Here is a 111,193-nt window from a genome sequence, read left to right as displayed (position 1 = left end):
CGCGGCAAACAGCACGATCACCAGCAGCGCGGCGACCGAGCCGATGCGGCGCGCGCGGTCGCGCACGGCGCCGTTCTCGACCTTGATCGTCAGCCAGGCGGCGCCATGCATGACCAGCATCGTTGCCGACAACACGCCGCAAAGCAGCGAGAAGGGGCTGAACAAGCCCAGGAAGGCACCCTCGTAGGTCGCGCGCAAATCCCCGTCCAGACGAAAGGGCACACCCAGCAGCACGTTGCCGACGGCCACGCCGAATACCAGCGCGGGCACGGAACCGCCGATGAAAAGCGCCCAGTCCCAAGCGCCCCTCCATGCCGCGGCGGACCGCTTGGAGCGGTACTTGAAGCCGACCGGACGCAGGATGAGCGCCGCGAGCACCAGGAACATGGCCATGTAGAAGCCTGAGAAACTGACGGCGTAGACGAAAGGCCAGGCAGCGAAGATTGCGCCGCCCCCCAGGATGAACCAGACCTGGTTGCCTTCCCATGTCGGCGCGATCGCATTGATGGCCATGCGTCTTTCGTTGTCGTCGCGGGCGACGAAGGGCAGCAGCGCCGCCACGCCCAGGTCGAAGCCGTCGGTCAGGGCGAAGCCGATAAGCAGTATGCCCATCAGCGCCCACCAGATGACGCGCAGCGTCGGATAGTCGAGCGGGATTTCCATATCGTTGTTTCCTTATTCGGCGGCGGCCAGCCCGCCGGTGGCGCCAGGCACCTGGGAGGCGGGCTCATGGTGGGCGTAGGGGCCCCGCTTGACCGTGCGGACGATCAGGCCGACCTCCACGACCGCGAGCGCGCCATACAACAGGGTGAAACCGGCGATCGTGGTCCACAATTGCGCGACGGTCAGGCTGGATATGCCCAGGAAGGTGGGAAGCACGCCTTCCACCGCCCACGGCTGGCGGCCCAGTTCCGCCAAGACCCAGCCCGCCTCGGCCGCGATCCACGGCAGCGGCATGATGAGTACGGCGGTGCGCAGCAGCCATCGCGTATCGAAGCGCCGGCGCGCCGCCATGACGCAGGCCGCGGCGAACACCGCGATCTGTATGAAGCCGATCAAGGCCATGACACGGAATACCCAGAACATGACCGGCACGTCGGGCACGGTGTCCCAGGCGGCCTTTTCGATGGTGGCCGCATCGGCCTTGCGCGGGTCGTCGACATAGCGCTTGAGCAGCAGGCCGTAGCCCAGGTCGCGCCGATGCCGCTCGAATTGCTCGCGCGCGGCGACGTCGTCGGGGCGCTGCTTCAGGCGCTCCAGCGCGTCATAGGCCCGCACGCCGCTTTCGACACGCGTCTGCGACACCGCCACCAGTTCGAAAATGCCGGCCACCGGCCTGTCGATGGAGCGCGTGGCGATCAGGCCCAGCAGATACGGGATCTTCACTTCCGCGTGGGTCTTGCGGTCCGCCAGGCTGGGAATCCCGAAAGCGGTGAAGGCAGCCGGCGCCGGTTCGGTTTCCCACATGGCTTCCAGGGCCGCGAGCTTCATCTTCTGGTTGTCGGTCAGGGCATAACCGCTTTCGTCACCCAACACCACCACAGACAGCGCAGAAGCCAGGCCGAACGCCGCCGCCACCGCGAAGGACCGCTGCGCCACGCCGCGCCATTTGCCCCGCAGCAGCATCCACGCCGATACGCCGAGCACGAACACCGATGCCGTCACATAGCCGGCGCTGACGGTATGCACGAATTTGGCCTGGGCGACGGGATTGAACAGCACCTCGCGGAAGCTGTCGATCTCCATGCGCATCGTTTCGGGATTGAACACCGCGCCCACGGGATTCTGCATCCAGCCGTTGGCGACCAGGATCCACAATGCCGACAGGTTCGACCCCAGGGCGACCATGAAAGTCACGAACAGATGGCCGCGCTTGCTCAGGCGCTCCCAGCCGAAGAACATCAGCCCGACGAAGGTCGCCTCCAGGAAGAAGGCCATCAGGCCTTCGATCGCCAGCGGCGCGCCGAAGATGTCGCCCACGTAATGCGAGTAGTATGACCAATTGGTGCCGAACTCGAATTCCATGGTCAGACCCGTGGCCACACCCAGCACGAAATTGATGCCGAATATCGTGGCCCAGAAACGCGTGATCGCGCGCCAGATGGGCTTGTCGGTCATCACGTAGATGCTTTCCATGATGACCAGGATGAACGACAGCCCCAGGGTCAGGGGCACGAAGAGAAAGTGATACATCGCCGTCAGGGCGAATTGCAGGCGGGACAGTTCGACTACGTCCATGTGATAAGCCTTGGGACAGGTGACCGCGCCATCGTAGGACCGCCTACCCGCGCCGCCCATGACATAGCTCAAACCTTGCGCGGAAAATCGCGGGCACACTGCGCTTGCCCTGTTTCGAAGCCCGCGAATGCCCAAGACTCCCGACCGCGCCTTGTCCGCCCCGGCCCCGCCGGCCGGCAGGACCGGCCACGCCCGGCTGCTGCGCGCGCTGGCGCGCGGCGACGCCCGCGCGAACCGTCGGCTGGCCTGCCTGACGGTCCTGCATGCCGCCTGCGTGGCGGCATGGGCACTGGCCTTGACGCAGGTCCTGGTCCAGGCTGCATCGCCGCAGTCGCTGCTGGCCCTGGCGGCGGCTTGCGCCGCGCGGGCCTGGCTGTCGCGCGCCATCGCGCGCGGGGCGGCATGGCAGGCCTGCGGCATCAAATCGCGGCTGCGCCGGCGCGCCGTCACCGCCGCCCTGGCCGACCGGGCACCGGCAGCGGCGACGGGCGCCGTCATGGGTGCCGCCGTCGATGAAATCGAAGCCCTGGACGGCTACTTCAGCCGGTACCGGCCCGCGGAAATGGACGCCCGTATCGGCCCCCTGCTGATCGCGGCCGCCATCGTGCCGGCCAGCCCCGTCGCCGCAGCCATCCTGCTGGCCACGCTGATTCCCTTTGCCGCCATCATGGCACTGGCGGGCGGCGCGGCCAGCCTGGAAGCGACACGGCAGTTCGAGGCCCTGGCGCGGCTGTCGGGCCACTTCGTCGACCGTGTGCGCGCCCTTCCCGTCATCCTGGCCTTCCAGGCGGAGGCGGCCGAAACCGCCCGGGTCGGGACGGCCGCGCGCGAAGTCAGCCGGCGCACGATGAACGTGCTGCGCATCGCCTTCGTTTCCTCCGCCGCGCTGGAATTCTTCTCCGCGGTCTCGGTCGCCATTGTCGCGGTGTATTGCGGCTTCGCCCTGCTGGGACTCCTTCCCTTCAAACCGCCGGAAACCCTGGACTTCCCCATCGCGTTTTATGCGCTGGCGCTGGCGCCGGAGTTCTACGCCCCGCTGCGCCGGCTGGCTGCCGCCTATCACGAGAAGCAGTTGGGGGAAGCCGCAGCCGGCCGGCTGCTCGCACTGTGGCCAGCGATGCGGTGCGAAATGCCGGCATCGGACGCCGATGCGGCCATGCCGGGCCCGGAGACCGATGCCTGTACTTCCGCGCCCGCCGTGCGCTGCCGCAACGCCACGGTCGGCGACGGCGACCTGGCCATCGGCCCCATCGACCTTGACGCACCGGCCGGCGCGCTGACCGTGGTGACGGGCCCCACCGGATCGGGCAAATCCACCCTGCTCGCGGCGCTGGCGGGTTGGGTACCCGTGCGGTCCGGCGCCATCGCCATCGGCGACGCGCCGCCCGGAACCGCCGGCGGCAACGGAACACCCGACATTTCGTGGGCGGGCCAGGCGCCTGTGTTTTTGCCCGGGACCATACTGGAGAACCTGATGGCCGCCGCGCCAGGCACCACACGCGAAGCGGCACTGGAGATGGCCGACCGGGTGGGCCTGGGACCGGCGCTGCGGCCGCGCTCCAACGGCGGCGACACAGTGCTGGACGAGCGCGGTTCCGGACTGTCCGGCGGCGAGCGGCGGCGGCTGGCGCTGGCGCGCGCGCTGCTCAAGCCGGCACCGCTACTGCTGCTGGACGAGCCCACGGCCGACCTGGATGCCGCTTCCGAGCAAACGATCGTCCAGCTCATACGCGACGCCGCCCAGGCCCGTACCGTGATCGCGGCCACCCATTCCGCCGCGCTGGCCGCGGCGGCCCGCCATTCCCTATGCCTGGCATCTTGACCGGCATGAAAGCCGCACTGCGCTTGCTACCGGACACGCTCGCCCGCCCGCGAACCCGCCCGCCGGCCTGCGCGAATGCGCCGCGCCGCAGCGCCATCGCGCGCTTCGTGCGCGCGCAGGCGCGGCTGCGGCGCGGCGACCTGGCGTTGGCCGCGGCAAGCGGGGCAATCGCGGCAAGCGGCGCGACCTTGCTGCTGGGCCTGTCCGGCTGGTTCCTTGCCAGCGCCGCCATGGCGGGCAGCGCCGGCCCCGCGGCGGTCCTTGCCTTCAACTATCTACTGCCCAGCGCCGGCATGCGCGGCCTGGCCATCCTGCGTACCGTCGGGCGCTATGGCGAGCGGCTGTTCGGCCACCGCGCGGCCTTCGCCGCCCTGGCGGACCTGCGCCCCGCGCTGTTCGCCGGCATCGCTGCCTCGCCGCCGCGACGCGCGCTTTCGCTGTCCGGGGGCGAGGCCTCGGCACGCCTGGTGCAGGACGTCGATGCGATCGAGCATGCCTTTGTGCGCCGCCCGGCGCCTTGGGCGGCGGCCGGCGCGATGGCGGCGGCCCTGGCCGTGCTGGCGCTTGCCTCGCCCTGGGCACCGGCGGCGCTGGCCGTGGGCGTCGGCGCGCAGTGGATCCTTGGCCGCCATCTTGCACGGCGCTATTGCGACCAGGCGGGACGCGATGCGCAGCGCGCCGCGGGCGCGCTGAAAGACGCCCTGGGCGCCTACCTGCCGGCCAGGACGGAACTGCGGTGTTTCGGCCTGGTGCCGCGCGCGGTGGACGCCATCATGGCGCGCGACGCCGAACTGGGCGCCGCCATCCTGGGCCGCAACCGGGCGCAGGCCGATCTGGCGGCCGCGCAGGCCGGCATGGCCGCCGGCACTGTGCTCGCCGTGGCGGTACTGGCCGCGGCCGCGCCGCTGCCGCTGCTGGCCCTGGCCGTCCTGGCCGCGCTGGCGGCAATGGAGGGCGTGGCGCCCGTGCTGCGCGCGGCGCAGCAGCAAGGCGCCTTGGACGAGGCCGCCGCGCGCCTGGACGCGGCGATGGCACCTGACGCGGCGCAAGGACATCCCCGGCACGGGGCGCCGTCCGCCGGGATCGCCGGTGGAATCGCCAGTGGAATCGCGCGGGATGCCGTGCCCCTGGAAGTCGATGGACGTCTGCTTCCAGCGGGCGCCCATGTCGCCATCGTCGGCGCTTCCGGCTCCGGCAAGACAGCCATGCTGGAGGCCTTGCTGGGCCTGCGCGCCGCCGCACGCGGCCGTTTCCGCGTGGCCGGACACGCCCTGGAGAACGGTCCGATGGGCTGGGCGCGGCCCTGCTTCGCCTACCTTCCCCAGGATGCCCGGCTGCTGGCGGGCACGATCGCGGACAACCTGCGGCTGGCGGCGCCCCTGGCGGACGATGCGGCCTTGTGGCGCGCGCTGGCGGATGCACAGTTGGACGCGCGCGTACGCGCCATGCCGCAACGACTGCAGACCTGGATAGGCGACGGCGGCGTGACGCTGTCCGGCGGGGAATGCCGGCGGCTGGCCCTGGCGCGTGCGCTACTGCGGCCGGCCCCCTGGCTGGTGCTGGACGAGCCCACGGAAGGCCTGGATCCCGCCACGGAAGACGCGCTGGTACGGGCCCTGCAAGCCCGGCTGGCGCGCACCGGGCAAGGATTGCTGCTGGTCAGCCACCGCCCCGCCCCCTTGCGCCTGTGCGACGCACGGCTGCGGACGGAGACCGCGGCGCGCGATTAGGCAAAAGTTCCCCGGCCGCACGACTCTCGCGGCCATCGGGTCTTTTGTTTTCCATATCCCGTACACGGCCGGCCCGGCGCCACGCGGTACATTTGCGCATCCCCCCATGGCCGACCGCCATCTTCCATGTCCGCCGCCAAAGCCGCCCTGCAGTTCGTTCATGGCCAGCACGTCTACACCGCCCTGCGCGCGCTGCTCGGCGTGGTGCTGCCCGCCCTCTGCGCCCTGGCGATCTCCGGCAGCATGGAAGCGGCCATCGGCCTGGCGCTGGGCGCGTTCTGCGTCTCGCTGAACGACCTTCCCGAAACCCTGCGCCGCAAGCCGCGCCGCATGCTTGCCGCCACGCTGGTGCTTGCGTCGGCGGCCACGGCCATCGCCCCTGTATTAAGCCACCCGGCCGCGGCCTTGCCGGCGCTTCTTGCCATCGTGTTCTGCGCGGGCCTGGCGGTGGCGTATGGCCAGGCCGGCACCTTGCTGGGCATGTGCGCGCTGCTGGGGGTGGACCTGATGCTCGCTCAACACGACGCCGGCGGCGACCCGTGGGTTTTCCTGGCGTGGATGGTGGCCGGCGGGCTGTGGTACACGGCCTTCAGCACCGCGGTTTGCGCCGTCTTTTCCCAACAGATCGCGCGCCGGGCGATCGGCGAATCCCTGATGGCCGCGGCGGCGCATCTGCGCTGCAGGGCCGAATGCTTCGTCCCCGGCACGCCCCTGGACCAGTGCCAACGCCGGCTGGCGGACGCACAGTCGGTGGCAATCGACGCGCAGCAGACCGCGCGCGACATCGTGCTGGGCGGCCTGGCCGCCAACCGCCGCCACGACAGCCGGCAGGCGCACTTGTTCAATATGCTGACCGGGGCGGTGGACGTCCACGACATCTCGCTGGCCCTGCACGACGATTTCACCGCCCTGCGCGGGGGCGGCGATGGCCGGACGGGCCGGGCCGTGCACGACATCATCCTGGGTATGGCGCGGTGGATCGAAGACCTGGTGCCCCGCTATGTGCTGGGACGCACCGTCGATCCCCCCGCCACCTTGGATAGGGCTGCGCGCGAGCTCGATGACGGACCGGCGCGGGTTTTCAAGGCCCGCCTCGCCATGCTGGCCGGCACCCTGGTCCAGTTGGCGGCCGAAGCGGACGCGGCCGCGCGCGCGCACGGAACCGGTCCGCGCGGCGCGCCGGACACCGCCTGGCCATCGGACGTCGCGCTCGCGGTGCGCACGTGGCGGGCCACGCAAAATCCGCGGATGCCCTGGCACGCCCTGCGGGCCTCGCCCGCCGCCGTGCGCCACGCCGTACGGCTGACCGCGGCCATCGCCGCGGGCACCCTGGCCGCCAAGTGGGTGGGTGGCCACGGCACCTGGGTCATCCTGACCATCATGATCGTCATGAACCCCGCTTTCGGGGCCAACCAGCAGCGCACCCGGCAACGCATCGCCGGCACGCTGCTGGGCTGCCTGGGCACGGCGGTCCTGCTGTGGCTGGGCGTGCAGGCGCCCTGGCTGGTCACGGTGGCCATCATCCTTGCGTACGGGGCCTCGTTCGCGCTGGCGCGTCCGGCGACATATCTGGCCAGTGTGGTCTTCACCACCATCGCGGTGCTGATGCTGTACCACCTGCTGGTGCCCGGGTGGTCCATGATCGAACAGCGGGGCGTGGATACCTTGATAGGCGGCACCATAGGCGCACTGGGCGCCTTCCTGTTCCCGGCCTGGGAATATGTGGGATTGGATACCAGGCTGGCGGCCGCGCGCCAGGCCTGTCGCGGCTACGCCGCGGCCGTGTTCTCCGACGACTTCCAGATGCCGTGCTACCGGCTGGCGCGCCGCGAGGCCTTGCAAGCCGTGCGCACGTTGGCCGCCTCGTACCAGCGCATGCTGCAGGAACCCGTCTCGAAGCGGCATGCCGCCATGGAGATCGGCATGTGGCTCGCCGCGTGCAACCTGATGATCGCCGCGCTGGCGGCGCTCGGCCAATGGCGCCGCGCCAATGCCGGCGCGGCCTTGTCACCCGACTGCCGCGTTCATGCGCCGCTGGTGGATCGGACGCTGGATGGCGCCACCGACGAAGCCGGCGACGCGGGGCAGCACGCGCCGGCTGCGCTCATGCCGCTGATCGGCGCGGCACGCGCCATGCGGCGCGCCAACGCCAGGCTCGCCAGCGCATCGCGGCGGCCAGCCTCGCGGCGGATGCACGCCTAGCAGCGAAAGCGGAATCGAAAGGGCCGCGCGGAACGGTCGCGCGCGACACGGCTCACGCCGCGTCCACCGCCTGCAATACCTTGCCGAAGAACGCATCGGCATGCGCGGAATCGAGCCAGCGCACCACGACGACCATGCGGCGCTCGGGCTCCACCCAGGTAAAGGAACTGCCGGCCCCCACGCCGAAGAAACTCGAAGCCGGCACGCTGGGAAAGACGCGGCGCTCGTGGTTCAGCCAGATGAGAAAACCGTAATACGGCGCGAGGGGGCAAGGGGTACGCATGGCGGCGATCCAATCCTCGGACAATACCTGCCTGCCCCGGGCCTTGCCGCCGTCCAGCAGCATGCGTCCGATCAGGGCCTGGTCCACGCTGCTGATCGACATGCCGCCGCCCCAGTGCGAGCCGCCCGGCACCGACTGCATGCGCTTGCCATCGATCTCCACCCAGGCATTGTCGTAGCCCACCCACTGCCAGTTTTCGCTGGCGCCCACCGGGCGCGTGATGGCCTCGCGAAAGATCTCCGGCAAGGGACGGCGGAACAGATGCAGCAGCGCGAAGGACAGCTGGTTGATGCGTACGTCGTTGTACTCCCAATACGTACCGGGCTGGCGCAGCGGGCGCGGGTCGCCCTTCTTGCCGCCCGGCGGGTCGCCGAAGGTGACGGCGCGATAGCGGTCCACCTGGTCCGGTACGCCGAAGCGCTCGCCCTCCCACTCGCTGGTTTGCTGCAGCAATTGCCGCCAGGTGATTTCCGCATTGCGTCCTTCGTCGAAGCCTATGCCGGGCACGCGCGTGCGCACCGTTTCATCGACGTCGGGCAGCAGGCCGCGGTCATAGGCCACGCCGGCCAGCAGCGCCAGGTACATCTTGGCCACGCTGAAGGTCAGGTCGGCGCGCTCGGGTTCGCCCCAGGATGCCAGGGTCTTGCCGTCGACCAGCACCGTGCCCGACACCGGACCGCGGTCATGCACCGGACCGAGCAGGCGGTTCCAGGGCGGCGGGTCGTTCTGGTGCACCCCCCAGACGCCGTCGACGCTGCGATCCCATGCGGATTCGTGTTCGCGGGCGAACTGGATGGCTTGTTGCATGAGCGGGTCGTTCATGGGGTGTCCGGGACAGGGTCGAGGAAGGCGGCGCGCCGTTCAGGGAAAACATGGATAGGGGCGAACGTACGCTCTGGTATACAAAGACAGCCGGCACGCACGCCCATGACACGCCGCGACGCACGCCGCCGCGGCGGCACCACTCTATCCCATCGTGCAGCAACGGTGATTTAGGGCATTCCCCATGCGTGTCCGCCACGTGCCGGCCGCCCCCCTGGGCCGGCGGCGCGGCAATGAAGTCGATACGCGCAGTACCGCAGCATCTTGTCGCAGCCCTTCCAGGTCCAGATAGGAGCCTACATGGTCGATCGTCGCGTTGTCCCCCCGGTGTCGCCATCCGCCTTTTCCATCGCGGCGCTGATACGCCCCGTGGCGTCCCTTGCCGCCGCCATCGCGCTGTGCGCGGCCTGCCCGGCATGGGCGGGCAAGCAGGACGACACGCTGCGCATGGCCTACGACCAGGCGCCGGAAAGCGTCGATCCGTATTTCAACAATGTGCGCGTGGGCGTGATCATCGCGGCCAATGTGTGGGACACCCTGCTGTACCGCGATCCGCTCACCAACGAATACAAGGGCCAGCTGGCGGAAAGCTGGAAGCAGGTCGACGACAAGACGCTGGAGTTCAAGCTGCGCAAGGACGTGCGCTTCCACAACGGCGAAACCTTCGACGCGGATTCGGTGGTGTACACCCTGAACTTCGTCGCCGACCCCAAGAACAAGGCCACCACGCAGCAGAACGTGCAATGGATAGACCGCGTGGAGAAAGTGGACCAGTACACCGTCCGCATCCATACCAAGGAGCCCTTCCCCGCCGCCAAGGAATACCTGTCGACCACGGTCGCCATCCATCCCGCCAAGTACTACAAGGAAGTCGGCCCCGCCGGCATGAACGCCAAACCGGTGGGCTCGGGGCCGTACAAGGTGGTCGACTACCAGCCGGGCAAGTCCATCACCCTGGAACGCAACGCCGACTACTTCAAGGATTCCCCCAAGGCGCAGCCCAGGATCGGCAAGGTGGTGATCCGCTTCATTCCCGATCGCCAGACGCAGATGGCGGAAGTTCTTTCGGGCCAGGAGGACTTCATCATGAGCGTGCCCAAGGACCAGGCCGAGCAACTGGCGGGCATGCCCAACCTGCAAGTGGTCAGCGGCAATACGATGCGCATCGTGTTCATGCAGATGAACACCCTGCCGAACACGCCGGCGCCGCAGTTGAAGGACGAACGCGTACGCAAGGCCATCGCGCACGCCATCGACCGCGAATCCATCATCAAGAACATCGTTGGCGGCGACGCCAGGATCCTGAACACCATCTGCACCCCGTCGCAGGTAGGTTGCACGGACAAGGGCGCGACTGTCTACAACTACGATCCGGCCCTGTCGAAAAAGCTGCTGGCCGAGGCCGGCTATCCCAACGGCTTCGACATCGACATCGTGGCCTACCGCGAACGCAACCAGACCGAGGCCATCATCAACTACCTGCGCGCGGTGGGCATCCGCGCCAGGCTGAACTTCCTGCAATACGCCGCGATGCGCGACATGATCCGCGCGGGCAAGGCCGCGCTGACGCACCAGACCTGGGGCTCCAACCTGGTCAACGATACATCGGCCTCGACACCGGTGTACTTTGCCTTCGGCTCGGACGACATCAACCGCGATCCGCAGGTCAGGCAGCTGCTGGACGAGGCCGACCGCACCATCGATCCCGCCAAGCGCGACGATACCTACCGGCAGGCGCTGACCTTGATCTCGCAGCACGCCTATGCCGTGCCGCTCTGGTCGCTGCCGGTCTACTACGTCGCCAGCCAGGACGTGGACTTCAAGCCCTATCCGGACGAACTGGTGCGTTTCTGGGAGATGCGCTGGAAATAGCGCCGCCAGGCCCCGCGACCGCGGGGCCGCGCGCCGGCTCCGGGGCCGGGCCGCATGACTGGGGGACGATATGCTTGGGTTCACGATCCGTCGGCTGGGATTGGCCATACTGGTGGCGCTGACCGTTTCCGTGCTGGCGTTCATGCTGCTGCACCTGTCCGGCGATCCGGCCGTGGCGCTGGCCGGCGAAGGCGCCCGGCAAGCCGACATCGAGATGATACGCAAGGCCTACGGACTGGACCGTCCGCTGGTCGTGCAGTACGGCACTTGGCTGTGGGATGTGGTGCGCGGCCATTTCGGCACCTCGGTGTACTTCAAGACCGATGCGGGCCCGCTCATCCTGTCCAAGCTCAAGACCACCCTGCTGCTCGGGCTGTACTCGCTGGGCGTCGCCCTGTTGATCTCGGTGCCCTTCGGCATACTTGCGGCGCTGTACAAGCATAGCCTCATCGATCGCGCCTGCCTGGCGCTGGCCGTCCTGGGACAGGCCTTGCCGAATTTCTTCTTCGCGCTGCTGCTGATCATGCTGTTTTCGCTGACGCTGCGCGTGCTGCCCGTCTCCGGCAGCGGCACCTGGAAGCACTTCGTCATGCCCGCCATCGCGCTGGGCTATTACGTGGCGCCGGCCTTCATGCGCCTGATCCGCGCCGGCATGATCGAGGTACTGTCCGCCGATTACATCCGCACCGCGCGGGCCAAGGGGCTGCCGGCGGGCAAGGTGATCTTCAAGCACGCGCTGCGCAACGCCATCGTGCCCGTGGTCGCGCTGGCCGCCGTGCAGCTGGGCTATCTGCTGGGCGGATCGGTCGTCATCGAAACCATCTTCGCGCTGGATGGCCTGGGCTACCTGGCCTACCAGAGCATCACATTCAAGGACTTTCCCGTGATGCAGCTCATCGTGCTGCTGCTGTCCATCATTTACGTGGTGCTGACGCTGGCCGCCGACGTGGCCAACGCCTGGCTGGATCCGCGCATCCGGGTGTCCTAGCCATGGCCACGCCGACACTTCCCGTCGCGGCGCAGGTGCCGCCCCCCTTGGCCGACGCGGCCGCGGGCCTGCCCCGCTGGCGCCGCCTGCGCCGCAACACCGCCCTGCTGACCGGCGGCGGCATCCTGCTGGCAATCGTGCTGATCGCGCTACTGGCGCCCTGGCTCGCGCCGCATGATCCCTACGCGCAGAACCTGGCGGCCCGCAACATACCGCCGGTCTGGTATGCCAAGGGCTCATGGGCCCATCCCTTCGGCACCGATCCGCTGGGCCGGGACTATCTGTCGCGCCTGTTCTACGGCGCGCGCATCTCGCTGCTGATAGGCGTGTCCGTGGCCGCCATATCGGGCCTGATCGGCACCGCCATGGGCATGGCCGCCGGCTATTTCGGCGGCAAGGTCGACATGCTGGTCTCCTTCCTGGTCTCGACCCGCCTGTCCATGCCGGTCATCCTGGTGGCGCTGGCCACCGTGGCCATCCTGGGCGGATCGCTGTGGGTCGTCATCCTGGTGCTGGGCTTGCTCAAATGGGATCGCTTCGCCGTCGTCATGCGCAGCGCCACGCAGCAGGTCCGCGCGCTGGAATACGTCGCCGCGGCGCAGGCCGCCGGCGCGTCCACCTGGCGCATCGTGCGTGGAGAGGTCCTGCCCAACGTGGTGCCGCACCTGATCGTCATCGCCACGCTGGAGGCCGCCAGCGCCATCCTGCTGGAGGCGGCCCTGTCCTTCCTGGGCCTGGGCGTACAACCGCCCACGCCGTCCTGGGGGCTGATGATCGCGGAAGCCAAGGCCTATATGTTTTTCTCTTTCTGGCTGATCGCCATCCCCGGCACCGCGCTGGCCCTGCTGATCTTCGCCATCAACCTGGCGGGCGATGGACTGCACCAGCTGCTGACACCCGAGGAGAGAAACTGACATGGCGGCGCATGGCGATATCGTGCTGGACGTGCAGGGCCTGCACGTGGACATCGATACCCCGCGAGGCCCGCTGCACGCGGTGCGCGACGTATCGTTCCAGGTGGCGCGGGGCCAGACGCTATGCCTGGTCGGCGAATCCGGCTGCGGCAAATCCATGACCTCGCTGGCCATCATGGGCCTGCTGCCCGCCGCGGCGCGCGCCCGGGCGCGCCGCCTGGCCGTACAGGGTCAGGACATCGCCGCCATGCCGGCGCGTCGGCTCAACGCCTTGCGCGGCAGCAAGATGGCCATGATCTTCCAGGAGCCGATGACCGCGCTCAACCCGGCCTACACCATCGGCGACCAGTTGACCGAGCACTATATGCATCACCGCCACGCCGGCGCGGGCCAGGCCCGCGACCGGGCGGTGGAACTGCTGGAGAAGGTCGGCATCGCCGCCGCGGGCGATCGCCTGCGCCAGTATCCCCACCAGTTGTCGGGCGGATTGCGCCAGCGCGTGATGATCGCCATGGCGCTGATGTGCGGGCCGGAACTGCTGATCGCCGACGAGCCCAGCACGGCGCTGGACGTCACCATACAGGCGCAGATCCTGCGGCTGCTGGCGGACCTGCAGGCCGAACTTGGCATCGCCATGGTGCTGATCACGCATGACCTGGGCGTGGTGGCGCGCATCGCGCGCCACGTGGCCGTCATGTACGCGGGGCAGATCGTCGAGGAAGGTCCGGTGCGGGCCATCTTCGATCGTCCCGGCCATCCCTATACGCAAGGATTGCTCGCCTGTATCCCCGTGCCGGGACGCACGCCGCCCGGCGAGCCGCTGGGGACGATACCGGGCGTCGTGCCGGCCCTGACCGGCTCCTTGCACGGCTGCGCCTTCCGCGACCGCTGCCCGCACAGCCAGGCCGCATGCGCCCACCACGTGCCGGTGCGCAACGCCGGCCAGCATGCCTGGCGCTGCATCCGCCAGGCCGAAGAGGCCCTGGTATCGCCATGACGTCCATCCTGCAAGCCCAGGCGGTCACCCGCAGCTTCTCCGTGCGCGCGGGCATGTTCCAGCCCCGCCGCACCCTGCATGCCGTCAATGGCGTGGACCTGTCCGTTCCACGGGGAGGCGTGCTGGGCATCGTGGGGGAATCGGGCTGCGGCAAATCCACGCTCGCGCGCATGCTGCTGGGCCTGACCGCGCCCAACAGCGGCACGATCGCCATGGATGGCGAGGACATCGCGCGCATGCCCAGGCGCCACCTGGCACGGCGCGTCCAGCCCGTCTTCCAGGACCCCTATTCCTCCTTGAATCCGCGTCGCTCCATTGCTTCCATCGTGTCGCTGCCGCTGGAGGTGCACGGCCTGGAGAATCCCCGGCAGCGCACGGCCATCGAGATGCTGGAACGCGTGGGCCTGCCGGCCCGCCTGGCGGGGAATACGCCCGGCCAGTTGTCCGGCGGGCAGCGCCAACGCGTCGCCATCGCGCGCGCGCTGGTCATGCGGCCCGAAGTCGTCATCTGCGACGAACCGACCTCGGCGCTGGACGTATCGGTGCAGGCGCAGATCATGAACCTGCTCATGGACCTGCGCCGGGAGTTCCAGCTGACCTATGTCTTCATCAGCCATAACCTGGCCGTCGTCGAACATATCGCCACCGAGGTCGCGGTCATGTACCTGGGCAGGATCGTGGAATCCGCGCCAGCCGCCAGGATTTTCCGCCACCCGCGCCACCCGTATACGCAAGCGCTGCTGGCCTCGGTCCTGACCCCGGAGCCGGGCCTGGGCATCCCGGACACAGGCCTGGGCCTGTCGTTTCCCGATCCGGTCCATCCGCCATCCGGCTGCGCCTTTCATCCACGCTGCAGCCACGCCATGCCGCGCTGCGCGCAGCAGCGGCCGCCGCTGCGGCAAGACGGCGATGCGCGCATCGCCTGCCATCTGTACGCGGACGGCGGGCAGGCCTAGGGGCGGCCCGGGGTCCCGGGACGCCGTTTGTTGCCAGGTCGATTGGGTCTACACGGAAAAAACCGGGGCATCGCCGCGCGACAGCCCGGCATGATGCGCTCAGGCTTGGTTGAGGGTCGCCAGGTCGACCGGCAGCGCGCGGTTCAGCACCGCGGCCAGCTTCACGCGCAGGGCATTCGAGTGCGCCCGGCGCACTTCGCGCTTGACGTCCAGCAATTGCTGGGACTGCATGGAAAATTCCGTCAGGCCCAGGCCCAGCAACAGCCGCGTCAGGTTGGCATCGCCGGCCATTTCCCCGCATACCGCCACCGGCTTGCCGGCCCGTTCGCCGGCATTGATGGTGTGCGCGACCAGGCGCAGCACGGCCGGGTGCAGGGAGTCGTACAGCGGCGCGACTTGTCCGTCGCCGCGGTCGATGGCCAGGGTGTACTGGATCAGGTCGTTGGTGCCGATGGACAGGAAATCCAGCGCCTGGGCGAAGGGCTCGATGGCGATGGCGATGGCCGGCACTTCCACCATTGCGCCCAGTTCGATATGGGCGGCATAGGGCTGGCCGCGTGCATCGAGCTCGCGCCGCGCGGCGTCCAGCGCCAGGCGGGTGGCCTCGACCTCGTGCATGTGGGCGATCATGGGGATGAGCAGGCGCACCGGCCCGTGGGCCGATGCACGCAGGATGGCGCGCAACTGTGTCCCGAACATCTCGGGATGGGCCAGGCAATAGCGGATCGCGCGCAGCCCCAGCGCCGGATTGGTCGCGACCGTGGCTTCGTCGTCCAGGGTCTTGTCGGCACCGATATCCAGGGTGCGTATGGTCACCGGCCTGCCGGCCATGACGCGGACGACCGACGTATAGGCCTGGTACTGCTCTTCCTCGCCCGGCAGGTCGGCGCGCCCCATGAACAGGAATTCGCTACGGAACAGGCCGATACCTTCGGCGCCGGCGGCCAGGGCGGCCTCCGCTTCGTCCGGGAGCTCGATGTTGGCGTGCAGGGTGATGCCGATGCCGTCCAGCGTGATGGCCGGCTCGTCGCGCAGCAGCGCCAGCTCGGCCCGCTCGCTGGCATAAACGCGCTGGCGCTCGCGGTATTCGTCCAGGATGGCGGGCGATGGGTTGACGATGACGGCGCCGGTCGCGCCGTCCACCACCAGCATGTCGCCGTCGCGCACGAGCTCGCGCACATTGCCCAGCGCGACCACCGCCGGCACGCCCATGCTGCGCGCCACGATGGCGGTATGGGAGGTCGCCCCGCCCAGGTCGGTCACGAAGGCCAGGAAACGGCCGCCGCGCAGGCGCAGCATGTCGGCGGGCGAGATGTCGTGGGCGACGACGACCAGCGGATCGTCGCCGTCCAGGTCTTCCGGATCGCGGATGCCGGACGTACCGGCCAGCACATGCAGAACGCGCTCGATGACCTGGCGGACGTCGGCCCCGCGTTCGCGCAGGTACTCGTCGTCCATGGCGTCGAATTGCTCGCCCAGCAACTGCCCCTGCGTGGTCAATGCCCACTCGGCGTTGTAATGGCGTTCCTTGATCAACAGCAGGGCCTGCTCGGCCAGCAGAGGGTCGGCCAGCAGCAGGCGGTGCACGTTCAACATGGCGCCCAGTTCACGCGGCGCATCGTCGGGCAGCGTGTCCGCCATCTGCAGCAGGTCGTCCTGGGCCGCCTGCAAGGCAGCGGTCAGGCGTTCGCACTCGGCGTCGACCTGCTCCGGCGCGATGCGGTAGTGGGCGACTTCCAGCGCGGCGGCCCCCATGACGACCGCCCGGCCGATCGCGTAGCCGCGGGCCACGCCCTGCCCGTACAGGCAGATGACGGCGTTGGGACCGCTGGTCTGCGCGCGAAGTATCCTGGCAGCGGCGCCCCGAACCCGCGCACGCGCGGGCTCCGGCAAGGCCTGGACGAGGAGCGATTTATTCGAGCTCACCGAACTTGTTGTCGAACAGGGATTCGATTTCCTTCAGCGCGTGTTCCGCATCCGGTCCCGATGCATCCAGCTTCACGGTCACGCCCAGCCCCGCGGCCAGCATCATGACGCCCATGATGCTTTTGGCATTCACGCGCTGCGCGCCGCGCGAGATATAGATATCGCTGTTGAACTTGCTGGCCAGCTGTGTAAGCTTCGCCGCCGCGCGCGCGTGCAGGCCAAGTTTATTGCTGATCGTTATTTCGGATATAGGCATAAGGGGATCTGGCGCGGAACCGCTGGCGTAAGGGCTGAAGATACCAGGTGACATGATAGGACAAAATCCCCATCAGTCTACACGCAGGACCCCTTGTACTCCGCCGGCAAGCGCCTTTTCCCGGGTTTCGGCCAGGGGCAGGCCGCGATAGGTCAGCGCCCTTAGCAGCATGGGCGTATTCAGGCCGGCCAGCACCGCGCACTGCACCCCTTGCGCCTGCGCTTCGATGACGGCCTGCTTGGCGATGTTCGCCGGCGTGGCGCCCACCAGGTCGGTCAGCACCAGCACGCCGTCGCCGTCCTGGCCCAAGCGCAGGATGTCGGCGACCACGCCGGGGATTTTGGTCTCCGGCATGTCGTCGGCCTGGATATCGTGCACGGCGACTTCCTTGATCTTGCCCATCACGTGACCGGCACAATCCATCATCGCCGAGCCCAGCGGCGTATGCACGACGATAACGATGCCGGTCATGGGGATCCCGCTTACGCGGCAACGGCGCGCTCGAGCGCCTGTACGAACATGCCGGGCACATCGAAGCCCGTCTGCTCGGTGATCTCCACGAAGCAGGTCGGGCTGGTCACGTTGACCTCGGTGACGTAGTCGCCGATGACATCCAGTCCCACCAGCAGCAGGCCTCGCGCGGCCAGGCGGGGCCCCACCGCCGCCGCCAGTTGGCGGTCGCGGTCCGATAGCGGTTGCGCCACGCCGCGGCCGCCGGCGGCCAGGTTGCCGCGCGTTTCCCCGGCCAGCGGGATGCGCGCCAATGCATAGGGCACCGGCTCGCCGCCTATCAGCAGCACGCGCTTGTCGCCCTTGACGATGTCCGGGATATACCGCTGCGCCATGATGGTCCGCGTGCCGTCGTGCGTCAGCGTTTCCAGGATGGCGTTGAGATTCGGTTCTTCCTGGCGCAGGCGGAATATGCCCGTTCCGCCCATGCCATCCAGCGGCTTGACGATGACGTCGCCATGCCGCGCATGAAAGGCCTTGATGCGGGCCATGTCCCGCGTCACCAGCGTCGGCGCGGTGAACTCGGAGAACTCGGTGATGGCCAGTTTTTCCGGGTGATTGCGAATGGCGGCGCCATGGTTGTAGACCTTGGCCCCTTGCGCCTGCGCGTACTCCAGCAGGTGGGTGGCGTAGACGTATTCCATATCGAAGGGCGGGTCCTTGCGCATCAGGACCGCGCCAAAGGCGGAAAGCGGCGCTTCGTTGGCCGGGCCGCTGTCGCGCCACCAGTCATGCTGGTGCAGGTCCGCGTCGGGCACCAGGGAAATCGGCGTCGATTTCACCAGCACCTTGCCTTCGTCTATGTACAGGTCGCCTTGCAGGGCCACACTGAGCGTATGCCCCCGGGCCACCAGGCTCCGCATCATGGCGACGGAACTATCCTTGTACGCCTTCAGCAGCGGCAAGGGATCGATAATGAAAAGGACATGCATCGCGACACCCGGAATGTGCACCGCCCTCCGTCAGGAGGGCGGCGGATTGGACGGCGGACTGGCTGGCCCTCAGGCGCCTGCCGCTTCCTTGCCTTGCGTCGCTTTCTTGCGCGGCGCCAACACCATGATCATCTGGCGACCTTCCAGCTTGGGCATGGATTCCACCATGGCCAATTCAGTCAGGTCGTCGCGCACCCGCTCAAGCACCCGCATCCCGAGTTCCTGGTGTGCCATTTCGCGTCCACGGAAACGCAGCGTCACTTTGGCCTTGTCGCCCTCTTCCAGGAAACGTCGAAGATTGCGCAGCTTGACCTGGTAATCGCCTTCGTCGGTCGCCGGCCGGAACTTGACTTCCTTGACCTGGATGACCTTCTGCTTGGCTCGCGCTTCCGCCTGGCGCTTCTGTTCCTGGTACTTGAACTTGCCGTAATCCATCAGGCGGCAGACCGGCGGCTCGGCATTGGGCGCGATTTCCACCAGATCGACGTCGGCTTGCTCGGCCAGACGGAAGGCTTCGGCGATTTTGACGATACCGAGCTGCTCTCCGTCCAGACCTATCAGACGCACCTCGGGGACACGAATTTCACCGTTGATGCGGTTGGCTTTTTCAGTGGCGATGTTGACGACTCCTAAAACGTTTACGAGACCTGCTCGGGGCGGCCGATATCGCGCCGTTGCGTGACTTCGTCCGTCAGACGGGCGACGAAGTCGTCCAATCCGAGTGTTCCCAGGTCCAGGCCCCCGCGCGCGCGGACGGCCACCGACCCGGCATCCCGTTCCTTTTCACCCACGACGAGGATGTACGGGACCTTTTGCAGGCTGTGCTCTCTAATTTTATAAGTGATTTTTTCCCCACGCAAATCCGACTCCACCCTAAAGCCTTGTTTTTTCAGGGTTTGCGTGATTTGCGCCGCATAATCGGCGGAAGGCTCGGAAATACAGCACACCACGGCCTGGACCGGGGCCAGCCACGCCGGCATGGCGCCCGCATGGTTTTCGATCAGCATGCCGATAAAGCGCTCCAGCGAGCCCAGGATGGCCCGGTGCAGCATGACCGGCGGCCGCCGCTGGTCGTCCGCATCCACGTATTCCGCGCCCAGGCGCACCGGCATGGAGAAATCCACCTGGATGGTGCCGCACTGCCAATGGCGGCCGATGGCGTCCTTCAGCGTGTACTCGATTTTAGGGCCATAGAAGGCGCCCTCGCCCGGCGAGATCTCGAATTCGCATCCCGTGCGCTTGAGGCTGTCCATGAGCGCCTGCTCTGCCGCATCCCAGGTGGCATCGTCGCCGATGCGCTTTTCCGGACGCGTCGCCACCTTGTAGAGCACTTCATCGAACCCGAAGTCGCGGTAGACCTTCTGCAGCAGCGCGGTGAAATCGGCGCATTCGTCCTGCAACTGGTCCACCGTGCAGAAAATGTGGCCGTCATCCTGCACGAACCCGCGCACGCGCATCATGCCGTGCAGCGAGCCGGAGGGCTCGTTGCGATGGCACTGGCCGAATTCGCCATAGCGCAGGGGCAGATCGCGGTAGGAGCGCAAGCCGGCGTTGAAGATCTGCACGTGCCCGGGACAATTCATCGGCTTCAGGCCGTAGACCCGGTTTTCGGACTCCGTGGTGAACATGTTTTCACGGTAGTTGTCCCAGTGCCCGGTTTTCTTCCACAGGGACAGGTCCAGGATCTGCGGCCCGCGGACTTCCTGGTAGCCGTTGTCGCGGTAGACCGCGCGCATGTATTGCTCTACCTGCTGCCACAGCTGCCAGCCCTTCGGATGCCAGAAGATCAGGCCCGGCGCCTCGTCCTGGAAATGGAACAGGTCCAGCTCGCGGCCCAGCTTGCGATGGTCGCGTTTCTCGGCCTCTGCCAGCATATGCAGATAGGCGTCCTGCTCTTCCTTGGTGGCCCAGGCCGTGCCGTAGATACGCTGCAGCATCTCGTTCTTGCTGTCGCCGCGCCAGTACGCGCCGGCCACCTTCATCAGCTTGAACACCTTCAGCTTGCCGGTGGAAGGCACGTGCGGACCGCGGCACAGGTCGATGAAATCGCCCTCCCGATACAGGGAGATCGTTTCATTGGACGGGATAGAGGCGATGATCTCGGCCTTGTATTTCTCGCCGATGCCGTTGAAGAAAGCCACGGCGTCGTCGCGCTTCCATTCTTCGCGCGTGACGACCTCGTCCTTTTTGGCCAATTCCGCCATTTTCTTTTCAATGGCTTCCAGGTCTTCCGGCGTAAAGGGGCGCTTGTAGGAGAAGTCGTAATAGAAGCCGTTGTCGATCACCGGGCCTATCGTCACCTGCGCATCGGGGAACAGGGTCTTCACGGCATACGCCAGCAGGTGCGCCGTGGAATGGCGGATCAGGTCCAGGCCTTCCGGATCCTTGGCCGTGACAATGCCCACCCGGGCATCGCGCTCGATACGGAAACTCGTGTCGACCAGCCGAGCGGGCTCGCCGTCGACGGCCACCTTCCCGCCCAGGGCGGCACGCGCCAGGCCGGTCCCTATGGACTGGGCGACTTCAGCCACCGTCACAGGGCCCGGAAATTCGCGGCGGGATCCGTCGGGCAAGGTGATTTGTACCATCTGAGTTTTCCTGAGTAACAAGTAAAAAAACGCGGCTCTAGGCCGCGTTTTCTGTGATTTTGCTCGGTGTTGCGATCCCGCTCCAGGGGCGAGACACGAAACGGCGTTCAACGCGGCAGCAGGCGAAGACTCCAGGTCTTGGTTCGCGTCGGCGTTCGTGCGGCCGGTACGGGGTGCTGGGCGTGCATGGCGATACGGTTCTGGACGTAGGGCAAGAAAACCACCATGGCGCATGGGAATGTCGTGAAGGCGGCGCCAGCGAGGCCCGCCCCGGCAAACGCACCATGGAATTTTCCGATTGTATCACCCTTTGGGATCAAAACCCCGACACGGGTTACGGAGAGCGCACCTGAATCGGCCATGAAAGCGACTGTTTCCGCAATCCTCGGGCCGGTCCTATTTTGATCCAAGGAATGGCTGATATGGGAATGCCCTCCATAAACTGCGTAACGACCCGCCGCCAGTGTCCCGCTTTTATCCACTGGCAAGCCGCGCTGCCGCGCCCGCGGCCCATCCGCGCCCCGCTAGCAAGGAAATGCATGCCCCTCGCGACCAGCCTTCCCTCTCCGCCTCCCGCCGCCTCGCAAATGCTCATCTCGGGTGAACCTTCCGTCCGGCGATACCTCCTGACATCGCGCCCCCGCCACCGCATCCGCGTCTCGGTGCTGTACGACCATCCCGTCATCGCCCTGGGCATGGCGTCCTTCCTCCAGCACCAGGCCGACTTCGAAGTCGTGCATACCGAAACCTCCGCCGTGCGCTTCCTGGACAGCCTCAAGAAGGTCCCCTGCGACGTCGTCATCGTGGATTTCTATCTTCCCCGCCAACCCTGGGAAGGCATCCATTTCATCAAGCGCATACGCCGCCTGCACCCGGAGCTGATCATCATCACGTTCTCGGCGGGCAAGATCATGGACACGGAGTATGCGGCGTTCAAGGCCGGCGCCAACGGCTACGTGCCCAAGGGAGAACGCCTGCCTTTCCTGGCCGACATGATCCGCCTGGCCGTGAACGCGCCGCGCGCCTTCTACTCGTGCAGCGACGGCCATGTCCGCGACTGCCGTCCCAAGCGGCCCGAGGAACGCCTGACCAATGCCGAGCTCGAGATCCTGCGCAACATCGCGCTGGGATTGTCGGTCACGCAGATCGCCGCCAAACTGCTGCGCAGCAAGAAGACCATCAGCACGCATAAACGGCGAGCGATGAAAAAGCTGGAGCTGGCCGACGACCTTGCCCTCGCGCTGTACTTGAAAGAGAAATTCGAACAGTCGATCGGCGACTGAACCCCATGATGGATTCCCGCCAGTGATACCGGATAGAAGCATCCCGATACTCCTGGCCGCGCTCGGCGTCGTGCTGACGCTGACCGCAATAGGTGTTTTGCTGTGGACCCAGCGCCGCATGCGCATCGTGCGGCATACCGCTGAAAAAGCCCGTGCCGAAGCCATACTCGCCAGGGAACGCGCCGAAGCGGCGGATTCCGCCAAATCGGCCTTTCTCGCAACGGTCAGCCATGAGATCCGTACGCCAATGAACGGTGTCATCGGCGTGCTGGACATCCTTCAGGATACGCCGCTGGGCGCCGAGCAGAAGCGCTACCTGGGCACTGCCATGCAGTCCGCGCGCCTGCTCCTGCGTGTCATCAACGACATCCTGGACTACGCCAAGATAGAGTCCGGCGCGCTGCCGCTGTGCAACGCCCCCTACGACTTCTACCGCGCCATGGAAAACATGGCGGAGCTCTATCTGCCGCTGGCGCGCCGCAAGGGGCTGACGCTTACCGTGGCCATCATGCCGCACTTCGACAAGCGGCTGGTCGGCGACGAGATCCGCGTCAGCCAGGTCGTCGCCAACCTGTTGAGCAATGCCATCGCGTTCACGGACCGCGGCGCGGTCACGCTTTCGGCGCGGCGCCGGCTGGGCCGCGACGGCGACGAGATAGAAATCACGGTGCGCGACACGGGCGCCGGCATGTCGGAAGAATATCAACGCCGGCTGTTCGCCCCCTTCCACCAGGAAGATACCTCCACGACCCGACGGCACGGCGGTACCGGCCTGGGCCTGTCCATCGTGAAGCACCTGGTTGAACGCATGGGCGGCCTGATCGCCATCCAAAGCCGGCGCGGTGTGGGCACCTCGGCCTGCGTGCGCATCCCCGCCCGCTGGAACACGCAAGCCTTCACCTGGCCCTGCTATCCCGGACACACGGCCACGCTGCATGTCGCCAACACCACGATGATCCCCATGCTGCGGGCCTGGTGCCGCAAGGCGTCCATCCGCATCGTGCCGCCCGACCTTCCCGCCGACATACGCATCCTGACTGACGGCGGCGACGGCTTCTGGGTCGCCACCGCCACGAAGCGCTCGGGCCCCATGCATTCCGTCTATCTTTTCCTGCGAACGCTGGAAACGCTGTGGACGCCCATCCAGGACATGGCGCCGGCAGGCGGGGCCACCTCCGTCGGCGGGCAGGATCAAGCGCATATTGCGCCACCGCGTTCTGCCGGCGCCTCGGCGTCGGCGGCCCTCCCTGCTGCCGCGCCTTGCCCGACCGATACGGCACCGTCCGCCCTGGACGCGGGCATCGCAAGACACCCCGGTCCCGGGCTGGACCGCACGGCGCCGTGCGGCGCACCGGACCCGGCAACGGCCATGGGGGCCGCCGAAGTCCGTCCGCCTTGCAGCGAAACTCCGGCGCCCCAGGTCCACACCGATGTGCTGCTGGTCGAGGACAACGAAATCAACCGCGACATCACGCTCCGGCAACTGGCCTTGCTCGGTATCCACGCGGATGCGGCCGACGACGGCGAGGCCGGCCATGCCGCCTGGCTGGAAAAGCGCCCACGCATCATGCTGGTGGACTGCCACATGCCCAGGCTGGACGGCTATGAATTGGCAAGACGCATACGCACCCACGAGATGATCAATGGCTGGCCGCGGACCACGCTGATCGGCTTCAGTGCCAACGCCACCCAATCGGACGCCCGGGCCTGCCTGGCCGCCGGCATGGACGACTACGTACCCAAACCCACTACCCGCGCGAAACTGCGGGAAGCCCTGCAACGCACGGGCTACCTGCCGCCGGACACTACGCCCGACACGACGGATTCGTGATTCCCGATGCCCATGCCGCTAGACCTCGATACGCTGACCGATCTCTATCCCGATCCCGAAGGACGCCGGCAATTTCTACAGCGGGCACTCGACATCCTGCGCGAAGACCGGCAGGCGCTGCAGGACGCGCTAGGCCGCCATGCGTACGGTCAGGCCGCGGAGCTCGCCCATCGCCTGCAGGGCTCGGTGGCATTCCTGACCGGCGAGCCCGAGCATTGCGCCAGGATACTGCTCCCTTTGCAGCACGCGTCCCGAAGAGGCCAGAGCGCCGAATGCCAGCAAGCGCGGACGGCAGCGATGGAGCTGTTGGTGGCCTTGGAAAGCGCGATGGAGCAATCGCTAAGCCCCGACCCGACGCGGCTCGGGTAAACCTTATAGGCCCGCCAGCAGCGAAATGGCCGGAACCGGCGGCGAAAAAAGCCCGCCTTGCGCCAGCGTGACGCCTTTCGCGCGCAGATAAGCGGCCTGGGTTTCGGTTTCTATCCCTTCGCCGATCAGGGCCACGCCCAAGCGTCCGCCCAGCGAGATGATCAATTCCAGCACGGGCGCATTGACGGCATCCGTATCGATGACGGAAACAAAGCCCTTGGCGATCTTCAGATAGTCGACCGTGATCTTTTCCAGACAGGCCAGCGAGCTGTGTCCGGTACCGAAATCATCGATGGCGAAGGCCACGCCGATGGCGCGCAAGGCGCGCATATTGCTCAATACGGCTGCCGTATCCGGAAAGCCCTTGCGCTCCGTCAGTTCGAAGATCAGCCGCGGGCTCACACCCTTGAAGCCATGCAGGAAACGCTCGACATCGCCCACGAGCTCGCGCCGGCACAGGTGTTCCGCATTCAGGTTGATGTTCAGGTGGAAGCCCGGCGGCAACGCCGCCGCCCCCAGGTCGCGCTGTATCAGGCAAAGCAGGTGACGGGTCAGGCGCATGGCCAGTGCGCTCTCGCCGACCAGGGGATAGAAGAGTTCGGGCTGCACGATGCCGTAGACGGGATGGCGCCATCGCAGCAGGGCCTCGGCGCCCACGCAGGCGCCCGTGGCCAGGTCCACGATGGGCTGGTACAGCACACAGAACTCGCGGCGACGCATGCCGCGGCGGATCTCCGTCGCCATGGCGATGCGGCGCGTGTTGACGCGATGGACCAGGTAGGCCAGTAGCGCGGACGCGATGGCAACGAAAGGGATGTACTGCAGCCACAGCGCCCGATGATAGGCGGCCAGCCGTCCGGCGCTGAGCGTGGCGCGCACTTCGATGGGGTAAAGCGCCGATTGGCGGGTGACCGTGATCCCGCCATTGTCCGCGGGCGCGGAAGACTCCCAATCGTGGATGCCGGTGGCATTCAGGGCGTGGCCGCTGCCGATGCGCATCTGCGCCGCGTAGTTGCCGCCCTGGTCGACCGCGGCGATGATGTCATGCAGGTATTGGCCATCCACGCTGGCCAGCACGCCGCGCCCGTCGGCAATGCCCAGGAACACGAATAAGGCGGCGCGATTGGGCACCAGGGGCGTGCCCGGGACGGTGGATAGCGTCACGCCGGGCGGCAGCCGGGTCATGCCGGGCACGATCTGCGCCAGAGGCCGATCCAGCGGGCCGCTGACCGAAGAGCAATACATGACGTTGCGGTCGATCACGGCCAGGGTGCGGAAGTACGGCCTGAGCGAGCCGGCTTCCCGCAGGGCTCGGGCGATGTTCTTGCACGACTGCCCCGCCAGGGGATCGATCTCCGACGCCACCTGGATGGCATGCGCCACGATGTTCTCGGACTGCGAGATGATCAGGTTTTCGACGATGCGCAGCTGGTCCTGGGCACGACGTTCGGCCTGGTGAAGAACAATGGGTATCGCCAGCAGGAACGGCAGCGCGACAGCCAGGAGCAGGTACACCATGTGCCATAAAGAAAAGCGCGCGCGCTGCGCCAGACGATGCACGGATAAGCCTCTCACTTCCGGACAGTGAAAACGCCCGCGTCGCTGGCCGAAGCGGCCAACCGCGGGACGTAGACCTGGAATTCTGAATAGACCCGCGCGCGTACCCTGGGGTAGGCCAGGAAAAAGCAGACCTATTCACTGCATCGGGTCCGGAAGCGATTCATTCAGAGGGCGGGCGACCGTCAAGGAGGGTGGCACACGGCCCCAACACCCGCTATCGCGCGGCGACCGTGCGCACGCGTATGTCTCGACGGGGAAGCACCGTGCCCCTACGGTGTCGCACCTCTCCCTATCTGCATCGGTATCGTCGCGAGACTGACAGGTCAGCAGTTGCCCTTCTTCGCCTGTCCCGGCGGGCAGAACCCTCCTCCGCCACCACCGCCGTGCGGATCGACGACAACCGCACCGCTTGGGGTATAGACGGCACAGGAACTAAGTAGGCTCGCGGCGAGCAGCAAACCGATAAACAGCCTCATGTGATCCTCGGTATGGATTGGGGGACGCTGAGTGTAAGAAAGAGAGTACTCACCTGCTGTTTTGCTTCGTAACGAAATCTCCGCGTTCTTTTGCAGCCCGATACGAAGCATCCTTGGGGCGGAGCTGTCATGGGATCGTCGATGTTCACAACAATAAGGCTCATCCCCCTGCGTCCTGCGCCGCCTGTCGCAACACGGGGCTGTGGAGAAACGCAGCACTTCTTCCGGGAAGCGAGGTAGACTATGTGACAAGAAACGTCTAACGTTTCTCATTGTATCTACGCAAAGACAAAGGTCACGCAAGGCAGACCATAAGGAGCGCGAGATGAAAGTTCTGGCATTTGGGGCGGCACTATCGCTTTCGCTGGCCACGCAGCTGGCGCATGCGGCAGGCGGATACGGGTCCTTCGGCGGGCAGACGTACCGTCCTCCTGTTTATTCGGCGCCCCGACCGGCCATGCCCAGCTACGGTAGCGGGCCGAATCCGTACTCGACCGGCGTCCAGGGATACAGCCGCAGCAATGGAACGTACGTTGCGCCGCATCAGCGTTCCATGCCAGACAACTCGTTGAACAACAACTGGTCCACCAAGGGCAATACCAACCCCTACACGGGAACCCCGGGCGCGAAGCGCGGAAGCCCGTTTGGTTGGTAATCAAAGGGTAAGCTTTATGCACTGCCCACGGATATTCTGCGCTCTGAGCCTGGCCGCAGCGCTGATTGCGGTTCCCTGCATGGCACAAGTGACACGGGGCAAAACCACGGATAAGGTGCAATACGGCGACTGGGAAGCCTTTGGCTTGGCAAACAAGACTGAAGCGCGAATCCGGATGGACGCTCCAAGCCGCACCGGTGACAGCCTTCTAATCATCGACGCATACGTGCCGCGGTGCCAGCTGGATCTGCTGGTCGGCTTTCCACATAGCTCGCCGCAGGAAAAGGACGTCGGACCGCTACGGATTCCGCTAGTCATTCGCGTCGACGATGGAGACCCTTACTACCTCGAAGGTGTTTACTCCGCCACGATGGGCGACACAGCCGGATTTCTATTGCTGGCAGCCACGCCAAGCTTTCGCCAGCTGTTGGGGGACCTTGGCAAAGGACGGTTCGTGCGGCTCAAGCTCGAACCTTCCGAAGGCGGCAACAAACGCGCCGTCACGGAGACGTATTCCCTGAGAGGCTTTGCCGAAAGCCTGCTGTGGACACGCGCTACGTGTGATGCAGTCGTCAACGCTCAGCGGTCCGGGCAAAACTCCCGGTCACCAGGCGGCGGTGCTGAATCGAAGCCGCCAAAGCCCGCGCCCCCTGCGCCAAAACAGGCGCCGCAACCACGGCCGCCCGGAACGCAGTTTCTGTAGCAGCCACTTGCAGCGCCTGGCCATACTGTCGCCCCCCAAAAAGGGAAGCTGCTCTTGGCCCTCGCTCTTCAGGGAAATAGATATCGCACTGTTTATCTGAACATAAGCGCAGCCTGACGCTGATCGACTGGCCAAGGGGCCGGTGGACAGACTTTTCCACGATGTGGCTGGCGCGCGCGGCGCTCGGCGCAGCACCGGATGGCTCCCCCATCCCAAATTTTTTTAGGCCACGACGATTCACAGTGACTTTCCGCATGGGTCGACCGGGCGGAATCCTGTTGCCGCAGGCGTTAGCCTAGCTCGTCCTTGTAATGGCGTCCCTGCCCGGTACTCGCTGATTGCGAACCTACGATGTTTCACATGCGGATGTACCGAAGGTCCTCGGGTCGCGCGGCTAAGCGCCCATATCGCAGATCACCCATCCCTACACGGAATAAAGGCGTCCGGCGGCGCTTGCGTGCGCTGGACAACTACCGTTGCTTGCGCTGGACAAGACGGATGATTCAGACGAAAAAAAACCCGCGAGCTCGATATAGCTTACGCGGGTTCTGCACAGCGCTTGGCGCTGCTTTGTGTATTCGGTGGTAGGCGGTATTGGAATCGAACCAACGACCTCTACGATGTCAACGTAGCGCTCTAACCAGCTGAGCTAACCGCCTGCAAAGAAGAAAAATTATATAGGGCCATTCGGGCGCCGTCAAATCACGCTGCACCGCTAGACAACCATGACGGCTACGTGGGGCACGGCCTGCACCGAGAAGGCATCCTAGGCGACGCGGAGTTCGTCGTAGGAGACCATCACGTGCTCGCGGAAGGCAGGACGGTCGGCCAGCATCTCGTAGTAGCGGCGCAGTGCCGGCCGGTCCGCGCGCGGGATGTCGATATCGAAATAGCGATAGAGCACATGCCCGAGCTGGATGTCCGCCAGGGTGAACCGATCGCCCGCCAGGAAGGCGTGGGACGTCAATCGCGCTTCGGCGATATCCAGCTTCTTTCCCAGGACGTCCAGCGCCTGGGCCAGCGCCGCCGGATTTTTGTCCCGACTAGCGGTGCGGACGACGTGCCAGAACACCGGCACGGTGAAATTCATGGCGACGTTCAGCTTTGCCCACTCGGCCCATTTATCGACGTGGGTGCGTGCGCGCAGGTCCAGGGGCCAGAAGGCGGCCTCGGCGTACCGGGTGGCCAGATAGCGCAGGATGGCGCCGGTCTCCCACAAGGGCTCGTCGTCGCCGTCCCTCAGCACGGGCACGGTACCGTTGGGATTCATGGCCAGGAAGGCCGGAGTATCGTTGCCGCCGTGGCGATGGCCGATGTCGTGGCGCCGATAGGGTAGCCCGAGCTCGCCCACGCACCACATCAGCGCCTGGACATTGGACGACGTACGGCGGCCCCAGATCGTCAGCATGCCGGGCGCACTCCCCTGCGAAACGCCTACCCCAGCTGGGCCGCCACACCGGCCAGGTCAGGGGCATCCCGGGCGGCGTCCTGGTCCGCGCGGCGGACGGCCTGCAGGAATGAACGGATGCGCGCGGCGGACTTGATCCCGGGGCAGTCTTCCACGCCGCTGCTGACATCCACGGCATAGGGCCGCAGGGCGGCAACGGCCGCCTGGACGTTGTCCGGCGACAGGCCACCCGACAGGATGATGGGTGCGCCCTGCCTGTCCGCGCGCACGTCCTGCAGCAACGCGTGCTCAAAGGCCAGCCCGCTGCCGCCGTATCCCGCGGAATAACTGTCGAACAACCAGCCGGCCGCGCCACGGTAGCCCGCGCAGGTTTGCGCCAGCTGCGCCGCGGTCTCGGCGCCCGGGCCGCCCACGCGGAAGGCCTTCATGTAGCGGCGGCCGTGCCGTTCGCAGGCGGCCGGTGTCTCGTCGCCATGGAACTGCAGCAAATCGGGGCCCACGGTGTCCAGGACCTGTTTGACCGTCTCGTCTTCGGCATTGACGAACAGCGCGACGACGTCGACGAAAGCCGGCACCGCGCGGCGCAGGCGAGCCGCCTGCTCCAGCGTGACGTAGCGCTTGCTCTTGGGATAGAAGATCAAGCCGACCGCATCGGCGCCCGCCTCGACGGCGGCGGCGATATCTTCGGGGCGGGTCATGCCGCAGATTTTGACGCGCGTGCGCATGGGGATGAGGAACGTGGCGCGATCTCGCGCGCGGAGAAAACCGATAGTTTAACGCCAGCATCCTGGCCAAGCCGTTCGCCCGACGGCCGTTTCAGTGGAAAGGCGCCAGCAGATGCTCGCGTCCGTCCAGGTCATCCAGGCCGAATGCCGGCGCGTACTCGATCGCGGACAGGTACAGCCCATCCGGCATGAAGGTGGGCGCGCCCTGGGTGCGATCGCGTGCCGCGAGCAAGTCGCTCATCCAGGACGACGCTTGCCTGCCCTGCCCGACTTGCAGCAGCGCACCCAGGATGTTGCGCACCATGTGGTGCAGGAAGGCGTTGGCCTGCAAGGTAAAAACCAGGAAGCGGCCTTGCGCCGCGATTTCCAGCCGATGCAAGGTGCGCACCGGATGGCGCGCCTGGCACTGGGATGACCGGAAGCTGCTGAAATCATGTTCGCCGAGCAGTGCCGCGGCGGCCGCCCGCATGGCGTCGACATCCAGGGGCTGGAAGCACCAGCCGGCCCGCCCTGCCCATAGCGCCGGACGTACGCGGTCGTTCCACAACAGGTAGGTATAAGTCCGCGACAGGGCGGAGAACCGTGCATGGAAGGTGTCCGGCACCGCGCGCGCCCAGCGCACGGCGATACTGGGCGGCAACAAGGCGTTCAGGCCGCGCACCCAGGATTCCGGACGGCGATGGACCTCGGTGTCCAGATGCACGACCTGCATGGCGGCATGCACGCCCGCATCGGTACGGCCCGCGCATACCGTGCCCGCCGGCACCGCCAGGAACTGCTGCAAGGCGGACTCCAGCGTGTCCTGCACGGTCCGCCGGTGCGGCTGCGTCTGCCAACCCTGCCAGGCCGAGCCGTCGTACGCCAGGCCCAGGGCCAGACGCGGCATCGCTCAGGTCCGCGCCGGACCGGCACGCCGCCGGTCGTCCTCGAGCGGCGGTTCGTCCAGGTCCAGATTGATGCCGTCCAGGCGTCGATCGATGGCCTTCGGGTCGATCTCGGTCATGTAGAGTTCGTCGTCGATGTCGTCCTGGTCTTCGTCGCGCCGCATGGCGGCACGGCGCAGCAGCCAGGCGATCACGAAGGCGACCAGGGCCAGGACGGCGGTCAGGATAATGAGCAGATTGTCGGACAGCCAGGACGGCAGGCCCGACGTATCCTGCGGCTTCGCGCCGTCGGAAGCCTCGCCGGAAGCCGCGTTGCCGGGGCCGGTCGTCATAGCCGGCCCCGCGCCCGTGGAGCCACCCGCCTGGGTAGCGCCGCCCGCGTTGGCGGATGGCGTCGAGGCGCCGCCAGATGGAGAGATACCGGTGCCACCGGCCCCGGCTCCGCCCGTCTGGGCCGAAGCCCCGCCGGCCGCGGCGGCCCCGGAACCGGGGCTGCCGCTTGTACCCGACGTACCGCCCAGGTTGGACGCATCGCCCGAAATGCCAGGACCGGATGCGCCACTGCCCGCGGAGCCGGAGCCGCCTGCGGGGCCGGCAGTGCCCCCGGATCCGGACGCACCCGTTGCACCGGCGCCTGCGGCACCGGCACCGGCCTGACCGCTCGTGCGCGCCTCGCCCGAAGCCGTACCGCCGGCGGCCGGGCGCGAGCCATCGCCCGCCTGCGCCGCGCCGCCTTGTCCCGTCCCGGACCCCGCCTGGGCAAGCGGCCCAGGGGCTGTATCCATGGACGAACCGCCCGTGGAAGCCGTGCCGCCGCCAGGCCGCGGGGCCCCGCCGGCCTGCGTAGCGCTGCTGCCTTGCTGCGCGCCGCTGCCGGACTGCGTACCGCTACCCTGCTGCGGGCCGGCGCCCTGCCGTGACGCGGCCGCACCGCCGCCGGCAGCCGACGACGCACCGCCCAGCCCGGGCAGGGCCAGGCCGCCGGGCTGGTTGCCACCGGCACCGCCCGCGGCACCACCGCCCGCGGCACCGCTGCCCGACCGGTCGCCGCCTTGCCGGGCGGCCAGCGCATCGTTCAAATCCTTGACGTTGCGTTCCAGTTGATCCACGCGCTGCTGCGCGTCCTCGGTGGCCTTGGCCATGGACGTTTGCGCATCGGCCTGGGACTGAGCCTGCGCCTGGGCGTTGCCCTGCCCGGGCTGTCCGCTGGACAGCCGCAAGCGATCCTGCGGGGGCGATTCGGGCGTGGCCGTGGACTGCCCGCCGCCAACCTGCCCGGCAGCCGAGCTGGCCGCTGCAGCGGCCGCCGCGCCCTGGGCCGCGGCGCCGGCCAGCCGGGCGCGATAGCGCGCGTAGGCTTCCTGCTGTTCGATGAAAATCCGGCGCGCTTCGGCCGGATCGATGGCGCGAACCGTCGCGGCATCGGGCACGACCAGGGTCGCGCCCGCTTTCACGAGGTTCATATTGTTCTGGATGAAGGCGTTCGGGTTGGCGCGCCACAGCGCGACCAGCATCTGGTACAGCGTCGCATCGGGCACCGCGTTGCTCTGCGCGATGCCGTAGAGCGTATCGCCTTGCCGCACCGCGACCGAACCGGCGCTGGCGCCCCGGCCGGCCCGGGTGCCGCCCACCTGGGCCTGCGAGACCAGGCCGGGGAAACCGCCGGCGGTCTGCATCACGCTGACCTGCACCTGCCGCTGTCCTTCGCTGGTGCCGAGATTCAGCAGCAGGTCGACGACGGGACCCTTGGCCGCTTCAGGCGAAGAAATTCGAAGATTGCGCCGCGTGGCGCTGCTACCGCCTTCCAGGCGCAAGGTCAGGCTGGACAGCGGCACCGGCGGCGTGACGCCGGCCCGTTCCCAGGCGGCCGGGTCGGCCAGCGTAGCCATCAGGGAGCGCTGTTCATCCGGCGTCAGGTCCGCGATGCCGACCAGCACTTGCAAGGGGGCATTGGGCGCCGACACCACCCGGCTGTGCGCAAGGCGGAGCGCGTGGGCGGGAGCGCTGATCGCGCAACCAAGGGCGAGCACGATGGCGAGGCGCGTCGCGTGTCGGCTCGGGATGGACGAGGGGCGCAGCGAGCGTAGCGTCATAAGCCTGTTTTCCGCAAAGGCGGGCAGTTGCCGCGTTTGAAAGTGTAACTTACCTATAGGGATGCTGAAACGACAAGGGCACCGTGGGTGCCCTTGGTGCGCCGGCGCCGCCTGCCGGCGGCGGGCCATGCGATCAGGCTTCGGCGAGCGCGATGCGCAGCATGCGGCGCAGCGGCTCGGCCGCGCCCCACAGCAATTGATCGCCCACGGTGAAAGCGCTCAGGTACTCGGGGCCCATGGACATCTTGCGCAGGCGGCCGACCGGGATATCCAGCGTACCGGTGACCGCCACGGGGGTCAGGGCTTCCACGGTGGCTTCCTTGGTGTTCGGGATGACCTTGGCCCATTGCGTACCGCTGGCGATGATGTCGCCAAGCTCGTCCAGCGGCACGTCGCGCTTCAGCTTGATGGTCAGCGCCTGGCTGTGGCAGCGCATCGCGCCGATGCGCACGCACAGACCGTCGACCGGCGTGGCGGGCGTCCCGAAGCCCTCGCCGCGGCCCAGGATCTTGTTGGTCTCGGCGCCGCCCTTCCATTCCTCGCGCGATACGCCGTTGCCCAGGTCCTTGTCGATCCACGGAATCAGGTTGCCGGCCAGGGGCACGCCGAAATGCTCGCGCGGCAGGTTGGCGTCCTTCTGCTTGCCCAGCACGCCGCGGTCGATGTCCAGGATGGCCGAAGCCGGGTCGTCCAGCAGCGGCTTGACCGACTCGTTCAGCAGGCCGAACTGGGTCAGCAGCTCGCGCATGTGCTGCGCACCGCCGCCCGAGGCGGCCTGGTACGTCATGGAGGTCATCCATTCGACCAGGTCGTTATTGAACAGGCCGGCCAGGCCCATGAGCATGCAGCTGACGGTGCAATTGCCGCCGATGAAATTGCGCACGCCGCGCTTGAGCGCCGCGTCGATGACCGGGCGATTGACCGGATCCAGCACGATGATGGCGTCGTCGGCCATGCGCAAGGTACTGGCGGCGTCGATCCACAGGCCGCTCCAGCCCGCGCCGCGCAGCTTGGGATAGACGGCGCTGGTGTAGTCGCCGCCCTGGGCCGTCACAATGATGGGGAGTTTCTTGAGCGCATCGATATCGTAGGCATCTTGCAGGGCGCCCGCGCCTTCGGCCCATTTGGGGGCCGCCGCGCCGGCGTTACTCGTGGAGAAGAAGACCGGCTCGAACAGCGCGAAGTCGTTTTCTTCGCGCATGCGTTGCATCAGTACCGATCCGACCATGCCACGCCAACCGACGAGGCCCACTGCATTGCTCATTTCGTACGCTCTTGATGTCAGGGAATAAGGAGAAAGAAAGGAAAATAGCGAAGAAACGTCCTAAATGCACGCTTTTCGCTCGACAAACCCACAATTTATCAGAAAGAGCGCCCTCGCCCCCCATCCAGGGAGGGGCGAGGGCGTCCCCCAGGCCGAATGACGGGTATTTACGACGCCAGCGCCTTCAGCACGGCGTCGCCCATCTGGGCCGTACCGACCTTCGTCGTGCCCGGCTCATGGATGTCGGCGGTGCGCAGGCCCTGCGCCAGCACGGCGCGGACGGCGGTTTCGATGCGGTCGGCCTGGGCCGGCAGGTCCAGCGAGTAACGCAGCATCATGGCCGCGGACAGGATGGTGGCCAGCGGATTGGCCACGCCCTTGCCGGCGATGTCGGGCGCCGAGCCATGGCTGGGCTCGTACAGGCCCTGCCCATTGGCGTTCAGCGACGCCGAGGGCAGCATGCCGATGGAGCCGGTCAGCATGGCGGCCTCGTCGGACAGGATGTCGCCGAACAGATTGCCCGTGACGATCACGTCGAATTCCCGCGGGGCGCGCACCAGTTGCATGGCGGCGTTGTCGACGTACATATGGGACAGCGCCACATCGGGATACTCGCGCGCCACCTCGGTGACGATCTCGCGCCAGAATTGCGAGGTCTCCAGCACATTGGCCTTGTCCACGCTGCACAGCTTGCGATTGCGCTTGCGGGCGGCCTCGAAGCCGATGCGCGCGATGCGGCGCACTTCGGGCTCGCTGTAGCGCATGGTGTCGTAGCCTTCTCGCTCGCCGGCGAAGCCGCCATCGGGTGCGCTGCGCACGCCGCGCGGCGTGCCGAAATAAATATCGCCCGTCAGTTCGCGCACGATCAGGATGTCCAGGCCGGACACCACTTCGGGCTTGAGCGACGAGGCGTTGGCCAGCTCGGGATACAGAATGGCCGGCCGCAGGTTGGCGAACAGCGACAGCGACTTGCGCAGGCCCAGGATGGCCTGTTCCGGACGGAATTCGCGCGGCAGGCTGTCGTACTTCCAGTCGCCCACGGCGCCGAACAGGACGGCGCGCGCCGACTGCGCGAGTTGCAGCGTGGCGGGCGGCAGCGGGTGCTCGAACTTGTCGAAGGCCGCGCCACCGACCGCGGCTTGCTCGATATCCAGGTCCAGCTTCAGGGCGCCCAGGACGCGCAAGGCCTGGTCGACGATCTCGGGGCCGATACCGTCGCCGGGAAGGACCGCAATCTTGTGTGTCATCAATGCATCCAAATAAGAATCAGGCTCGCCGGACCCGGCCGGCGGGCTTCGGGCTCGCCGGATCGCGCCGGCGAAAAATCAGGCTCGCCGGATCACGCCAGCGGACGGGATTGCAGCCAGGGATGGCGCGCCAGGCGCTCGGCCTCGAACGCACGGATCTTGTCCGACTGCCGCAGCGTCAGTGCGATATCGTCGAAGCCGTTGACCAGGCAGTACTTGCGGAAGGGCTCGATATCGAAGGGAATACCGCGGCCCTCCGGCGTCATCACGACCTGGCCTTCCAGGTCGATGCGCAGCTTGTAGCCGGGGAAGGCCCTGACCTCGTCGAACAGGCGCGCGACGTCCAGCTCGGAAAGAACCACCGGCAGCAGGCCGTTCTTGAAGCTGTTATTGAAGAAGATATCCGCGTACGACGGCGCGATGATCGCGCGAAAGCCGTACTGTTGCAGGGCCCAGGGCGCGTGCTCGCGGCTGGATCCGCAGCCGAAGTTCTTGCGCGCCAGCAGGATGGATGCCCCCTGGTAGCGCGGCTGGTTCAGCACGAAATCGGGATTCAGCGGACGCTTGCTGTTGTCCATTCCCGGTTCGCCGTGATCCAGGTAGCGGATCTCGTCGAACAGATTCGGACCGAAGCCGGAGCGCTTGATGGACTTCAGGAACTGCTTCGGGATGATCAGGTCGGTGTCGACGTTTTCGCGGTCGAGCGGGGCCACCAGGCCCTCGTGGTGCGTGAATGCTTGCATGATCTTTAGCGGAAATTCCTGACGTCAACGAAATGGCCGGCGACGGCCGCCGCGGCCGCCATGGCGGGGCTGACCAGATGGGTACGCCCGCCCTGCCCTTGCCGTCCTTCGAAATTGCGATTGGAGGTCGAGGCGCAACGCTCGCCCGGTTCCAGCCGGTCCGCGTTCATGGCCAGGCACATCGAGCAGCCGGGCTCGCGCCATTCGAAGCCCGCCTCGCGGAAGATCTTGTCCAGTCCTTCGCGCTCGGCCTGCTGCTTGACCAGGCCGGAGCCCGGCACCACCATGGCCTGCTTCACATTGGACGCGACGCGCTTGCCGCGCGCGACGGCGGCGGCGGCGCGCAGGTCCTCGATGCGCGAATTGGTGCAGGAACCGATGAACACGCGGTCCACGCGAATATCCGTGATGGGGGTGTTGGGCTTCAGGCCCATGTATTCGAGCGCGCGCTCCATGCCGCTGCGGCGCACGTCGTCCTTCTCGCGGTCCGGATCCGGCACGCGGCTGTCCACGGACAAGACCATTTCGGGCGACGTGCCCCAGGTCACCTGGGGCTTGATTTCGCGCGCGTCCACTTCCACGACGCGGTCGAACTTGGCGCCCGGATCGGAATGCAGGGTGCGCCAGTATTGCACCGCCTGGTCCCACAGCGCACCGACGGGCGAAAACGGACGGCCGCGGAAATATTCGATGGTCTTGTCATCGACGGCCACCATGCCCGAGCGCGCGCCGGCCTCGATGGCCATATTGCACACCGTCATGCGCCCTTCCACCGACAGCGAGCGGATGGCGGAGCCGCCGAACTCGATGGCATGTCCGGTACCGCCGGCGGTGCCGATAATGCCGATGACGTGCAGCACCAGATCCTTGGCGGTACAGCCGAAAGGCAACTCGCCTTCGACCTTGATCAGCATGCTCTTGCTTTTCTTCATCAGCAGGGTCTGCGTGGCCAGGACGTGCTCGACCTCGGACGTGCCGATGCCGAAGGCCAGCGCGCCGACCGCGCCATGGGTGCTGGTATGCGAATCGCCGCAGACCACCGTCATGCCCGGCAGGGTCGCGCCCTGCTCCGGCCCGATGACGTGAACGATGCCCTGGCGCAGGTCGTTCATCTTGAATTCGGTCACGCCGTACTTGGCGCAGTTTTCGTCCAGCGTGTCGACCTGCAGGCGGGAGATCGGATCGCTGATGCCCTGTTCGCGGTTGATCGTCGGCACGTTGTGGTCGGCGACCGCCAGGTTCGCGTCCAGGCGCCACGGCTTGCGGTCGGCCAGCGCCAGGCCTTCGAAGGCCTGCGGACTGGTGACCTCATGCAGCAGGTGCCGGTCGATATAGAGCAAACAGGTACCGTCGGATTCCTGGTGGACGACGTGTGCGTCCCAGAGCTTGTCGTAAAGGGTTTGGGGCATGGAAACTCACCGAACAGGTTGCAGCGGAAGAGGCCGGTCTGGTGCGGCCGGCGCGAGGATTATGCGCCCGGCCTCATCCCGGTACAACGGCAGCGGATATACTGTTACACGGAGTACCAGGTTGGAGCCGACCGTGTACCGGCCCGTAATGCCGTCTTCTTATTTTGCGCCCTTCGCCTGCTGGTAAAGCGGCATGACCTGCTGCGACGCGGCCTGCAGCTCCGCGATGCGGGACTCCGCCGACGGATGGGTAGACAGGATTTCCGGCTGGGCCTGGCCCTGGGAGACCTGGGCCATCTTGCGCCAGAGCGAGACCGCCGCGGAGGGATCGTAGCCGGCACGCGCCGCCAGCTCCACGCCCATGCGGTCGGCCTCGGCCTCGTGCGTGCGGCTATTGGGCAGCGTGAACATGACATCCGACAGTTTGCCGCCCAGGTCGGACACCGCCGTGGAGCCCGTCACCACGGACAGCACGGACAGCCCGACGCTGGTGACCATCTGCTGGGAAACCCGCTCGCGCGCATGTTCGCGCAGGGCGTGGGAGATCTCGTGCCCCATCACGGCGGCCAGTTCGTCGTCGGTGGGTTTGATCTGCACCAGCAGGCCGGTATAGACGGCCATCTTGCCGCCGGGCATGCACCAGGCGTTGATTTCCTGGCTGCTCAGCACATGGACTTCCCACCCCCAGGACGCGGCGTCCGGCCGGAACACGCCCACTTGCGCGATCAGCCGCTGGGCGATGGCGCGCACCCTGGCCACCTGCTGCGCATCGACGTCCAGGAGGTTTTTCGCCTTGGCCTGCGCCAGGATGGTGGCGTATTGCTGGTCGGCCTCCTTCTGCAGGTCCTGCGAAGAGACCAGGCTGGACATGTACTGCGTGCGGTCTACCCCGACCGCCCCGCCCTGGGTGGTATGCACGCTGGCGCAGCCCCCCAGCACGGACAGGGCCAGGACGCCGCTTCCCAATACGGCCGCCATGCCGCGGCGGCCGCGATGCTTGTGTACAACCATGTCTGCCTCCTTGTTCATCCTTGCGCGGCCCCGCGCCGCAGGACGGTCAACCGCACTGGCCCCGATGCCGCAAGGCGTGGTCCATCAGCACCAGGGCCAGCAGCGCCTCGGCGATGGGCGTGGCGCGGATGCCGACGCAGGGATCGTGGCGCCCCAGCGTCTGCACGACGGTGGGCTGGCCGGCGCGGTCGATGGATCGGCGTTCGACGCGGATGCTGGAGGTCGGCTTGATGGCCAGCGACACGGTAATGTCCTGCCCCGTGGAAATCCCGCCCAGCACCCCGCCCGCATGATTGCTCAGGAACCCTTCCGGCGTGATCTCGTCGCCATGCTCGGAACCGCGCTGCGCGATGCTCTCGAACCCGGCGCCGATGGAAACCCCCTTGACGGCATTCAGGCCCATCATGGCGTGCGCGATGTCGGCGTCCAGGCGATCGTAAAGCGGTTCGCCCCAACCGGCCGGCGCATGCTGGGCCACGACCTCGATGCGGGCGCCCACGGAGTCGCCATCGCGCCGGAGTTCGTCCATATAGGCCTCCAGCCGGGGAACGATGCCGGCGTTGGGCGCGAAGAAGGGGTTTTCGGCCACCGCATCCCAATTTTCGAAGGGAATCGGTATGGGGCCCAACTGGCTCATGTAACCCCGCACCCGCACGCCATGGGTGGCGGCCAGCCATTTTTTGGCGATGGCGCCCGCGGCCACCGTGGGCGCGGTCAGGCGGGCGGAAGAGCGGCCGCCCCCGCGCGGGTCGCGCACGCCGTACTTGCGGAAATAGCTGTAGTCGGCGTGCCCGGGGCGGAAGGTGTCGGCGATATTCTTGTAGTCCTTGCTGCGCGCGTCCGTGTTGCGGATAAGCAGCCCGATGGGCGTGCCGGTGGTCACGCCTTCGAAAACGCCGGATAGAATCTCGACCTGGTCCGCTTCCTGGCGCTGGGTCACGTGCCGCGATGTGCCCGGACGGCGCCGGTCCAGTTCGGCCTGGATGTCTTCGGGCCCCAGCGGCAGGCCAGGCGGGCAACCGTCGACCACGCAGCCGATGGCCGGGCCGTGCGACTCGCCGAAATTGGTGACAGTGAATAGCTTGCCTAACGTGTTGCCGGACATAATTTTCTAGATCAAGGCGCGTCGGGTGAAAAGCGCGGGAACGATGCGGATTATGACACCGCCCGCCCTGCCCGCCGGTGTCGGGTTGTTGTTCGGGTTAAAGAGCGATAAACGGCGCATACAAAGAGATAGAGGGCAATAAAACGCCGAGGATCGGCAATCCAACGCGATTATTCGTTGTTGATGCAGCAGGGTTACGGATTCAAAATGTTAACCCGCTGAAAATCCCGGATGCTTTTTGTATCAGGCGGCCTTCGTTGCGCCCTCTAACGTCCCGCATCCCATGTCTTTTCGCGCGCGTAGCCCCATACCGGACAAAGCAAGGTGCCGGTGATCAGCCGTTTCGTTACGCTGCGCTCACCATCCAGGCAGGAGAGAGACCGCATGTACGATCGTTTGCCCGCGCAGCCCGTTACCGCACACGGCTACGCCATGACCGAAGGCCGCTGCCGGGTGCTCCGCCACGTGGACAGCCGGGGCGCGCGGGGCTGAGCGCCTCGCATCGACGACGCCAACATGACGCCCCCGCCACCCGCGACCGCCAAAGAGTCCGACCTCCCGCAGGACGAGACCTGGCACGCCGCGCCGCCCCCGCGCCGGCGCGGCCTCGCGGCCGCGCTGGTCACGCTGCTGGTGGCCATGGCCGTGCTCGCGCTGGTCACGGGCGCGACGCTGTTCAGCCAATCCCGGGCGGTCTCCCAGCCCGGCGGCGCCGACATCGGCCTGTATAGCTACCGGCTGGTTTCTCAAATGAACCGCCTGATCGCCGATGCCCAGAAAACCGTGAACGGCGCCGACCCCCGGAATTTCGTGCAGGGCCTGATGGCCTTATCCACCTTCGTCAATCCCGGCACCGCGGAAAGCGCGCCGGGGGTCGCCCTGGTCCGCTCGCTGCCGACTGCCCGCGTCGACGTCCAGATGCTGGACGACCGCCTGCGGACCTGGCGCGAGGCGGCGGAAACCGGCGACCCTGAACGCATACGATCGGCCGCCCGCGACCTTGCCGACCATGCGGACGAAGCCCGCATGCTGGTCGACCGCCTGGGCGGCGCCGTCCACCAGGCCCAGCGCGGCGACACCAGCCAGCACATCAGCGCCGTGGCAGACGGCTTCCGGCGGCTGCAATGGGCCTTCATCGGCCTGCTCGCGTGCAGCGGCATTCTGGCGGTGTGGCTGCTGGTCCTCAATCGCCACGCGCGCCACTTCAACCAGCGCATGGCACAGGCCAATGCCCGCCTGGAGTCGGCCGTGGCGCATCGCACGCGCCAGCTGGTATGGCTGGCCAACACCGACCCCCTGACGGGCCTGAAGAACCGCCGCGCCTTCATGGAAACGGCGGAGGCCCAGATCCTGCAATGCCGCCGGTATCCCCATCCGCTGGCGGCGCTGCTGATCGACATCGACCATTTCAAGTCGATCAACGACCGCTACGGACACCACGTGGGCGACCAGGCCATCCGCCGCGTGACCGACACCATTACGAACACGCTGCGCGATAGCGACATCATCGGCCGGTTCGGCGGAGAGGAATTCGCGGTGCTGATGCCCCATACCGACCTGCCGGCGGCGCTGGTGGCGGCGGAACGCCTGCGCCAGGCCGTCGCGGGCATGAAAATCGGCCTGCTGGAAGGCGGCCCGCTCAGCATGACGATTTCCCTGGGGCTGGCGATGCACGAACCGGGCGTATCGCTCGATACGCTGCTGATGCGGGCCGATATGGCGCTCTATCGCGCCAAGAGCGGCAGCCGCAACCGCGTCGAGGTCTACGGGCGCGAGCGCGAGGAAATCGCGCAATAGGGCCGCGCCGCACGCGCGGCGGACCCGGCACGGCGGCGGTCCGCGACCGCGCCCCTGGGCCCAGGATAGGGGCCGCGGCGAAAACGCCATACACTATGCGCGCATTTTCCCGATAACGCGGTACGGCGGCCGGCGGCATCCGGCCCCAGACAACCAATAAGCCGGCTCCGCCCATGTCCTTATTGCGCCAACTGCTAGCCAGCGTCGCCGTCGTCACGGCCGTGCTCCTGATCGTCTCGCAGACGCTGAACATCGACACGGCACGCCGCTACCTCGGCCAGGAATTGCGCACCCGCGGAGAGACCGCCGCGGCGACGCTGGCCACCGTCTATGCGCGCGATCCCGCGCCCGACCCCCGGACGTGGCAAGCCGTAGTGCACGATATCTTCTCCACCGGCGCCTATCGCCGGATCCAGGTACAGGGAAGCGTGGCGTTCGAAGAACGCAAGGACGATGCGCAAGACGCCGCGCCCGCGTGGTTCACCTCGCTGATTTCGGTGGCTCCGGCGGCGGCCGTGCGGCCGTTCCAGGCCGCGGACGGCCGGCAAGGCACGGTGACGGTCGTCGCCGACGATACGGAGGCCCTGCGCGCGCTATGGCACCACTCCATCGCGCTGGCCTTGCTGGTGGCGCTGGCCGGCGGCTGCTGGCTGATTTACGCGGGGGGCCTGGTGCGCTGGCTGCAGAAGCGGCTGTTGCAAGGCATCAGCGCGCAGGTGCGCGCCCTGGCCGGGGGCGACCCCGATCCCGCCGCGCTGCCGGCATGGCGCGAGGTGGCCGAGGTCGCGGACGCCCTGGCGGAGACCCGCGCTCGCCTGCGCATGACGGCCGAGGAAGCACACGCGCGTATCGAATCCCTGCAGCTGGAATTGAACCTGGATCCCGTCACCCGGCTGCCCAATCGGAAGTATTTCTTCAACGAGCTGCGACGGGCGCTGACCAACGGCGCGCGCGATCCCGATGCCGGGGGCGGCCACGTCCTGATGTTCCGCCAGCGCGACCTGGCGGCCATCAACCGCCATATGCCGCGCGATTTCACCGATCAATGGCTGCGCTCGGTGGGCCTGAGGCTGGACCAGAAACTGGGACGCCGGCATGTGCCGCCCTTTCTGGTCGCCCGCCTGAACGGCTCGGACTTCGCCCTGCTGCTGCACGGCGCCTCGGCGGCGCAGGCCGAGACGCTGGCCGGACAGTTGCGCCAGGAGCTGCGCGCGCTGCGCGTATCCCTGGGCGAGAACCGATGGTGCCGCTGGGCCCTGGCGATGGCGCCCTATTCCCGCGCGGGCAACGCCAGCGAACTGCTTGCCCTGCTCGATCACGCGCTGATGCGGGCCGAAAGCGCCGACACCGACGAACCGGTGCACGCCCAGGCCCCCGGCCCGGCGGAAGCGGCCGGCGAACTGCAATGGCGCGACACCCTGGTCATGGCCCTGGAGCAGCACCGCTTTTCGCTTGCCGCGCGGGCCCTGCAGACGGCGGACGGCATGCCGCTGCGTACGGAAGCCACGCTGATGCTGCACGACGCCGATGCCCAGGCGCCCATCGCGGCCGAGGTCTTCATGCCGGCCGCGATCCGGCTGGGGATGTCCTCCGAGTGCGACATCCAGGCCGTGCGGCTGGCCCTGGACTGGCTGGTGTCGCACGGCGACACGCTGGCCATCGCGGTCACACTGCCCTCCCTGGCGCAAGGCAGCTTCCTGCCGCGCCTGGGCCAGATGCTGCGCGACCGGCCCGCCCAAGCCGGCCGGCTGGTATTCGAAGTCGAGGCACGCGGCCTGGTGGAGCACTTCGCCAATGTCCGCGGCCTGTGCGAGGTAGTCTGCGACGCCGGCGCGCGGATAGGGGTGCGCTGCCTGGCCGATGACTTCAGCGCCATGACGCGGCTGCACCAATTGCCCATTGCCTACGTCAAGCTCGGTGCCTCCTTCGTCGGCGCCATGGGCCGCAGTCCTGGCGCGCGACACCTTGCGGCCGCCGTGCGCGAGACCGCCGAGGGCCTGGGCGTGGCGGTCTACGCGGATGGGCCCACCGACACGGACACCGCCGCTTTCCTGGACCGGACAGGCATCGCGACCGTCGGCTATTCCGCCGAAGCGGTCGCCGCCTGAAGCGCGGATCTCCGGCCGCGCACCGGCGCGGCGGCGCGCGCCGTGCGCGGCATCGCACCCAGGCCGCGCGGCGCCTTTCAACGTGCGTGCCGCTATACTTCCGCGCAATGTATCGCCGGGGTGCCCGCATGCTCCCCCGCCGCGCTCGCGTGGTGTACCGGCCCAACCATTGCCTGCATGAACCCTGACCTCTGGTATTCCGCCGCCGCTGGCGTGCTATTGAACGCTTCCCGGGCCAGCGTGGCCGCCTTGGCCGCCGCCATCTTTATCGTGGTCCTGCTGGCCCTGCTCAGGCGCCGCACCGGTTTTTATCCTTTTGCCTCCCTGGTGTTGCTGCTGTCCCAAGCGGGCCGCGTCGCGCTGCTGTGGGGCCTTCTGGCATCGTGGGTACCGGCCTCCGGGCAAGCCGCGGTATCCGCTGGCTGCCTGGGGCTGGGCGCCAGCGCGATGCTCTGGATGGCGGGCGGCGCGCTGCGCCGGCGGCAGGCGTCGGGATGGGCGGCGCTATTCCAGCTACTGGCCTGGCTGGCCGCGCTGGCGTCGTTCGGACTCGCCCTGGCGGGCGACGCGGTGGCGGCATGGACGCGGCTGGACCTCCTTCGGCTGGTGCAGGGTGCCGCGCTGCTGTCCACGGGCGCGGGCGCCGTCGCCACCCTGGTCCTGGCCGTCGTGGCGGCGATGCCTCCGCGCTCGCGCTCGCTGGGCGATTCCCGCCACGGCAGGCCTGCCGCGCAACGTGCGGACACCAGTCCCGCGCCGGCGGCCCTGGCCGCCGGACAGCGCGAAATCGAAGCCCGCCTGACCATGCTGAACGAAGTGCTGGAACGGCAGCGGCAGATGAACGCGCTGCTGTCGCACGAAATGCGCTCGCCCGTGGCCACCATCAGTGCCGCGGTGCAGTCCCTTGAAATGGTCCTGGAGGGCAGCGGCGAGGAAATCGACAGCCGCCTGCAACGTATCGGACGCGCGGTTGCCCGGATCGGCGAATTGATGGACCAACTGCTGGTGCCGGAAAGCGCCTATGACGAGGCAGTGGCCCCACGCCACGAAGCCGTGGACCTGGCTCGCCTGTCGGCCGATGTCGTGGCGTCGATCCGCAATGAAGTCGCGCACCGCCTGCAACTGGAAGCACCGGCGCCGGCCACGGCCTGGTGCGACGGCCCGCTCACCGGCGTGGTGCTGCGCAACCTGATACACAACGCGGCCAAGTACTCCCCGGCCGATCAGCCCATTGTCATCCAGGTGGGCACATTGACGACGCCAGGCGAAAGAACGGCATGGATCGCGGTGGTCGACCGCGGTCCGGGTATCGAGAAGGAAGACCAGGCGCGCATTTTCGACCCGCATTTCCGCCGGGCGGCGCACCGCGAGACCAAGGGATTGGGATTGGGACTTTTCCTGGTCCGCAAGATCTGCGAGCGGCAGGGCGGCACACTGACGGTGGACAGCGAACCCGGCAAGGGCGCGCGATTCACCATCGCGCTGCCGGTCGGCAAGGTCCGCTGAAACGGCAAGGCGCCGCGCGGCCTGGGCCAACGGATCAGGCGGCGAACACGTAGCCCTGGCCGCGTACCGACAGCACCGGCAGCTTCATGCCGCTGGACTGCGCCTTGGCGCGCAGGCGGCTGACCAGCACGTCGATGCGGCGCAGCTCGAACTCGCTGGGATTGGCGGGACTGAACAGCTCGGACAGCGCCTGGCGGCTGACGACATTGCCGCTGGCGTCGATCAACGCATTCAGGAACAGCCGTTCCTGCGCGCTCAGGTGCAGGCTGCTGCCGTCGGGCGAAACCAGGATCCAGCCGCCATCCTGCAGGCTCCAGGCCTGCGGGCCGCGTTCCCCGGTGGCCTGCGGCGCGGGATTGCGCGACAGGCGCATGCGCCGCGCCAGGCTGCGGATCACGGAACTCAGTTCCAGCAGGTCGACCGGCTTGGTCATGTAGATGTCCGCGCCGCCTTCCAGGCCGCGCACACGGTCTTCGAGCGCGCCACGCCCGGTCAGCATGACGATGCCCACGGGGTGCAGTGCCCGGAGCCGGGTCGCCACGGAAAAGCCGTCCTCGCTGCCCTGCACGTTGGCGTCCAGGATGACGACATCGCAGGGCTGGCTTTCCATATGCCGATAGAAATCCGCGGCGCTGGCACAAGCGAAGTTGACGCGGAAGCCATATCCGCCCAGGCCCAGCTTCAATTCCTCTCGAAAGTCCGCATCATCCTCTAACAGACCGATACACAACACACCGTCTGCTGCTTGCGTTTGCACGATATATCCCCGGAAATCGGCCCGCACCGGACGCCCGGCGGACCTGACCGCTGTGGTTAGGCAGGATGCTGCCTAGGCAGCGCCGCGATTCTAACATTGGTAACAATGCGAAAGCGGCGCCAAAATACCGCAAATATAAGCGTTCCTCTCTTATATTTGCCATCTTCCCAGCCGGCGAGGATGCACCAAATTTCCATACATTGCAACAATCGATACATTGCTTGCGGCCCGGAGGCGCCTGTATGGGGAATCCGTCGCGCGGATGCCGCGTTCCCGGATGAGCAACCGGCATCCCGGCCAAGGATGGGCATTATGCCGGCTTATGGATGAGCATCCGCCTTCGGCTTCAGGACGAGCAGCTGACTTCCAGGTCGCTGGCCCAGTCCGGCGGCAGCGCCGCGTACTGGGCATATTCCGGTCGTTCGGTATAGGGATCGCGCAGGACCCGCAGCAATTCGTCGATGACCGTGGCGTCCCCCTGGCCGGCCGCACGGATCGCCAGTTCCGCCAGGTGGTTGCGCAGGACGTAGAGCGGATTGACGCGGTCCATGGATGCGGCGCGCGCGTCCGCGTCGCGGGGCTCGCTGGCGTGGCGCGCCTGCAATTTCTCCCACCAGCCCCGGGCGGCATCGCGATCGATGAACAGGTCCAGGAAAGGCTGCGGCTGCCCGCGGACGGCCTGGGCCAGCCGCCGGAAACTCAAGGTGAAATCGGCGCGCTGCTCGTGCATGAGCTTCAACAGGTCGTCGAGCAGGCCTTCGTCTTCCGGACGCCAGGCCTGCAAGCCGAGTTTGGCGGCCATGCCGTCGTGGAAGGCCTGGGTGAAGATGGCCTCGTAGCGATCCAGCACGGCCTTCAGGGCATCGGCATCCTGCACGACGCTATTGAAGCTGCCGGCCAGGCGATACAGGTTCCACAGCGCCACCGATGGTTGGCGATTCCAGGCGTAGCGCCCTTCCGTGTCCGAATGGTTGCACACATGGTCCAGGCGGAAGGCATCCATGAAGCCATAAGGGCCATAGTCCAGCGTCAGTCCCAGGATGGACATATTGTCGGTATTCATGACCCCGTGATTGAAACCGACGCACTGCCATTGCGCCATCAGCCTGGCCGTGCGCACGGTGACGGCGTCCAGCAGGCGCACCAGCGGCGCGTTGGCACCGGTCGCCTCGCCCGCTGCTGCTTGGCGGCACTCGGGATAGAAGCGGTCGATGATGTAGTCGGCCAGGGTCTGCACCATTTCGGGCTGGCGGCGCGCGGCCCAGTGCTCGAAGGAGCCGAACCGGACGAAGCTGGGCGACATCCGGGTAACGATGGCCGCCGTTTCCACGGTCTCGCGCATGACGCGGTCGTCGGATGCCACCAGCGCCAGGGCGCGGGTGGTCGGTATGCGCAGGCCGTGCATGGCCTCGCTGGCCAGGTATTCGCGAACCGAAGAACGCAAGACCGCGCGGCCATCGCCCATGCGGGAATAGGGCGTCATGCCCGCCCCCTTCAGCTGCAATTCCCAGGTGCCGTAGGGGCCGTCGACCTCGCCCAGCAGATGGGCGCGGCCATCGCCAAGCTGCCCGGCCCAGATGCCGAACTGGTGGCCGCTGTAGACCGCCGCCAGGGTATCGCCGCCCGGCAAAGGCGCACGCCCGGAAAAGACCTCCAGGAATTCGCGCGTGTGCAGCGCTTCCGGCGCCAGCCCGATCAGGGCCGCGGCGTCCTCGTTGGCGTGGACGAGCCGGGGTTCGTTCAGGCCCTGCGGGGCCAGCCGGGTATAGAAGGCGGGAGGCAGGCCGGCGAATGAGTTGATCACCGGCAGTTCGGCCAGCGTCGAGGCCAGCGGGGCCCGCTGGGACGATCCGGAAACAGCTGACATGAATAGTACCCCTGGCGGGTTGAGGGTCTTGCCGCGTGCGCGGCGGCGGGGCGGTTCAGGCGGCGGTAGACCTGGCGCGCCGTGCCGCCCGCTTGGCGGGACGCACATACAGGATGGCGCAAGCGAAAAACACGAGGGACAGCGCAAGTTCCGCGCCGGCCAGCATCGCCGACACGGGCGCCGTATCGGACACGACGCGTACCGCTCCTTCCATGACATACAGCAGGATCAGCATGGACGCCCACTGATAGGTATAGAGATTGCCGCGTACGATACCTCGCAGCGGGATGGCCAGCGGCAGCGCCTTCAGCAACAGCCAGGACCCGCCCGGCCGCACCGGCGCCAGAACGGTTTCCCAGAGCACGCACAGCAGCGTCAGCGCCAGCAAAGCGAGCACGCAGGCCAGCCGGAGGTTACGGTTGAGTTCAACGTTCATACTGCTATTATCGCCGCATGAAACCGCCCGTCGATACGGCCGCCGCGGAGGCAGCGCCCGAATCCCCGCACCTGCGCGCCTCATGGGTCAGCCGGGTGGCAAAGGTTTTGCGCTTCGCCTCGCAGCGCGCGGGCGAGGAACAACTCCTCCAGGTCGCATCCAGCCTGACTTTCACCACGGTGCTGGCCATCGTGCCCATGCTGGCCGTGGTGCTCTCCTTGTTTACCGCCTTCCCGGTCTTCCAGGAATTCCGCGTTGCGCTGGAAGACTTCCTGACGCACAGCCTGATGCCGCCCGCGGTGTCTGACAACATCATGAACTACCTGAACCAGTTCGCCCGCCAGGCCAGCCGCCTGACCGCGATCGGGGGCGGGCTGCTGCTGGTCACGTCGATCCTGCTGATCATGACGATCGACAAAACCTTCAACGATATCTGGCACGTCACGCGACAGCGGCCGCTGTCGCAACGGGCATTGATGTATTGGGCCGTGCTGACACTGGGCCCCGTGGTCGCCGGCGCCAGCCTTTGGGGCACCTCCTTCGTGGCGCGCGAATCGCTGGGACTGGTGCGCGACGTGCCCGACATCGTGGGGCTGGCGGTGTCCTTCCTGCCCCTGCTCCTGACCGGCCTGGGCTTCGCGGCGCTGTTCGTGGTGGTGCCGAACCGCCGCGTCTACTGGACCGACGCGCTGGCCGGGGGCTTCGGCACGGCCATCGTGCTGGAGCTCATGAAATCCGCGTTCGCCTATTACCTGACGCGCTTTCCCACCTATACCGTCATCTACGGCACCTTCGCCACGCTGCCGATTTTCCTGTTGTGGATCTATCTGTCCTGGCTGGCGGTGCTGTTCGGCGCCACGGTCGCGGCCAGCCTGCCAATGATCCGCGTGGGACGCTGGGACATCAATCGCGAACCCGGCGCCGCCTTCATCGACGCGGTGGATGTCCTGCGCACCCTGTACCGGTATATGGGCAGCAACCCGCCGGGCCGCAGCGCCACCCAGTTGGCCGTCGATTTGCATCTACATCATGACGAACTGAACGCCGTGCTGGAAGCGCTGGCGGATCTCGGCATGGTGGTCCGCACCCAGGAACAGCGGTGGGTATTGGCCTGCGATCCGCGCCGCGTGGCACTGGCGCCGCTTTTCGACCGTTTTTTGCTCGAGCGCGGCCAGAAGCGGCTGCGCCAAGCGCCGGAAATCCTGCGCGTCGCCCGCGCCATCCTGTCGGCCGAGGGCACGCCGACGCTGGAAGATCTTATGCAGGAAGCGCAAAATAGCAGTGGCTCGGCGGACATCCTGAAGATCGAGGCCGTCAAAAAATAAGATTGGGCGCGAGCCCATGGAGGACCATCATGTTGAAAGTCAGCGAAATTCTCCGGGTCAAGGGCGACACGCTCTATACGGCCACGCCCGATACGCCGGTCTCCAAGGCCGTGGAAACCATGAGCCTGCAGGACATCGGTTCGCTGGTGATCATGGAGTCCGGCATGTTGGCCGGCATGCTCACCTTTCGTGAAATCATCCAGCACCTGAACCGCAATGGCGGCACGCTGGGCAATACGACCATCCGCGCCATCATGGACGACGCGCCGGTCAGCGTCACGCCCAACACCAGCGCCGAAGAAGTCCAGCGCCTGATGCTGGAAAAACACGCACGCTATATCCCCGTCATGGACGGCAATATGCTGATGGGCGTGATTTCCTTCTACGATATGGCGCAGGCCATCGTCAACGCGCAGCGCTTCGAGAACAATATGCTCAAGGCCTATATCCGCGATTGGCCGATGGACGAAGAAGGCGCGTCTTCCAAGGAAATGTAGCCGGGCACGGCCGGCGCCGCGCAAGGCCGCGGCTCGCCAGGGCGATCAGCCGAGTTCCGCGGTTTCGGCGTGGCGGGCGCTGGGGTGATGCACGCTGCGCCAGGCTTCGTAGATCAGCGCGGGATCGTCGGACTTCAAGGCGGCCGCGTCGGACAGCATGCGGCGCCAGCGGCGCGCGCCGGCCTGGCCATTCACCAATCCCAGCAAGGGTCGCACCACCACGCGCAAGGGCACGCCGCGCGCCACCGCTTGCCCGGCATAGCGCGTCATGGCGTCTACCACCTGGGCATCGCCGGGCAGGCGGCTTCCGGGCCAGAAGCGCATCGACAATTCCGAGAGTACGCGTGGCGTGTGCCAGGCGGCACGGCCCAGCATCACACCGTCAAAGGTATCCGCGGCGCCCGCCGCGCTGTCGGCATCCGCCAGCCCGCCATTGAGCACCACCACGCAATCCGGGAAATCGCGTTTCAGCATGGCGGCGGCGTCGTAGCGCAAGGGCGGGATCTCGCGGTTGTCCTTGGGCGACAGGCCCTTTAGTACCGCATTGCGCGCATGGACGATGAACACCCGGCAGCCCGCGTCGTACAGCTTGCCCACGAAGTCCCGCACGAAGGCATATGACTCGTCATAGTCCAGCCCCAGCCGGTGCTTGACCGTGACGGGCACATCGACCGCATCCCGCATGGCCTTGACGCAATCCGCGACCAGGTCCGGCTCGGCCATCAGGCAGGCCCCGAATGCCCCCCGCTGCACGCGCTCGGAGGGACAGCCGCAATTCAAGTTGATTTCGTCGTAGCCCCAGCGCTGGCCCAGGCGGGCCGCTTGGGCCAGCGCGTCGGGCTCGCTGCCGCCCAGCTGCAAGGCGACCGGGTGCTCGGCCGTGTCGAAGTCCAGGTGCCGCGCGACATCGCCGTGCAGAAGCGCCCCGGTGGTAATCATCTCCGTATACAGGCGTGCGCGGGGAGCCAGCAACCGATGGAAATACCGGCAATGGCGATCGGTGACATCGATCATGGGGGCGACGCACAGCCGCCAATCGGAGGAAAGCACGGAAGATAGACTTGGCACGGGAAGCTTGCCATTTTAGCCGCTGCGGCGGGCGGGGTCTCCGGGTAGTCTAAAATTGCGCCGCCGCTGCGTGGCGCGCGGCAGCCCGACGCCCGATAACCTTTGCCGTAGCTTCCATGGCCGTATTCACAACCGTCACTGACGACGACGCCCGCAGCCTGCTCGAGCAGTTCGACCTTGGCGAACTGGTTTCCCTGCGCGGCATCACGGCCGGGATCGAGAACACCAACTACTTCCTGTCGACGACCGGCGGGGAGTACGTCCTGACGGTCTTCGAGGTATTGACCCGGGAACAGCTGCCGTTCTACATCGAGCTGATGCACCATCTGGCCGAACGCGGGGTGCCGGTACCCCAGCCGCAGACGCGGCGCGACGGCGCCCGGCTGGTCGACATGCATGGCAAGCCCTGCGCCATCGTCACCCGGCTGCCGGGCGGCTACGAGCCGGCGCCGGGCCCCCTGCACTGCGAATTGACCGGGCGCACGCTGGCCCGGGCCCACATCGCGGCGCACGACCTTCCCCTGCGCCAGCCCAACCTGCGGGGCCTGGCCTGGTGGCGCGAGACGGCGCCCAAGGTCCGCTCTTTCCTGGATGCCGCTCAGCAGGAACTGCTCGGTACCAGCCTGGACGAGCAGGTCCGGGCCGCCGCCACCCCGGTGTGGCAGGCCTTGCCCAGCGGGCCCGCGCATTGCGACCTGTTCCGCGACAATGTGCTGTTCGCCGGCACCTTCGAAGCGCCCCGGATGGGCGGTTTCATCGACTTTTATTTCGCCGGCTGCGATACCTGGCTGTTCGACGTCGCGGTCAGCATCAACGATTGGTGCATCGTGCGCGAAACGGGCCAGATCGTCCCGGAACTGGCCCAGCGGTGGCTGCATGCGTATGCCCAGGAGCGCCCCTTCACGCCCGAGGAACGGCAGGCTTGGCCGGCCATGCTGCGGGCCGCGGCGCTGCGGTTCTGGTTGTCCCGGCTGTACGATTTCTACCTGCCCCGTCCGGCGCAGACCTTGAAACCGCACGATCCCCGGCATTTCGAACGAGTGTTGCTCGCACGCCACCGCGATACGCCGCCAGCCTTGCCCTGAAGCGCCCTGGCCCCATAATTCAAGCATGGTTTCATACTTGGCAGCATAGCGAACAGACGAACATGCAAGCAGCATCCCTACCTGCAACGGCCGGCTGGCAATGGGCGCGAGACGGGTTCCGACTGTTCATGCGCCAGCCCCTGGCGCTGTTCACGTGGTCGTTGGTCATCAGCCTGTTGCTGTTGTTCGCGATGTTCACCATGCCCATCGGCCCCCTCTTCTGCACCGCGCTGATGCCCTGCGTCACCCTGATGACGCTGTCGGCGTGCAAGCACATCGAGGCCGACCGCACCATGCTGCCGTCGATGTGGCTCAAGCCGCTGCAAAAGCCCGGCGTCCTGAAGAAACTGCTTATGCTGGGCGGGCTCTACGCCGGGCTGTGCATGCTGGCGGGCCTGCTGGCCTTCGTGCCTTTCTACGACGAGCTGGCGGAAGGCATCCGCGCGGCATCGGTCACCAACGACCTGGTTCCGTTCTTCGAAGCACTGCATACGTCGCTGCTGGTGTTCGGCGCGCTTTACCTGATCATCGGCGCCCTGTTCTGGCATGCCCCCGTGCTGGTGGCCTGGCACAACGTGAAGCTGCCGCAGGCCTTGTTCTTCTCCGGCGTCGCGTGCTGGCGCAACAAGTGGGCTTTCCTGGTGTACGGCTTGACCTGGGCCGCCGTGTTCCTGGGCATCGACTTCTGCGCCAGCATGCTGATCTCGCTGGATGTCTCGCAAACACTCGTCAACACGGTGCAGGTGCCCATCAGCATCGCGGCGTTCGGCGTGTTGTACAGCAGCTTCTATCCGGCGTATACCTCCGTTTTCGAGATCGATAACGCCGGCTTCCAGCTCGACGACGGACACGGCACGCAGGCATAGCGCCATACGGCCCGGCGGCAATGCCCGGACGACGGCCGCCGCACGGCCCGCCGCGTCCAGGAACACCAGGTCCAGGGGATACGCCATGCCAAAGGTATGGACGGCCCGGCACGGCCGTAGCCACAGGGCCACGCCCGGCCTGGGCCTGCGTCGCCATAGCAGGCCGCGAAGGCGGCCGGCCCAGCCCCTGACTCCCAGCACACGTACCCGCACATTCCCCGGCGTCATTGCAGCACCTGCCAGAACTGCACCGCGATCGGAAAGCCCAGCACGGCGAAGGTGCAGGGAAAGATGCAGCAGATCAGCGGGAACAGCAGTTTTACCGGTGCCTGCATGGCGAGTTTCTCGGCGTGATTGAAGCGTTCGGCGCGGCGGCGTTCCGCCTGCATGCGCAGGATGGGGCCCAGGCTCATCCCCAGCGTGTCGGCTTGCGCCAGCGCCACCGTCAGCGCACGCACGCCGGGCAGGTCCACCCGATTGTCCCAGGCAGCCAGTGCCTGCATGCGAGGCAGGCCCGCCCGCATATCGCTCAACGCGCGGCACAATTCGTCGCGCAGCGGGCCTGGAGGCCCCTGGTCCGCTGCCTGCCGCAGGGCACCCTGCAGGTTCAGGCCGGATTCCACGCATAGCGTGGTCATGTCCAGCAGAAACGGCAGCTCGCGGGCCATCCGGGCGCGTCGGTGGCGCGCCTGGGCGGACAGCCATATCAAGGGCAATACGGCCGCGGCCCAGGCCCCGGCGGCACAGGCGCCCGCGGCGAGGCGCGGGTCCATTTCGTCGCCCAAGGCCGGCACCAGCGCCAGGACGACCAGCACGCCGACCGCGGCGCATGTCCATTGCGCGGCGGCAACATGGCCGGGGGTCAGGGCCGCCGGTACGCCGGCGCGCAGCAGGCGGGTGGCCAGGCGGCGCCGCCGGCGCCAGGACAATAGCGGGAGCGCCAGGGGCGCCAGGCGATCCAGGCAGGGCCACGCCACCCGCCACGCCGCCGGCAATCCGCCCGCGGTGGGGTGCCCGGCGCCCGCCGGCCGGATCAGCGGCCGCAATACGAAGATCGCGCCTGCGACCGACAGCGCCGCCATCAAAAGGGCGAGGATTTCCACGACGCCTCCTTCAGATATCGATGTTGACGATACGGCGTATCCATATCACTCCCGCGGCCTCTAGCGCGACCACGATGCCCAGGACCGCCCATCCCGCCGGCGTATGCCATAACGGCGCCATCGAAGCCGGATCCAGCCAGGTGAGCACCCCGGCCAGGGCCGGCGTCAAGGCGCCGACGATCCACGCCTGCAGACGGCCCTGCGCGGTAAGGGCACGGACGCGTCCCTGCAAGCGAAGGCGGTCCGCGAGCATGGTGGCGATGCGCTCGAGCGCCTCGGCCAGGTTGCCGCCGGTCTGCGTCGCGATGCGCAATGCCGACACGACCAGGCCGGTGGCTTCCGTGGGCATGCGCACCCGCAGGTTCAGCAATGCCTGGTCGAAGGACACCCCCAGGCGCTGCTCCCGCAGGATAAGGCCGAATTCCTGTGCGAGCGGCGGCTGGCAGTGGTCGACCAGTTGCCGTAGCGCGCCCGCCAGGCTGGCGCCTGCCCGCAGGCTGGCGCCCAGCGCGAGCAGCATGTCCGGCAACTGCGTGTCGAAGCGATGCTGGCGCCGGCGCCGCAGGATGGCGATCAGCGCATGCGGCACGCGGATGGGCGCCAGGCCGGCCAGCGCGGCCAGCGCGCCGCTACCCGCCGCGGCATAGACGCCGGCGGCGACAGCGCAACAGCAGGCCAATGTCGCCCCCCACAATTGCCGCGGGTCGACGAACAGGAAGACCTCATCCAGCCGCGCCCCGGCCTCGTCGGTGTACACCTGCCGGTAACGTGCCCAGGCGCCGGCGAACCAGCCGCAGGCGCCCCAGCAGGCGAGCATGACACAGCAAGTCGCGGCCACGGCGGCGAGCCATATCATCGTGGCCACCCCGGCATGGCCTGGCCGCACGCCGCCGGCGGCCCCTGCCCGGCCGGCGGCGCGCAAGGCGTGCGGCCGGTAAAAAGCGCCGCATCCAGCGGGCGGCCGGCTTCCCGCCAGGACTCGCCGAACGCGGGCATTGTGCCGCACCCCACGAAACAGCCGCCTGCCGGACCGCGTTCATGGCGGAACAGCACCTGGGTCTGGATGCGGCCGGCCTCCATGCCCGTTACCTCCACGATGGCGGTCACCCGCCGCCGGCCGTCGGCCATGCGGGCCTGCTGCACGATCAAATGGATGCTGGACGCGATGTGCTCGCGCACGGCGGCCAGGGGCAATTCCAGGCCGGCCATCAATATCATGGTTTCGAGCCGGCCCAGGGCATCTCGGGGACTGTTCGCATGCAGCGTCGTGAGCGACCCCTCGTGTCCGGTGTTCATCGCCGCCAGCATGTCGAAGGCCTCGGCGCCCCGGCATTCGCCCACGACGATGCGGTCCGGCCGCATGCGCAGGGCGTTGCGTACGAGGTCGCGGATGGTGATGCGGCCGCGGCCCTCGATGTTGGGCGGGCGCGCTTCCAGCGCCACCACGTGCGCATGGCCCAGGCGCAGCTCGGCGGCGTCTTCGATGGTGACGATGCGCTCGCCCCGCGGGATGGCGTTGGACAGGATATTCAGCAGCGTGGTCTTGCCCGACCCGGTGCCGCCGGACACGACGATATTGACGCGTTCGCGTACACAGCGGGCAAGAAACTCCGCCATGGCGCCGTCCAGCGTGCCGTGCGACACCAGGTCGGCCATGGTCAGCGTGCGCTGCGGGAACTTGCGTATGGTCAGGCTGGGGCCTTTCAGCGCCACCGGCGCCACCACGGCATTGACGCGCGAACCGTCGGCAAGCCGCGCATCCACCATGGGCGAGCTTTCGTCGATGCGGCGCCCCACCGGGGCGACGATGCGTTCCAGCACGCGCAATACGGCCTCCGGGCTGCTGAAGGCCGCGGAATGCCGGCTCAGCGTGCCATCGCGCTCCACATAGATTTCGTCGTGGCGGTTGACCATGATCTCGGTAATGCCCGCATCTTCCAGCAAGGGGGAAAGCGGGCCGAAACCGAGCGCCTCGTCCAGCACGTCGCGCATCAAGGCGGCACGATCGATGCCATGCGGGATCTCGCTGTCGGCCTGGACGATGTCCAGCAGCCGCTCGGCGGCCTCATTGCGCAGCAGGCTGTCGCTCATCTTCGCCACGTCCCTGCGCCGCAGGTCCAGGGCGTCCAGCAAGGCAGCCTGCAAACGCCCCCGGTGCGGCAGGAGCGCCACGGCGGCGCGCACGTCCGCTTCGGCGTTAGAAGCTGGCGCAATGGCAGGCGGGGGGCCACGCCGCGGCGGCGCCGTACCGCGATCCGCCAGGTGCCCGGCATTGAAAGGCGCCGCCGCGGGCGATCCGTATGGCGCTTCCGGCCGTCGCGGCGATCCCGAACCCGGCGGCGATCCCGAACCCGATGGCGCTTCCGACCCGAGCAGCGCTTCCGCCGCGCGTGGCGCTTGCCACCCACGCGCCGCTTCGGGCCCGGGTAGCGCCGCCGGGGCCTCCGATGTCGATACGGCTGGCGCCATCGATCCCGGCCCTGCCTGGGCCAGGAAGGGTTCCCGCCGCACCTTCATCAGGCAAGGCCCGACCAGCACCTCGTCGCTGGACGTCAATGGACCATACCGGGCGATCCGCCTTCCATTGACCAGCGTGCCCGATAGCGTGCCGGCATCCTCGATCATCACGTCCTGGCCGGAGAGCAGCAGCCTGGCGTGTTCGCGGCCCACGCGCCAATGCCGCACGCGGATCCCGCAATGATGGCCGCGGCCCAGGGTGACGGGAGGCTGCACGCGCACGATGCGGTGCGCGCCATCCTCGAACTGCAGTTCGATTTCCAACACGGTTCAATCCTTGAAGTCATATTGGTTCGCGCCGTGGCGCGGGTACGGCGTGGCCCATTGCGAACCATCGCCGCGATAGGGATCCCAGGCCTCGTGAGGAGCAAGCACCGGCTCGCCGGGCGCGGACATCAACATGCGGGGCGCGGCGGGAAAGGCTTCCTGCAAATGCTGGCCAGCCCGCGATGCGGCGCCCACCATGGACGCATGGCTTTCGGAAACCACCACGGGCGTCACGAAAATGGCGAGCTCCGTCTCCCTGAACTCATCGCGGCGCGAACCGAACAGCGCCCCGAGCAGGGGAATATCGCGCAGGCCGGGCAGGCCGCCGGATTCGCGATTGCGTTCGCGCGACAAGAACCCGCCGATCACCAGGGTACGGCCGGATCGCACGTTGAACTCCGTCGAGGCGCGACGGGTCTTCAAGGCGGGTCCGCCGCTGCCGGTGACCGACGCATCGACGGCGCTGGCTTCCACCTCGATGCGCGACCGCACCGTGCCGCTGGCGGCGATGGTCGGTGTGATCCGCAACGAGACGCCATAGGGCTTGAATAGCGTGGAAGCGTTGCCGTCCTTGTCCACCGTGGCGTACGGCACTTCCCCTCCGGCCAGGAACTCGGCCGTGGACCCGCTGCGCGCGAGCAGTTGCGGCTGCGCGAGCACGACCGCCTCGCCCGACCGGGCCAGCAGGTTCAGGCGCGACGACAGCAGCATGTTCATGCCGGCATAACCCACGCCCGGCGCGGCGCGCAAGGCAGTAGAGACGGGCGACTCCCCGGGCCGCTCCGCCAGGCGCCGCGACGCCGCCACATCCAGCGCCCACCCGGCCGTCAGGCCGCCTTGGGTGGATTCGTCCCAGCGCACGCCAAGTTCGCTGAGGCGCGAGCGCGGCAGCTCGACCACCTTTACATCCAGCAGCACCATGCGGTCCCACCCCACCTTGCCGGTGAAGTCCAGCACTTGCGGGTAGCGCTGCGCCAGCGCGGCAATGCGCGCGTGATCGGCATCGGACAGGTCGCTGCCCTCGATGACGATCTGGCCCCCGATGGACTCGGCGCGCGCGCCGGGAATGCGCGCCAGCAAGGCATCGACTTCCGTCCGCATGCTGCGCGACCGGGCGGGCGCCACGCGCACCGTATACGCGGTACGCTTGCCGCCAGCCCAGACATGCAGCGAGGACTCTCCTTCGGCACGGGCAAAGACGATGACCTCCGCGGCGTCGGCGGGAACTGCCTGGAGTATCTCCCCATGCCCGACGGCGACGCGGCTGACGCCCCGATGCGTCAGCACGCGTGTTTCACCCACCTGCATTTCCAGCAGCGTAGGGACACGGCACCATGCCGCGTCAGGCCACAGCGCGCAGAAGGCAAGCAGCACCGGAAGCGACGCCCGGACAATCCAGGGCGCGAGCGCAGCGAGGCAGGTCCATGCCAGGCGAGCTTCCGCCCCGGGGACACCGCGCCCCCGCCGCCGCCGGCCAGCCATCGCGATCATGGCGCCGTCCTTTCCGTGGCGTCGGCGCGAGATCCCCGCAACCGGGTCCGTCCCGCGCTGACAACCTCGCTGGGAACATCGGCCTGGAACAGGCCTGGCGCAGCCTGCCTTGCCGCATCGTCGTCGAGCCCGGCGTTGGCATCCAGGTGAAGACGATCGCCATACAGGACAGGCACGGACCGTGGCGGCGCGTCGCCGGGGGCATCGATTCCAAGCAACGCCGCGAGATCCCCCTGCGCGGCGACCGCATGCGTGGCGGCATCCTGATGATGCCGCAGGATCGCCGTGATACGTCCGGCCTGGCGGGCGGCGACGAGCTTCACCGCATCTTCCGGCCCCGCGTCCAGCGTAATGGTGGAAAAGGCGCCCGCCGCGGCTTCATCGCCCTCGCCTTCCCGGCCCGTGGCCAGCACCAGCACGCCCTGCAGCAGGGGCGCGGTGATCTGGCGGCGGCCATGCTCGAAGGAAACATAGAGATCGAGCAGATCGCCGGCCTGCAACATGCCGGACAAGGAGTTGATGTCATCCACCGGGATCGTGATGGCACGCCGCCCGGCGGGCACGCGCGAGGACAGTGGGGCGGCCTTTTCCGGCGCCACGTGCGCCCGCTGGATGGGATCGCCGCGACGCAGGGGATGGGCCAGTACGCTGTAGGTGTAGGCCGCGAAATCTTCCGGGGCCAGGGCGTCGCTCGGCGCCCATTCGCGAGGGATGTCGCGAACGGCGACGTAGGCTTCGTCCAGGCGCGTACCCGCCTCGAGGTCGTAGGCGGCGACCAGTCGCGAGACAGTGGCCACCCTGGCTTGTGCCTCGATCTGCTCGATCCGTCCTTGTATATGCTGACGCGCCGCCCACGCCGCGAGCAGGCCCGCCACCACCGTGACGGCCGCCATCAGCCAACGCTGCCGTGCAGGATGCGACATACGCGTCTAGGCTCCGATGCGCACGATGGCCGTCACCCCGCTGCCTTGTTCGAAGGGCACGATGGCCACGGATAGCGTCATGCGGCCACGCACCCATGCCTGCATGGCGACATCCGTTTCCCGCGGCGCGGCCTCGCGCCATCCATCCGCGGCAAGCTCGCGTGCCAGCCTTGTTTCCAGCAGCACAGGCGGCGTCGCGTGGGTCCAGATCTGCTGGATGAGCTCCGCGCGATCTTCTCGTGACCGCAGTTCGAACTGCAAGCGCCCGCCGGGCAAGCGCCAGGCCGCGGGTGGCGGCGCGGGATCGCGCTCCAGCGCGAGCACCGACAGGGTGCCCCATGTTCGGCCCGCGCCGGCGTCGGCGAGACGTGCCGTCCAATGCACGCCATTCGCCACACCGGCCAGCAGGATGGCGTCCGGCATGACCCACAAGTCGCGCAGCGCCGGCTGCCGTTGCGTCAGCCACATCGCGACATCCGCCGGCGCCCCGGGCGCATCGAGCGCCCACGCGTGCACGCTCTGCCCCTGCACGCGCAAGGCATCGCCCAATGCGATGTAGCCGCCCCCCTCGGGCAGGGCTGGGGGCACCACCAGCGGCAGCGCGACATCGGCAGCCGGTGCATCCATCGTGCCGGCACCGATGCAGGGCAGTTGCCAGGCGCAAGCGAGCAGACCCGCCACCGAAGACCGCAGGAAAGGAGGTACATGCAGCGAAATCATCGGCGCCGCCCCGCCCCACGCCCGGAGGACCGTAGCCTGTCGGCGGGGACCAGATCGGACCATGGCGACAGCCAGTCCAGGTTCGGCCGAGGGCGCTTCCAGCCCTGATCCAGGCCTTGCCAGTATGCTGCCGCCTGTCGTGCCGAGGCATGGCTGGCGCGCGCCGCGCCGGCCCACGCCGCCCGCGCGGCCGCGATACGCCGCTGCGTGGCCGCGTCGCCGTCGGCATGCCCGGCATCCGCCAGAATCGCCGTGTGCCGATGCAGGACGAGGCCATCGCCATGCTGCGGGTGCGGCAGCCCCCGTATCGACGCCCGGGCGTGCACCATGCCGCGATCCGCCAGGCCGAAGTCGTGCCGCAAGGCCGCGACTGCCGGCCCACCCGGCCCCGGAAAGTCGGCGGCATGTGCCGCGCGCGTGACGCGCAGCCGAACCGGGCCGGAATGCCCGGCGGGCGCCGCAGGGTGCGCTATCGCGACCTCGCCATGGCCGGCCGCACGCTCGCCCAGCGCATGCCGGAAGGCTTGGCTTCGGGCGGCATGGGCGGCCTGCAGGCCCTGCCACTGGAAACGCCCGATCGTGATCGCCGCCGTTGCCAACAGGCCCAGCAAGGCCATGCCCGCCAGGGCCTCGACCGCGGCCTGGCCACGCTGCCGGTCAACGTTCATCGGCCGCTCCCTTCGGCGCGCCGGGCCGCGCCAGCCTGGCTTGCCAATACGGACGGAACAAGGTGGCCAGTTCCGCTGCCCCATCGACGCGCGCGTGTGGCCGGGCAAAATAGGTTTCCGCCGCGCTCTCCACGGCCATATCGTCGTCGCGCGCCAGCCCGGCATAGGCATAACGCCCTGTCGGGGCGGTCACGGTCCCGCGGCCTCCCGTGGTTGGCAACAAGGGCGCGGGCTGCCGCAGCGATAAAGCGAAACGCGCGGCACGCCCGGCCCGCCTCGCCGGGACCTCCGCGTACGCGGGCAGGCCTTGCGCGCGCCACCGTGTGGCATCGCGCATGGCGTAGGCGTGGGCAAGGGGATTGGATACACCGTTGACGATATCCCACGAGGTGTGCTCGCGTACCCACCGCCAAAAGTCCTGTTGCGCGAAGCTGTCCGGCGCATCGACGCCGCCCTCGTCGCCCGGCCCTGCGCCGGATGCCGTGGCCTGGGCCTTGCCCCAGCCCATCGCGTACTCGCGGTAATAGCAGCCTATGTATTTGTTCGATCGCAGCTTGTGAAATGACTGCGTATCGATGGAACGCCATACGCCATCGCGCCCCAGCCGGGTACCGCCCCGGCGACGCAGCTCATGCCGCCACGTCGGGCAGCGGAAGCTGACAGGCCAGCTGTTGCGTGCATCATGGTTGCGCGGCCCCAGGAATCCATAACGGTCCACCGCCGCCAGCACCGTGGCGCGCAAGGCGCCGCGCCCATTACCCGCGTACCGCCGCACGAATCCAGGCCAGTCGTCGGCATGCACCCTGAGCGCCAGGCGATCGCGCGGTGTGCCTTGCGCTTGCGCATCCAGAAGCGGCGGAGCGGGAAACTCCGGATAGTTCGCTTTCACGACCGCATGCATGGCCCGCAGCCGGCTATCGGGCAAACCGTCGATGGTCGCCCGTACGGACGCCGCCAGCACGCCATGCACGACGCTGTCGTGGCGGGCATAGGCGCGCGCGAAATGCATGGGCGACATGCCGCTGACAGAGCCCGCGGCCGCGCTGGCATAGGCCTGGCCATGCGCCGGCCCGAACAGCATGGCAATCACACTGGCCGGTGGATTGCCGCGCGCCGCGCGCCGGCCTTCCGTCTGCCCCAGTTGCGTCCAAGTGGCCAGCGTGACGAGATGCGCCATCGCCACCTGGTGCGCGATCTGCGCCCGGTTGATATAGGCGATAAGATTCAGCGCCCGCGCCTGCACCAGCGCCCCGCTATATGCGGCGGCATCGGCGGCGTGCGTCAGCCGCGCACGGGCGGCGATGGTCTGCCCCAGGTTGTACAGCAGGACCAGGCAAAGGGCACCCAGGCCGGCAAGGCCCAATGCGAACGGCAATGCCTGTCCGCGCGCACCGCTGGCGGGACTCATTGCGCCGCCCCGGCATTGCCCGTGAACGACTTGAGCGATTTGGCCTTGGCTTGCGCGGCGGCCTTATTGGCCGCCGTCTGCGCCGCACGGGATTGCTCGGCTCCACTCTCGCCGGCCAGCTCACGCGCCATGGCCGCGGTCTGCGAACGGACCACCTGGCCGAACAGTTGGTACACGGCGATGGCCGCCACCGCGACCAGGGCGACCACTATGATGTACTCCGTCAGAAGATTTAGAACTGACGCAAGCTTTTGAAATTCCAGAATCTTTTGGTCGTCTTGTCCAATACAAAGACAACTCCTGCCAGTCGTAAGCCATTGAATCCTCAATGGTCACGAGGCGGTTTTAGACAACCCACCAGCTTCTAAACGTCTGTCATTTATTGCTAGACCTCGCTGTGGCAGCGGCGGAAATGCCACAGGCGAAGCGCCGCCAGGACCGCAAGGCGCTTCATTGGTGTATGATCCGCGATCGTAAAAATATATTACGCGCGGCGGTTCAGCGCGCGCACGCGCCTACCCTATGTCCGCGAAATCTTTGAACCTAGATCAGTCTGCGATTCCCGCTGCCATCAGGGAATTTGCCGTTAGCGTTGGGGGAACGGCAACTGGCCCCAACGAAAAGAAGGCCTTCGATGAATGGGTCCTCAACGTCGACGGCCACAAGACTGCACTGCTCCACGTCTATAAGAAAAAAGATGGGAGCACGACGCTCATGTCGAAGGTCGGGCAGAACGTTGATCTCTCCGAACGATTGGCTGCTTTTGTGGCAGAGCGGACACAGCGAGCGCCGGCGGAGAACCGGCCATTTGCGCTGGGCAATATTCCGTCGGAAAACTGGGGGTTTTTGTTACAGTACCTGACGGACAACGGCTGCAAGATCACCGAGGAACCGTTGCAATACGGTCAGCGGTTCAAGGTCGTCGGTCCACAGCGGGATCAGGTCGTTTTGCACCGCTATGACACTGGCAAGTTCCTAATGCAGGGACGCCACATGGCGGTCTATGCTATGGTAGCCGCAACGTTGTGCGAACTGCACGAGGATAAGCGCGAAGTTCTCGAGGCTCAGCTTGAGGTGGTACCCGTCAATGCAACGGTAGACGGTCTTTTCGACGAGCTTCAGGAGCACCTTCCGACCGCTGCTAACTACCTCGGGGAAACCGGCCGCGCGATTCTTGCGCCGTCTATTGCCCTGACGAAGATCGCGGTGGAACTTCCCGACTATTCCGTTGTGGCGTTTCCAGCTTTACGTGGCCTGGAGTTCTATATGAAGCAACTCTTGGTAGACAAGGGCTTTTCGGTATCGCCTAAGCAGGGCCTTGGAGCGTACTTCACAGCACAGGGGGCTCTGTTGGCATCCTATGCGCAGAAGCTCAACTGCCCGCATACGGTGGAAGCGCTCGAGAAAGCCTATGAAATCCACGCTCAACATCGCAATGGCCTTTTCCACGCCGATGGGTTCATTCCTGAAATGACGCGTGTGGTGTCCGACAAGGCAGACGCCGTCTCAATCGTGTATCACGTACTGCGCACAATAGAGACATCTTACGCAAAGATATCCGGCACAGCTCACTGATGGCCCGTAAAGGCTATTCCATTCAGAAAGGTCCGTCTGCGGCCTTTCCGCTTATAAGCTTCTCGCTGACAAGCGAGCGGCCAGAGGTCTTTTTGCCGAAGGTCGAGAAAGAACTGAAGAAGAGCGGATTTGTTGGACGCGTTTTGGTCGATACGCTGGGCTGCAATGGGATGACGGCACGCCGCTTCTTTGTCGGCGAGTTCGACGGCGAACAGTTGAGGCGCTCATCGTTCAAGGCAATATCACACTCCGATTTGGATGCTGCCACGGAGCAGTTTTGCCTCAAGTTCTATATGTCGCACTTGGAAGATTTAGAGCGTTCAGTACTGACCCCGGTGCAGAGATTCCGACTACAACGTGCCGCAGTCTAGGTCGCGTTGTTAGAAGGGCGACGCCCGAAACCGCCACGTGAGCACGAAGGGAACACTGTTTTTCCGTTAAGCAGTGACGGGGAAGATCGAATGTGCTCACATTACACCGCCCTGAAAAAAGCCGAGCAGCTGGAGCGCTACTTTCGCGCGCGCGGCATCCCCATTCCCAAGTCCGACATGTGGCCGCGGTACCCAGGCGTCTTCGTGCGCCGGCCGCCGGAATGGGAATCTGGCGATGAGGCTGTACCGGAGCGGGAGGCTGTCATCGGGCGCTGGGGCCTGATATCGGCCATGACCCGCCCGGAGAAGGCCAAAGACGCTCAGAAGCTGTCCACCTTCAACGCCCGGTCCGAGACGGCCGGTAAGTCCTTCACCTTCGGCAATGCCTGGCGCCGTGGCCAGAGATGTCTCATTCCGGCGCATGCGGTGTTCGAGCCGGACTGGCGCGCGGTGGACGCGGGCCTGGCCAAGAATCCGACTCCGACGCGATTCTTCCGAGCCGACGGTGCGCCGCTTGGCATCGCGGGTCTGTGGGACAAATGGCGCAGTCCGGAAGGCGAATGGATTGAGAGCTTCACTATGCTCACCATCAACGCCGACCAACATCCGCTATTCATCGACTACCACAAGGCGAAGGACGAAAAGCGCATGGTCGTGATCCTGCCCGACGGCGCCTATGACGACTGGGTGACCGGTGCCGGTGACATCCGCGACTTCCTGCAGCCCTACCCCGCTGATAAGCTGGTGGCCGAGCCGGTCGTGAAGACCGCCGTCGCGAACCCCGAGGAATAGCCATGATCCCAAACGGATATGCGTCCCGCCCCTTAGGTTTGGAAGACCTGCGGACGATCGCGATAGCTTGTAGGGTGCTGCCCGCAGACGCCGAAATGACGCCTGAGCTGCTGGAGTACACCCGAACCATCGTCATGCACTGCGCCTCAATTGGCGATGACTATACGCTTGAGGACAGATCGGCTGGAGACCAGATTCGGGCGGCGTTCAGCCTTGCATAGTATTTATTCCGCTTAGCGGAAGGGAGCGGCCATGACCCCGTTGGAACGAGAGCGGGCCGCGTTGCAGCTTGCCGACGAACATCTCGCGGCAGGGCGCCGCATCTATCAACGGCAACTGGTGCTGACGCAAAGCTTGCGCGAGCGGGGAATGAGCACGGTCGAAGCAGAGCAACTGTGCAAGACCATGGCTTACTCCCTAACGCTGATGCGCCACCATCGAACTCAGGTTTGGCACCACGTGCTCGACCTGACGCCGGACTCGCCGGAATCCTAAGTCGGCCATATACTGGATGGCCGTCCAGTAGTTTACGGCCATGTCCCGCTACCCTCCCCTGACCGACGCTGAGCTCCGCGAGCTCTATCAGCGCAATCCCACGCCAGAGGCGCGGCGGCTGCTGTGGGAGATCGATCGATTGCACGGACTGGTATACGAGCTCGCGCAATTCCTGACCAGCCTCGTCCAGGCCGACCTTGCGGCGGAGCAGCTGACGGCGTTCAGCAAACTGCTCGCGGCGACCGACGCGGAGCCGGCCGTGAAGCGCAAGCGGGCCGCGGAGAGGCGCTATCTCCAGCCGCCGCGCGTCCTGGCATGCTCCTGGGCTGATACCTTCGTCGGGCCGCCACAGCGCTGGGAGATCCGCGCCAGGGAGATCGGTATGGCCAAGCACAAGCCGCGGCGACGGTAGGCTACCGCGCGCCGAGGGCTGCGCGGACATACCCCTGCAGTCCCGTCACTTGGTCGGCGAGGCTTGCAGCATATCGGACCACTTCGTCATATCGTCCTGCGCACGCTGCAATAACGCCGATGACGTCAGGGCCGGCGGCTGCATCAGCTCCGGCGCTGGCTGCGGAATGTGCGGCGGCGCGACGGGACTGGAGGCTGGCAAGCTGTGCGCGCAGCCGGCCAGCAGCAGCATCAAGATCAGCGGCGCGCTTCTGAGTGGCCAGGACCTGGCCGCGGTACTTCGCATAGTTTTCCTCCGCTTGTTGCTGAGTCGCCTGCTCCTGGGCGCGGTACTGCTCCGAAAGCTTGGCAGCGGCCGCCTGGGCTTCCAGCTGCGCCTGGGCCTGCCCGGCGGCGTATTCGTGCCGGCCGTACCACTTCACGCCAACCACAAGGGCCAGCGCCAGCAGCAGGCCGGCGGCCGCGGCGATGAGATAGCCGCGCATGGGTCAAAAGAACATGGCGCCGACGATCAGGCCCAGCACCGCGCCGGCGGCCAGGGACCAGGCCACGACGGTCCAGGGCCGGCGCGCGGCGGCCGCGGCAACGTCGGTTTTCACGTCCGCGACGGTGGCCCCGACGGCGGCCGGCCCGGCGTCGGGATTGCCGGCCGGCGCGGCGGCGGGGGAAGCGGCGGCGGCCGCGGTATCTTGCGTTTTGTCGGTCATGCTGCACCTATTGAGGTGGGTTGGGGGAACTCTGCTCGCAGACCCACTGGTCCGCGTCGCGGCGATTCTGGAGGCCTGGGAGCGTTTTCAGCTGGCCGTTGACCCTTCCCTTCACCCAGGCGTCGTACTCGGCGCACGCGCCCGCGTAGTCGCCCGCGTTGAGCTTCTTCAGGAGGGTCGAGCTGGCCAGGCGGCCGGCGCCCAGGTTGAATGTGAAATCGATGAGGGCCGCGCGCTGCCAATCGGTCAGCGGCACCTTCACCAGGCGGCGCACGGCCGCGGCAGCCTGCGCGATGTCTTGCCGCTTCAGCTCGTCGCACTCGGCGTCCGAGTACCGGCGGCCTGGGACCACGTCCGGCCCGGCGTGGCCCTCGCAGACGGTCCAGACGCCGACAGGATCGAGATACGGGACGTTCTCGCGGCCTTCGAAGTGGGAGATCAGGACGCCGGCGACGGCCAGCGCGCCACTGGCCGCCGCGGCCTGGAGCGCGCGTTTCAGGCTGGCCGGGATCACGACTCCTCCACGATGCCGTCGCGCGCCTGGCGGCGCCACTTCCAGATCAGGTAGGCCGTCTGCAACGCGATATACCCCAGCGACGCTGCAATAAGCCAGTGATTCGGATCAGACCACCAACCCGTAGACACCGCGGCGGTGACGGCTACGGGCGGCGCAGCCTTGATGCCTTCTTTGAGGCTTTCCATTGCGATCTCGCTATTCAATTGCTGGCTCCTGAATGGGTGCATTGCTGCCTCCCGTATGGACGTAAAAAAACCCGCCGTAGCGGGTTGTCAGGGCGTGGTCGGCCAACTTATGGCCGCCACCTCTTCCGGCGTTGTCGCGGCCTCGATCTCGGCCTTCAGCTGCCACGACGTGGCGTACTGTTGATTGACGTGCTGGAGCAGCGCGGCTCCCAAGGCAATCACGCCATCGCCATCCATCGGGATGTTCTGGTTGTCCGATGTGCGCCAGGTGAACCCTTGCGGCAAGGCAATACCCGCCTGTACGCCAGTCGCCGTGCCGATGATGTTGGTGCGGCTGACCAAGTCCGAGTCGAACCGGTATCCGTCATAGTCGAAGCCGCTGTCAATGGCTTCCAAGCAGGCGGCAGTCATGTCGGATGCCTTTGCCAACTTCAGTTCGTCCAGCGTCGGCGCTGGAGGATCGCTCAACACCATGTTGCCGTTCGAATCCACGCCGGAGATCGTCTTGCCGGTGGCCTGGGCCTCCAGCGCGCGATCACGTTCGGCCGCCGTAATCTGTACCGCGTCGGGGGGAATGGCCGATCCGTGGACGGCGCTGTCGTAGAACCCGCCAGTAGATTTTGCGTAGTAGATCATGGTTCACCTATCGTCCGAAGGCCCAGTACCGGCCAGTGAGGCCGCCGGAGGTGGCTGAGTTGTTGGTCATGTCGAATGTAGTCAGCGTCAGCGACACCGCCCCCACTGAGTAATTCGACGTGTTCGTTCCGCTTGTGATGGGCGAGACGATGACGCCATAAATCGCATTCGGGAAAGCAAGCGGGAACGTGACTCGGTTGAAGCCGCCATTCGCCGCTGTTCCGGTCGAACCCCATTGAAAGACTAGCCCACCGAGCCAGGATGGAAGGGCCACATAACCGTTCGCAGCCAGGGAGTAAGAGACGCCCCACCGCAATTTCTTCGGCGTCACCATTCGCGCGTCGTCGGAGCCGGCATCCGTTTCGGTCTGCGTCGCGACTTCTGCCACGCCGGCCCGGCTTTCAGTTGCCGACAGGAGGACGTACGCTGACGTGCCCGCATCCCATGTCATGTGTCCGACACCCGAGACGAGGATATCGCCGACATTGGTCGTAGGAATGCTTCCCGAATCGAAAAGCGCCGCGGATCTGCCGAACAGCAGGCCAATCGTCACCCATGCCGTGTTGGCCGCGTTTCGTCGCTTCAGAAGCGAGTTGGCCGTATCCGCCCAGGTCATGTAGGCGTCCGAGATACCGGCAGGATCATCGTCCCCTGCAAAATCGGTGGCAATCGTACCCAACGCATCGTTGACCTGTGCCACCAGGTCCGGGCCGGACAGCGGCGGCGTCGTTTGAATCTGCGATCTTTCTTGCATGTTTAGAACCCCTGGGAGATCCAGTTAACGTCACGCTCCACGGACGTGGAGCCGTTCATGATGGTGATGTTGAATCCTTCTTCATCGGAATTGGTCAGGACGAAGCGGTCGCCGTTGACGGCATCCAGAATAGATACCTGGACGTTGGGAATGGCATGGAACGTTTTCGCGTACGTGACGCGCACACCTCCAACGGGAATCGTCACACCCTCGGCCCGTTGCAGGAGATCTGGAACGTCAATCGTCCACTGGAACTGACTCACAAACGGAATGATCAGCGGATCCGATGTGGCGATAAGAAGCCGCACGTCGAAGTAGCGGGCGTTGATCAGGCCTGGAACGTAGTCGCGCCAGTCGGACCAATCACCTTCAACAACCGCCGTCCGGATCTGCGGGGTGACTGTCACCTTGAGCAGATCCGAGCCATTCAGCACGTCAGCCACGGCGAAGATATCCGGTACGACTAGGATGTCGGCCGTGACGTTCCGCGCCTCAACCGCCAGGTTGAAGTCCACCCTGACCGGTGCGACATACCCAATATCGATCTGGTCCGCTTCGGCATTGGTGTACACACCGCTTGCGGCCGGTCCGCCGTACCACAGCACGTCCTGCTCGGCGAACACGTCTTCCAGGCTGAGAATGTCACCTTGCGGAGCAAGCGTCAGCTTCCCGTCATAGACATAGGCACCGTCAGAGACGGTTCCCGTCCAATCTGGCGCCTCGTCCTGCGTCACGAGCACATTGCGTACGAGTGTTGCGCCGGCGATCAGAATGCTGTCCGGAACACCGTAGATGATCGTTCCGTTGGACAACGTGAATTTCGCAGCGACCCAGTAGAGCCCGTTTCCAACCGCCAGCGCTTCCACGCCATCCGTGACTGCGATGGTCCTCGCATTCGTCCACGTGGGTCCAAGCCGAATCTCGTAGGAGGGAACCCGAACGTCATCGACGCGCGACCATGCCAACCACGTCAGACCGTCGCGGAAGACATTGGTTAGACCGGTCACCGCTGGCAACGGCGCGGCGAGTCCAGCCACCGTCCAGGTGCCAGACTTTGCCACGCCGGATCCAGTTGATCCGATTGGCGTTATCGTGGCCGTGACCACATCCCCCGTATGTGCCTGGAACGTGAAATACCGGTCCGTGGTAGTAACAGACGGAGCGGCCACACCGTTGATACGGTAGTCAACGCGCGCCCTACCAGCAGAGCTGATTACCCAATCTAGACGGACCTGGATCGAATCAGACGAGACACTGAGGATGCTTTCCTCATACGCCAATGCCAGGATGATTCCACGCAGAAGCGCGCCATCACGCGGCGGTGTGTAGCCGAACGGGTTGGTCTCCGACTTGTAGTAGTCGGGATTGTCGTCCACCGCCTCGAAACGCACCCCATCATCATTGGTGGGCGTCACAGAAACGATCTTCAGGCGTCGCCCCGGCGTCTGGATCGGGTCCATCTGCCATGCCCAGTCCATGGGAATGACGTCGGGCATATCACTGGGCATCGGGAAATCGTCCGGGATCCCGCCGTACAGATTCAGCACGTCCGTATCGCCGTCGAACCATGAGACCGTCGTGTAGATCATCCGACCATCCGGAGCCCGCAGACAGAGGTACGCGCCGGCCGCCTCTGATATCGGCACCTTGCGGTCGAGAAAAATCTGCGTCCGCGTGCCGCCGGTCAGCCTGCCGGAATAGCCCCAGACTGTAAGGTCATGAGAAACCTGCACCACATCGCCCCGAGTCGCGATGTAGCCCTCGATGTCCATCTCCCAGGTGACCCGCCGTCGGTGGAAATTCTGGCTTGCGGCCAGAAGGTTCACCGCTCGCCCGGCCACCGCCGCGTCGTCAATCCCTTCCAGATCGAACGTCTGCGGGTTATTCAGCAAAGGGGCGCCAGGAACACGGACTCGAACTTGATCGGCCTGCCAATCCCGATCCTTATTGGCGAAGTTGCCGACAATCTCATCGACCGTCGCGTCGACGTAGCTGACCTCGAACGTACCCGCCTTGATATTGAAGGGACCGATCATGGCAACGACCGGTAGGTCGGCCTGGTCCCAGACAACGCCGAGTTTTCCTGACTGCCAGGTGTATGAAGCCTGTCCCGCTCGTGCAATCATCGTCAGCACATCGTGGGCGCTCATCTTCTGCGCCAGGACATACCGAAACGTCCAGCCCTTGGCCGTACACCATGCGCCCCACGCCTTGATGCTCTCTACGTCGATCTGCTCCTCGGGAATGCAGGCGCCATAGAGCTTGTTGCCGCTGGCATCTCGCTTCCCAAGCGCGAACCAAAGGAACCAATAGGCCGGATTGGCATTCGCCGCGTACACCCAGGCAGAGCCATTCCAGACGTTGCATGCCGGATAGCAGGTGGCGGACAGCTCATCGATCGGACCGTTAAGCTGCGAGGTTGCACGAATCCGGACCGCTATCCGCGCCTGGTTGCTGTAGTCCGTCGGCGTGTACTGGAAGGCACGGATCTGCGTGACCGCGATCTGGTTAGAGTCCGTGTTGGTATTGATGTCAGGGGTTACCTTCTGAACCCGGATCTCGTACTGCCCAGGCGGAAGATCCCCAGTCCAAGTAGACCTTAGCGGCTTGTTCGAATTGTTGGATAGTCGGATCCCCTCCGTGGTCTGATAGCCCAGTAGCGGATCAGGTGCGATGCCTTGCCAAGGGAGCCCGAGTTGAATGGGGTGCGGCAGCCAGCGCCATTCGTAGGTCTGGCAGGAATAGTTATCGCCCGCATCGCCACCGCCCCATGTCTGGCATTCGACGTGTTGCTCGCCGTTGACATGGTCGTTGGGATTCAGCGATCCATAGGATATCTGCACCCACTGCGTGCCAGACGTGGCACTTTCCCCATCACTGAGCGACTGGTAGACACCATAGGCCCAGAAGTGCGTGGCGTACACCGGATCGGTGAAGTTTCCGAACGGGATCCAGGTAGACGACCCGACTGCCCGATACTCGACCTGTACAACGACCTCACGCGGATTGAATTCTCCCGTGAGCGTATCCAAGCTGAACAGGATGGCCGAGAACTCGATCTCGAAGTGATTGGTGTTTGGCGGCGTCGTCCGTGTATTCCATCCATCGTACTGGTTAAGGTCGAATCCCTGGATGGTATCGACGTTATCCGGGGCCAGCGTAACGATCCCATCCCAGCCCGATCGCTGAATCTGGACGCCCTGGAAATTCTCAATCGGCGTATCGCCTATCTTCAGATTCGTGATCGACATATCCGGCTGGAGGCCGAAGTGGAATATCTGCGATAGGTACTGATCGTCGCCGATGTACTGCGTGGACGGATTGCTTCCAACGTCAGGGACGACCTTGATCGGCCCGCCCATGACAAGCAGCATGGGCTCGAATGGACGCGAAGTGTTGCGAGCGGCCTGGATCTGGTAGCTCGGCGCGTTGTCCGTGCCGCTCGTCGCCGTGCTGGCGGTGTTGGGCTTGGGGAGCGGGATCAGGGCGTTGACAAGAATACTTCCACCAATCACGACCGCTGCTGATACGGCAGCGCCAACCGCTGACGCACCTGCGGCTGTGGATCCAGCCAGGCCACTATACGCAGTCGCGGCCGCGCCGCCCGTGTAGGCCGCCACGACCGCAACAACAACCAGCGCAACTGTGCGCAGAACCTTATTCCCCCCGCCCCCGCCTTCCGGCCAAGAGCGGAGAATAATTTGGTCGCCCGGCTTGGGAATGAGTCCGCGCCAAAGGTCCGAGGGAATCAATCGGCCATTGTGCAGCGCGAGCACACGGCCGCGAGCCACCGTCAACCCCAACCGATCAACATAGCGTCCTAGCGTCTCCCCAGGCAGAAACATCTCAAACGAGCATTCCCTCCCGACCCCGGTTAAGGCATGCGGCCACGACACGACTGCTGGCAGTTGAGCTACAGCCATTTGTAGAATCCCTCAAGGATGTATCGGAATTCGGTCATTCTCGAAAGCCTTTCTCTGACAACTGCACCGGCAGATTGGTCGGCATGCAAAACCCACACCTCGCCGCCGATGATGCACACGACGCCTATGTGGGCAAGCCGACCCCTCGCAAGAAACAGAGCTGGCTGAGCGTCAATTGGGGCATCGATACGAACCGCCAGTGCGTCCTTGTTCGCCATGACCTGAGCTGACTGCTCACGCACGCCAGTCGCATGGGACGCCGGAAGGCCGCAATCGATGCCGAGAACATCGCGTGCGACCTTGGCGGCCAGTGCCGCGCAGTCGCCAGCGCCAGCGATGTAGGGCAACCCCACGTATCGATCAGACCAATGCATTTTTCTGGGCATAAAAAAGCCACCCGAAGGTGGCGGAATCGTCTCGAATACTTCGCTAGGTAGGATTCGGGTTAGGTCGATTCGGACGCTGCTTCACAAGGACTCCGCGTAGCTCGTCCGGAACATCGTCGTTAACGGTCACGCTGTCGCATAACGGATCATTCGGCCCCCAAACGACACCATCCTTGATTCTTCGATTGCTTTCCTCGCATGTCATCCAATGGTCCGACTTACCTAGCAAGTAGTCCATGCGCGACCAAAAAACGTCGTAGATCGCGGTTCCGCCGATATTTCCGACCATCGTAGGTCCGAGAGCCTGGCTAGAAGTCGTAGAAACCTCTACTGACACCTTGGTGGTCGCGCCATCCTGTACGGTCTTGATATTCCAAGTGTCGGTGCCAAACCCCGCGGCCAGCACGAAATAGAACGACCAGCGCCGTTGCGCCGTCATGCCGTCTTGCGAATAGGTGAAGGCGAAGTCATTGCCGTCATCGAGCCGAAACAACCTTTCTGCGGCAGCAAAAATATCATCGGGCGATTTCCCCTGATACTGACGTTGGCTGGCCTTCAGAAACTCTTCGCGCGTTAACTGCGGATGCTGACTCGCGCACCCGCTGACGAAAAGTGCGACAAGCGCAATCATGATTGCTCGCATACACCCTCCCAAAACCGCCCTTTTACCATGCTCTACCACAGTCCTGGTGCGGTTTGGGGCGTGAAGGTCTTCACCACCGCCACTTGGGACAGCGTATTCACGAAACCCAGGTTTCCGGAAACCTTCTGGTTGTCGATCTTCAAACCCGTCATGTCCATCGTCAGGTCGTACTCGAACACGTCCGGGTCAGACCGATAGACGAGGATCAACCGGCACCGCGCCCCCTGTCCGCCACGACTAAACTCCAGCCATTCCGTCAGTTCTCGGCCGACGTTATCGACCTGGATTGTCGCCTGTGGAATCTGGCCTTCAATGTCGTCTGGCAACGTGATATCGAACGGACAGGCCGTGTACGTATTGCCGCGGGCCAGCAGATCCTGCGTGTCCCGCACGACTCTGATAGGCTCCGCCAGGTCGGGATGAATTATTTCCAGGCAAACCAGCAGGTTTTCGTCGGCGCTGGTAGCCAGGAGCTGGCGCCGGCCGTTGGTCGATATCGCGCGGCTCATCCGATGCTCTCTATCTGGCCCTGTTGCACCCAGCTTTCACCCTGGACTGACCACTGCTGAGAGCCGGCGACGAATCGGCCCTGCTTGCTCACGCCATCGACGGGATCTTTGAAGGTGAACCATGCGGAGCCGCCGCCGAGGTCGTCCGACACAAACGCGTCGAACGCTGCTTTATCTTCCCGGCTCTGCACCAGGATGCTCACGGCCCGCGTCACGATTGGTTTTGACCAACGTGGTCGCTGCTTGGCCAAGCCGTCCATCTCCGAACGGATGACACCGAAATCTCGCTTTTCGGTAAATCCATCTGTGATGATGCGCGCGTAGGATGGAAACTCGGGAATTGCCATGCCTTTTACCTTTTGCCGACCAAATTCTTGATCTGCTTCGTCATGGGGCCGTTGGTCCGAACATCCTTCAAGAAGACCTCGGTGACTATCCGGTCCCCGTCGATCCGGGTATTACCCTGTGAGGCCTGGACCGGCTGGCCGGACTGATTGATGACGTTGACCTCGATCTGCGGTGCCGCGGCCTGACGACTACCCTGCATTGAGGTCAGCGGCACGGCCGCACGACCGACCGGACCGCCATCCGCATAACCGCGAAACCCCTGCCGCATTGCCTCGACCGCACCGACGCCGCCGGCGCGCGCGACATCCTCCTGGCTCCAAACCACTTCGCCGCGGTGAACGAAACCGGCCAGGTCGTACTTGCCGCCGGGGCCGGTGTATCCGCCACTGTCCAGAAACATAAGGCCGCCGCCGGCGTTGCCCACGTCCGTTGCCGTCGCCGCCCCAATGCCGGCACTCGAGCCTCCGGCAAAATATCCGCCGATGGCCTGGCCAAGGTACTGCGCCAGCGGACCGGTGATGCTGCTGCGCACCGATATCCGAATCAGATCCGCGATGATGCTGTTCGCCATGTCGCTGACGCTCAGCTTGCCCGTCTGGGCGAACTTCACTATCGCGTCCTCGGCGCCTTTGAATCCGTCCGAGAATGCTTGCGACGTGGATGCGGCAACGTTCCTGATGCTGTCGGCGTAGTCTTCAAGCGCCGACGAGGCGCCTGTCTTCCAATCCGATTGCAGCTGGTCCAACTGCCGGTAGTAGTCCTGCTGGTCCGCCAGCGCGAGGTCCAACTGGTCGGAGATTTCCTGGCTGGCCTGCCGGTACTGGTCGGAACCAAGGAGATCCTTTGGCGTCGCCTTGGTCAGTTGGTCCTGGTATCGCTGGTACTGGCGCACCAGCGTTTGGGCGGAGCGGATACGCTCCTGCTCCTGGCTCCCCCGCCCGGCACCCGCCAGCTGCCTCGCGTACTGGTCTCCCTGGCTGGTCTGGGCGGACTGAATCGACAGCAAGAGCTGCCGCGCGCGCTCGTCCAGCTGCAACGACTCCTGCTTCAGTTTGACCTGGTCCCCCAAGGCGACATTGGCCTGGAGCTGGGTCCGAATGGCATCTTCGTTGGCCAGCAGGCTTTTCTGGTCGGCCGTGAGGACCGCCTTGTTTTTCAAGTCGGCTATCTGCTGCTCGAACTTGGCCAGGGCCTGTTGTTGGGCCGTCAGCTTGGTGCTGGACTCCAGCTGGTCTTGCATCGCCGCGGCCTGCTCGCGCAGGCTCGCCAGCATCTTTGTCGCCGCGTCGTCGGTGAATGCCTTGGCTGCGGGATCCTTGTACTTCGCGTTGACCTGGTCGATCAGCCGTTGGGTTTCTTGGACGGAGAGCCCCAGAATCGCCGCATTCTTCCGGACCTGCGCAACTTCCTCGTCTCGAATCTGCGCGCGGCTGCGCGAGCTCTTCCGCAGATCGTCGACCCAGCTCTGCGCCGATATCTTGGCGTCGTTCGCGGCCTGGGCCTCGGCCGCCGCACGGGCGTCCGCCGACTTTTTCTCATCGTCGGCAATCTGTTGCAGGATCGGCGCCAACTGCGTCTGAAGGCGCTTTAGCGCCTGCGCCCGCGCATTTCCTCCACCACCGAAGGCAGCGCCGCCAGCATTCGTCGCGAAGCCGTCGCCGCCCTGAAGCTGGGCGATTTGGTCCTGAATCGCCTTGGCTTGGGCGCGAAGATCCGCCACCGGCGTCGGCCGGCCGATATTCAGCATCGCGTCCCAGGCGCCCTTGGCGGCGCCGGCGAGGCTATCCCAGGCCCGTTCCAGCGTGCCCATGTTCGCCTTCACTTCCTGGGCGCGCTGGATGACAGCGTTGGCGTAGGTGCGCTGCGCGAGCGCCGCAGCCTCGTCCTTGTCCCCCTGCCGCTCCAGCGCCGCGATCTGCTCGTAGATCGAAGCCGTCAGGTAGTGATACTGCTCGTTCAGCGCCGCCGATGCCTTGGTCGGTTCGTCCGCCAGCCGCTCGAACACCGCCAGCGTCTTGTCCGCGGCCGTCCCGGTGATCGACTCCAGGTCCAGAGCCGCCTGGGCCACTTCCCGGTATGAATCGGTGGCGATTTTCCCGCTGGACACCACCTGGGTCAGCACGCGCGCCGCGCTCGCCTGCGTCACGCCTGTTTCGCTGATGCTCCGCGCCAGGTCGGACAGTTCGCCGGCGGTCTGGCCGCTAACGTTCCCCGTCAGAATCAGGGCCTGGTTGAATTTCTGGCTCTCGCCGGCACCCTGGCTGTAGGCCAGGGCAAGCGCAGCCACACCGCCGGCGGTAAGGGTCAACGGATTGACCAGCCCCAGAAAGGCGCTTCCCAACGCCTTGGCGGCGGGCACCAAGCCGCCGAACATATCGCGCAGCTGTCCGCCCTGCTGCAGCGCGACCGTCAGCGGCGACTGTCCGCCCTGCAGGCCGACAATGATATCGGTCAGCTGAGCCGGGACACCACGTAGCGCCGCCGCTTGCTGGCCAGCCGTGATGCCGTACTGATTAAGCTCCTTGCCCGCCGCAGCCGCGGCAGAGCCCGCCGCCGAAAACTTCGTCTTGAGCTCGTCCAGGATGGACGTCGGAACGCCCTTGAGCGCCGCGTTGTAGAGGATCTGTTCCTGGCGCGTTTTGCCAAGCAGATTTGCCTGCCGGATCAGGCCATCGACCTGCCGTTTCTGGGCGGCCGACAGCTTGTTGTAGGCATCCTGCGCAGCCTGCGACATGCCACTGACACTACGCTTGGCCTGATTGATGGCCGCATCGAAGTTCGACGTGTCGACCACAATCGAAAGCTTCGCAGTGCCTAGCGTATCGTCTGCCATGTCAGCTCTTGTAGATCTGTTCCAGCGCAAACCGCTCGATGAGGCGGATCACGTCCATTGTTTCGTCCTGGTCATGCTGCGGGAGGCGGTCCAGTTCCCGGAAGAAAACCAGGTAATCCAGACCCACCACCCCACCCGGCCCAACGCGCCACTGGGTGTGGTTCCGGACGAAGAGTGCAAACGGCTCGGCCAGCTCCGGCCACAGCGCGGCAACAGGAGCGGGGAAGTCTTCCTTCCGCAGTCCTGAGGCCGCCAACGCGTTCTCGGCGGGGGGCGTCCAATAGAACGCCGCCACCGCCTCCTTCAGTTTTTTCGGCGGCCCACCGAAAGAGCTTCGCCGTACGCCTCCAGAATCGCGCGCACGGCGCCCGGCTGGTGCTCTTCCAGCAGCTTCAGACCCGCCACATCCAGCGGCACGTCCGCGTCCCAGCTTTCCAGGATCTGGACGGCGATATCCGCGTCTTGGCCTGACGCTTCGATCACCTTTTGGATGATGGTGGTGTACTCCGATCGGGTCTTGTGCCGGAAGGTGACGGTGAGCTTCTGCTCACGTCCTTGGCCGACGATCGTGATCGTCGCATCGATCGTCGGGTTGGCTTTCACCTGGAACGTCATTCCGCGGCCTCGTAGCGGATGGGATCGGCCAGCAAGGAGAACGTCGCCGTGTTCTGCAGGTTCTCGTTGACGGTGCCGGTCGGAACCTTGTTGAACGAAGGGTAGGCGTAGTACAGCAGCACAGCACCGTTGGGGAGAATTCCTCGCACCACCACCGGGTCGCGCGCCGCGTCGGCCTCGATCAGTGCCTGGTACCACGCCTTGGCCGGGTCATAGTCGAGCTGGAACGTCAGCGTGATCGCATTCTTGAACGTCGGCTTCTGACGCTGGCGGCTGCTGCGGTCCTCCACGTACTGGTACTGGAAGTACTGTTGCTCGCCGCCCGCAACCTGCACATCGCGGACCTGGTCCAGCGGCACCCAGGTATCCACGGCACGCACCGATCCAGCGCCCTGCCCGGCCGGGAATCGCGTGGCACTGGTCGTGTCGACACCTTCCAGCTCGAAGGAGTCGGCATCGGCGTTGGCCGAACGCGCCACCGTTTCGTCCAGCTCGCTCCAGCCAGAATTGACGATCAGGATAGAACCGTCGGCCGGGGGCGTCGCGGCACTGGCCACCGCGGGATTCGCGTTGGTGATGGCGGTCACCGCAACGGCCGCCGCCAGGCCGGTCGACACGGAATATTTCGTGCCGTTGATGAAAATCGAACTCATGGCAAGTCCTCATAAAAAAACCCGGCGGCGCCGGGCGGTTGAAACTGGGCAGTTATCGAGGGTGCCAGATACCAAAGTCCTGGCGGGTTCCGTACAACTTGAGATCCTCTTCGTACAGAGCGACGAATGCGCCGTACGGCTGCGCTGCGAAAGGGCTCACACAGATAGCGGCCTCCACCTGCCGTGCTATTAATGATGCGTTAGCGCGGCTTTTGTCCCATACATAGACCTGTACCCGAGAATTTTCCTGGCCCGGGAGTGCCTTCTCGACATACCAACCGGCGGAGCCGCCGACCTGCTGGTAGATGATGAGCGGATAGGTCGGCACATCGGGTGAGACGTCCGGGTACACGCGGCCAGCCACCAACGGGGCAAGGAGCGCGCGCAAATCGCCTTCAAAGCTCATCGTCGCCTCCCTGACCCGCCAGTAGCTCCGGCAGGCGATGCTTACCGCGTTCAATCATGGCTTGCCGCGCGAGGTCCTTCGCCGCCTCGTAGGCCGGGCGCAGGAAAGGATGCGCCGGAACCCATTTCGGATTCGGCAACAGCGCTCCGGAATACCACTTCCCGTCGCTTCCCTGGTATGCGGCGCGTGTCTGCCAGTGCCCGAACTCCAGCAAGTGGCCATGCGGCGCCTTCGTGGCGTTCCAGGACACCGCATATCTCACTTCGGCCGGAGTGGAATCGGCGTCCTGATAGGCAAGATAGATTGCGTCCCTCAGGCCGCCAGACTGAACCGGTGCCAGCGTCTTCGCCTCGTCGCGCAGCACCTGGCCGCCGGCGACCGCCATCGACCGCGCCAAGCTCTCGCGCGCCGGCCCGACTAGCTTGTCCAGGGCCGCGGTCCAGCCGGACACGTCGAACGTTGCTTTGGTGCCGTCAGCCATCGTTGCCGCCTTGTTCGCAAAGGATGTACGCGGCCTCCCGGTCCTTCAGATCCTGGGTCAGGCCCTTGATGTCGAAGAACTGGCCGTCATGCGACACCCGCATGCCGGCGTCAACGGCAAGCGCCCTGGCCTCTGCAAACCTGACTTTGAAGCTGTACCGGGCAATGTTTGTCGGCACGCCACCTTCCAGACTCGAACGGATGGCACCCATCCCGGTCTCGTTGGCGATGTTCGCCCACATCGTGCCTGCGTCCACCCATTCATCCAATGGCTGGCCCGTCTCGTCCGTGCCGCTGCCTCGCCGCTGGATGGCGATCCGGCGGTTGAGTTCGCCTGCCCTCATGGCATCATCACCAGCCGGTATGGGCGCAGCAGGTCCGCGACACCGAGCGGCAGTTCGGCGACCGTAACACCCGTCGCGACCGATTCTCGGTTCGCGTACAGGTGGCCCAGCGTCAACCGAACGGCGGCGAGGATGCTCCCGTTGGCCACTATGCCGTTGAGGGTGCGTTGAGCGTTGAGACGGAAGTCTGCCAATCGTTTCTCAGCCACCTGAAGCGCCATCTCCCGCGCCGCATCGCTCGACAATCCCGCCGCGGCTGCCACGGCTTGGTCATAGGCCTCTTGCGCCTGGCCGGCGGCGTCCGCAAGATCATTCACGGCCGCGTCAAGCGCTTCCTGATCGACATAGACATTCCGGTTCAAGTGTGCGGACACCGCGTTCTCGGCGGACGCAAGCTTGTCGGCCAATTCCGCGTCGTCATAGTCGCCGGTCACGCGGCACTGCGCGCGACACTGCTCCGCGGTCAACAGAGCCACGATCAGGCCTGGTTCTCGCCGCCGGTGCTGGCCGGCTTGTCGTCCGGCTTGCTGCCGGCCTTGCCGACTGCTCCCAGGGACTTGGCCGCAGACTCGAGCTCCGGCGGACAATCGTCGCCCACCTTGAACTGCGTCGGATAGATTTCGCCCTTCTTGACGCCTCGGAATGCCTTCGTGAATTTCGCCATTACAACTCCAAAACAGATGGGGCGACCCCTGGCCGCCCCGAATTGCCACTGCCAGAAAGCGATCAGCGCCGCGACTTACGCGCCGTCGGTAACCACCATCGCCCGCATCGGTTCGGGGTTCTGCACGCCACCGCCCACACGCTTCGTGGTGTAGAACGACACATAGGGCTTGTTGGTGTACGGGTCGCGCAGCACGCGTACGCCGATACGGTCCAGGATCAGGTACGTGCGCTTGAAATCGCCGAAGAGGATCGGCACGGCGTTCGCGGCGACGTCCGGCATGTCGGGAACTTCGGTCACCGGAAATCCCGCCAGCGTGGCGGGCTGCCCGGCGACGAAGGACGGCTGCCACAGGTAGTTACCCTGGCCGTCCTTCAGTTTTCGCGCGGCGCCTTGCGTCTTGCGGTTCATCGCGAAACGGGCATTGCCGGTGAAGGCCGACGGCAGGTCATAGATGATGTCGATGATGCTGTCGGACGTGATCGCCGCCGCGGCCCCGGAGTTGACCGTGGTGATCGCTCCGAACGGGTGCTTGGCTTCGTTGGCACCGCCTGTCACATAGGTCAGGATGCCAAACGGCTTGTTCGTACCGTCGCCGGCGACGAAGGCGCCACCTTCCTGCTTGGAGAACTCCGTCTGGACCTCGCCAGCCAGCCAGGCTTCGAGGTCGATCGCGGCATCGTCCAGGATCTGCTGGGTGGCGGCCGGGTTGGCGTAGATTTCGCCCCAGCCGAAGCCCAGGGAGGCGAAGGTTCCCGTGTTGGTGTTGGGCCGCGCGGTCGTTTCACCCACCCAACCTGAGGCCGTGCCGCCCATATTGAAGAGCTTGCTGAAGCCGGCGCCCGTGACGGGCTGAACCTGGGCCAATTGACGCATCGGCGACACTTCGACCAGCTTGTCGGTGATCGTACGGTCCCATTCGACCGGCGCCAGATAGCCGCCCTGGTCGTTGGCGCCTTTGTTCAGGGCGGCCTGCACATCGCCCTTTTTGAAGTGCGCCATGAAGGCCTCGGAGTACTCGCGGTCCTTCACCCGGCGGCCGTCGCCGGCGCCCATTTCCGCCGCGGCGATCTTGGTGTTGGCCTCGTCGACTGCGGCCTGCAGGCGAGCGATATCGGCATTGATGTTTTCGACCTTCAGCGCCTGCAGCGCGTCGTGGGTGCCCTTCTTGACTTCTTCCAGCTGCTTGCCGTGCTCGGCCTTGAAGTCGGCGAAGGCCTTGTTCAGATCCTCGATGAGCGCTTTGACGTCGCCCGGCCCTTCGGCACGGACGGACATGATGCCGCGCGGAACGAATCCGGTCGCAGGCATGAAAAAGGCCGCTATCGCGGCCATCAGGGTCTTGCTTTGCATGGTCTTATCCTCGCAGGGTGTTGAGAGTGTTTCGCAGCAGGGCTGCAACGTCTTCGCCAGCGCCCGGCGTGGCGGATCCGGTAGCGCCTGGCATACCGGGGTCGGCAGCGCTCGGCTTGCCGGAAAACAGGGTCTTGAATGCGTCGCGCCGCGAGGCGCGACTATGGCCGGCGCGAGCCATGGACGCCTCGATCGCTGCCATCGCGCGACGGTATTCGCTGCTGGCCTGGGCGGACTGCGCCGTCTCGCTGGCGTCCAGCAGCCCGGTCGCGAAGCCATCTTCCACGGCCTGTTCGGCGCCGATCCAGGTTTCCTTGTCCATCAGCGCCGCGGCCTCGGCCTTCTTGATGCCGGCGCGGCTTGCATACACGCTCGCCATGGCATCGTCGAAGGGCGCCAGCCGCGCCGCGGCGTCCGCCAGGTCGTGACGGTTGCCGATGGCGACCGCCCAGGCGTTATGGATCATGAGGAACGACCCCTCGCCCATCAGGATCTCGTCGCCGGCCATGGCGATGACCGACGCCGCGGACGCCGCCAGGCCCATGACCTTCACCGTCACCTTCGCCTTATGCTGGCGCAGGGCGTTGTAGATCGCGACGCCCTCGAAGAAGTTGCCGCCGGGGGAATTGAGGTTCACCGTCACGTCGCGGTCCCCCATTGCGCGCAGCGCAGCGCTGATACGCTTGACAGTAACGCCGGAGCCGTCCCACGCCTCTCCGATGGAGTCGTAGATGGAGATCGTCGCGTCATCGTCGGCGGCCGCCGCGCGCACTTGCGGTTGCCAGCGCTCCAGCGCGTCGGGCCGCAGGTCGAAATCGGCCGCGCCAAGCCGGAAATCAGCCCTGATTTCGGGCAGTTGCAGCAGGCTCATTGGTCGGTCCTTTCTGGGTCATGGGATTGCGCAGCTTGTCGGCCTCTGGGTCGTTGGACCGCGGATAGTCCTGCAGCTCGCGCACTTCGTTTTGGGTATGCCAGGGCGCCTGCCCGCCGGCGCCAAGCGCCTTAGCGAAGAAATCGGCCTGGTCTTTCAGGGTGCCGCGCAGAAGCGCGCGCTCGTTGAACTTCGCTGTTAGGTTGTCCAGTTCGCTCTCGTCCAAAAGGACCCGCATGACCGCCTGCTCCCAGGCGGTGAACCAATACTGCAGGCCGTACTGCACGAAAAAGATGCCGAGCTGCTCTATCCCGGAGCCCCAACTGGTGTCGTCCATCATCAGGAGCGGCCGCGGCACGCCAAACGCCCGGGCGACCTCCTCGATCTGGGCATTTCGGTTCTCGATGTGCTGAGCTTCCGCCGCCGTGGTGGTGAACTTGTTCGCCTTGGCTCCCTCTTCCAGCAACATCCAGCGTTGGGCGTTCTCCGCGCCGGCGTACTCCTCGTCCAGAGAGTTGCGCATGCGGCTGTACGCCTGATCGGAAAGCGCCTTGGGGACTTCGACCGCGCCGCCAGCCATGTTCCCGGTGCGAAACACACGGCCGGCGGCCCGCTCTGCATCCTGGGCCAGCTGTATGGCATCCCGCGCCAGCCGCATCCGGGAGATGCCTTCCACGCCATCCATGGACAGATCCCGGAGATGAAAGACATCGCGCGAACCGAGCGTGATCGTGCCGCCATCCGGTCGGGTGTACTGGTACTGCATCTTCCAGGCGGAGGACAGAGCCGGCACAACCGTTCCACGCTCCAGCGGGATCATCGCTATGGGCCTGCCCGCCGACCAAATCACCCGCGCATAGGCGTTGCCCTCAGCCAGCGCATGCAGCTGCATTTGCGACTTGAATTCGAATGGCGTCTGCCAGCCGTTCGGCTTCAGCTTCAGGAGGCGGTATCCTGGGTGTTCCTTGGCCAGTGCCTTGCTATCGTCGTTGTGCAGCAGGTTCAACGGCAGCATGCCAATCGACGTCGAGATCAAGGAGACACACCGGAGCGCCGCCATGTTGCGCAGCTCGTGCATGCGCCGCCCGTAGTCGCCGCTTCGGATGTATTCCAGCAACGCCGGATCGTCCAGACCCCTGAAGGATTGGCCGGCCGCCTGCTGTGCCAGAACCGACGGGCGCACCTCGGCCTCCGGCGCGCTTGCTCGCCGGAATCGGTCAAAAAATCCCATTGGTTCCCTTAGATGAAGCGGATACCGCGCGTCTCGTATACCGAGCTGCCGACCGCCTCCGGATTCAGCGCCATCAAGTGCGCCGCGTTCAAAAGTGCCATCAGCGGGTCGATCTTGGCCGTCCCGCTGGCTTGTTTCGTGATCAAGATAGAGTTCGCACGCGGCTCGATACGGGCGTTGCTCACGCACCAGGCCATCATCGGCCGGCCACCGTGGTCAAAAGTGCCCTCGGCGAGCTTGCGCTCCACCGTCTTGATCGTACCGCCCAGGCGCCAGCCTTGCGAGACGCCTACAAGCATCGATTCCGTGACGCCGGCCAAGGCCAGCGCTTCCTCGAAATTGACCCCGCTGGGGTCGGCGCCGACCGCATTTTTCTCCGGCAACAGGCCAGTTTCGACGATACGCTCGGCGATCGCACCCAACTCGTCGACGTCCTCGCCGATCTGATGCACCAGAACCAGGTCGCCGTCGCGTTCGAAGTCACGCAGCCGCGGCGCGATTTCCATTCGACGCTGCAGCACCGACGGATGCGCCCACGCCCGGCCCCAATGTAGCCAGCGGCCGGTTTCCCGCTCACGGCCGACGACCGCCAGCCCCAACAGATCGTCCAGGCCGCCGCCGTCGACGCCGATCGTCACCACTTCGGACCGTTCCAGCAGCGCATCCAGCGTCAGCGCCCGGTCGCCCTGCGCTTCCCAGTGATCGGCGCCGGCCCACCGGTCGGAACGCAGGTTCAGGCCGATCTCGACGTTCAAGTGCTTGGCGAGGAACTGCTGAAACGACCCGTCCTGCTTCGCCTGGTTCTTGCGCAACTGGTCTTCCAGCCACTCCCGGCTGACTGACCGCCCCAGGTTCGGATTGGTGATGTGAAAGTTCTCCGGGTCCAAGTAGGCTTTGGACGCCACCATGTCTTCCGGGAATTCGTACAGCACGCCCAGGGACTTGGGATCGTGGATCTTGCCGTCCCGGACGTCGCGGTAGTAGTCCAGCTTCTCCTTGAAGACGCCCGCCGGCGGGTCGTCGCTCTGCGTGGACAGGTAGATCACCCATCCCTCATTGCGCGACACCTGGCCGCCGGTGGCCTCCATGAACATCGCTGCAGCGTTCGCCCGCTTGCCAAACACCCAGTGCTCGTCCACCAGGATCCGGCCTGACTTCTTGCCAGAGACGGTGTCCGTATCGGCCGCCACAACCTTAAGGCTGGCCCGGGTCACCCGGTGCGTGATCGTCCGGTAGTGGTCCTGGACGTGAAAGATCTCGCTCAGTTCCTCATCGGCCCGCACCATGCCGGCCGCCGGCTTGAAGCTGTTGTCCGCCACTTCCTTTGTCGGCGCCAAGATCAGATGTTCTTCCTCCTCGCGCCAACAGAGCAGCACCGCGGTCAGCATGATGCCGGCCGCGATGGTGGACTTGGTGTTCTTCTTGCTAATCAGCAGGAAGAATTCCCGTATCAGCTGGTTGCCCGTCTCGGCATCGTAGGCGCCGAAGATCGCGCGCACGAAGTCGAACACCCATTCTTCACTGCATTCGCCGAATGTCGGCTTGCCAGGCAGGTCGACCACGCGCAACTGCTTGAAGATCGCCAGCGCGGCGTCCGCCTGGTCCGGGAAGATTGGCGGCGGGATGATCGACCGGCCCGCGCGAAGCCGTTCCGCCCAGTCCGGGCAGGCGGTAGACCACTCCATCGATTACTTGCCGACGACGCGCAGGTGCGATGGCGGAGCCGGCGGCGCGAAACGGCCGGAGGCCTTCTTGGCGGCCTCGTCCTTCGCTGCCTTCTTGCCCTGGTCGGCCACCTTGCCGTGGACGTACGGCATGAGCGCCTTGGCCGCGTCCGCGCGCACCTTCATTTCTGTCGCCGGGTCGTTCATCACCGCCACCAGGAACGCCTTGGGATCCTTGGTCAGCAGCGCTGGCGAATCGCTCAGATTCGGCGGTTTCTTCGGACGGCCCGCCCCCGGCCGGGCGCCACCGCTTCGACCTGGTTTGCCTGCCATTTGATTCCGTTTGAATAGAGGATATTTTGTCTGCGTGAGGGAACGGGCGGTTTCCAGACCGGATCCCGCCCAGACTTTCGATGCCCCTGGGGTCCGTCACCGCCTGGCCGGCCCGCCTGGCCGCCGCTCGCTGGCCGTCTTCGCCGCGTGGCAGCCCTGCTTCCTGCCCTGCTCGTCCCGCCAGGCACACAGCACCTGGCAGTTATCGTCCGTGTCCGGCCCGCCCTGATCCAGGCGCACCACATGGTCGACCTCGAAGCCGGCAGCCGACCGGCCATCCAGCGACACCAGCTGCCCGCAGCAGACGCAGTAGGGATTGGCCTGCCATAGCCGCAGGCGCCGGGCCTGCAGCTGGCGGCCTGCCATGCGCTGTTCACTGGGTGTGGGGGCGACGGCTCGACGTCCGCCTATCGTCATGAGCTTGGGGCTTATGGTACGCAATGACATGCTGGTAAAGCTCCTCGCTTATGCCTACGTCTCTGCAACTGCATAGATTCGGCCCCATCGCCGCGGTGCTATCCTTGCGGGCCCAATAGTCCGTCAACCGTACCTGCCAATAGGCCATCCAACCAAGGGAGTCGCATGAACTTCACTCTAACCGGCTATTTGGACGTCGAATACCTCGCGCCCAAACTCGATGAAGATGGAAACCAAGTCCTTGACAGCAAAGGCAAACCGATCTTAGAACCGGTTGAATACACTTTCGACGCAAGCGATTTCACCGAAGAAGATGGTGAGGGCATCGGCAAAAACGATGAAGGCGATTACTACTTCAGCGGTCACTTCCACGCGGCGCACCGCGAAGGGTTTGAGGTGCGGCTCTACATTTTTGTGTACCGCAACCAAGATCCCCAACAGTACAACTTGGAATTAATAGGCTGCCGAAAGCTGAACGACCAACTCGACTGGGATTTCTAAGAGCCCTGAGTCGGTACGGTTGTGAGCAGCCAGACACTAGACCGACTGACAGCGACGCAATATCAGTAGCGTACATATCTGCCCAGCTCTATCGTCGACTGCAAAATGCAAAAGCCCCGGCCGATGGCTCGGGGCTTCACGTTTCTTAAGGGCGAGCGAACCCGCCTTGGCGCGAATTATGGGGCAATCCTCGCCTCCGCGCAATACCCTCACGCAGCAATCTTGACCAGCTCGCGCCGGCGCAACAGCGGCAACAGCTGCAGCTTCGCTTCCTGATACCGGCGATGCTGTTCTTCCGCGGAGCAGCGTGGATTGCGGTAGACCTCCGCACCAGCCACGCGGTTGGCCGTACGTAGGCCCACCGCCGCACGCATATCCACCGGCAGGGCCGCCAGGCACGCTTCCACCTGTTCGGCCACGTACCTGTTCAAGCGCGCGTCGCGGTCGGCTTCGTCATCATGGACGTCGCTGCTGTCGGCATACTGGAACCCTGGCGACACCCGGCTGTATCCCAGCTGTTCGCGGTGGGCTTGCGCCCAGTAGTACCAGGTCAACAGCAATTCCTCGATCTGTTCGCTTTCATCCCTTGTCATCACGATCACCCCTTTTCTCCAAAGTGCCCCGAAGGGGTCTTGCTTGATCGGTCCCTGGCGCCGGGACCGCATGCCCTCAATCCGCTCATACACCTTCGCCGGATCGCCTAGCTCCCAGCGGCGTTGCCAAGTCATGACGCGCCCGCCATGGGGTCCAAGGACTCGGTAGGCTCTGGGATACCCAGATAGACCAGAATCGCCGCCTTGGCCGCCAGGAAGCCGCGGCAGACCTCCACGCGGTACCCGTTGGCGATAAGGCTCGCGTGCCAGCGCTTCTGATCCTCGCTCACCACCCCGCCAGCCAGCGGCTTCATCTCGATCCAGAGGCCATGGTGGCCGGCAGCCGGAACAGGAAGACAGAGATCCGGCACTCCACGCTTCACGCCCAGGAGCTTCATCAGCGCGCCTTGCGTGGGATGCCGATGCCCACCATTGGGCACATGGAACAGCAGGCCCAGCGCGGGGATCTGCTGGCGGTTGCGCAGGCTCCATTGCATCAGCGCCACCTGCTCGGCGGCCTCGGGATCAAGCCCATTGTTCTTCACTGCCACTGCCGCTCTCCTCGTCGAACCACGTTCGACGAAATTGACGATTTAAGAATTCAGTAAGGTGATTTCGTCGAACTGTCAGCATTTCGTCAAAGGGTCTTCGACGACGTAGACCCGCATAAATAAAGGCTCTTCTCCAATAACGTCTAATAAACACACATATGTTTGTGTATTACCTTTTTAGAGTTCTTCTAGGGAGACACACGGAGGCTGTCGCGATTCGACGAAATCCCGTCAAACCCGCATGAATGCTTGTTCTACGTCGTCGAAGCCTGTTCGACGAATTCGACGATTTCACGGTGAATCCCCGGGGGACATACTGTCGGCCTCGACGTTGACGGCGACGTAGGCCTGGCGCTTACGCCCGGCCATGCTCGCCATCTCGACGAAGGCGATGTCGCCCAGGAACTGCAGGCTCGACAGCACGTTTTCCTGCCCTCGCCGGTCTACCTGGCTGAAGCGCCGGCTCTTGCGCGCGAGTTCGCGCACGGTAAGGCCCTGCTCGCCCGCGGCCAGGATCAACGCATAGACCTGTTTCTTCAGCGCATCGAACTCGCTATCGGCCACGCAGGTACGTAAGCGCTCGGCGGTGCGGCGGGCGAAATGGCGGGCATAGTCGATTGCCCACCGCGCATGGTCGTCGCTCACAGTTGGCGCCCGGCAGCCGACGGCCACCACCAGCGCCAGGCGCATGGCAATCTCGCGGGTGCGGCCGAACATCTCGGCCATGCCGGCGTCCTCGTACGCGTCCATGTCGGCCAGGCACTCTGTTTCGAAGGCGTCGAAAAGGCGCTGGGCCGCCGCTGTGATCCCTACGACCTGGGCGATGGGCTCCAGGCTTGCGTTGGTGTCAGGGCTCACCAGCTGGGTGCCCGGCATGGCCCTGACCTCCGCCGCCCATTCGATGATTGAACGCGGCAGGTCCGTAAATTCGGGCGAGCGCGAGGGCTGGCGGCCGATGTCGCTTTCGACCGTCAGAAACCGGTTCAGGAAGCCATCGCGCGCCGCGGCCGACCCGATGGTGTCGAAGAAGCTTTCGGGCGTCGTCATGGCCAACAGCGTCAACGCCGGGTTGCGCACCGTGCGCTCGGCAAGCTTGGCAGCTTCAGAGGCGGACATGCCGAAGGTGGAATAGCCCTGCGGGCGCATGGCGCCATCGCACCGGCCCCAGACTTCCATGAGCGCGCGCAAGGTCGACTGGGCGCGGTTGTTGTGCTTGACGCTGGCGGACTCCAGCACCTTGCCGAATTCGTCGATGACGGTAAAGTGGGACGGCTGGTGCAGCAGCGCAGATAGGAGGCCCGAATCGCTCGTGTAGGACGCCGGGCCGATGAGGCGACTAAGCCCGCATTGGTCCAGCGCCTTCTCTACCGCCCACTTAGCGTGTTCCTTGCCGCTGGCGGACTTGCCGATGTTCAACAGGTACAGACTCGGCCAGTTGCGCTGGGTCGTGACAAAGCGCCGGCCCATGACGGTGCAGCAGAACGCTATGGCCGCCTGGACGGCGAACTGGGGTTGCGGCTTGCGCGATGTCGCATCGACCCAGCGCGCCATGTCGCCCAGGATTCCGGGCGGATGCAGCAGGTTCGCCGGTGCGTCGGTGGTAGGGGTCGGCGTGGCGATGACCACCTGGGCGGCCGGCACCGGAGCCGTTACCCGGGCGTTAACCCAGCCGCGGGCCTGCGCCATAGCGAAGATGGTCGCTTTCGAAACGCCAGCCAACCCCTTGTTTCGGAAAGACGCCCACACGCGGGTGCAGTCGCGGGCGTCGTACTTTTCCGGGCAGGTTCGACTCCAGGCGTCCCACAGCATAAATGCTTCGCCGCCGGCCGCGGTGGAGTGCAGCGCCATGCCGACCTGGACCCAGTCCTCACGGTCGTCGCTGGGGATGGCCTGGAGGGCCGATTGGAGGTCGGCGCGGTCCTGTTCGGTCAGGGCGCGCGGTTCGGCGGGCGGCAGCGTCTGGGGAGCCGCGGCGCCGCCGAACGTGCCCCGCAGCCAGTCGGGCAGCGGCGGCGGCATGACGCCGTCCAGCGGGTTGCTGGAAGCCTCCCATTGGTACGTGCGGCCGGAGATGTGCGTGGACGGCTCGGCGATGATGTAGCCGTTCCTCTTCACATCCACGCCGGCGCCAAGCTTTCCGGGTAGCGCCAGTCCTTCGTCCGGATCCAGGCGGAAGATGCGATGCTCGCCTCCCCCACCGGTCAGCTGCAGCACGTCCGACACCAGGCCGCCGTGCTTGGCTTCCAGGTCATCGATCGAGTCCCAGCCGCCGTTGCGCGGGTCGATGTCGATTGCGACCAGGCCGGAGGGCTTCAACATGATCGCGACGTTGGCTTCCGGCGCCGCGGTCCACCAGCCGCGGATCCTGTCGGGGTCGGTCGTGGCATCGTCCTGGCCCTTGCGCGCTAGCCACCCTATCGGGTGCTTGCCCGGATTCTTGCAGTGGGCATTGCCGCAGCTGCAGGCGCCGTCTTTGATACCGAAAGCTGGAAAGACATGCCAACCCAGGCCGGCATAGGCGAGCGCGTAATCCAGCGCGGTGGTCTGCGCCTGCTGCAGCGGAATGATCGCGGCCATTACGGGCGTGTCCTAGGGGGCGGGGTCATTCGGCCATGCCCTCCAGGCAAGCGACCAGCGTCGCTACCTTCGACATCGCCTCCAGCGCCTGCTGGCGGATGGCCCTGATCTCCTTTTGGTCGACCTTGCCGTCCGAGAGCGCCGTATGGATCGTCTGCATGTACTGGCCGACCTGGGTCACCAACGAGCAGGTATCCGCCAGCACGTCCATGTCCGAGACGCCGGCCGCGGGAATCGGCACGGTGACTCGGCCAAGTTCCGCGGCAAACGCGTCCAGCATGCGCGCGTCGCCCGTCACGACAGAAATGCGCACGGCCTCGTCCCATGCCAACCGGTGCGTATCGTTCTGGGGATTGACCTTGTTTCGCAACACGGCCGGCGAGACGCCCACGCGCGGGCCCAGCGACTCGCTGCCGCCCGGGTAATCGTGGACGGTGGCGTAGGCGGCGTCGGTAGTGTTCATTGGGGACAGGCTCCGAACGTGTTTATGGTTGAGCTGGGCGCGTACGATGCGACGCAACAATGGCTAGACAACTTGAGGCTGGCTCGCAGTCACCTGACGGGCAAGTTCCGCCAGCTTCAGGGCGTCATTCGCGCCGGCTGGCGCCTCCCCGCCTTCCCACCGCGAGATACGCGGCTGGGGAATCCCGGTTCGTCGGGCAATCTCCATTTGGCTGAGTCCCGCGCCGCGCAGGCGCTTGATGAGGTCGGTGGCGGTATCCATCTGGGCGAGAGTATACGCAAACGAATAGAAAGACAATACCCAACCGAATTATTCATTAGTGCATAGTGCCGCCCATGGATGCTCGCGCCCTTCTCAAAGCGCTGATGGACAAGACCGGGGACACGCAGAACTCCCTGGCTCAGAAAACCAAGGTTCCACAGCCAACTATTCACCGGTTCCTATCTGGCACAGCCAAGGAACCGCGGCTCAGCACGTTCGAGCCGATCGCCAAATACTTCGGGATCCCGGTGGAAGCCTTCGTCAGCGACAAGGCGCGGGCCGATGTTGTGGCGATGTTGCATCATCAAAAAATGGCAAAGACGCCGGCCACTATCGGAAAGACGATGAAGATGCTTCGGATGGTGCGAGGCTTGTCCGTGGGGGATCTGGCGAGAGCGGCCGGCGTCGACGCGGAAGTGATCTCGGCCATGGAGACCGGCGACGCCGGCGGCGACGATAACCTACTCGCTGTCGCCAACGCATTCGGCATCCACATTACCGACTTGGTCCACGAGGCGATCACTACCTTGGATGGCGCAAAGCAGCTTCTCGATCGAGCCGACCGGCGAGCGTATGCACCAAGCGCCCCGCTAGTAGTGCGTGAAGACCATGTGGAGTACGGCGCGCAACCCGAATACGTCGGTCGCTTCCAAGCGACAAAGACACTTCCAGTGGTGGGGATAGCTCAGTTGGGCGAGAACGGATACTACGAGCAGCTCGAATACCCGGTGGGCCACGGCGACGGCTACCTGCTGCACGCCTCTAGAGATCCTGAAGCCTATGTGCTGCAGGTCCGCGGCGACAGTATGAAGCCAGCCATTCGCAATGGCTGGTACGTAGTGGTCGAACCCAACGGCACGCCCGAGCCAGGCGAGTATGTGGTGGTGCAGCTCGTCGATGGACGCAAGATGGTCAAAGAGCTGCTGTTCCAGCATGCCAGGACTGGCGACGTCGAGGTGATGTCTGTGAACGGAGAGGCTCGCATCAGCATCCCGGGATCGTCGGTGGTCAGCATTCAGCCCGTGGCGGCAGTGATGCCGCCGAGTAAGGTGATCAATTCCTAAGCCGCTAACGCAGAAGGCCGCAGAAAGGAAGCATCGTGAACGACGTCCCAGAATCTCAAGCTATAGGGCTACTGGCGCTTCCTTTAGTCTGCGAGGATTGCCCCGCTTGGCAACCACTAAAGGTGTCGCCGGGAATACACGAGACAAGCTGCGGCCTACTGAACGAAGATGGCGTGAACGTGCGGCTCATCACCACCCTTCGATTCAAGCGTTCGATAAGAACCGGGGTTATCCAATACCAGTTCTCAATCTTCCATAGAGCGATACCAGTGGCCCTCGAGCGGGTGTACCAATTAGATGTGGTTCAGTGGCCGCGGCTGGTGCGCGATGCGCATCTACAGCCACACGAGCATATGGGGGACAGAAGAATAAACGGGGATGCGTCTTGGGCGAGATGGACGTACGATGATGCTTTGGCGCATTTTTGCGCAAGAACCAACATCCAGTTCAAACCACCGGTTCCCCACCCCGAAGAGCTACAGCTGAAGGGGCAAAGATGATCTGCGACCAGCTTCAAAGCCTACTCGGATTCGACTGTCACCCGCTCAATGAAGCGGGCAGCGTTGCTGTGATATCGACGCCCTTCACATTCGATGATGGAGACGGGGTACCGGTCTTTGTCGAGACCGTACCAGGGCATGTCCGGTTCTTCGACGATGGTGAAGTGCTGATGCATCTCCTCGGCAGAGGCTTGGGCCTCGATGGGCCCAGGAAGACCAGGTTCCTCAAAACGATAGCGGCAGCCCATGGTGCCATCCTCAATGACTTTGGCGAAGTTGAGGTTTGGGGAACGCCAGGTCAGGCGTCCACAGCATTCGCGAAGTACATGGCAACGATGCTGGAAATCGTCGGCTGGGAAAGAGAACAACGGGGCACCAGCACAGATGCCACACTGCTTGTGGAAGAGGTGGCAATGTACTTGAGGGCCTGGAAGAAGGACTCAGTCATCAGTGAGACACCCGAGTACATGGGGATTTCCGGCCACACGTATAGGCTGGACTTTCAAGTGGACGATCAAGGTGTAGTAGCAATTTCCCCGCACCCACTTTCGGTGAGTACCGCGATCAAAAAGCTTCTTGATATCGTCAGTGCGCCAGTCAATGAAGGCGTGCGACTACAAGTAGTGCTCGACGACCGGAAGCAGCCTGATGAGGCCAAGAGCGAAGCTGCGGTACTGAACGCGGTGGCAGACGTCCTCATGATGAGCAGGCTGGAGGCCTTGGCCGGGGCTGTGGTCAGCACCAACTGAAAAGCCGCCCTCGGGCGGTTTTTTTATGGCCGGGCAAGCGGGCATCTCCGTCCCTCCCGCGTGGAGGACGCCATCGGCTCGGCTGCTCGCCCGCAGATATGTCCACTTAATGTATCCATATGGCACAATAATGAACAATATATTCTTTGGAATGCGATATGAGGTCAATTGCGGCGTTGCTTTCGGCTATCGCGACCCTGCTTGTCACTGCGTGCGCCGGCAAGATTGCCTATGCGCCTCCGGCGATGAGGCCAGTCCCCCCAGCCACCAAGACGGTCGATGAATCGGTGGATACGGTATGGGCACGCGCCGTGCCGGCGTTGAGCAAGCAATTTTTCGTCATCAATAACTTGGATAAAGCATCGGGACTCATCAACGTCAGCTATGCGGGTGATCCCAGCAGCTATGTCGACTGCGGGACGATTTCGTCTCACGTCCAGAATCTGCGTGGCTCCCGAGTTTACCTATTCAATGGAGCCACTGCGTATCAGGAATACGAAACCATGGAGTCGGGTAGCCTATTCTTTATTCGAAGAAAGATGGCACTTGAAGGGCGCATTAATTTGGTGTTTGAGTCCTTGGGCCCCACGAGTACCCGGGTTACCGCCAACACCAAATACGTGCTCTCGAAGACTGTCGATATCTCCAACCCGATGGGTCAATCGGCTCACCTGAACGATTCGATCTCCTTCACCTCTGGCAATGGATCGACATTTCCAGGGCGTGCAGCGTTGGAATGTCGCGCCACAGGCACTCTCGAAAAGAGCGTTCTAGATCTGCTGTGAAGGCTCGTCTGCAACCGGACCGCCGAGCCGCCATCGGGCCGCTTTTTCATGCCATCCAGAAACTGTGAGCCGCTGTGCCGGGCGGGTGCGAGCAACACGCACGGGACTGAGTCAGACTTCAGCGGCGCATCACTTTTTCGCAGGCCTTTCGTCGCCCTTCCCGATCGCACCGAATCGAAGTTCCTGATTCCGCAAACGGCTAAGCGCCTCCTCCATTGCATTCTTGGTCCTGGATAGCTCTGTTTCGCGGTCTCTAGCCAGCTCTTCGAGATAACTCTGAGCGTACACATCGCCCTCTGCTAGCTTCCGCATGGTCTCGAACCCGTGGATGTCTTCTAGCCTGTCTGTAAGGTCCTCGTTCTCAGCCCCCCAGACGAAGTCCTGCACATCGCGCACCAATTCCGATCTTTCCACTACGTGCAGGTGCTCGCGATACTTCGCTTCAGCGAGCTCGTGCTGCAGGCGGGCGAGAAGAGCGACTATCTCGTCCGACGCACCCAATGCAGCGGAAAAGGATCCCTCCAGTCGCGCGATGATTTCAGCGTTCATAGATTTGCTGGTTGCGTCCGCGCTATGGCTCAACTTCACGTGCAGGTCTTTGGGCATGCGCAACGTAATACGCACGAATCGGTCTTCTTCATTCATTCCGTCATCACATCTTCATTGCGAGGCCCCTTGACACCAAAATGGTGTCAAGGCAAAATTGTCCTGATGACACTATTTTAGTGTCAACGCGAAGATTCCGATAGCGGAATGTGGAGAGCTGGCCTCGTCAATTTGCCCTCTAACACACTCAAACGTTCGCACAAGGAGTTGTGCTCGTATGCGTCCGTGGCAACCTGACCACGTGCAGCGACCTCGATCCGTTCAGCGGTTCAGGGACTTGTAACTCCCCGAACCACAACCGGAGGACCTTGAAGTCGTGAGGGCCGGTCTGGCAAGATGATTTGCGGTACCAATTGAAAACGCCCCGAAGGCTGGCACCGACGAGGCGTTGAGTAAGTAGTCCCGAACCGTCAAGAAAGGGAAAACCTCGTGAAAACTAACACGAATAGCAGTACCGGGCAACCGGCTTTGGGCGAAAGCCCCGAATTTACGACGCTTCGCACGAAGCACACCGCCGATATGGCCCTCGCAGGATCCGCGGTAGTCACCATCGCTGCACTGCTCCACGACGAGGCTACTGCCACGCGCGCAGGGCTCCCTGGGCGGCTCCCGGCAGACGCCGACATTGGCCTCCTTGCCGCCTTGCGGCTGATCGGCTCAAGGATGGAGATTTCCGTGACGGACATGGAAGCCGAGGCACAAGCCTTCCAGACGCTGCGCACCGAATTGCACTAGGCCGTAGCGCGCCAAGCCGCCGAGTCGGCGGCTTTTTCGCACCCTAGAGTATACCCTTACGAATAAATATTCGTTTTCGTATTGACCGTATTTATTCGTTTGCGTATAGTTGACCTCAACGCGTTACCCGACGCGAAGGAGAACAGCGTGAATCACGCCGCCCAACTTCGAGTTAGCAGCGATACCGCCCGAATCTGTGACGTCCTTGCCGCTTTCGACGCGCGCAAGGCATCGCACGCCCTGCGTCGCGCTGGCCACACCGAAGCGGCTCAGGCCGCTTGGCGTCTGGTTCGCGCACATCTCGCTCGCCGCGCCGCGCGCTGATCGCCATGTCCCCCGCCCTCCTCGCCAACCTCCGCTACTGGCTGATCCCGCTGGCCGTGTTGTTTGTGATCGGTCTGGCCGTGCTCGGCGGGTAGCGGAAAGGAGCCCCCAAGTGATTCTCACCAACCAACAAGCCGCCGTCGTGCTGGCAGTGATGGACGCCGGCGGTACGGGCGTCGTGACGTTCAAGGCGATCAACAGTCACGTGCTGGTCCACTTCAAAGACAGCGGCGTAAACGTAGGCCAGTTCTTCGACGGCCGCCGGCAGAGCCAGTACGAAACCTACGCCACCTTCGACCACTTCCGGCTGGCCCACACCCCGCCCGACCTCGCCCGCGCTGCTGCCCACTACATCCCGATGGCTGCCGAGGCGAAGTCGATGGCGCAGCACGTAGCCGATGGCGAAGGCCGTAACTGAAATGTCCGCCGCCCTCCTCTCCGTCCTAGCTGTCTACGCCCTCGCGCGCCTTGGCGACCGTCTGGCCCGCCTGCACCGTGACATCGATCCGTGGAGCCCGCAATGAAGGCTGCATTCCGCTTCCTCCGTATCCACGGCGAAACCCTCCTCTACGCCGCGGCCATCGTCTTCGCCCTGGCCGTCCTCGGCCCGTCGCTGGACCGGTACGACGCCGAACACGCCAAAACCGCCCAAAGGTAATCCATGACCACCGCTGAACTCGCACGTGCCTGGCTCACCGCCAAGGCCGAAGAAGCCAAAGCTGCCGCGAATCGCCAGAGCATCGAGGCCCAGATCATCAACGTCCTCGGCGCCAAGCAGGAAGGCAGCCAGACCCATGACGTGGAAGGCTTCAAGGTCACCATCACCGGGAAGCTTTCCTACAAAGCCGACGTGCCCCAGCTGATCGCGCTGTGCGACAAGGTCCCCGAGAACCTGCGCCCGCTCAAGACCGAAACGAAGCTGGACGAAACCGGCGCGAAGTATCTCCGGGCCAACGAGCCTGGCACCTGGGCGTTGATCGCCCCCGCCATCACTGTCACCCCGGCGAAAACCGCCCTCTCCATCAAGGAAGCCTGACATGGCCATCAACCTATCGTCGCTCAAGCGCGTCGCGAACGACCGCCCGCCCATCATTTGCGTCCATGGCGGTCCTGGCATCGGCAAGACGACTTTCGCCGCTTCGGCGGATAACTGTGTCTTCATCCGGACCGAGGATGGACTGGGCAACCTGGAGGCCACCGCCTTCCCGATCGCAACCAGCTTCGGTGAGGTCATGGAGGCCATCGGCGCCCTGGCCGCGGAGGAACACGACTTCCGCTGGCTCGTGCTGGACTCCCTGTCCGCGCTGGAGCCATTGATCTGGGACGCCGTCGCCAAGGACGAAGGCAAGAAAAGCGTGGAGGACCTAGGCTATGGCAAAGGCTACGTCATGGCCCTGGACCGCTGGCGCGAGATGCTGGACGCCCTGGCCTACCTGGCGGCCGAAAAGAAGGTCGGCTCCATCCTGATCGCCCACAGCGACATCGTGCGTCACGAGCCGCCGGAGATGGCCGCTTACGACCGCACGCAGATCAAGCTGCACAAACGCGCGTTCCAATTGGTGTACGAACGCGCCGACATCATCGGGTACGCGGCGCCCGAAGTGTTCCTGAGCAAAGACGGCGATCCGAAGTCATTGAAGGGCGCCCGCAACATCGCCACCGGCAGCGGGCAGCGCTGGCTGCATCTGATCGAAAAGCCGGCCTTCATCGCCAAGAACCGCTACCAGATGCCTGAGAAGCTGCCGCTGTCCTGGCCGGAGTTCCATGCCGAGCTGATGGCGCGCGCGACGGGCCGAGCGCCCGCCGGCCAGACCGAATCCACCGAACCCGCGGCGCAAGCCGCCTAACCCCAAGGAGCCAACATGGCATCCCTTCAATTCGACGCGACCACGGTCGCCCCTCAACAGTCCTTCTCCCCTATCCCGGCCGGCGTCTATCCGGCACAGATCGTCGACAGCGACCTGAAACCCCTGAAGTCCGGCAAGGGCATGGGCTTGTCGCTCACCTTCGAAGTGCTGGATGGCGAATACAAGGGTCGCAAGGTCTTCGGCAATCTGAATGTGCAGCACGAGAACGCGCAGGCGCAGGAAATCGCCCAGGCGCAGCTGTCCGCGCTGTGCCACGCCACCGGCGTCATCAAGCTGCAGGACTCCAGCCAGCTGCACAACAAGCCGATCCGCATGCGGGTCAAGGTGCGTACGCAGGAAGGTTACGACCCTCGGAACGAGGTGACGGGCTTCGAAGCGCTGGCCGGCAACGCCACCCCGGCCGCCGTACCGGGCGCCGTCATCGCCGCCCAGCAAACGCCAGCCCGTACCGCCCCCTGGAAGCGGGCGTAATCATGGCGGCCATCGAGGATCCTCGCTTTCGCACGGCTCAGGCAATCTATGCCTGGTACGAGCGCAATGCCGACGATGGCCATCGGCCGCACTTGGGGGCCAGCCTGATCGGCCACCCTTGTGCGCGCCATCTCTGGCTCACGTTCCGGTGGGCCTACGGCAAGAAGTTCACCGGCCGGATGCTGCGCCTCTTCGACACCGGTAAGCGGGAAGAGACGCGGATTGTGGCCGAGCTGCGCGCGATCGGCTGCGAAGTCCACGATGCCGAGCCGGACGGCCGGCAGTTTCGCGTCGAAGTCTTCGGTGGCCATTTCTCCGGCAGCCTGGACGCGGCCATTCTGGGGCTTCCTGAATCGCCCGCCACCTGGCACGTCGGCGAGTTCAAGACCCACAACGAGAAGTCCTTCGCGGACCTGAAAAACAACGGCGTGGAGAAGTCCAAACCCATGCACTACGCGCAGATGATGACATACATGGGCCTGACCGGCATGGAACGGGCCTTGTACTTCGCCGTGAACAAAGACACCGACGAGATCTACACCGAGCGCGTCGAGTTTTCCCAGGAGAAGTTCAAGCGGCTAGTCGATCGCGCAGAATCCATCATCTTCGCCGCCAATCCGCCCGCGCGCATCAGCGAGGATCCGTCTTGGTACCAGTGCAAGATGTGCGACCACCACGAGATTTGCCACGGCGCACAGATCGCCGAACCTAACTGCCGTACCTGCGCACATGTGACGCCGGCGCGCGATGGTAGCTGGCAGTGTGAGCGCCACGGTCGGACGTTGGATATCCCAGCGCAGAAGCAGGCCTGCCAGGCGCACCGTTTCATCCCAATCTTGCTGGAACGCGTAGGCGAGCAGGTCGACGCCAGCGAGGAAGAGAACTGGATCCGTTACCGCAATCGGAAGACTGGAGCCACCTTCACCAATGGAACGCCGCCTGCCGGATTCAGCAGCCTGGAGATCCACGCCGCCCAGGATATCGGCGCGCTGGATGACGCCGACGAAACGCTGCACACGCTGCGCGATGCGTTCGGCGGGAGGGTTGTCGCGTGACCTTCGCCCTTCGCAACTATCAATCCACCGCCATCGAGGAATTGCTGGCCTGGTGGGACACTCACCCGGGCCTCGACCAGATCCCGATTGCCGTGCTGCCCACTGGCGCCGGCAAGTCGGTCATCATCGCCGACCTGGTCCGCCAGCTCTTCGCGCTCTGGCCGGAATACCACCCGCGGACGCTCGTCATCGTGCCGTCCAAGGAACTGGCCGAGCAGAACGCCGAGAAGCTCGCCACGGTCCTCCCCGCGCATCTGCGGATTGGCTATTACAGCGCCAGCGTTGGCAAGAAAGACCCGACCGCCGACGTCATCGTCGCCACCATCGGTACGGTGGCCAAGAATGCGCACGTTCTGGGCAATATCTGCTGCGTCCTGGTGGACGAATGCCACCTGATCTCTCCTGATGGCGCCGGCCAGTACCGCGCCTTCCTGACTGACCTGGCGCGCTACTGCCAATTCCGGACGGCGGGCCTCACAGCCACGCCGTTCCGCGGCAACGGTATCTGGCTCACCGACGGTAAGGCGCCGCTTTTCACCGGCATCGCCACCGAGGTTCGGCTGCGCCAGCTGTTGGACGAAGGTTACCTGTCACCCCTGGTTCGCCCGGTGGACGTCCTGGAACAGATCGATGCCAGTGGCGTGGAAGTCTCCAAGGCCACCGGCGATTACGACCTGCACCAGCTGTCGGAGGTGGTGGACGCTTACATCGAGTCCGCTGCACGCCAGTCGGTACGGATTGCCGTGGACAGGAAGAAGTGGATCGCCTTTTGCCCGACAGTCGCCAACGCAGAAAAGCTGGCGCGCGCGCTGAACGGTCTGGGCGTCGTCACGCAGGTTGTCACCGGCGATACGCCCAAGGCGGTGCGCGAAAGCCTGATCGGCCAATTCCGTGCCGGCAAGATTCGGTGCCTGGTGACAGTCCTCGCTCTGGCGACCGGCTTTGATGTGCCGGACGTGGACTGCATCCTGTGGCTGCGGCCGACCAAGTCGCCCGTCCTGTACGTCCAGGGCGCCGGCCGCGGCCTGCGCATCGCGCCCGGCAAGACTGACTGCCTATGGCTGGACTTCTCGGACACGACTGCCCGCCTGGGCCCCATCGACGAGATCCGTGGGCGCGCCAGGCGATCCAGCCAGCCCGGCACGGCGCCCTTCGCTGTCTGCGACGACTGCGGCGCCCAGGTACGGCCCGCCAGCTTGCTGGTGTGCCCGGAATGCGGCTTTGTCATGCGCGAGGAAGAAGCGCCATCCGCGCGGAAGGTCAGCGACGCCGCGGTGCTGGCAAGCCAGGTCAAGCAGAAGATCAACCGCTACGAAATCGATCGCGTCGAGTACGCCAAGCATGAGAAGGCCGGCTCGCCGCCGTCCCTGCGCGTGGAGTATTGGGCCGGTTACCGCTGCGTGGCGCGCGAATGGGTGTGCCTGTCTCACTCCGGTTACGCGCTCGCCAAGGCCCGGTCCTGGTTCTCCGACCGGTCACCCGCCGGCTACAGCCATCTCCCTGGGTCGGTCGACCAAGCACTCGAGTGGATCGATACCGGTTTCGAGTTGCGCCGGCCATCGGCCATCGTCGTCAACGAGACCGCGAAGTTTCCGGAGATTGTCCAGTACGAGTGGATGGAGAAAGAGGCATGTACGGAAAACTAGTCTTCGGAGTTGGTATCTATGAGCCTGGCCCCCATTCGGCGAAGGTGGGCGGCCGTCTTACGCGCCCCTATGTGGCGTGGAAGAACATGCTTTATCGGTGTTGCTCGCACACCGGTCAGGCGCGCAATCTTGCGTATCGCGACGTAGTTGTGGCCCCAGAATTCCTGCGCTTCCAAGCGTTCGCCGATTGGTATGTGCCCAATGAGGTAGCTGGCTGGGATATCGATAAAGATGTTCTTTGCCCAGGCTCAAAAACCTACTCGTCGTCTACGTGCTGCTTCCTACCGCCCGAGCTCAATCGCTTATTCAAGGTCTCTCCGCGCAAAAACCCTGACTTGCCGACTGGGGTCGTTATCAACCAGGGCAAACATATCCAAGCCCAGATCGGCCTTGCTGGTCGTCTCAAGTACTTGGGCCTCTTCAGCACGATCGAAGATGCGAGGAAGGCATATCTGACAGCGAAAAAAGCAGAAATCCGTCGCTTGGTCTCGCTTCACAGGGGCCAATTGACCGACCGCGTTATTGAGGCGATCGATAGGTTTCCGATCGAGACCATATGAATGGAATTCAACTGCAGACGCAAGTGACGGCGCTGCGCGAGATGTTATCGAGGCTTGAGGCAATCCATGTTTCCTGCAAAACCTGCCAGCACTTTCGCAATACCTACTGCGAGCGATTTGAAGATGTTCCGCCTGCCGATGTTGCTGTGGTCGGTTGCGAAGAATGGGAATTTGATGGGGTGCCGTTCTAACCGGCGCCGATCGTACTGCTCCCCGGCCATGAGCCGCAACAGCGGCAAGCCCCTACCGATCGACCAGGGCATCGACGTGGGCGATACCTCGCATCATCCCTTCCCGCAACGCATCATCGGCCGAAGCGAAGGTTTCTGCGGAGCCGTCCACTGTCGTCCATTGGCAGACCAGCGTCCCGGCGGGACCGACGCTTACGCGGACCTCTGCCCAGCATCCAGGGGCTCCGTCGCCCGGCAAGCGCTGATGCAGCCGCACTTCCAAGAAGTATCCGCGGTATTCCATCTCGTAGTGGTTCATGGCAGGGCTCCACTGTTTCACCAATCGTATCCCCGTGGCGTGCGATTGTCACAGATGAGTCGCAACAGCCGCCGCCGGCATCAGAAGCCGGGCCGCGACCTGCCGTTCCCGGGGCAGGAGGATTGAGGGTGTGGCGGCCTACTACAACGAGATCGACCCGTACGCGGCCCAGTGGCTCCGCAACCTCATTGCCGCCGGCCACATCGCGCCGGGCGACGTCGACAAACGCAGCATAGAGGATGTCCATCCCGATGACCTTCGAAGCTATACCCAGTGCCATTTCTTCGCCGGCCTTGGGGCCTGGTCATACGCCCTTCGCCGCGCCGGCTGGCCCGATGATCGACCTGTTTGGACCGGTTCCTGTCCGTGCCAACCTTTCTCCGCGGCAGGCAAAGGAGCTGGGTTTGATGACGAGCGGCACCTCTGGCCGGCCTGGCACCACCTCATCGCGCAGCGCCGCCCTGCAGTCGTCTTTGGAGAACAGGTTGCGAGCAAGGACGCAGACCCTTGGATCGACCTTGTACAAGATGACCTGGAAGCCTTGGGTTACGCCGTCGGGGCGGTCCCGTTCCCGTCTGCGGGCGTCGGTGCGCCGCACATCCGAGACAGGCTCTACTGGGTGGGTGTCGCCGCAAGCAGCCGACGCGAACGGCGCGGGCCTCAATCAGCACACAGCGTCCCTCTGCGCTCAGACGCGCCAGCAGCTGGCGGGGTGGAACACGCCGCGTGCCACAGACGGGAGCAACGGGGGCCCGAATCAAGCGGGCGGCGCCTTGAGCGCCGATGCGAGCCAAACGAACTGGTCATCGTCGATGCGGACACTGGCACCGCAGCCGGCCCGGTTAACGGCCCATGGTCAGCTGCTGACTGGCTCTTCTGCCGAGATGGGAAGTGGCGGCCAGTTGAACCCGGCACATTCCCGCTGGCTCATGGGGCTGCCAGCCGCGTGGGACGACTGCGCGCCTACGGCAACGCGATCAACGCCTTCCAGGCGCAAATCTTCATCGAAGCGAGCATGACACCATGACCACCCAAGACCATACCGCAGCCCTGCGCGAGCGATTCGGCTTTTGGATCAAATCCACCGAAACCACGCGCGTAATTCACTGGAATGGCGGTGGCTGCCGTCCCTCTAGCGCAGTCGAGAACGCGCTTTGGGATGCCCTCGCCCAGCCCCAGCAGCCCAAGATCGACGTAGAGCACCTAATCCGCACCGTCCTTCCTGGTGGGTATATCTGCGATCCGCAGGCAGTCGCGGATGATCTGCGGCGGTACTTCGATGCGTGGGAAGAGCCCAAAGCAATCGCCTGGAAGACCACGCACAAGTCGGTATGCCCTCCCATCACCGAGGACAAGGCTATCGCTGATGCATGGCGGGAAGCTGGGTATCCGGTTGTGGAGCTATTCGGCCAGCCCCAGCAGCCGGCCGGGTGGAAGCCTATCGAGACGGCGCCGAAGGATGGCAGCGAAGTGCTGCTTTGGCTCGGCGCACCCTGGTCCAAAGTCGAGAAAGCCCGCTGGTATGCCCCGTGGTCGAACTGGCAATGCGGAACGATCCCGGCCGATCCAGTTCGAGAGGAATGCCACGGCATCGGGCAAGCCATCCCTACCCACTGGATGCCCCTCCCTACCCCTCCTGGCGCCCACCCATCGCAGCAGGAGGACGCAGAAGTGGGTGAGCGCGTGCGCGATGCCATAGCGGCAGCGCTGGGGGATGCCTACGACTGCCTCCGCGTCTGGGAAGCGTGGAGCGTTGGCACGATGGGGCCGGACGATTTCTCCCTGATTACGGACGACGAGGATCGCCTGGAGGAAATCACGGACGCGGCTATCGCCGCCATGTCGGATAGCGCTGGGGAGGGCGGGAAGAATGGCTAAGCGCGACTATCCGCTCCGTTTCCAATGCGCGCACCCCGATTGCCGCGAGAGCGTGACCTACCGCTTTTCGACGATACGCGACCTGCGCGGGTCCCACGAATTTAAGTGGTACAGCGGCGGCAAATGGAAGTGCTCACGCCATGATAAGCCGAACGAGGTTCTTGGCCTCGACAACTTGGAGACGCGATACGAATGCGTGTCCCGGGAGGAATCGCACGGCCGTTACTGGGGCAACTTCGGTTTCATGTTCGGGCCTGGCTTCAAGGCTTGGCCGAAGGACTTCCCCGCAGGGACCAAGATCATCGTGACGGCACGCATCGAACTTCCACCGGAGGACGCATGAACACCCCCGCTGACAAGCCAGACCTGCCGGAATGCACATGCCCAGCCAAGGATATGCCGTTCGGCCGGTGCTGCAAAACAACGCCCGTTCAGACGCCCATTGCCGTGGTCGGATCGGTCTACACACTGCACTGGGCTGGCGCCGGCCCTATCGCCCCACTCATCGAGCGGTACGGAATCAAGGTTGGCGACGGTCTGTACTGCGCACGGCAAGTACAGCAGCTACTCGCCGACGAGCGGCGCATGTTCACGGAAATTCTCAGGCGCCGCGGCAAGAGCGTATTGCCCCAAGCGCTCATGGAGGCACGCATCCGCGCCGACGAGCGGCGCAAGACGCTGGAGTTTGCAGCCGCATCCATCGACGAAATCGACGACGGCGCAGCGCCCGAATACCGAGCCTGCCAGGAGCATATCCGTTCGAAGATCAACCGCAAGGAGCCGACGAAGTGACGAACGATGAAATTTTGGATATAGCCGAGGGCATTGATGGCGGTCACCACTTCTATGCCGCCGTAGCGGACGAGCTTCTAATCGACTTCGCCCGCGCCATCATCGCCCAGGCCCGCGCCGAGCTGATCACGGAGATGGTGCCGGTGGCGAAGGTCGTTTCAACCGTAGACGCAGACGGCGATGCCAGCCTCCGTGCCGCCTGGCTTGGCACACCGCCGGAGCGCGGGGTGCTGCTGGCTGTAATACCCAACAAGGACTGACATGACGAATCAACCGAACGAAATCTGGCTGTCCTGGGAGGATAGCGCCGGCTATGGATACTGGGACACCCGGGACGAGGCTGAACTGAATAGCGCGGAAGACTTCCACCCCGTGCGATTCGTGCCTGCCGCCAGCGAGGCCGATCCAATCCTTTACCAGCACAGTGACGGCCGCTACGGCCTCTCGCTCACGGGGCAGCCCGGTACGTTCACCGCGGGCGATCCCGAATGGTATCGCGTGCCGCTGGATGTCGTGGAGCCTGCCGCCAGCGAGGCCGGGGCGGTGCCGCCGGCGAAAACGCCAGAATTCGCCGAAACCATCGACTACTGCAACGGCTGGAACGCTTGCCGCGCCGCGATGTTGGCGCCTGCCCCTGCCGCGCAGCCCGAGAAGCAGCATGTGCCGGACATGTTGGCCGAACTGGGATTGAACCAGCACGCGCAGCCCGAGAACCAAGCGGCGCAGACAAGCGAGGTTGATGCACTGCGGGCCGCGCAAGCCGACGCCGTAATGCCGCTGATCGGCCCATTGCTGGACGCCTGGGAAGGGCTGCCCAACGACTTGGCCGGCGAAGATGATCTTTCCGAGCTGAAACGGCACGTTGCGGCGATCAATCACGCCATGCTGAACGCCGCCCCGCCCGCACCCAGTCAGCAAGCCGGGGCGGATGCGGACTACCCGCCAGAAATCTGGAAGGAGGACGCACCGGCTGCGCAGAGTTGCCCTACGGACGTATGCCAAGCCGCCAAGCGGGACGGCGTTCTGTGCGCCAACGATGAATGCGATATCGCCACCGGCGTTCGCGCACCGGCTGCGCCTGTTTTGCGCACGGCGAAGCCCGGCGAAATCGGCCTACAAGAAAAGCGGCTACCGAATGGAGAATACATCCTTGAAGCCGCACCGGCTGCGCAGGGCGATGAGCGGGCGGCGTTTGAGGCAGCATTCACGCGCGCTCACGCGTATCCGGAAGCCGCCGATCAAACGACATTCCGTAAGGGCTGGCAGGCTGGCATCCAATACGCCCTATCTCGCCAGCCGTCCGCCCCGGCGAGTGCGGCGATAGCTGCGCCCGAATGGCGCGGCCTGAGTGTCGAGGAGTGCGCGCGCTTCGTTGACGATATCTGCAACTACGGAACCAGCTTCGTTTCGCCGCTTTTTGCAGTGGTTGAAAGCATCGAAAAGCGGCTGCGCGAGTTGAACAGCGCCGCCCTTGCCGCCGCCAAGCCTGCGAATAGCGGAACTGGATTCAACGTCGAAGGGACTGGCCGCCAATGGCATGGAAGCAGTGACAAAATTGCCGACGCCAAGCCGGAAGGGGGTAGCGATGAGTGAAGACATGCGCGAAGCGCTGGAATTGATACGCGACTTCCCGGAATCGGTGCCCGGTGCTTTGCAGGCCATCAAGGCAATGGCGCGAGTGACGCTATCAGGGCAGCCAGCGGCGCAGCAGGACGCGCCGACGGATGACATGCGGGTCCTCTACATTGCAGGCACGATATGCCAGCACCTCGATACTGCGCTGGACCAGTCGCGCGTCATGGCTGCTGCCCGCGATATCGCCCGCTACGCCCCCGCCCAGGACGCCGAGCGGGAGAGGCAGCAGGGCGGAGGCGATGCTGAGCCAGATTACGCAGACCTGCTCAGGCAGGCTGCTGAGTACACCCGCCATCCTGACTACGACTGGCACTTGGACTTTGCGCGCCAAGTCACTGCTGCGCTTGCGGCCCGCGCCCAGCGTGCCGAAGGGGATGCGTGATGGCCCTCCCCTACAGCACCGCCACCAGCGGCGAGAAAGCCCTGGGAGAAATCCAGAAACTGCTGCGCGCCTTCGGCTGCAACAAGTTCGGCAGCATGGTCGACGACGCGGCCGGCGAGCTGCTGGTGCAGTTCGAATATCGCGGACGCATGGTCAGCGTGAAAGCGTCCACGAAGGGCTACGCCGCTGCGTGGTTGAAGGAGAATCCCTGGAGCGCGCGCCGCGCCGGCACGCGGGCGCAGCATGAGAAGAAGGCCATGGACATCGCCAGCGTGGCCGTCTACAGCATCCTGCGCGACTGGATCAAAGGCCAGATCATGGCCATCGAGACGGGAATCCTGTCGTTCGAAGGCGCGTTCCTGGGGCAGATCATGCTGCCCAGTGGGAAGACGGTTCTGGAGCACGCGCAACAGGGCAACCTGCTGCCGGCGCCGCAAGGAGATGGCGATGGACGATAGGACACTGCTGGAGCTGGCGGCGAAGGCAGCAGGCGGCCAGGACTGGGAATGGTGGACTTCGAACTCGTATCGGCGCCTGACTTTCAAGCGAGGCCGAGACGGTGGTGCGCTGCACGCGTTCAAGAATCCCGCTGACGGCTGGCCTGATGTGAGCATGGCGCCCGGCGTGCAGGAGTTCATCGAGCGCGCCAGCCCCAAGACCATTCTCGGGCTGCTGGAACGAATCGCAGAACTGGAGGTGGCGTTGAGGCCGTTCGCGGAAGAACTCAAGCGCTGGGACGGCATCGGCTGCTGGGATGCCATGACCGTCGGGAAGATGATCGATGAAGGCGAGGACGACATGCTTGTCACGTTCGCCGACCTTCGCCGCGCCGCGGCCGTGTTGAAAGGTGGACCCACCCAGGCCGCGGCACAGGCTGCGCCAGTCTCCGGCCAGGAAGGGCTGGTCCACGGCGGATCGGTGGCAGCCGGCGGCGCCCGGGTTCCTAGGGAGGCCCCATGATCACCCTGACCCCCGAGGAAATCACCGAATTGACGCACCGGTCGCGGAAAGGGGCACAATGTGACGCCCTGAAGCAGCTGGGCATTCCCTTCAAGATCCGGCCGGATGGCACCCCAGTAGTGCTGCGCGCCGCCATGGAAGCCGCATTGGGCTATGCGAACAAGAACCAAGGACCGACACCTCCCTCCGTGCGTATACCGCAAGCACGGCGCCTTGTGGCTCGTTAAGAAGGGAAAATGGCAGCGCCTGGGCCCGGAAAGTGACCTGCACGGCGCCCTCCAGGAGTACGCCCGCCTGGTCGCCGCGCCGACCGACGGCATGGTCGCCCTCATCGACAAGGCGCTGCCGGCAGTCACGGAGCGCCGCGCCCCCGCGACCGTCAAGCAGTACCAATACTGCGCCCAACTGCTCAAGGAGGTGTTCGCCGACTTCCGGCCGGAGCAGGTCAGGCACGGCGATATCGTCCAGATGATGGACGGATTCAAGGACCGGCAGGCTATCGCCAATCGCATGTTGACCGTCCTGCGCTTGGTCTTCCGCTGGGCCCTGGACCGGGAGCTGGTGCAGGCCGATCCGACCGTCAGCGTCCAGCGCTTCAAGCAGACCGCGCGCGAGCGGCTTATCTCGGACCGGGAGTTCGCTGCCATCTACCAGCATGCCGCCCCCTGGCTGCAGTGCGTCATGGACCTCTGCTACCTGACCGGCCAGCGGATCGGCGACGTGCTGAAGATCGAGCGGGGCCACCTTCAGGAGGAAGGCGTCTTCATCGAGCAGCAGAAGACCGGGAAGAAGCTGATCGTCGGTTGGACGCCCGAGCTGCGGGAAGCGGTGGAGCGAGCCAAGAAGACCGTCGGGCAGGTGCAGGCCATGACCTACATCCTCGCCGGCCGCCGCGGGCGCCTACGGGCCCATACGAACGTCTGGCGGGCATTCAAGTTGGCCGCCGAGAAGGCCGGCGTCGAGAATGTAACCCTGCACGACCTGCGCGCCATGGCGGGCACCGAGGCCGAGCGCCAGGGCATCGACCCCACCGCTCTGCTCGGCCACACCGACCGGCGAACGACCAGAATCTACCTGCGCGACAAGAGCGCCAAGGTCGTGGCCAGCCCCCGGAAAAAGGCTGGATAGGCATCCAGTTTTGGACAGACGGTTTTAGACACCGATTGGATTTTTAGACACCACCACACCGCAAAGCCAATAAATACGCGGGTCTCCAGAACCGGCATGTACTCCGTCATGCCCTGGCCAAGCTGGCGCCGACGATGTTGATGCATGGATGCCTCCGTGGAACAGGTAGGCCTCCAGTGTGGGCGGCGCCGGCGCCCGCGCCTATTCGTAGATGCCGAGCTGGATGGAAATGTCACGCGGGGCCGGGCCGATGGCCAAGGCGGCCCGCGCAAAAACAAAACGCCGCCCGAAGGCGGCGTCATGGCCATGAACGGCAAGAGGCGTTTTTATTTTTCCGCGGCGTTGGTGATGGCGTTGCCCGCGCGCTGCAAATCCTTGCCGGCACCGGCCACCGTATTGCAGCCCGCCAGGACCATCGCAAAGACAACCAACGTCGTCAGCATCATCTTCGAGCGCATCGTCAGCTCTCCTTCATTTGACCGTGCCAGTCGTGGCACCGACCTTAAACCACCTGGACGCGCAATTCGCCCAGGCCCGCGACACCTCCCACCATCAGGTCGTTCTTGACGACCGCGCCCACGCCTTCAGGCGTGCCGGTGAAAATCAGGTCGCCCGGCTGCAGCTCGAACAGGCCGGACAGATAGGCGATGCTTTCGGGAATATTCCAGATCAGCTCGCTGATGTTGCTGCCTTGCTTGCGCGTGCCGTTCACATCCAGCCAGATGTCGGCTTTTTCCATGATGCCCGTCTTGGCCACCGGATGGATGGGGCCGAGCGGCGCGGATTGATCGAAGGCCTTGCCCACTTCCCAGGGGCGTCCCAGCTTCTTGGCCTCGCCTTGCAGATCGCGGCGCGTCATGTCCAGGCCCAGGGCATAGCCCCAGATATGCTCGTTGGCCTTCTCGACCGGAATGTCTTTGCCGCCCTTGCCGATCGCGACCACCAGTTCCATCTCGTAGTGCAGGTTCGAGGTCTTGGACGGATACGGCATCTTCCCCGTTTCGCCATCGCGCACGGCGATGATGGCGTCGGCCGGCTTGCAGAAGAAGAAGGGATCCTCACGGCCGGTGAAACCCATTTCCTTGGCGTGCTCCGCGTAATTGCGGCCCACGCAATACACGCGGCGAACCGGGAACAAGGCGGCGCTGCCCACGACCGGGACGGCCATGGTGGGCTGAGGGGGCAAAACATAGTCCATGCTGTTGACCTCGTTGGAGACGCGACCGGACGACCGGTGCGGAAATAATCATGCGCGAGTGTAATCGTTTCGGCAGCCTTGGGCAGCAAGTGCTTACCCAGCCATTCGGGCTGCATCTCCCTGGCGCTCGATCCCTTTCAGGCTGCCGACAGGTCGGCGGCCGGCCCCCGCCAAAAAAAAGGCCGGCAGATGCCGGCCCGCGGACTTCGTCGCGACGTGGACGTTTACTTGCCACCCTTCGCATGGCGTTCGGCGCTGCGCGTGATTTCCTCGTGCGCGGCATCGACGCCCTTCCATCCCTTTACCTTGACCCACTTGCCCTTTTCCAGGTCCTTGTAGTGTTCGAAAAAGTGCTGGATCCGGCCGATGTCCTCTTCCGGAAGATCCTGGTAGGACTTGATGTGGCGATACGGCGGATAGAGCTTGTCCACCGGCACCGCCAGCAGCTTCGCATCGCCGCCCGACTCGTCATCCATTTCCAGCACGCCCAGCGCGCGGCAGCGGATCACCGAACCGATCTGGATGGGAAAAGGCGTGACGACCAGCACGTCCGCCGGATCGCCGTCCTCGGACAGCGTCTGGGGGATGTAGCCGTAGTTGCAGGGGTAATGCATGGCGGTCAGCATGAAGCGATCGACGAATACGGCGCCCGTATCCTTGTCGACCTCGTACTTCACGGGATCCGCGTTCATGGGGATTTCGATGATGACGTTGAATTCATCCGGCAGCTTGGAGCCGGGAGGGACGCGATCGAGACTCATGGTTCAACCTTCAGGATGGAAAAGAATCAGGACTTGCCGGATCCGCCGGTCTTGGGCGGAAAGCCGGTGTCGGGATGGTCGCGCTGCGTGGTCGATGAAGCGGGCGGGACGGCGGGCTCCGGCTCTTCGTCGCCCAGGCCCGCCACGGGGATAGGCGCGCTGTCGAAATAGTCTTCGAGATCGGCCGCAGACTCGGCGGGCGTGGATGCCGGCGCGGGCGACGAGGGGGCCGGTTCGGCCAGCAGCGGTTCGGCACGGCCGCGCGCATCGGGCTCGAGCACGTAGTCGGCCGCGGGCGGCGCCGCGGGCACGGGGTCGTGCACATAGGTGCTGG

General features: G+C 65.3%; 120 protein-coding genes, 1 tRNA gene and 1 pseudogene (2 of these 122 running past the window's edge). 50 read left to right on the top strand and 72 right to left on the bottom strand.

From position 1 onward, the window contains the following. Both cydB and BAU06_RS09685 read right to left on the bottom strand, forming a co-directional pair. Nucleotides 1-663, bottom strand: partial view of a cytochrome d ubiquinol oxidase subunit II gene (gene cydB / locus BAU06_RS09690; RefSeq protein ID WP_066347791.1) — the 5' portion only. Its footprint begins 486 nt before the window's first position; only the first 663 of its 1,149 coding nucleotides appear in the window; the start codon lies at nt 661-663; the stop codon falls past the left edge of the window. A gap of 12 nt (nt 664-675) precedes the next feature. Beyond that, nucleotides 676-2,238 carry a cytochrome ubiquinol oxidase subunit I gene (locus BAU06_RS09685; RefSeq protein ID WP_066347789.1) on the bottom strand — a complete coding sequence of 521 codons (1,563 nt, stop codon included), beginning with the start codon at nt 2,236-2,238 and terminating at the stop codon, nt 676-678. A gap of 127 nt (nt 2,239-2,365) precedes the next feature. On the opposite strand from BAU06_RS09685, the gene BAU06_RS09680 reads away from it, so the two are divergent. The 3 genes from BAU06_RS09680 (at nt 2,366) to BAU06_RS09670 (ending at nt 7,992) form a co-directional block, all read left to right on the top strand. After that, nucleotides 2,366-4,060, top strand: coding sequence for an ATP-binding cassette domain-containing protein (locus BAU06_RS09680; RefSeq protein ID WP_082993593.1), 1,695 nt, complete (start codon nt 2,366-2,368; stop codon nt 4,058-4,060). 5 nt (nt 4,061-4,065) lie between these two features. Continuing rightward, complete coding sequence (locus tag BAU06_RS09675) at nt 4,066-5,790, top strand: ATP-binding cassette domain-containing protein (protein WP_082993592.1); 1,725 nt, start codon at nt 4,066-4,068, stop codon at nt 5,788-5,790. Nucleotides 5,791-5,916: 126 nt separating this feature from the next. Further along, nucleotides 5,917-7,992: an FUSC family protein gene (locus BAU06_RS09670; protein ID WP_066347787.1), complete on the top strand. Its 2,076-nt coding sequence runs from the start codon at nt 5,917-5,919 to the stop codon at nt 7,990-7,992. A gap of 52 nt (nt 7,993-8,044) precedes the next feature. Here the strand turns inward: BAU06_RS09670 and BAU06_RS09665 are convergent, their stop codons facing one another. Beyond that, nucleotides 8,045-9,097, bottom strand: a complete 1,053-nt coding sequence (locus tag BAU06_RS09665) for a serine hydrolase domain-containing protein (RefSeq protein ID WP_066347784.1) — start codon at nt 9,095-9,097, stop codon at nt 8,045-8,047. A gap of 300 nt (nt 9,098-9,397) precedes the next feature. Between BAU06_RS09665 and BAU06_RS09660 the strand changes: the two genes are divergently transcribed. The 5 genes from BAU06_RS09660 (at nt 9,398) to BAU06_RS09640 (ending at nt 14,824) form a co-directional block, all read left to right on the top strand. Continuing rightward, entirely contained in the window at nt 9,398-10,969 is a 1,572-nt protein-coding gene (locus BAU06_RS09660; RefSeq protein WP_082993591.1) for an ABC transporter substrate-binding protein, read from the top strand. Nucleotides 10,970-11,039: 70 nt separating this feature from the next. After that, nucleotides 11,040-11,957 (top strand): ABC transporter permease, encoded by a 918-nt coding sequence (locus BAU06_RS09655; protein WP_066347782.1) that lies wholly within the window; start codon nt 11,040-11,042, stop codon nt 11,955-11,957. Nucleotides 11,958-11,959: 2 nt separating this feature from the next. After that, entirely contained in the window at nt 11,960-12,871 is a 912-nt protein-coding gene (locus tag BAU06_RS09650) for an ABC transporter permease (protein WP_066347780.1), read from the top strand. Nucleotide 12,872: 1 nt separating this feature from the next. Beyond that, complete coding sequence (locus BAU06_RS09645; RefSeq protein ID WP_066347775.1) at nt 12,873-13,868, top strand: ABC transporter ATP-binding protein; 996 nt, start codon at nt 12,873-12,875, stop codon at nt 13,866-13,868. Further along, entirely contained in the window at nt 13,865-14,824 is a 960-nt protein-coding gene (locus tag BAU06_RS09640) for an ABC transporter ATP-binding protein (RefSeq protein WP_066347771.1), read from the top strand. The genes BAU06_RS09645 and BAU06_RS09640 overlap by 4 nt, the downstream gene beginning before the upstream one ends. Before the next feature lie 99 nt (nt 14,825-14,923). On the opposite strand, the gene ptsP is transcribed toward BAU06_RS09640, so the two are convergent. The 6 genes from ptsP to thrS all read right to left on the bottom strand — a co-directional run bounded on the left by ptsP (nt 14,924) and on the right by thrS (nt 21,036). Then, on the bottom strand, nt 14,924-16,615 hold the full coding sequence (ptsP, locus tag BAU06_RS09635) for a phosphoenolpyruvate--protein phosphotransferase (RefSeq protein WP_066358612.1): 1,692 nt from the start codon (nt 16,613-16,615) through the stop codon (nt 14,924-14,926). Between the two features lie 121 nt (nt 16,616-16,736). Then, nucleotides 16,737-17,006 carry an HPr family phosphocarrier protein gene (locus BAU06_RS09630; RefSeq protein ID WP_066347767.1) on the bottom strand — a complete coding sequence of 90 codons (270 nt, stop codon included), beginning with the start codon at nt 17,004-17,006 and terminating at the stop codon, nt 16,737-16,739. A gap of 72 nt (nt 17,007-17,078) precedes the next feature. Next, a complete protein-coding gene (locus BAU06_RS09625; protein ID WP_066347763.1) occupies nt 17,079-17,477 on the bottom strand; it encodes a PTS sugar transporter subunit IIA in 399 nt (132 codons plus the stop codon). Nucleotides 17,478-17,488: 11 nt separating this feature from the next. Next, nucleotides 17,489-18,448, bottom strand: coding sequence for a glutathione synthase (gene gshB / locus BAU06_RS09620; RefSeq protein ID WP_066347759.1), 960 nt, complete (start codon nt 18,446-18,448; stop codon nt 17,489-17,491). A 69-nt stretch (nt 18,449-18,517) separates the two neighbouring features. After that, nucleotides 18,518-19,066: a translation initiation factor IF-3 gene (gene infC, locus BAU06_RS09615; RefSeq protein WP_066347756.1), complete on the bottom strand. Its 549-nt coding sequence runs from the start codon at nt 19,064-19,066 to the stop codon at nt 18,518-18,520. Between the two features lie 20 nt (nt 19,067-19,086). Continuing rightward, nucleotides 19,087-21,036: a threonine--tRNA ligase gene (gene thrS, locus BAU06_RS09610; protein ID WP_066347753.1), complete on the bottom strand. Its 1,950-nt coding sequence runs from the start codon at nt 21,034-21,036 to the stop codon at nt 19,087-19,089. A 539-nt stretch (nt 21,037-21,575) separates the two neighbouring features. On the opposite strand from thrS, the gene BAU06_RS09605 reads away from it, so the two are divergent. From BAU06_RS09605 to BAU06_RS09595, 3 genes are read left to right on the top strand one after another with little or no spacing between them, the layout of a single operon-like run. Further along, nucleotides 21,576-22,319 carry a response regulator transcription factor gene (locus BAU06_RS09605; protein ID WP_231934031.1) on the top strand — a complete coding sequence of 248 codons (744 nt, stop codon included), beginning with the start codon at nt 21,576-21,578 and terminating at the stop codon, nt 22,317-22,319. Between the two features lie 22 nt (nt 22,320-22,341). Next, nucleotides 22,342-24,150 (top strand): hybrid sensor histidine kinase/response regulator, encoded by a 1,809-nt coding sequence (locus BAU06_RS09600; protein ID WP_066347747.1) that lies wholly within the window; start codon nt 22,342-22,344, stop codon nt 24,148-24,150. A gap of 12 nt (nt 24,151-24,162) precedes the next feature. Then, nucleotides 24,163-24,519, top strand: a complete 357-nt coding sequence (locus BAU06_RS09595; protein WP_156770200.1) for a hypothetical protein — start codon at nt 24,163-24,165, stop codon at nt 24,517-24,519. A gap of 3 nt (nt 24,520-24,522) precedes the next feature. Here the strand turns inward: BAU06_RS09595 and BAU06_RS09590 are convergent, their stop codons facing one another. After that, nucleotides 24,523-26,079 (bottom strand): EAL domain-containing protein, encoded by a 1,557-nt coding sequence (locus BAU06_RS09590; RefSeq protein WP_156770199.1) that lies wholly within the window; start codon nt 26,077-26,079, stop codon nt 24,523-24,525. Between the two features lie 801 nt (nt 26,080-26,880). Here BAU06_RS09590 and BAU06_RS26060 point away from each other — a divergent pair. Both BAU06_RS26060 and BAU06_RS26580 read left to right on the top strand, forming a co-directional pair. Beyond that, nucleotides 26,881-27,210 (top strand): hypothetical protein, encoded by a 330-nt coding sequence (locus BAU06_RS26060; RefSeq protein WP_082988096.1) that lies wholly within the window; start codon nt 26,881-26,883, stop codon nt 27,208-27,210. A gap of 79 nt (nt 27,211-27,289) precedes the next feature. Next, nucleotides 27,290-27,913, top strand: coding sequence for a hypothetical protein (locus BAU06_RS26580; RefSeq protein ID WP_156770197.1), 624 nt, complete (start codon nt 27,290-27,292; stop codon nt 27,911-27,913). A gap of 582 nt (nt 27,914-28,495) precedes the next feature. Here the strand turns inward: BAU06_RS26580 and BAU06_RS09585 are convergent. The 11 genes from BAU06_RS09585 to aroC form a co-directional block, all read right to left on the bottom strand. Further along, nucleotides 28,496-28,572 (bottom strand) — tRNA-Val (locus BAU06_RS09585). A 107-nt stretch (nt 28,573-28,679) separates the two neighbouring features. Then, nucleotides 28,680-29,321, bottom strand: coding sequence for a glutathione S-transferase family protein (locus BAU06_RS09580; RefSeq protein WP_066347734.1), 642 nt, complete (start codon nt 29,319-29,321; stop codon nt 28,680-28,682). Nucleotides 29,322-29,347: 26 nt separating this feature from the next. After that, nucleotides 29,348-30,046, bottom strand: coding sequence for a phosphoribosylanthranilate isomerase (locus tag BAU06_RS09575; RefSeq protein ID WP_066347728.1), 699 nt, complete (start codon nt 30,044-30,046; stop codon nt 29,348-29,350). Between the two features lie 91 nt (nt 30,047-30,137). After that, nucleotides 30,138-30,932 carry a tRNA pseudouridine(38-40) synthase TruA gene (gene truA, locus BAU06_RS09570; RefSeq protein WP_066347723.1) on the bottom strand — a complete coding sequence of 265 codons (795 nt, stop codon included), beginning with the start codon at nt 30,930-30,932 and terminating at the stop codon, nt 30,138-30,140. 3 nt (nt 30,933-30,935) lie between these two features. Beyond that, entirely contained in the window at nt 30,936-33,023 is a 2,088-nt protein-coding gene (locus tag BAU06_RS09565) for a type IV pilus assembly protein FimV (RefSeq protein ID WP_066347721.1), read from the bottom strand. A 133-nt stretch (nt 33,024-33,156) separates the two neighbouring features. Further along, nucleotides 33,157-34,287, bottom strand: a complete 1,131-nt coding sequence (gene asd, locus BAU06_RS09560; RefSeq protein WP_066347717.1) for an aspartate-semialdehyde dehydrogenase — start codon at nt 34,285-34,287, stop codon at nt 33,157-33,159. 167 nt (nt 34,288-34,454) lie between these two features. Beyond that, nucleotides 34,455-35,534 (bottom strand): 3-isopropylmalate dehydrogenase, encoded by a 1,080-nt coding sequence (gene leuB / locus BAU06_RS09555; RefSeq protein ID WP_066347714.1) that lies wholly within the window; start codon nt 35,532-35,534, stop codon nt 34,455-34,457. 92 nt (nt 35,535-35,626) lie between these two features. Then, nucleotides 35,627-36,277, bottom strand: a complete 651-nt coding sequence (gene leuD / locus BAU06_RS09550; RefSeq protein ID WP_066347713.1) for a 3-isopropylmalate dehydratase small subunit — start codon at nt 36,275-36,277, stop codon at nt 35,627-35,629. 5 nt (nt 36,278-36,282) lie between these two features. Further along, the gene (leuC, locus tag BAU06_RS09545; RefSeq protein ID WP_066347710.1) at nt 36,283-37,686 is read right to left on the bottom strand and encodes a 3-isopropylmalate dehydratase large subunit; all 1,404 of its coding nucleotides are present in this window, start codon (nt 37,684-37,686) and stop codon (nt 36,283-36,285) included. Nucleotides 37,687-37,845: 159 nt separating this feature from the next. Next, on the bottom strand, nt 37,846-38,664 hold the full coding sequence (locus BAU06_RS09540) for a M48 family metallopeptidase (protein WP_231934073.1): 819 nt from the start codon (nt 38,662-38,664) through the stop codon (nt 37,846-37,848). Between the two features lie 79 nt (nt 38,665-38,743). Further along, nucleotides 38,744-39,802: a chorismate synthase gene (gene aroC / locus BAU06_RS09535; protein ID WP_066347704.1), complete on the bottom strand. Its 1,059-nt coding sequence runs from the start codon at nt 39,800-39,802 to the stop codon at nt 38,744-38,746. A gap of 516 nt (nt 39,803-40,318) precedes the next feature. Between aroC and BAU06_RS26055 the strand changes: the two genes are divergently transcribed. The 3 genes from BAU06_RS26055 (at nt 40,319) to BAU06_RS09520 (ending at nt 45,213) form a co-directional block, all read left to right on the top strand. Beyond that, nucleotides 40,319-41,599: a GGDEF domain-containing protein gene (locus BAU06_RS26055; RefSeq protein WP_082988095.1), complete on the top strand. Its 1,281-nt coding sequence runs from the start codon at nt 40,319-40,321 to the stop codon at nt 41,597-41,599. A 173-nt stretch (nt 41,600-41,772) separates the two neighbouring features. Next, nucleotides 41,773-43,707 (top strand): EAL domain-containing protein, encoded by a 1,935-nt coding sequence (locus BAU06_RS09525; protein ID WP_066347701.1) that lies wholly within the window; start codon nt 41,773-41,775, stop codon nt 43,705-43,707. Nucleotides 43,708-43,884: 177 nt separating this feature from the next. After that, nucleotides 43,885-45,213, top strand: coding sequence for a sensor histidine kinase (locus BAU06_RS09520; protein ID WP_156770195.1), 1,329 nt, complete (start codon nt 43,885-43,887; stop codon nt 45,211-45,213). Nucleotides 45,214-45,247: 34 nt separating this feature from the next. On the opposite strand, the gene BAU06_RS09515 is transcribed toward BAU06_RS09520, so the two are convergent. From BAU06_RS09515 to BAU06_RS09505, 3 genes are all read right to left on the bottom strand, one after another. Beyond that, entirely contained in the window at nt 45,248-45,970 is a 723-nt protein-coding gene (locus BAU06_RS09515) for a response regulator transcription factor (RefSeq protein ID WP_066358588.1), read from the bottom strand. A gap of 346 nt (nt 45,971-46,316) precedes the next feature. Beyond that, nucleotides 46,317-47,837: a protein adenylyltransferase SelO gene (locus BAU06_RS09510; protein ID WP_066347696.1), complete on the bottom strand. Its 1,521-nt coding sequence runs from the start codon at nt 47,835-47,837 to the stop codon at nt 46,317-46,319. Nucleotides 47,838-47,892: 55 nt separating this feature from the next. Beyond that, a complete protein-coding gene (locus tag BAU06_RS09505) occupies nt 47,893-48,273 on the bottom strand; it encodes a DUF2069 domain-containing protein (RefSeq protein ID WP_066347693.1) in 381 nt (126 codons plus the stop codon). Nucleotides 48,274-48,290: 17 nt separating this feature from the next. Here BAU06_RS09505 and BAU06_RS09500 point away from each other — a divergent pair, with 17 nt between their 5' ends. Beyond that, the gene (locus BAU06_RS09500) at nt 48,291-49,598 is read left to right on the top strand and encodes a YihY family inner membrane protein (protein WP_066347690.1); all 1,308 of its coding nucleotides are present in this window, start codon (nt 48,291-48,293) and stop codon (nt 49,596-49,598) included. A 29-nt stretch (nt 49,599-49,627) separates the two neighbouring features. Continuing rightward, nucleotides 49,628-50,095, top strand: coding sequence for a CBS domain-containing protein (locus tag BAU06_RS09495; RefSeq protein WP_066347686.1), 468 nt, complete (start codon nt 49,628-49,630; stop codon nt 50,093-50,095). Between the two features lie 45 nt (nt 50,096-50,140). On the opposite strand, the gene dusA is transcribed toward BAU06_RS09495, so the two are convergent. After that, nucleotides 50,141-51,109: a tRNA dihydrouridine(20/20a) synthase DusA gene (dusA, locus tag BAU06_RS09490; protein ID WP_066347677.1), complete on the bottom strand. Its 969-nt coding sequence runs from the start codon at nt 51,107-51,109 to the stop codon at nt 50,141-50,143. Between the two features lie 170 nt (nt 51,110-51,279). Between dusA and BAU06_RS09485 the strand changes: the two genes are divergently transcribed. Together BAU06_RS09485 and BAU06_RS27025 are read left to right on the top strand one after the other, a co-directional pair. Then, entirely contained in the window at nt 51,280-52,248 is a 969-nt protein-coding gene (locus tag BAU06_RS09485) for a homoserine kinase (RefSeq protein ID WP_066347674.1), read from the top strand. 62 nt (nt 52,249-52,310) lie between these two features. Beyond that, nucleotides 52,311-53,114 carry a BPSS1780 family membrane protein gene (locus tag BAU06_RS27025; protein ID WP_066347671.1) on the top strand — a complete coding sequence of 268 codons (804 nt, stop codon included), beginning with the start codon at nt 52,311-52,313 and terminating at the stop codon, nt 53,112-53,114. Nucleotides 53,115-53,123: 9 nt separating this feature from the next. Here BAU06_RS27025 and BAU06_RS27325 read toward each other — a convergent pair. From BAU06_RS27325 to BAU06_RS09435, 10 genes and pseudogenes are all read right to left on the bottom strand, one after another. Then, a pseudogene (locus tag BAU06_RS27325) lies at nt 53,124-53,342 on the bottom strand (hypothetical protein); the annotation flags it as partial. Further along, entirely contained in the window at nt 53,339-54,217 is an 879-nt protein-coding gene (locus BAU06_RS09475; protein WP_231934030.1) for a type II secretion system F family protein, read from the bottom strand. The pseudogene BAU06_RS27325 and the gene BAU06_RS09475, both read right to left, overlap by 4 nt. A gap of 10 nt (nt 54,218-54,227) precedes the next feature. Next, nucleotides 54,228-55,073, bottom strand: coding sequence for a type II secretion system F family protein (locus BAU06_RS09470; protein ID WP_066358573.1), 846 nt, complete (start codon nt 55,071-55,073; stop codon nt 54,228-54,230). Next, entirely contained in the window at nt 55,070-57,001 is a 1,932-nt protein-coding gene (locus tag BAU06_RS09465) for an ATPase, T2SS/T4P/T4SS family (RefSeq protein ID WP_066347661.1), read from the bottom strand. The genes BAU06_RS09470 and BAU06_RS09465 overlap by 4 nt, the downstream gene beginning before the upstream one ends. Before the next feature lie 3 nt (nt 57,002-57,004). Further along, complete coding sequence (locus tag BAU06_RS09460) at nt 57,005-58,309, bottom strand: type II and III secretion system protein family protein (protein WP_066347659.1); 1,305 nt, start codon at nt 58,307-58,309, stop codon at nt 57,005-57,007. A gap of 179 nt (nt 58,310-58,488) precedes the next feature. Then, nucleotides 58,489-59,415, bottom strand: coding sequence for a Flp pilus assembly protein CpaB (cpaB, locus tag BAU06_RS09455; RefSeq protein WP_066347658.1), 927 nt, complete (start codon nt 59,413-59,415; stop codon nt 58,489-58,491). A 6-nt stretch (nt 59,416-59,421) separates the two neighbouring features. After that, complete coding sequence (locus tag BAU06_RS09450; protein ID WP_066347657.1) at nt 59,422-60,135, bottom strand: hypothetical protein; 714 nt, start codon at nt 60,133-60,135, stop codon at nt 59,422-59,424. After that, entirely contained in the window at nt 60,132-60,803 is a 672-nt protein-coding gene (locus BAU06_RS09445; protein ID WP_066347655.1) for a hypothetical protein, read from the bottom strand. Before BAU06_RS09445 ends, BAU06_RS09450 begins: the two co-directional genes overlap by 4 nt. Further along, complete coding sequence (locus BAU06_RS09440) at nt 60,793-62,211, bottom strand: hypothetical protein (RefSeq protein ID WP_066347650.1); 1,419 nt, start codon at nt 62,209-62,211, stop codon at nt 60,793-60,795. The genes BAU06_RS09445 and BAU06_RS09440 overlap by 11 nt, the downstream gene beginning before the upstream one ends. Next, nucleotides 62,208-62,474 (bottom strand): hypothetical protein, encoded by a 267-nt coding sequence (locus BAU06_RS09435; protein WP_066358564.1) that lies wholly within the window; start codon nt 62,472-62,474, stop codon nt 62,208-62,210. The genes BAU06_RS09440 and BAU06_RS09435 overlap by 4 nt, the downstream gene beginning before the upstream one ends. Nucleotides 62,475-62,733: 259 nt before the next feature. Between BAU06_RS09435 and BAU06_RS09430 the strand changes: the two genes are divergently transcribed. The 5 genes from BAU06_RS09430 (at nt 62,734) to BAU06_RS09405 (ending at nt 65,856) form a co-directional block, all read left to right on the top strand. After that, nucleotides 62,734-63,786 (top strand): RNase LS family HEPN domain-containing protein, encoded by a 1,053-nt coding sequence (locus BAU06_RS09430; protein ID WP_066347645.1) that lies wholly within the window; start codon nt 62,734-62,736, stop codon nt 63,784-63,786. Next, nucleotides 63,786-64,157 carry a type II toxin-antitoxin system RnlB family antitoxin gene (locus tag BAU06_RS09425; RefSeq protein WP_066347642.1) on the top strand — a complete coding sequence of 124 codons (372 nt, stop codon included), beginning with the start codon at nt 63,786-63,788 and terminating at the stop codon, nt 64,155-64,157. The genes BAU06_RS09430 and BAU06_RS09425 overlap by 1 nt, the downstream gene beginning before the upstream one ends. 90 nt (nt 64,158-64,247) lie before the next feature. Further along, complete coding sequence (locus BAU06_RS09420; RefSeq protein WP_066347639.1) at nt 64,248-64,949, top strand: SOS response-associated peptidase; 702 nt, start codon at nt 64,248-64,250, stop codon at nt 64,947-64,949. Nucleotides 64,950-65,201: 252 nt separating this feature from the next. After that, nucleotides 65,202-65,444, top strand: coding sequence for a hypothetical protein (locus BAU06_RS09410; RefSeq protein WP_066347633.1), 243 nt, complete (start codon nt 65,202-65,204; stop codon nt 65,442-65,444). A 40-nt stretch (nt 65,445-65,484) separates the two neighbouring features. Further along, nucleotides 65,485-65,856, top strand: a complete 372-nt coding sequence (locus tag BAU06_RS09405) for a hypothetical protein (protein ID WP_066347630.1) — start codon at nt 65,485-65,487, stop codon at nt 65,854-65,856. 1 nt (nt 65,857) lies between these two features. Here BAU06_RS09405 and BAU06_RS09400 read toward each other — a convergent pair whose 3' ends face one another. The 26 genes from BAU06_RS09400 to BAU06_RS09275 all read right to left on the bottom strand — a co-directional run bounded on the left by BAU06_RS09400 (nt 65,858) and on the right by BAU06_RS09275 (nt 86,357). Next, nucleotides 65,858-66,340, bottom strand: coding sequence for a hypothetical protein (locus BAU06_RS09400; protein WP_066347628.1), 483 nt, complete (start codon nt 66,338-66,340; stop codon nt 65,858-65,860). 3 nt (nt 66,341-66,343) lie between these two features. Beyond that, nucleotides 66,344-66,562 (bottom strand): hypothetical protein, encoded by a 219-nt coding sequence (locus BAU06_RS09395; protein ID WP_066347625.1) that lies wholly within the window; start codon nt 66,560-66,562, stop codon nt 66,344-66,346. Nucleotides 66,563-66,569: 7 nt separating this feature from the next. After that, nucleotides 66,570-67,076, bottom strand: coding sequence for a lysozyme (locus tag BAU06_RS09390; protein WP_066347622.1), 507 nt, complete (start codon nt 67,074-67,076; stop codon nt 66,570-66,572). Continuing rightward, the gene (locus BAU06_RS09385) at nt 67,073-67,282 is read right to left on the bottom strand and encodes a hypothetical protein (RefSeq protein ID WP_197509474.1); all 210 of its coding nucleotides are present in this window, start codon (nt 67,280-67,282) and stop codon (nt 67,073-67,075) included. The genes BAU06_RS09390 and BAU06_RS09385 overlap by 4 nt, the downstream gene beginning before the upstream one ends. A 69-nt stretch (nt 67,283-67,351) precedes the next feature. Then, on the bottom strand, nt 67,352-67,900 hold the full coding sequence (locus BAU06_RS09380; protein ID WP_066347610.1) for a DUF4376 domain-containing protein: 549 nt from the start codon (nt 67,898-67,900) through the stop codon (nt 67,352-67,354). Between the two features lie 7 nt (nt 67,901-67,907). Beyond that, entirely contained in the window at nt 67,908-68,654 is a 747-nt protein-coding gene (locus tag BAU06_RS09375; protein ID WP_066347608.1) for a gp53-like domain-containing protein, read from the bottom strand. A 2-nt stretch (nt 68,655-68,656) separates the two neighbouring features. Next, complete coding sequence (locus BAU06_RS09370) at nt 68,657-72,577, bottom strand: host specificity factor TipJ family phage tail protein (RefSeq protein WP_231934027.1); 3,921 nt, start codon at nt 72,575-72,577, stop codon at nt 68,657-68,659. Further along, nucleotides 72,568-72,963 (bottom strand): hypothetical protein, encoded by a 396-nt coding sequence (locus tag BAU06_RS09365; protein WP_231934026.1) that lies wholly within the window; start codon nt 72,961-72,963, stop codon nt 72,568-72,570. The genes BAU06_RS09370 and BAU06_RS09365 overlap by 10 nt, the downstream gene beginning before the upstream one ends. Before the next feature lie 43 nt (nt 72,964-73,006). After that, nucleotides 73,007-73,606 carry a hypothetical protein gene (locus tag BAU06_RS26860; RefSeq protein ID WP_066347606.1) on the bottom strand — a complete coding sequence of 200 codons (600 nt, stop codon included), beginning with the start codon at nt 73,604-73,606 and terminating at the stop codon, nt 73,007-73,009. A 32-nt stretch (nt 73,607-73,638) separates the two neighbouring features. Continuing rightward, the gene (locus tag BAU06_RS09355; RefSeq protein WP_066347603.1) at nt 73,639-74,115 is read right to left on the bottom strand and encodes a DUF1833 family protein; all 477 of its coding nucleotides are present in this window, start codon (nt 74,113-74,115) and stop codon (nt 73,639-73,641) included. Continuing rightward, on the bottom strand, nt 74,112-74,462 hold the full coding sequence (locus BAU06_RS09350; RefSeq protein WP_066347596.1) for a hypothetical protein: 351 nt from the start codon (nt 74,460-74,462) through the stop codon (nt 74,112-74,114). Before BAU06_RS09350 ends, BAU06_RS09355 begins: the two co-directional genes overlap by 4 nt. 5 nt (nt 74,463-74,467) lie before the next feature. Next, complete coding sequence (locus tag BAU06_RS09345; RefSeq protein WP_066347593.1) at nt 74,468-77,296, bottom strand: phage tail tape measure protein; 2,829 nt, start codon at nt 77,294-77,296, stop codon at nt 74,468-74,470. A 1-nt stretch (nt 77,297) separates the two neighbouring features. Continuing rightward, nucleotides 77,298-77,591: a DUF1799 domain-containing protein gene (locus BAU06_RS09340; protein ID WP_066347590.1), complete on the bottom strand. Its 294-nt coding sequence runs from the start codon at nt 77,589-77,591 to the stop codon at nt 77,298-77,300. Between the two features lie 8 nt (nt 77,592-77,599). After that, a complete protein-coding gene (locus tag BAU06_RS09335; RefSeq protein ID WP_066347587.1) occupies nt 77,600-77,911 on the bottom strand; it encodes a phage tail assembly chaperone in 312 nt (103 codons plus the stop codon). Continuing rightward, nucleotides 77,908-78,564 (bottom strand): phage tail protein, encoded by a 657-nt coding sequence (locus BAU06_RS09330; RefSeq protein WP_066347584.1) that lies wholly within the window; start codon nt 78,562-78,564, stop codon nt 77,908-77,910. The genes BAU06_RS09335 and BAU06_RS09330 overlap by 4 nt, the downstream gene beginning before the upstream one ends. A gap of 52 nt (nt 78,565-78,616) precedes the next feature. Next, a complete protein-coding gene (locus tag BAU06_RS09325; RefSeq protein ID WP_066347581.1) occupies nt 78,617-78,970 on the bottom strand; it encodes a DUF3168 domain-containing protein in 354 nt (117 codons plus the stop codon). Further along, on the bottom strand, nt 78,960-79,451 hold the full coding sequence (locus BAU06_RS09320; protein WP_066347578.1) for an HK97-gp10 family putative phage morphogenesis protein: 492 nt from the start codon (nt 79,449-79,451) through the stop codon (nt 78,960-78,962). Before BAU06_RS09320 ends, BAU06_RS09325 begins: the two co-directional genes overlap by 11 nt. Further along, nucleotides 79,444-79,794, bottom strand: a complete 351-nt coding sequence (locus tag BAU06_RS09315) for a phage head closure protein (RefSeq protein ID WP_066347575.1) — start codon at nt 79,792-79,794, stop codon at nt 79,444-79,446. Before BAU06_RS09315 ends, BAU06_RS09320 begins: the two co-directional genes overlap by 8 nt. Then, entirely contained in the window at nt 79,791-80,270 is a 480-nt protein-coding gene (locus BAU06_RS09310; RefSeq protein WP_066347573.1) for a head-tail connector protein, read from the bottom strand. Before BAU06_RS09310 ends, BAU06_RS09315 begins: the two co-directional genes overlap by 4 nt. Before the next feature lie 2 nt (nt 80,271-80,272). Continuing rightward, nucleotides 80,273-80,458, bottom strand: coding sequence for a hypothetical protein (locus BAU06_RS09305; RefSeq protein WP_066347570.1), 186 nt, complete (start codon nt 80,456-80,458; stop codon nt 80,273-80,275). A 75-nt stretch (nt 80,459-80,533) separates the two neighbouring features. After that, nucleotides 80,534-81,811: a phage major capsid protein gene (locus BAU06_RS09300; RefSeq protein ID WP_066347565.1), complete on the bottom strand. Its 1,278-nt coding sequence runs from the start codon at nt 81,809-81,811 to the stop codon at nt 80,534-80,536. Nucleotides 81,812-81,815: 4 nt separating this feature from the next. Further along, complete coding sequence (locus tag BAU06_RS09295) at nt 81,816-82,682, bottom strand: head maturation protease, ClpP-related (protein ID WP_066347562.1); 867 nt, start codon at nt 82,680-82,682, stop codon at nt 81,816-81,818. Beyond that, nucleotides 82,648-83,913: a phage portal protein gene (locus BAU06_RS09290; protein WP_066347558.1), complete on the bottom strand. Its 1,266-nt coding sequence runs from the start codon at nt 83,911-83,913 to the stop codon at nt 82,648-82,650. The genes BAU06_RS09295 and BAU06_RS09290 overlap by 35 nt, the downstream gene beginning before the upstream one ends. A gap of 8 nt (nt 83,914-83,921) precedes the next feature. Continuing rightward, nucleotides 83,922-85,598 carry a terminase large subunit gene (locus tag BAU06_RS09285; RefSeq protein WP_066347555.1) on the bottom strand — a complete coding sequence of 559 codons (1,677 nt, stop codon included), beginning with the start codon at nt 85,596-85,598 and terminating at the stop codon, nt 83,922-83,924. Nucleotides 85,599-85,601: 3 nt separating this feature from the next. Further along, nucleotides 85,602-85,910 carry a hypothetical protein gene (locus BAU06_RS09280; RefSeq protein ID WP_066347553.1) on the bottom strand — a complete coding sequence of 103 codons (309 nt, stop codon included), beginning with the start codon at nt 85,908-85,910 and terminating at the stop codon, nt 85,602-85,604. 96 nt (nt 85,911-86,006) lie between these two features. Next, nucleotides 86,007-86,357: an HNH endonuclease signature motif containing protein gene (locus tag BAU06_RS09275; RefSeq protein WP_066347548.1), complete on the bottom strand. Its 351-nt coding sequence runs from the start codon at nt 86,355-86,357 to the stop codon at nt 86,007-86,009. Between the two features lie 135 nt (nt 86,358-86,492). On the opposite strand from BAU06_RS09275, the gene BAU06_RS09270 reads away from it, so the two are divergent. Beyond that, nucleotides 86,493-86,828 (top strand): hypothetical protein, encoded by a 336-nt coding sequence (locus BAU06_RS09270; protein WP_066347538.1) that lies wholly within the window; start codon nt 86,493-86,495, stop codon nt 86,826-86,828. A gap of 209 nt (nt 86,829-87,037) precedes the next feature. Here the strand turns inward: BAU06_RS09270 and BAU06_RS09265 are convergent, their stop codons facing one another. The 5 genes from BAU06_RS09265 to BAU06_RS09245 all read right to left on the bottom strand — a co-directional run bounded on the left by BAU06_RS09265 (nt 87,038) and on the right by BAU06_RS09245 (nt 91,219). Continuing rightward, nucleotides 87,038-87,421, bottom strand: coding sequence for a hypothetical protein (locus BAU06_RS09265; protein WP_156770194.1), 384 nt, complete (start codon nt 87,419-87,421; stop codon nt 87,038-87,040). Between the two features lie 131 nt (nt 87,422-87,552). Continuing rightward, nucleotides 87,553-87,972, bottom strand: coding sequence for a VRR-NUC domain-containing protein (locus BAU06_RS09260; protein ID WP_082993589.1), 420 nt, complete (start codon nt 87,970-87,972; stop codon nt 87,553-87,555). Nucleotides 87,973-88,263: 291 nt separating this feature from the next. After that, nucleotides 88,264-90,549 (bottom strand): bifunctional DNA primase/polymerase, encoded by a 2,286-nt coding sequence (locus tag BAU06_RS09255; RefSeq protein ID WP_066347533.1) that lies wholly within the window; start codon nt 90,547-90,549, stop codon nt 88,264-88,266. 25 nt (nt 90,550-90,574) lie between these two features. Next, entirely contained in the window at nt 90,575-91,012 is a 438-nt protein-coding gene (locus tag BAU06_RS09250; protein WP_066347524.1) for a phage regulatory CII family protein, read from the bottom strand. Between the two features lie 63 nt (nt 91,013-91,075). Then, the gene (locus BAU06_RS09245; RefSeq protein WP_231934072.1) at nt 91,076-91,219 is read right to left on the bottom strand and encodes a helix-turn-helix domain-containing protein; all 144 of its coding nucleotides are present in this window, start codon (nt 91,217-91,219) and stop codon (nt 91,076-91,078) included. A 128-nt stretch (nt 91,220-91,347) separates the two neighbouring features. On the opposite strand from BAU06_RS09245, the gene BAU06_RS09240 reads away from it, so the two are divergent. The 3 genes from BAU06_RS09240 to BAU06_RS09230 all read left to right on the top strand — a co-directional run bounded on the left by BAU06_RS09240 (nt 91,348) and on the right by BAU06_RS09230 (nt 94,371). Next, nucleotides 91,348-92,337, top strand: coding sequence for a helix-turn-helix domain-containing protein (locus BAU06_RS09240; RefSeq protein WP_066347522.1), 990 nt, complete (start codon nt 91,348-91,350; stop codon nt 92,335-92,337). Between the two features lie 496 nt (nt 92,338-92,833). Beyond that, nucleotides 92,834-93,586 (top strand): DUF1828 domain-containing protein, encoded by a 753-nt coding sequence (locus BAU06_RS09235; RefSeq protein WP_066347519.1) that lies wholly within the window; start codon nt 92,834-92,836, stop codon nt 93,584-93,586. A gap of 158 nt (nt 93,587-93,744) precedes the next feature. After that, a complete protein-coding gene (locus BAU06_RS09230) occupies nt 93,745-94,371 on the top strand; it encodes a hypothetical protein (RefSeq protein WP_066347512.1) in 627 nt (208 codons plus the stop codon). Nucleotides 94,372-94,500: 129 nt separating this feature from the next. On the opposite strand, the gene BAU06_RS09225 is transcribed toward BAU06_RS09230, so the two are convergent. Further along, the gene (locus BAU06_RS09225; protein WP_082993588.1) at nt 94,501-95,016 is read right to left on the bottom strand and encodes an Arc family DNA-binding protein; all 516 of its coding nucleotides are present in this window, start codon (nt 95,014-95,016) and stop codon (nt 94,501-94,503) included. A gap of 390 nt (nt 95,017-95,406) precedes the next feature. On the opposite strand from BAU06_RS09225, the gene BAU06_RS09220 reads away from it, so the two are divergent. The 10 genes from BAU06_RS09220 to BAU06_RS26565 all read left to right on the top strand — a co-directional run bounded on the left by BAU06_RS09220 (nt 95,407) and on the right by BAU06_RS26565 (nt 101,827). Continuing rightward, the gene (locus BAU06_RS09220; RefSeq protein ID WP_156770193.1) at nt 95,407-95,712 is read left to right on the top strand and encodes a hypothetical protein; all 306 of its coding nucleotides are present in this window, start codon (nt 95,407-95,409) and stop codon (nt 95,710-95,712) included. A 436-nt stretch (nt 95,713-96,148) separates the two neighbouring features. Further along, nucleotides 96,149-96,454, top strand: coding sequence for a hypothetical protein (locus BAU06_RS09215; RefSeq protein ID WP_066347505.1), 306 nt, complete (start codon nt 96,149-96,151; stop codon nt 96,452-96,454). A 102-nt stretch (nt 96,455-96,556) separates the two neighbouring features. Beyond that, nucleotides 96,557-96,694, top strand: a complete 138-nt coding sequence (locus tag BAU06_RS26575) for a hypothetical protein (RefSeq protein ID WP_156770192.1) — start codon at nt 96,557-96,559, stop codon at nt 96,692-96,694. A gap of 3 nt (nt 96,695-96,697) precedes the next feature. Then, entirely contained in the window at nt 96,698-97,072 is a 375-nt protein-coding gene (locus tag BAU06_RS09210) for a DUF7173 family protein (RefSeq protein WP_066347501.1), read from the top strand. Nucleotide 97,073: 1 nt separating this feature from the next. Further along, a complete protein-coding gene (locus BAU06_RS09205) occupies nt 97,074-97,883 on the top strand; it encodes an ATP-binding protein (RefSeq protein ID WP_066347498.1) in 810 nt (269 codons plus the stop codon). A gap of 15 nt (nt 97,884-97,898) precedes the next feature. Further along, nucleotides 97,899-98,375 carry a DUF669 domain-containing protein gene (locus BAU06_RS09200; RefSeq protein ID WP_066347495.1) on the top strand — a complete coding sequence of 159 codons (477 nt, stop codon included), beginning with the start codon at nt 97,899-97,901 and terminating at the stop codon, nt 98,373-98,375. A 2-nt stretch (nt 98,376-98,377) separates the two neighbouring features. Continuing rightward, the gene (locus BAU06_RS09195) at nt 98,378-99,430 is read left to right on the top strand and encodes a PD-(D/E)XK nuclease family protein (protein ID WP_156770191.1); all 1,053 of its coding nucleotides are present in this window, start codon (nt 98,378-98,380) and stop codon (nt 99,428-99,430) included. Further along, nucleotides 99,427-101,076 carry a DEAD/DEAH box helicase gene (locus BAU06_RS09190; protein WP_066347493.1) on the top strand — a complete coding sequence of 550 codons (1,650 nt, stop codon included), beginning with the start codon at nt 99,427-99,429 and terminating at the stop codon, nt 101,074-101,076. Before BAU06_RS09195 ends, BAU06_RS09190 begins: the two co-directional genes overlap by 4 nt. Further along, entirely contained in the window at nt 101,061-101,636 is a 576-nt protein-coding gene (locus BAU06_RS26570) for a hypothetical protein (protein WP_156770190.1), read from the top strand. The genes BAU06_RS09190 and BAU06_RS26570 overlap by 16 nt, the downstream gene beginning before the upstream one ends. After that, complete coding sequence (locus BAU06_RS26565) at nt 101,633-101,827, top strand: hypothetical protein (protein ID WP_156770189.1); 195 nt, start codon at nt 101,633-101,635, stop codon at nt 101,825-101,827. Before BAU06_RS26570 ends, BAU06_RS26565 begins: the two co-directional genes overlap by 4 nt. A gap of 52 nt (nt 101,828-101,879) precedes the next feature. Here the strand turns inward: BAU06_RS26565 and BAU06_RS09180 are convergent, their stop codons facing one another. Beyond that, nucleotides 101,880-102,125 carry a hypothetical protein gene (locus BAU06_RS09180; RefSeq protein WP_066347486.1) on the bottom strand — a complete coding sequence of 82 codons (246 nt, stop codon included), beginning with the start codon at nt 102,123-102,125 and terminating at the stop codon, nt 101,880-101,882. A gap of 130 nt (nt 102,126-102,255) precedes the next feature. On the opposite strand from BAU06_RS09180, the gene BAU06_RS26040 reads away from it, so the two are divergent. The 11 genes from BAU06_RS26040 to BAU06_RS09135 are packed head-to-tail and all read left to right on the top strand — an operon-like array spanning nt 102,256 to nt 108,900. Next, nucleotides 102,256-103,152, top strand: a complete 897-nt coding sequence (locus tag BAU06_RS26040) for a DNA cytosine methyltransferase (protein WP_082993587.1) — start codon at nt 102,256-102,258, stop codon at nt 103,150-103,152. Continuing rightward, entirely contained in the window at nt 103,149-104,003 is an 855-nt protein-coding gene (locus tag BAU06_RS09175; RefSeq protein WP_066347482.1) for a DUF551 domain-containing protein, read from the top strand. The genes BAU06_RS26040 and BAU06_RS09175 overlap by 4 nt, the downstream gene beginning before the upstream one ends. Further along, nucleotides 103,996-104,346, top strand: coding sequence for a hypothetical protein (locus BAU06_RS09170; protein ID WP_066347477.1), 351 nt, complete (start codon nt 103,996-103,998; stop codon nt 104,344-104,346). The genes BAU06_RS09175 and BAU06_RS09170 overlap by 8 nt, the downstream gene beginning before the upstream one ends. Continuing rightward, a complete protein-coding gene (locus BAU06_RS09165) occupies nt 104,343-104,795 on the top strand; it encodes a hypothetical protein (protein ID WP_156770188.1) in 453 nt (150 codons plus the stop codon). Before BAU06_RS09170 ends, BAU06_RS09165 begins: the two co-directional genes overlap by 4 nt. Next, nucleotides 104,792-105,055: a hypothetical protein gene (locus tag BAU06_RS09160; protein ID WP_066347470.1), complete on the top strand. Its 264-nt coding sequence runs from the start codon at nt 104,792-104,794 to the stop codon at nt 105,053-105,055. The genes BAU06_RS09165 and BAU06_RS09160 overlap by 4 nt, the downstream gene beginning before the upstream one ends. Nucleotide 105,056: 1 nt before the next feature. Next, nucleotides 105,057-106,388 (top strand): hypothetical protein, encoded by a 1,332-nt coding sequence (locus BAU06_RS09155; RefSeq protein ID WP_066347468.1) that lies wholly within the window; start codon nt 105,057-105,059, stop codon nt 106,386-106,388. Then, nucleotides 106,381-106,812 (top strand): hypothetical protein, encoded by a 432-nt coding sequence (locus BAU06_RS09150; RefSeq protein WP_156770187.1) that lies wholly within the window; start codon nt 106,381-106,383, stop codon nt 106,810-106,812. The genes BAU06_RS09155 and BAU06_RS09150 overlap by 8 nt, the downstream gene beginning before the upstream one ends. Beyond that, entirely contained in the window at nt 106,812-107,270 is a 459-nt protein-coding gene (locus BAU06_RS09145) for a hypothetical protein (RefSeq protein WP_066347463.1), read from the top strand. Before BAU06_RS09150 ends, BAU06_RS09145 begins: the two co-directional genes overlap by 1 nt. Then, nucleotides 107,260-107,772 carry a hypothetical protein gene (locus BAU06_RS09140; protein ID WP_066347461.1) on the top strand — a complete coding sequence of 171 codons (513 nt, stop codon included), beginning with the start codon at nt 107,260-107,262 and terminating at the stop codon, nt 107,770-107,772. Before BAU06_RS09145 ends, BAU06_RS09140 begins: the two co-directional genes overlap by 11 nt. Continuing rightward, entirely contained in the window at nt 107,769-107,999 is a 231-nt protein-coding gene (locus BAU06_RS26035) for a DUF4224 domain-containing protein (RefSeq protein ID WP_082988087.1), read from the top strand. Before BAU06_RS09140 ends, BAU06_RS26035 begins: the two co-directional genes overlap by 4 nt. Beyond that, nucleotides 107,986-108,900 carry a tyrosine-type recombinase/integrase gene (locus tag BAU06_RS09135; protein ID WP_231934024.1) on the top strand — a complete coding sequence of 305 codons (915 nt, stop codon included), beginning with the start codon at nt 107,986-107,988 and terminating at the stop codon, nt 108,898-108,900. Before BAU06_RS26035 ends, BAU06_RS09135 begins: the two co-directional genes overlap by 14 nt. A gap of 326 nt (nt 108,901-109,226) precedes the next feature. Here BAU06_RS09135 and BAU06_RS09130 read toward each other — a convergent pair whose 3' ends face one another. From BAU06_RS09130 to BAU06_RS09115, 4 genes are all read right to left on the bottom strand, one after another. Beyond that, nucleotides 109,227-109,358, bottom strand: coding sequence for an entericidin A/B family lipoprotein (locus tag BAU06_RS09130; protein WP_066347456.1), 132 nt, complete (start codon nt 109,356-109,358; stop codon nt 109,227-109,229). Between the two features lie 44 nt (nt 109,359-109,402). After that, complete coding sequence (locus BAU06_RS09125) at nt 109,403-110,098, bottom strand: fumarylacetoacetate hydrolase family protein (RefSeq protein ID WP_066347454.1); 696 nt, start codon at nt 110,096-110,098, stop codon at nt 109,403-109,405. Between the two features lie 224 nt (nt 110,099-110,322). Then, nucleotides 110,323-110,859 (bottom strand): inorganic diphosphatase, encoded by a 537-nt coding sequence (gene ppa / locus BAU06_RS09120; RefSeq protein ID WP_066347452.1) that lies wholly within the window; start codon nt 110,857-110,859, stop codon nt 110,323-110,325. A gap of 26 nt (nt 110,860-110,885) precedes the next feature. Next, on the bottom strand, nt 110,886-111,193 hold the end of the coding sequence (locus tag BAU06_RS09115; protein WP_066347449.1) for a heme biosynthesis HemY N-terminal domain-containing protein. The gene runs 1,303 nt beyond the window's last position; the window shows 308 of its 1,611 coding nt (coding positions 1,304-1,611); the start codon falls outside the window, past its right edge; the stop codon is at nt 110,886-110,888.

The sequence above is a fragment of the Bordetella bronchialis genome, assembly GCF_001676705.1.
Taxonomy (GTDB): Bacteria; Pseudomonadota; Gammaproteobacteria; order Burkholderiales; family Burkholderiaceae_B; genus Bordetella_C; species Bordetella_C bronchialis.
The sequence above is the reverse complement of the archived record's forward strand: the minus strand, read 5'-3'. Positions and strand labels throughout refer to the sequence as shown.

Coding starts and splice junctions, on each gene's coding strand:
- BAU06_RS09410 (WP_066347633.1), top strand. CDS start 65,202: ATGACCCCGTTGGAACGAGAGCGGGCCGCGTTGCAGCTTGCCGACGAA.
- BAU06_RS09565 (WP_066347721.1), bottom strand. CDS start 33,023: ATGACGCTACGCTCGCTGCGCCCCTCGTCCATCCCGAGCCGACACGCG.
- BAU06_RS26035 (WP_082988087.1), top strand. CDS start 107,769: ATGATCACCCTGACCCCCGAGGAAATCACCGAATTGACGCACCGGTCG.
- BAU06_RS09425 (WP_066347642.1), top strand. CDS start 63,786: ATGGCCCGTAAAGGCTATTCCATTCAGAAAGGTCCGTCTGCGGCCTTT.
- BAU06_RS09290 (WP_066347558.1), bottom strand. CDS start 83,913: ATGGGATTTTTTGACCGATTCCGGCGAGCAAGCGCGCCGGAGGCCGAG.
- BAU06_RS09155 (WP_066347468.1), top strand. CDS start 105,057: ATGACGAATCAACCGAACGAAATCTGGCTGTCCTGGGAGGATAGCGCC.
- BAU06_RS09210 (WP_066347501.1), top strand. CDS start 96,698: ATGACCACCGCTGAACTCGCACGTGCCTGGCTCACCGCCAAGGCCGAA.
- BAU06_RS09245 (WP_231934072.1), bottom strand. CDS start 91,219: ATGGAGATTGCCCGACGAACCGGGATTCCCCAGCCGCGTATCTCGCGG.
- BAU06_RS09685 (WP_066347789.1), bottom strand. CDS start 2,238: ATGGACGTAGTCGAACTGTCCCGCCTGCAATTCGCCCTGACGGCGATG.
- BAU06_RS09400 (WP_066347628.1), bottom strand. CDS start 66,340: ATGCGCGGCTATCTCATCGCCGCGGCCGCCGGCCTGCTGCTGGCGCTG.
- BAU06_RS09175 (WP_066347482.1), top strand. CDS start 103,149: ATGACCACCCAAGACCATACCGCAGCCCTGCGCGAGCGATTCGGCTTT.
- BAU06_RS09640 (WP_066347771.1), top strand. CDS start 13,865: ATGACGTCCATCCTGCAAGCCCAGGCGGTCACCCGCAGCTTCTCCGTG.
- BAU06_RS09650 (WP_066347780.1), top strand. CDS start 11,960: ATGGCCACGCCGACACTTCCCGTCGCGGCGCAGGTGCCGCCCCCCTTG.
- BAU06_RS09280 (WP_066347553.1), bottom strand. CDS start 85,910: ATGGCAGGCAAACCAGGTCGAAGCGGTGGCGCCCGGCCGGGGGCGGGC.
- thrS (WP_066347753.1), bottom strand. CDS start 21,036: ATGGTACAAATCACCTTGCCCGACGGATCCCGCCGCGAATTTCCGGGC.
- BAU06_RS09625 (WP_066347763.1), bottom strand. CDS start 17,477: ATGACCGGCATCGTTATCGTCGTGCATACGCCGCTGGGCTCGGCGATG.
- BAU06_RS26580 (WP_156770197.1), top strand. CDS start 27,290: ATGGCACAAGTGACACGGGGCAAAACCACGGATAAGGTGCAATACGGC.
- BAU06_RS09195 (WP_156770191.1), top strand. CDS start 98,378: ATGGCGGCCATCGAGGATCCTCGCTTTCGCACGGCTCAGGCAATCTAT.
- BAU06_RS26860 (WP_066347606.1), bottom strand. CDS start 73,606: ATGCGAGCAATCATGATTGCGCTTGTCGCACTTTTCGTCAGCGGGTGC.
- BAU06_RS09180 (WP_066347486.1), bottom strand. CDS start 102,125: ATGAACCACTACGAGATGGAATACCGCGGATACTTCTTGGAAGTGCGG.
- BAU06_RS09250 (WP_066347524.1), bottom strand. CDS start 91,012: ATGAACACTACCGACGCCGCCTACGCCACCGTCCACGATTACCCGGGC.
- BAU06_RS09395 (WP_066347625.1), bottom strand. CDS start 66,562: ATGACCGACAAAACGCAAGATACCGCGGCCGCCGCCGCTTCCCCCGCC.
- leuB (WP_066347714.1), bottom strand. CDS start 35,534: ATGACACACAAGATTGCGGTCCTTCCCGGCGACGGTATCGGCCCCGAG.
- BAU06_RS09355 (WP_066347603.1), bottom strand. CDS start 74,115: ATGAGCCGCGCGATATCGACCAACGGCCGGCGCCAGCTCCTGGCTACC.
- BAU06_RS09270 (WP_066347538.1), top strand. CDS start 86,493: ATGAACTTCACTCTAACCGGCTATTTGGACGTCGAATACCTCGCGCCC.
- BAU06_RS09525 (WP_066347701.1), top strand. CDS start 41,773: ATGTCCTTATTGCGCCAACTGCTAGCCAGCGTCGCCGTCGTCACGGCC.
- BAU06_RS09365 (WP_231934026.1), bottom strand. CDS start 72,963: ATGCCCAGAAAAATGCATTGGTCTGATCGATACGTGGGGTTGCCCTAC.
- BAU06_RS09580 (WP_066347734.1), bottom strand. CDS start 29,321: ATGCTGACGATCTGGGGCCGCCGTACGTCGTCCAATGTCCAGGCGCTG.
- BAU06_RS26570 (WP_156770190.1), top strand. CDS start 101,061: ATGTACGGAAAACTAGTCTTCGGAGTTGGTATCTATGAGCCTGGCCCC.
- BAU06_RS09230 (WP_066347512.1), top strand. CDS start 93,745: ATGAGGTCAATTGCGGCGTTGCTTTCGGCTATCGCGACCCTGCTTGTC.
- BAU06_RS26060 (WP_082988096.1), top strand. CDS start 26,881: ATGAAAGTTCTGGCATTTGGGGCGGCACTATCGCTTTCGCTGGCCACG.
- BAU06_RS09145 (WP_066347463.1), top strand. CDS start 106,812: ATGGCCCTCCCCTACAGCACCGCCACCAGCGGCGAGAAAGCCCTGGGA.
- BAU06_RS09670 (WP_066347787.1), top strand. CDS start 5,917: ATGTCCGCCGCCAAAGCCGCCCTGCAGTTCGTTCATGGCCAGCACGTC.
- BAU06_RS09645 (WP_066347775.1), top strand. CDS start 12,873: ATGGCGGCGCATGGCGATATCGTGCTGGACGTGCAGGGCCTGCACGTG.
- BAU06_RS09605 (WP_231934031.1), top strand. CDS start 21,576: ATGCCCCTCGCGACCAGCCTTCCCTCTCCGCCTCCCGCCGCCTCGCAA.
- BAU06_RS09235 (WP_066347519.1), top strand. CDS start 92,834: ATGATCTGCGACCAGCTTCAAAGCCTACTCGGATTCGACTGTCACCCG.
- BAU06_RS09345 (WP_066347593.1), bottom strand. CDS start 77,296: ATGGCAGACGATACGCTAGGCACTGCGAAGCTTTCGATTGTGGTCGAC.
- BAU06_RS09315 (WP_066347575.1), bottom strand. CDS start 79,794: ATGAGGGCAGGCGAACTCAACCGCCGGATCGCCATCCAGCGGCGAGGC.
- BAU06_RS09255 (WP_066347533.1), bottom strand. CDS start 90,549: ATGGCCGCGATCATTCCGCTGCAGCAGGCGCAGACCACCGCGCTGGAT.
- BAU06_RS09325 (WP_066347581.1), bottom strand. CDS start 78,970: ATGAGCTTTGAAGGCGATTTGCGCGCGCTCCTTGCCCCGTTGGTGGCT.
- gshB (WP_066347759.1), bottom strand. CDS start 18,448: ATGCATGTCCTTTTCATTATCGATCCCTTGCCGCTGCTGAAGGCGTAC.
- leuD (WP_066347713.1), bottom strand. CDS start 36,277: ATGCAAGCATTCACGCACCACGAGGGCCTGGTGGCCCCGCTCGACCGC.
- BAU06_RS09380 (WP_066347610.1), bottom strand. CDS start 67,900: ATGATCTACTACGCAAAATCTACTGGCGGGTTCTACGACAGCGCCGTC.
- BAU06_RS09225 (WP_082993588.1), bottom strand. CDS start 95,016: ATGAATGAAGAAGACCGATTCGTGCGTATTACGTTGCGCATGCCCAAA.
- cpaB (WP_066347658.1), bottom strand. CDS start 59,415: ATGTCGCATCCTGCACGGCAGCGTTGGCTGATGGCGGCCGTCACGGTG.
- BAU06_RS09205 (WP_066347498.1), top strand. CDS start 97,074: ATGGCCATCAACCTATCGTCGCTCAAGCGCGTCGCGAACGACCGCCCG.
- BAU06_RS26575 (WP_156770192.1), top strand. CDS start 96,557: ATGAAGGCTGCATTCCGCTTCCTCCGTATCCACGGCGAAACCCTCCTC.
- BAU06_RS09665 (WP_066347784.1), bottom strand. CDS start 9,097: ATGAACGACCCGCTCATGCAACAAGCCATCCAGTTCGCCCGCGAACAC.
- BAU06_RS09540 (WP_231934073.1), bottom strand. CDS start 38,664: ATGGCGGCCGTATTGGGAAGCGGCGTCCTGGCCCTGTCCGTGCTGGGG.
- BAU06_RS09140 (WP_066347461.1), top strand. CDS start 107,260: ATGGACGATAGGACACTGCTGGAGCTGGCGGCGAAGGCAGCAGGCGGC.
- BAU06_RS09370 (WP_231934027.1), bottom strand. CDS start 72,577: ATGGCTGTAGCTCAACTGCCAGCAGTCGTGTCGTGGCCGCATGCCTTA.
- BAU06_RS09300 (WP_066347565.1), bottom strand. CDS start 81,811: ATGCAAAGCAAGACCCTGATGGCCGCGATAGCGGCCTTTTTCATGCCT.
- BAU06_RS09420 (WP_066347639.1), top strand. CDS start 64,248: ATGTGCTCACATTACACCGCCCTGAAAAAAGCCGAGCAGCTGGAGCGC.
- BAU06_RS09595 (WP_156770200.1), top strand. CDS start 24,163: ATGCCGCTAGACCTCGATACGCTGACCGATCTCTATCCCGATCCCGAA.
- BAU06_RS09440 (WP_066347650.1), bottom strand. CDS start 62,211: ATGAGTCCCGCCAGCGGTGCGCGCGGACAGGCATTGCCGTTCGCATTG.
- BAU06_RS09675 (WP_082993592.1), top strand. CDS start 4,066: ATGAAAGCCGCACTGCGCTTGCTACCGGACACGCTCGCCCGCCCGCGA.
- ppa (WP_066347452.1), bottom strand. CDS start 110,859: ATGAGTCTCGATCGCGTCCCTCCCGGCTCCAAGCTGCCGGATGAATTC.
- BAU06_RS09150 (WP_156770187.1), top strand. CDS start 106,381: ATGAGTGAAGACATGCGCGAAGCGCTGGAATTGATACGCGACTTCCCG.
- aroC (WP_066347704.1), bottom strand. CDS start 39,802: ATGTCCGGCAACACGTTAGGCAAGCTATTCACTGTCACCAATTTCGGC.
- BAU06_RS09680 (WP_082993593.1), top strand. CDS start 2,366: ATGCCCAAGACTCCCGACCGCGCCTTGTCCGCCCCGGCCCCGCCGGCC.
- BAU06_RS09130 (WP_066347456.1), bottom strand. CDS start 109,358: ATGCGCTCGAAGATGATGCTGACGACGTTGGTTGTCTTTGCGATGGTC.
- BAU06_RS09375 (WP_066347608.1), bottom strand. CDS start 68,654: ATGCAAGAAAGATCGCAGATTCAAACGACGCCGCCGCTGTCCGGCCCG.
- truA (WP_066347723.1), bottom strand. CDS start 30,932: ATGCCGCGTCTGGCCCTGGGCCTGGCGTACGACGGCTCGGCCTGGCAG.
- BAU06_RS26565 (WP_156770189.1), top strand. CDS start 101,633: ATGAATGGAATTCAACTGCAGACGCAAGTGACGGCGCTGCGCGAGATG.
- BAU06_RS09520 (WP_156770195.1), top strand. CDS start 43,885: ATGAACCCTGACCTCTGGTATTCCGCCGCCGCTGGCGTGCTATTGAAC.
- BAU06_RS09575 (WP_066347728.1), bottom strand. CDS start 30,046: ATGCGCACGCGCGTCAAAATCTGCGGCATGACCCGCCCCGAAGATATC.
- BAU06_RS09510 (WP_066347696.1), bottom strand. CDS start 47,837: ATGTCAGCTGTTTCCGGATCGTCCCAGCGGGCCCCGCTGGCCTCGACG.
- BAU06_RS09630 (WP_066347767.1), bottom strand. CDS start 17,006: ATGCCTATATCCGAAATAACGATCAGCAATAAACTTGGCCTGCACGCG.
- BAU06_RS09450 (WP_066347657.1), bottom strand. CDS start 60,135: ATGATTTCGCTGCATGTACCTCCTTTCCTGCGGTCTTCGGTGGCGGGT.
- BAU06_RS09285 (WP_066347555.1), bottom strand. CDS start 85,598: ATGGAGTGGTCTACCGCCTGCCCGGACTGGGCGGAACGGCTTCGCGCG.
- BAU06_RS09405 (WP_066347630.1), top strand. CDS start 65,485: ATGTCCCGCTACCCTCCCCTGACCGACGCTGAGCTCCGCGAGCTCTAT.
- BAU06_RS09495 (WP_066347686.1), top strand. CDS start 49,628: ATGTTGAAAGTCAGCGAAATTCTCCGGGTCAAGGGCGACACGCTCTAT.
- dusA (WP_066347677.1), bottom strand. CDS start 51,109: ATGATCGATGTCACCGATCGCCATTGCCGGTATTTCCATCGGTTGCTG.
- BAU06_RS09170 (WP_066347477.1), top strand. CDS start 103,996: ATGGCTAAGCGCGACTATCCGCTCCGTTTCCAATGCGCGCACCCCGAT.
- BAU06_RS09460 (WP_066347659.1), bottom strand. CDS start 58,309: ATGCAGGTGGGTGAAACACGCGTGCTGACGCATCGGGGCGTCAGCCGC.
- BAU06_RS09470 (WP_066358573.1), bottom strand. CDS start 55,073: ATGATATGGCTCGCCGCCGTGGCCGCGACTTGCTGTGTCATGCTCGCC.
- BAU06_RS09485 (WP_066347674.1), top strand. CDS start 51,280: ATGGCCGTATTCACAACCGTCACTGACGACGACGCCCGCAGCCTGCTC.
- BAU06_RS09275 (WP_066347548.1), bottom strand. CDS start 86,357: ATGTCATTGCGTACCATAAGCCCCAAGCTCATGACGATAGGCGGACGT.
- BAU06_RS09165 (WP_156770188.1), top strand. CDS start 104,343: ATGAACACCCCCGCTGACAAGCCAGACCTGCCGGAATGCACATGCCCA.
- BAU06_RS09125 (WP_066347454.1), bottom strand. CDS start 110,098: ATGGACTATGTTTTGCCCCCTCAGCCCACCATGGCCGTCCCGGTCGTG.
- BAU06_RS09295 (WP_066347562.1), bottom strand. CDS start 82,682: ATGAGCCTGCTGCAACTGCCCGAAATCAGGGCTGATTTCCGGCTTGGC.
- BAU06_RS09265 (WP_156770194.1), bottom strand. CDS start 87,421: ATGACAAGGGATGAAAGCGAACAGATCGAGGAATTGCTGTTGACCTGG.
- asd (WP_066347717.1), bottom strand. CDS start 34,287: ATGAGCAATGCAGTGGGCCTCGTCGGTTGGCGTGGCATGGTCGGATCG.
- BAU06_RS09655 (WP_066347782.1), top strand. CDS start 11,040: ATGCTTGGGTTCACGATCCGTCGGCTGGGATTGGCCATACTGGTGGCG.
- leuC (WP_066347710.1), bottom strand. CDS start 37,686: ATGCCCCAAACCCTTTACGACAAGCTCTGGGACGCACACGTCGTCCAC.
- BAU06_RS27025 (WP_066347671.1), top strand. CDS start 52,311: ATGCAAGCAGCATCCCTACCTGCAACGGCCGGCTGGCAATGGGCGCGA.
- BAU06_RS09430 (WP_066347645.1), top strand. CDS start 62,734: ATGTCCGCGAAATCTTTGAACCTAGATCAGTCTGCGATTCCCGCTGCC.
- BAU06_RS09200 (WP_066347495.1), top strand. CDS start 97,899: ATGGCATCCCTTCAATTCGACGCGACCACGGTCGCCCCTCAACAGTCC.
- BAU06_RS09445 (WP_066347655.1), bottom strand. CDS start 60,803: ATGAACGTTGACCGGCAGCGTGGCCAGGCCGCGGTCGAGGCCCTGGCG.
- BAU06_RS09505 (WP_066347693.1), bottom strand. CDS start 48,273: ATGAACGTTGAACTCAACCGTAACCTCCGGCTGGCCTGCGTGCTCGCT.
- BAU06_RS09660 (WP_082993591.1), top strand. CDS start 9,398: ATGGTCGATCGTCGCGTTGTCCCCCCGGTGTCGCCATCCGCCTTTTCC.
- BAU06_RS09330 (WP_066347584.1), bottom strand. CDS start 78,564: ATGAGTTCGATTTTCATCAACGGCACGAAATATTCCGTGTCGACCGGC.
- BAU06_RS09335 (WP_066347587.1), bottom strand. CDS start 77,911: ATGACGTTCCAGGTGAAAGCCAACCCGACGATCGATGCGACGATCACG.
- BAU06_RS09350 (WP_066347596.1), bottom strand. CDS start 74,462: ATGGCAATTCCCGAGTTTCCATCCTACGCGCGCATCATCACAGATGGA.
- BAU06_RS09305 (WP_066347570.1), bottom strand. CDS start 80,458: ATGGCGAAATTCACGAAGGCATTCCGAGGCGTCAAGAAGGGCGAAATC.
- BAU06_RS26055 (WP_082988095.1), top strand. CDS start 40,319: ATGACGCCCCCGCCACCCGCGACCGCCAAAGAGTCCGACCTCCCGCAG.
- BAU06_RS09320 (WP_066347578.1), bottom strand. CDS start 79,451: ATGGCTGACGGCACCAAAGCAACGTTCGACGTGTCCGGCTGGACCGCG.
- BAU06_RS09500 (WP_066347690.1), top strand. CDS start 48,291: ATGAAACCGCCCGTCGATACGGCCGCCGCGGAGGCAGCGCCCGAATCC.
- BAU06_RS09240 (WP_066347522.1), top strand. CDS start 91,348: ATGGATGCTCGCGCCCTTCTCAAAGCGCTGATGGACAAGACCGGGGAC.